General features: G+C 65.5%; 99 protein-coding genes and 6 tRNA genes (1 of these 105 cut by a window edge). 70 read left to right on the forward strand and 35 right to left on the reverse strand.

Going from position 1 to position 97,435, the window contains the following annotated elements; all coding sequences use genetic code 11:
- The 4 genes from IE100_RS12220 to IE100_RS12235 all read left to right on the forward strand — a co-directional run.
- Positions 1 to 811: the 3' portion of a fumarylacetoacetate hydrolase family protein gene (locus tag IE100_RS12220; RefSeq protein ID WP_189374565.1), read on the forward strand. Its footprint begins 173 nt before the window's first position; 811 of the gene's 984 nt are visible here — the last part of the coding sequence; its start codon lies off the left edge, out of view; its stop codon occupies positions 809 to 811.
- Positions 804 to 1,457: a maleylacetoacetate isomerase gene (gene maiA / locus IE100_RS12225; protein ID WP_189374567.1), complete on the forward strand. Its 654-nt coding sequence runs from the start codon at positions 804 to 806 to the stop codon at positions 1,455 to 1,457. The genes IE100_RS12220 and maiA overlap by 8 nt, the downstream gene beginning before the upstream one ends.
- A 111-nt stretch (positions 1,458 to 1,568) precedes the next feature.
- Positions 1,569 to 1,644: transfer RNA gene (locus IE100_RS12230), tRNA-Phe, on the forward strand.
- Between the two features lie 23 nt (positions 1,645 to 1,667).
- Positions 1,668 to 1,743: transfer RNA gene (locus tag IE100_RS12235), tRNA-Phe, on the forward strand.
- A 109-nt stretch (positions 1,744 to 1,852) separates the two neighbouring features.
- Here the strand turns inward: IE100_RS12235 and IE100_RS12240 are convergent.
- Both IE100_RS12240 and IE100_RS12245 read right to left on the reverse strand, forming a co-directional pair.
- Positions 1,853 to 2,452 (reverse strand): MarC family protein, encoded by a 600-nt coding sequence (locus IE100_RS12240; RefSeq protein WP_189374569.1) that lies wholly within the window; start codon positions 2,450 to 2,452, stop codon positions 1,853 to 1,855.
- 104 nt (positions 2,453 to 2,556) lie between these two features.
- Positions 2,557 to 5,181: a THUMP domain-containing protein gene (locus IE100_RS12245; protein WP_189374571.1), complete on the reverse strand. Its 2,625-nt coding sequence runs from the start codon at positions 5,179 to 5,181 to the stop codon at positions 2,557 to 2,559.
- A gap of 115 nt (positions 5,182 to 5,296) precedes the next feature.
- Here IE100_RS12245 and mutY point away from each other — a divergent pair, with 115 nt between their 5' ends.
- The 9 genes from mutY (at position 5,297) to IE100_RS12290 (ending at position 13,713) form a co-directional block, all read left to right on the forward strand.
- Positions 5,297 to 6,367, forward strand: coding sequence for an A/G-specific adenine glycosylase (gene mutY, locus IE100_RS12250; protein WP_189374573.1), 1,071 nt, complete (start codon positions 5,297 to 5,299; stop codon positions 6,365 to 6,367).
- 39 nt (positions 6,368 to 6,406) lie between these two features.
- Complete coding sequence (locus IE100_RS12255) at positions 6,407 to 8,614, forward strand: RelA/SpoT family protein (RefSeq protein ID WP_189374574.1); 2,208 nt, start codon at positions 6,407 to 6,409, stop codon at positions 8,612 to 8,614.
- A 227-nt stretch (positions 8,615 to 8,841) separates the two neighbouring features.
- Positions 8,842 to 9,558, forward strand: a complete 717-nt coding sequence (gene deoD / locus IE100_RS12260; protein WP_189374576.1) for a purine-nucleoside phosphorylase — start codon at positions 8,842 to 8,844, stop codon at positions 9,556 to 9,558.
- 351 nt (positions 9,559 to 9,909) lie between these two features.
- Positions 9,910 to 10,338 (forward strand): 50S ribosomal protein L13, encoded by a 429-nt coding sequence (gene rplM, locus IE100_RS12265; protein ID WP_047966949.1) that lies wholly within the window; start codon positions 9,910 to 9,912, stop codon positions 10,336 to 10,338.
- Positions 10,339 to 10,355: 17 nt separating this feature from the next.
- A complete protein-coding gene (rpsI, locus tag IE100_RS12270) occupies positions 10,356 to 10,748 on the forward strand; it encodes a 30S ribosomal protein S9 (protein ID WP_189352610.1) in 393 nt (130 codons plus the stop codon).
- Positions 10,749 to 10,868: 120 nt separating this feature from the next.
- Positions 10,869 to 11,912: an N-acetyl-gamma-glutamyl-phosphate reductase gene (gene argC / locus IE100_RS12275; protein ID WP_189374578.1), complete on the forward strand. Its 1,044-nt coding sequence runs from the start codon at positions 10,869 to 10,871 to the stop codon at positions 11,910 to 11,912.
- 90 nt (positions 11,913 to 12,002) lie between these two features.
- The gene (gene erpA / locus IE100_RS12280; RefSeq protein WP_120809234.1) at positions 12,003 to 12,353 is read left to right on the forward strand and encodes an iron-sulfur cluster insertion protein ErpA; all 351 of its coding nucleotides are present in this window, start codon (positions 12,003 to 12,005) and stop codon (positions 12,351 to 12,353) included.
- 67 nt (positions 12,354 to 12,420) lie between these two features.
- Positions 12,421 to 13,278 (forward strand): CheR family methyltransferase, encoded by an 858-nt coding sequence (locus IE100_RS12285; RefSeq protein WP_189374580.1) that lies wholly within the window; start codon positions 12,421 to 12,423, stop codon positions 13,276 to 13,278.
- Between the two features lie 57 nt (positions 13,279 to 13,335).
- Complete coding sequence (locus tag IE100_RS12290; protein WP_229800366.1) at positions 13,336 to 13,713, forward strand: group II truncated hemoglobin; 378 nt, start codon at positions 13,336 to 13,338, stop codon at positions 13,711 to 13,713.
- A gap of 78 nt (positions 13,714 to 13,791) precedes the next feature.
- On the opposite strand, the gene IE100_RS12295 is transcribed toward IE100_RS12290, so the two are convergent.
- On the reverse strand, positions 13,792 to 14,151 hold the full coding sequence (locus tag IE100_RS12295) for a dihydroneopterin aldolase (RefSeq protein ID WP_047966955.1): 360 nt from the start codon (positions 14,149 to 14,151) through the stop codon (positions 13,792 to 13,794).
- A gap of 68 nt (positions 14,152 to 14,219) precedes the next feature.
- On the opposite strand from IE100_RS12295, the gene plsY reads away from it, so the two are divergent.
- Complete coding sequence (plsY, locus tag IE100_RS12300; RefSeq protein WP_189374583.1) at positions 14,220 to 14,846, forward strand: glycerol-3-phosphate 1-O-acyltransferase PlsY; 627 nt, start codon at positions 14,220 to 14,222, stop codon at positions 14,844 to 14,846.
- Positions 14,847 to 14,907: 61 nt separating this feature from the next.
- Here plsY and IE100_RS12305 read toward each other — a convergent pair whose 3' ends face one another.
- Positions 14,908 to 16,311 (reverse strand): cryptochrome/photolyase family protein, encoded by a 1,404-nt coding sequence (locus IE100_RS12305; protein WP_189374585.1) that lies wholly within the window; start codon positions 16,309 to 16,311, stop codon positions 14,908 to 14,910.
- 302 nt (positions 16,312 to 16,613) lie between these two features.
- Between IE100_RS12305 and IE100_RS12310 the strand changes: the two genes are divergently transcribed.
- From IE100_RS12310 to yacG, 7 genes are all read left to right on the forward strand, one after another.
- On the forward strand, positions 16,614 to 17,564 hold the full coding sequence (locus IE100_RS12310) for a porin (protein WP_189374587.1): 951 nt from the start codon (positions 16,614 to 16,616) through the stop codon (positions 17,562 to 17,564).
- A 170-nt stretch (positions 17,565 to 17,734) separates the two neighbouring features.
- Positions 17,735 to 19,438, forward strand: coding sequence for a type IV-A pilus assembly ATPase PilB (gene pilB / locus IE100_RS12315; RefSeq protein ID WP_189374588.1), 1,704 nt, complete (start codon positions 17,735 to 17,737; stop codon positions 19,436 to 19,438).
- Between the two features lie 16 nt (positions 19,439 to 19,454).
- The gene (locus tag IE100_RS12320; protein WP_189374590.1) at positions 19,455 to 20,672 is read left to right on the forward strand and encodes a type II secretion system F family protein; all 1,218 of its coding nucleotides are present in this window, start codon (positions 19,455 to 19,457) and stop codon (positions 20,670 to 20,672) included.
- Positions 20,672 to 21,526 carry a prepilin peptidase gene (locus IE100_RS12325; protein WP_189374593.1) on the forward strand — a complete coding sequence of 285 codons (855 nt, stop codon included), beginning with the start codon at positions 20,672 to 20,674 and terminating at the stop codon, positions 21,524 to 21,526. The genes IE100_RS12320 and IE100_RS12325 overlap by 1 nt, the downstream gene beginning before the upstream one ends.
- Positions 21,519 to 22,166, forward strand: coding sequence for a dephospho-CoA kinase (coaE, locus tag IE100_RS12330; protein WP_229800367.1), 648 nt, complete (start codon positions 21,519 to 21,521; stop codon positions 22,164 to 22,166). Before IE100_RS12325 ends, coaE begins: the two co-directional genes overlap by 8 nt.
- On the forward strand, positions 22,163 to 22,921 hold the full coding sequence (gene zapD, locus IE100_RS12335; protein ID WP_189374596.1) for a cell division protein ZapD: 759 nt from the start codon (positions 22,163 to 22,165) through the stop codon (positions 22,919 to 22,921). Before coaE ends, zapD begins: the two co-directional genes overlap by 4 nt.
- Before the next feature lie 6 nt (positions 22,922 to 22,927).
- Positions 22,928 to 23,110, forward strand: a complete 183-nt coding sequence (yacG, locus tag IE100_RS12340; RefSeq protein WP_189374598.1) for a DNA gyrase inhibitor YacG — start codon at positions 22,928 to 22,930, stop codon at positions 23,108 to 23,110.
- Between the two features lie 70 nt (positions 23,111 to 23,180).
- Here the strand turns inward: yacG and IE100_RS12345 are convergent, their stop codons facing one another.
- Together IE100_RS12345 and tsaE are read right to left on the reverse strand one after the other, a co-directional pair.
- On the reverse strand, positions 23,181 to 24,419 hold the full coding sequence (locus IE100_RS12345; protein ID WP_189374600.1) for an N-acetylmuramoyl-L-alanine amidase: 1,239 nt from the start codon (positions 24,417 to 24,419) through the stop codon (positions 23,181 to 23,183).
- A complete protein-coding gene (gene tsaE / locus IE100_RS12350) occupies positions 24,380 to 24,871 on the reverse strand; it encodes a tRNA (adenosine(37)-N6)-threonylcarbamoyltransferase complex ATPase subunit type 1 TsaE (RefSeq protein ID WP_189374602.1) in 492 nt (163 codons plus the stop codon). The genes IE100_RS12345 and tsaE overlap by 40 nt, the downstream gene beginning before the upstream one ends.
- 37 nt (positions 24,872 to 24,908) lie before the next feature.
- On the opposite strand from tsaE, the gene queG reads away from it, so the two are divergent.
- Entirely contained in the window at positions 24,909 to 25,949 is a 1,041-nt protein-coding gene (gene queG, locus IE100_RS12355) for a tRNA epoxyqueuosine(34) reductase QueG (RefSeq protein ID WP_229800368.1), read from the forward strand.
- 62 nt (positions 25,950 to 26,011) lie between these two features.
- Here queG and IE100_RS12360 read toward each other — a convergent pair whose 3' ends face one another.
- Positions 26,012 to 26,473: a GNAT family N-acetyltransferase gene (locus IE100_RS12360; protein WP_189374605.1), complete on the reverse strand. Its 462-nt coding sequence runs from the start codon at positions 26,471 to 26,473 to the stop codon at positions 26,012 to 26,014.
- The gene (locus IE100_RS12365; protein WP_047966967.1) at positions 26,473 to 26,892 is read right to left on the reverse strand and encodes a MaoC family dehydratase; all 420 of its coding nucleotides are present in this window, start codon (positions 26,890 to 26,892) and stop codon (positions 26,473 to 26,475) included. Before IE100_RS12365 ends, IE100_RS12360 begins: the two co-directional genes overlap by 1 nt.
- Before the next feature lie 307 nt (positions 26,893 to 27,199).
- Here IE100_RS12365 and IE100_RS12370 point away from each other — a divergent pair, with 307 nt between their 5' ends.
- The 8 genes from IE100_RS12370 (at position 27,200) to IE100_RS12405 (ending at position 37,437) form a co-directional block, all read left to right on the forward strand.
- A complete protein-coding gene (locus IE100_RS12370; protein WP_189374607.1) occupies positions 27,200 to 27,949 on the forward strand; it encodes an electron transfer flavoprotein subunit beta/FixA family protein in 750 nt (249 codons plus the stop codon).
- Positions 27,950 to 27,952: 3 nt separating this feature from the next.
- The gene (locus IE100_RS12375; protein ID WP_189374608.1) at positions 27,953 to 28,885 is read left to right on the forward strand and encodes an electron transfer flavoprotein subunit alpha/FixB family protein; all 933 of its coding nucleotides are present in this window, start codon (positions 27,953 to 27,955) and stop codon (positions 28,883 to 28,885) included.
- Between the two features lie 187 nt (positions 28,886 to 29,072).
- Positions 29,073 to 30,857 (forward strand): acyl-CoA dehydrogenase, encoded by a 1,785-nt coding sequence (locus tag IE100_RS12380; protein WP_189374610.1) that lies wholly within the window; start codon positions 29,073 to 29,075, stop codon positions 30,855 to 30,857.
- Positions 30,858 to 31,216: 359 nt separating this feature from the next.
- The gene (gene carA / locus IE100_RS12385; protein WP_189374612.1) at positions 31,217 to 32,350 is read left to right on the forward strand and encodes a glutamine-hydrolyzing carbamoyl-phosphate synthase small subunit; all 1,134 of its coding nucleotides are present in this window, start codon (positions 31,217 to 31,219) and stop codon (positions 32,348 to 32,350) included.
- A gap of 16 nt (positions 32,351 to 32,366) precedes the next feature.
- Positions 32,367 to 33,014, forward strand: coding sequence for a leucine efflux protein LeuE (gene leuE / locus IE100_RS12390; RefSeq protein WP_189374614.1), 648 nt, complete (start codon positions 32,367 to 32,369; stop codon positions 33,012 to 33,014).
- Between the two features lie 76 nt (positions 33,015 to 33,090).
- A complete protein-coding gene (gene carB / locus IE100_RS12395) occupies positions 33,091 to 36,300 on the forward strand; it encodes a carbamoyl-phosphate synthase large subunit (RefSeq protein WP_189374616.1) in 3,210 nt (1,069 codons plus the stop codon).
- A 157-nt stretch (positions 36,301 to 36,457) separates the two neighbouring features.
- Complete coding sequence (gene greA, locus IE100_RS12400; protein WP_047966974.1) at positions 36,458 to 36,934, forward strand: transcription elongation factor GreA; 477 nt, start codon at positions 36,458 to 36,460, stop codon at positions 36,932 to 36,934.
- A gap of 71 nt (positions 36,935 to 37,005) precedes the next feature.
- Positions 37,006 to 37,437, forward strand: a complete 432-nt coding sequence (locus tag IE100_RS12405; RefSeq protein ID WP_189374618.1) for a DUF4149 domain-containing protein — start codon at positions 37,006 to 37,008, stop codon at positions 37,435 to 37,437.
- A gap of 104 nt (positions 37,438 to 37,541) precedes the next feature.
- Here IE100_RS12405 and yhbY read toward each other — a convergent pair whose 3' ends face one another.
- Positions 37,542 to 37,868: a ribosome assembly RNA-binding protein YhbY gene (yhbY, locus tag IE100_RS12410; protein WP_189374620.1), complete on the reverse strand. Its 327-nt coding sequence runs from the start codon at positions 37,866 to 37,868 to the stop codon at positions 37,542 to 37,544.
- Between the two features lie 88 nt (positions 37,869 to 37,956).
- Between yhbY and rlmE the strand changes: the two genes are divergently transcribed.
- The 5 genes from rlmE to IE100_RS12435 all read left to right on the forward strand — a co-directional run bounded on the left by rlmE (position 37,957) and on the right by IE100_RS12435 (position 43,679).
- A complete protein-coding gene (gene rlmE / locus IE100_RS12415; RefSeq protein ID WP_189352638.1) occupies positions 37,957 to 38,574 on the forward strand; it encodes a 23S rRNA (uridine(2552)-2'-O)-methyltransferase RlmE in 618 nt (205 codons plus the stop codon).
- 70 nt (positions 38,575 to 38,644) lie between these two features.
- On the forward strand, positions 38,645 to 40,552 hold the full coding sequence (gene ftsH, locus IE100_RS12420) for an ATP-dependent zinc metalloprotease FtsH (RefSeq protein WP_189374622.1): 1,908 nt from the start codon (positions 38,645 to 38,647) through the stop codon (positions 40,550 to 40,552).
- Positions 40,553 to 40,619: 67 nt separating this feature from the next.
- Positions 40,620 to 41,456 carry a dihydropteroate synthase gene (gene folP, locus IE100_RS12425; RefSeq protein WP_189374624.1) on the forward strand — a complete coding sequence of 279 codons (837 nt, stop codon included), beginning with the start codon at positions 40,620 to 40,622 and terminating at the stop codon, positions 41,454 to 41,456.
- 68 nt (positions 41,457 to 41,524) lie between these two features.
- Positions 41,525 to 42,856, forward strand: coding sequence for a phosphoglucosamine mutase (gene glmM, locus IE100_RS12430; RefSeq protein WP_189374625.1), 1,332 nt, complete (start codon positions 41,525 to 41,527; stop codon positions 42,854 to 42,856).
- Positions 42,857 to 43,034: 178 nt separating this feature from the next.
- Positions 43,035 to 43,679 (forward strand): DedA family protein, encoded by a 645-nt coding sequence (locus IE100_RS12435; RefSeq protein WP_189374627.1) that lies wholly within the window; start codon positions 43,035 to 43,037, stop codon positions 43,677 to 43,679.
- Positions 43,680 to 43,729: 50 nt separating this feature from the next.
- Here IE100_RS12435 and IE100_RS12440 read toward each other — a convergent pair whose 3' ends face one another.
- Positions 43,730 to 44,056 carry an FKBP-type peptidyl-prolyl cis-trans isomerase gene (locus tag IE100_RS12440; RefSeq protein ID WP_047966982.1) on the reverse strand — a complete coding sequence of 109 codons (327 nt, stop codon included), beginning with the start codon at positions 44,054 to 44,056 and terminating at the stop codon, positions 43,730 to 43,732.
- A 203-nt stretch (positions 44,057 to 44,259) separates the two neighbouring features.
- On the opposite strand from IE100_RS12440, the gene IE100_RS12445 reads away from it, so the two are divergent.
- The 11 genes from IE100_RS12445 to IE100_RS12495 all read left to right on the forward strand — a co-directional run bounded on the left by IE100_RS12445 (position 44,260) and on the right by IE100_RS12495 (position 53,790).
- The gene (locus IE100_RS12445) at positions 44,260 to 44,988 is read left to right on the forward strand and encodes a DUF2189 domain-containing protein (RefSeq protein ID WP_229800369.1); all 729 of its coding nucleotides are present in this window, start codon (positions 44,260 to 44,262) and stop codon (positions 44,986 to 44,988) included.
- A gap of 14 nt (positions 44,989 to 45,002) precedes the next feature.
- Positions 45,003 to 45,953 carry a D-2-hydroxyacid dehydrogenase gene (locus tag IE100_RS12450; protein ID WP_189374631.1) on the forward strand — a complete coding sequence of 317 codons (951 nt, stop codon included), beginning with the start codon at positions 45,003 to 45,005 and terminating at the stop codon, positions 45,951 to 45,953.
- A gap of 134 nt (positions 45,954 to 46,087) precedes the next feature.
- Positions 46,088 to 47,398 (forward strand): NAD(P)/FAD-dependent oxidoreductase, encoded by a 1,311-nt coding sequence (locus tag IE100_RS12455; RefSeq protein ID WP_189374632.1) that lies wholly within the window; start codon positions 46,088 to 46,090, stop codon positions 47,396 to 47,398.
- Positions 47,395 to 48,162 carry a DUF1365 domain-containing protein gene (locus IE100_RS12460; protein ID WP_189374634.1) on the forward strand — a complete coding sequence of 256 codons (768 nt, stop codon included), beginning with the start codon at positions 47,395 to 47,397 and terminating at the stop codon, positions 48,160 to 48,162. Before IE100_RS12455 ends, IE100_RS12460 begins: the two co-directional genes overlap by 4 nt.
- On the forward strand, positions 48,159 to 49,379 hold the full coding sequence (locus IE100_RS12465) for an SAM-dependent methyltransferase (protein WP_189374636.1): 1,221 nt from the start codon (positions 48,159 to 48,161) through the stop codon (positions 49,377 to 49,379). The genes IE100_RS12460 and IE100_RS12465 overlap by 4 nt, the downstream gene beginning before the upstream one ends.
- A gap of 34 nt (positions 49,380 to 49,413) precedes the next feature.
- Positions 49,414 to 49,866, forward strand: coding sequence for a chalcone isomerase family protein (locus tag IE100_RS12470; RefSeq protein WP_189374638.1), 453 nt, complete (start codon positions 49,414 to 49,416; stop codon positions 49,864 to 49,866).
- A complete protein-coding gene (locus IE100_RS12475; RefSeq protein ID WP_189374640.1) occupies positions 49,863 to 51,104 on the forward strand; it encodes an MFS transporter in 1,242 nt (413 codons plus the stop codon). Before IE100_RS12470 ends, IE100_RS12475 begins: the two co-directional genes overlap by 4 nt.
- Complete coding sequence (locus tag IE100_RS12480; protein WP_229800370.1) at positions 51,101 to 51,643, forward strand: DUF3833 domain-containing protein; 543 nt, start codon at positions 51,101 to 51,103, stop codon at positions 51,641 to 51,643. The genes IE100_RS12475 and IE100_RS12480 overlap by 4 nt, the downstream gene beginning before the upstream one ends.
- On the forward strand, positions 51,640 to 52,413 hold the full coding sequence (locus IE100_RS12485) for an SDR family NAD(P)-dependent oxidoreductase (RefSeq protein WP_189374641.1): 774 nt from the start codon (positions 51,640 to 51,642) through the stop codon (positions 52,411 to 52,413). Before IE100_RS12480 ends, IE100_RS12485 begins: the two co-directional genes overlap by 4 nt.
- Entirely contained in the window at positions 52,410 to 52,823 is a 414-nt protein-coding gene (locus IE100_RS12490; RefSeq protein ID WP_189374643.1) for a nuclear transport factor 2 family protein, read from the forward strand. Before IE100_RS12485 ends, IE100_RS12490 begins: the two co-directional genes overlap by 4 nt.
- Before the next feature lie 43 nt (positions 52,824 to 52,866).
- Positions 52,867 to 53,790, forward strand: a complete 924-nt coding sequence (locus IE100_RS12495; RefSeq protein WP_189374645.1) for a MerR family transcriptional regulator — start codon at positions 52,867 to 52,869, stop codon at positions 53,788 to 53,790.
- Positions 53,791 to 53,899: 109 nt separating this feature from the next.
- On the opposite strand, the gene IE100_RS12500 is transcribed toward IE100_RS12495, so the two are convergent.
- Positions 53,900 to 54,379, reverse strand: a complete 480-nt coding sequence (locus IE100_RS12500; RefSeq protein ID WP_229800371.1) for a DUF1841 family protein — start codon at positions 54,377 to 54,379, stop codon at positions 53,900 to 53,902.
- 50 nt (positions 54,380 to 54,429) lie between these two features.
- Here IE100_RS12500 and IE100_RS12505 point away from each other — a divergent pair, with 50 nt between their 5' ends.
- Positions 54,430 to 54,915, forward strand: a complete 486-nt coding sequence (locus tag IE100_RS12505) for a glutathione peroxidase (protein ID WP_189374647.1) — start codon at positions 54,430 to 54,432, stop codon at positions 54,913 to 54,915.
- 69 nt (positions 54,916 to 54,984) lie between these two features.
- On the opposite strand, the gene trmB is transcribed toward IE100_RS12505, so the two are convergent.
- The gene (gene trmB, locus IE100_RS12510) at positions 54,985 to 55,665 is read right to left on the reverse strand and encodes a tRNA (guanosine(46)-N7)-methyltransferase TrmB (RefSeq protein WP_189374649.1); all 681 of its coding nucleotides are present in this window, start codon (positions 55,663 to 55,665) and stop codon (positions 54,985 to 54,987) included.
- Here trmB and IE100_RS12515 point away from each other — a divergent pair.
- Both IE100_RS12515 and IE100_RS12520 read left to right on the forward strand, forming a co-directional pair.
- Complete coding sequence (locus IE100_RS12515) at positions 55,664 to 55,822, forward strand: hypothetical protein (protein ID WP_189374651.1); 159 nt, start codon at positions 55,664 to 55,666, stop codon at positions 55,820 to 55,822. The genes trmB and IE100_RS12515 overlap by 2 nt on opposite strands.
- 39 nt (positions 55,823 to 55,861) lie before the next feature.
- A complete protein-coding gene (locus tag IE100_RS12520) occupies positions 55,862 to 56,170 on the forward strand; it encodes a hypothetical protein (RefSeq protein ID WP_189374653.1) in 309 nt (102 codons plus the stop codon).
- 98 nt (positions 56,171 to 56,268) lie between these two features.
- On the opposite strand, the gene IE100_RS12525 is transcribed toward IE100_RS12520, so the two are convergent.
- Positions 56,269 to 57,135, reverse strand: coding sequence for an SDR family oxidoreductase (locus tag IE100_RS12525; RefSeq protein ID WP_189374655.1), 867 nt, complete (start codon positions 57,133 to 57,135; stop codon positions 56,269 to 56,271).
- 33 nt (positions 57,136 to 57,168) lie between these two features.
- Here IE100_RS12525 and IE100_RS12530 point away from each other — a divergent pair, with 33 nt between their 5' ends.
- Positions 57,169 to 58,200, forward strand: a complete 1,032-nt coding sequence (locus tag IE100_RS12530) for a CDP-6-deoxy-delta-3,4-glucoseen reductase (protein WP_189374657.1) — start codon at positions 57,169 to 57,171, stop codon at positions 58,198 to 58,200.
- 64 nt (positions 58,201 to 58,264) lie between these two features.
- Here the strand turns inward: IE100_RS12530 and IE100_RS12535 are convergent, their stop codons facing one another.
- From IE100_RS12535 to ppa, 3 genes are all read right to left on the reverse strand, one after another.
- Entirely contained in the window at positions 58,265 to 58,909 is a 645-nt protein-coding gene (locus tag IE100_RS12535) for a hypothetical protein (RefSeq protein ID WP_189374658.1), read from the reverse strand.
- A 7-nt stretch (positions 58,910 to 58,916) separates the two neighbouring features.
- Positions 58,917 to 59,810: a LysR family transcriptional regulator gene (locus IE100_RS12540; protein ID WP_189374660.1), complete on the reverse strand. Its 894-nt coding sequence runs from the start codon at positions 59,808 to 59,810 to the stop codon at positions 58,917 to 58,919.
- Positions 59,811 to 59,881: 71 nt separating this feature from the next.
- The gene (gene ppa, locus IE100_RS12545) at positions 59,882 to 60,412 is read right to left on the reverse strand and encodes an inorganic diphosphatase (RefSeq protein WP_189374662.1); all 531 of its coding nucleotides are present in this window, start codon (positions 60,410 to 60,412) and stop codon (positions 59,882 to 59,884) included.
- Between the two features lie 109 nt (positions 60,413 to 60,521).
- On the opposite strand from ppa, the gene coq7 reads away from it, so the two are divergent.
- Positions 60,522 to 61,142 carry a 2-polyprenyl-3-methyl-6-methoxy-1,4-benzoquinone monooxygenase gene (coq7, locus tag IE100_RS12550; protein WP_189374726.1) on the forward strand — a complete coding sequence of 207 codons (621 nt, stop codon included), beginning with the start codon at positions 60,522 to 60,524 and terminating at the stop codon, positions 61,140 to 61,142.
- 154 nt (positions 61,143 to 61,296) lie between these two features.
- Here coq7 and IE100_RS12555 read toward each other — a convergent pair whose 3' ends face one another.
- The 9 genes from IE100_RS12555 to murJ form a co-directional block, all read right to left on the reverse strand.
- Positions 61,297 to 62,709: a sodium:proton antiporter gene (locus IE100_RS12555; protein WP_189374664.1), complete on the reverse strand. Its 1,413-nt coding sequence runs from the start codon at positions 62,707 to 62,709 to the stop codon at positions 61,297 to 61,299.
- Between the two features lie 195 nt (positions 62,710 to 62,904).
- A complete protein-coding gene (gene cysN / locus IE100_RS12560; protein ID WP_189374665.1) occupies positions 62,905 to 64,341 on the reverse strand; it encodes a sulfate adenylyltransferase subunit CysN in 1,437 nt (478 codons plus the stop codon).
- Between the two features lie 84 nt (positions 64,342 to 64,425).
- Positions 64,426 to 65,352 (reverse strand): sulfate adenylyltransferase subunit CysD, encoded by a 927-nt coding sequence (gene cysD, locus IE100_RS12565; RefSeq protein WP_189374667.1) that lies wholly within the window; start codon positions 65,350 to 65,352, stop codon positions 64,426 to 64,428.
- A 211-nt stretch (positions 65,353 to 65,563) separates the two neighbouring features.
- Positions 65,564 to 65,638, reverse strand: a tRNA-Glu gene (locus IE100_RS12570).
- A gap of 9 nt (positions 65,639 to 65,647) precedes the next feature.
- Positions 65,648 to 65,724: transfer RNA gene (locus IE100_RS12575), tRNA-Arg, on the reverse strand.
- Between the two features lie 4 nt (positions 65,725 to 65,728).
- Positions 65,729 to 65,803, reverse strand: a tRNA-Glu gene (locus IE100_RS12580).
- Between the two features lie 7 nt (positions 65,804 to 65,810).
- Positions 65,811 to 65,887: transfer RNA gene (locus IE100_RS12585), tRNA-Arg, on the reverse strand.
- 117 nt (positions 65,888 to 66,004) lie between these two features.
- Positions 66,005 to 66,844, reverse strand: coding sequence for an NADPH-dependent 7-cyano-7-deazaguanine reductase QueF (gene queF / locus IE100_RS12590; protein WP_268245230.1), 840 nt, complete (start codon positions 66,842 to 66,844; stop codon positions 66,005 to 66,007).
- Positions 66,845 to 66,929: 85 nt separating this feature from the next.
- A complete protein-coding gene (murJ, locus tag IE100_RS12595; protein ID WP_189374671.1) occupies positions 66,930 to 68,471 on the reverse strand; it encodes a murein biosynthesis integral membrane protein MurJ in 1,542 nt (513 codons plus the stop codon).
- Positions 68,472 to 68,599: 128 nt separating this feature from the next.
- Between murJ and rpsT the strand changes: the two genes are divergently transcribed.
- On the forward strand, positions 68,600 to 68,866 hold the full coding sequence (rpsT, locus tag IE100_RS12600) for a 30S ribosomal protein S20 (RefSeq protein WP_189374673.1): 267 nt from the start codon (positions 68,600 to 68,602) through the stop codon (positions 68,864 to 68,866).
- A 119-nt stretch (positions 68,867 to 68,985) separates the two neighbouring features.
- Positions 68,986 to 70,068 (forward strand): phospholipase A, encoded by a 1,083-nt coding sequence (locus IE100_RS12605; RefSeq protein WP_229800372.1) that lies wholly within the window; start codon positions 68,986 to 68,988, stop codon positions 70,066 to 70,068.
- Between the two features lie 72 nt (positions 70,069 to 70,140).
- Here the strand turns inward: IE100_RS12605 and IE100_RS12610 are convergent, their stop codons facing one another.
- From IE100_RS12610 to fabI, 3 genes are read right to left on the reverse strand one after another with little or no spacing between them, the layout of a single operon-like run.
- Entirely contained in the window at positions 70,141 to 71,304 is a 1,164-nt protein-coding gene (locus IE100_RS12610) for an acetate/propionate family kinase (protein ID WP_189374676.1), read from the reverse strand.
- 3 nt (positions 71,305 to 71,307) lie between these two features.
- Entirely contained in the window at positions 71,308 to 72,228 is a 921-nt protein-coding gene (locus IE100_RS12615; RefSeq protein WP_189374678.1) for a bifunctional enoyl-CoA hydratase/phosphate acetyltransferase, read from the reverse strand.
- A gap of 11 nt (positions 72,229 to 72,239) precedes the next feature.
- Positions 72,240 to 73,016, reverse strand: a complete 777-nt coding sequence (gene fabI / locus IE100_RS12620) for an enoyl-ACP reductase FabI (RefSeq protein WP_189374680.1) — start codon at positions 73,014 to 73,016, stop codon at positions 72,240 to 72,242.
- 254 nt (positions 73,017 to 73,270) lie between these two features.
- On the opposite strand from fabI, the gene IE100_RS12625 reads away from it, so the two are divergent.
- From IE100_RS12625 to aspS, 3 genes are all read left to right on the forward strand, one after another.
- The gene (locus tag IE100_RS12625) at positions 73,271 to 73,507 is read left to right on the forward strand and encodes an FmdB family zinc ribbon protein (RefSeq protein WP_189374682.1); all 237 of its coding nucleotides are present in this window, start codon (positions 73,271 to 73,273) and stop codon (positions 73,505 to 73,507) included.
- A gap of 7 nt (positions 73,508 to 73,514) precedes the next feature.
- Positions 73,515 to 74,150, forward strand: coding sequence for a DUF502 domain-containing protein (locus IE100_RS12630; RefSeq protein ID WP_189374684.1), 636 nt, complete (start codon positions 73,515 to 73,517; stop codon positions 74,148 to 74,150).
- 99 nt (positions 74,151 to 74,249) lie between these two features.
- Complete coding sequence (aspS, locus tag IE100_RS12635; protein ID WP_189374685.1) at positions 74,250 to 76,052, forward strand: aspartate--tRNA ligase; 1,803 nt, start codon at positions 74,250 to 74,252, stop codon at positions 76,050 to 76,052.
- A gap of 69 nt (positions 76,053 to 76,121) precedes the next feature.
- Here aspS and IE100_RS12640 read toward each other — a convergent pair whose 3' ends face one another.
- The gene (locus IE100_RS12640; protein ID WP_189374687.1) at positions 76,122 to 77,327 is read right to left on the reverse strand and encodes a fused response regulator/phosphatase; all 1,206 of its coding nucleotides are present in this window, start codon (positions 77,325 to 77,327) and stop codon (positions 76,122 to 76,124) included.
- A 268-nt stretch (positions 77,328 to 77,595) separates the two neighbouring features.
- On the opposite strand from IE100_RS12640, the gene IE100_RS12645 reads away from it, so the two are divergent.
- The gene (locus tag IE100_RS12645) at positions 77,596 to 78,210 is read left to right on the forward strand and encodes a peroxiredoxin (protein WP_189374689.1); all 615 of its coding nucleotides are present in this window, start codon (positions 77,596 to 77,598) and stop codon (positions 78,208 to 78,210) included.
- Positions 78,211 to 78,284: 74 nt separating this feature from the next.
- Here IE100_RS12645 and IE100_RS12650 read toward each other — a convergent pair whose 3' ends face one another.
- Together IE100_RS12650 and IE100_RS12655 are read right to left on the reverse strand one after the other, a co-directional pair.
- Positions 78,285 to 79,502, reverse strand: a complete 1,218-nt coding sequence (locus tag IE100_RS12650; protein WP_189374691.1) for an MFS transporter — start codon at positions 79,500 to 79,502, stop codon at positions 78,285 to 78,287.
- Positions 79,503 to 79,638: 136 nt separating this feature from the next.
- On the reverse strand, positions 79,639 to 80,241 hold the full coding sequence (locus IE100_RS12655) for an arylesterase (RefSeq protein WP_189374692.1): 603 nt from the start codon (positions 80,239 to 80,241) through the stop codon (positions 79,639 to 79,641).
- Here IE100_RS12655 and IE100_RS12660 point away from each other — a divergent pair.
- The 10 genes from IE100_RS12660 to IE100_RS12705 all read left to right on the forward strand — a co-directional run bounded on the left by IE100_RS12660 (position 80,240) and on the right by IE100_RS12705 (position 89,147).
- Positions 80,240 to 80,935, forward strand: coding sequence for an ABC transporter ATP-binding protein (locus IE100_RS12660; protein WP_189353977.1), 696 nt, complete (start codon positions 80,240 to 80,242; stop codon positions 80,933 to 80,935). The two genes, IE100_RS12655 and IE100_RS12660, sit on opposite strands and share 2 nt — an antisense overlap.
- Entirely contained in the window at positions 80,932 to 83,409 is a 2,478-nt protein-coding gene (locus tag IE100_RS12665) for an ABC transporter permease (protein WP_229800373.1), read from the forward strand. The genes IE100_RS12660 and IE100_RS12665 overlap by 4 nt, the downstream gene beginning before the upstream one ends.
- Positions 83,410 to 83,425: 16 nt before the next feature.
- Positions 83,426 to 83,983 carry a DUF2946 family protein gene (locus IE100_RS12670; RefSeq protein ID WP_189374694.1) on the forward strand — a complete coding sequence of 186 codons (558 nt, stop codon included), beginning with the start codon at positions 83,426 to 83,428 and terminating at the stop codon, positions 83,981 to 83,983.
- Between the two features lie 122 nt (positions 83,984 to 84,105).
- Complete coding sequence (mltG, locus tag IE100_RS12675; RefSeq protein WP_189374696.1) at positions 84,106 to 85,095, forward strand: endolytic transglycosylase MltG; 990 nt, start codon at positions 84,106 to 84,108, stop codon at positions 85,093 to 85,095.
- A gap of 2 nt (positions 85,096 to 85,097) precedes the next feature.
- Positions 85,098 to 85,724, forward strand: a complete 627-nt coding sequence (gene tmk / locus IE100_RS12680) for a dTMP kinase (RefSeq protein WP_189374729.1) — start codon at positions 85,098 to 85,100, stop codon at positions 85,722 to 85,724.
- Positions 85,724 to 86,731 carry a DNA polymerase III subunit delta' gene (gene holB, locus IE100_RS12685; protein WP_189374698.1) on the forward strand — a complete coding sequence of 336 codons (1,008 nt, stop codon included), beginning with the start codon at positions 85,724 to 85,726 and terminating at the stop codon, positions 86,729 to 86,731. Before tmk ends, holB begins: the two co-directional genes overlap by 1 nt.
- A 12-nt stretch (positions 86,732 to 86,743) precedes the next feature.
- Complete coding sequence (locus IE100_RS12690; protein WP_189374700.1) at positions 86,744 to 87,115, forward strand: PilZ domain-containing protein; 372 nt, start codon at positions 86,744 to 86,746, stop codon at positions 87,113 to 87,115.
- Between the two features lie 104 nt (positions 87,116 to 87,219).
- On the forward strand, positions 87,220 to 88,005 hold the full coding sequence (locus IE100_RS12695; protein ID WP_189374702.1) for a TatD family hydrolase: 786 nt from the start codon (positions 87,220 to 87,222) through the stop codon (positions 88,003 to 88,005).
- A gap of 10 nt (positions 88,006 to 88,015) precedes the next feature.
- Positions 88,016 to 88,783 carry an MBL fold metallo-hydrolase gene (locus IE100_RS12700; protein WP_189374704.1) on the forward strand — a complete coding sequence of 256 codons (768 nt, stop codon included), beginning with the start codon at positions 88,016 to 88,018 and terminating at the stop codon, positions 88,781 to 88,783.
- A 13-nt stretch (positions 88,784 to 88,796) separates the two neighbouring features.
- Entirely contained in the window at positions 88,797 to 89,147 is a 351-nt protein-coding gene (locus tag IE100_RS12705; protein ID WP_189374706.1) for a hypothetical protein, read from the forward strand.
- A gap of 106 nt (positions 89,148 to 89,253) precedes the next feature.
- Here IE100_RS12705 and argP read toward each other — a convergent pair whose 3' ends face one another.
- Positions 89,254 to 90,156 carry an HTH-type transcriptional regulator ArgP gene (gene argP, locus IE100_RS12710; RefSeq protein WP_189374708.1) on the reverse strand — a complete coding sequence of 301 codons (903 nt, stop codon included), beginning with the start codon at positions 90,154 to 90,156 and terminating at the stop codon, positions 89,254 to 89,256.
- 114 nt (positions 90,157 to 90,270) lie between these two features.
- Between argP and IE100_RS12715 the strand changes: the two genes are divergently transcribed.
- Entirely contained in the window at positions 90,271 to 90,879 is a 609-nt protein-coding gene (locus IE100_RS12715) for a LysE/ArgO family amino acid transporter (RefSeq protein ID WP_189374710.1), read from the forward strand.
- 106 nt (positions 90,880 to 90,985) lie between these two features.
- On the opposite strand, the gene IE100_RS12720 is transcribed toward IE100_RS12715, so the two are convergent.
- From IE100_RS12720 to ppsR, 3 genes are all read right to left on the reverse strand, one after another.
- Positions 90,986 to 91,303, reverse strand: a complete 318-nt coding sequence (locus tag IE100_RS12720) for a chorismate mutase (RefSeq protein WP_189353996.1) — start codon at positions 91,301 to 91,303, stop codon at positions 90,986 to 90,988.
- A gap of 59 nt (positions 91,304 to 91,362) precedes the next feature.
- Positions 91,363 to 92,388: a tryptophan--tRNA ligase gene (trpS, locus tag IE100_RS12725; protein WP_189374712.1), complete on the reverse strand. Its 1,026-nt coding sequence runs from the start codon at positions 92,386 to 92,388 to the stop codon at positions 91,363 to 91,365.
- Between the two features lie 220 nt (positions 92,389 to 92,608).
- Positions 92,609 to 93,430, reverse strand: a complete 822-nt coding sequence (ppsR, locus tag IE100_RS12730; RefSeq protein ID WP_189374713.1) for a posphoenolpyruvate synthetase regulatory kinase/phosphorylase PpsR — start codon at positions 93,428 to 93,430, stop codon at positions 92,609 to 92,611.
- A gap of 297 nt (positions 93,431 to 93,727) precedes the next feature.
- Between ppsR and ppsA the strand changes: the two genes are divergently transcribed.
- Positions 93,728 to 96,115 (forward strand): phosphoenolpyruvate synthase, encoded by a 2,388-nt coding sequence (gene ppsA / locus IE100_RS12735; RefSeq protein WP_189374715.1) that lies wholly within the window; start codon positions 93,728 to 93,730, stop codon positions 96,113 to 96,115.
- Between the two features lie 182 nt (positions 96,116 to 96,297).
- Positions 96,298 to 97,296, forward strand: coding sequence for a class 1 fructose-bisphosphatase (locus IE100_RS12740; RefSeq protein WP_189374717.1), 999 nt, complete (start codon positions 96,298 to 96,300; stop codon positions 97,294 to 97,296).
- Positions 97,297 to 97,435 lie beyond the last annotated feature (139 nt).

Genomic DNA, 97,435 nt, shown 5'->3' on the forward strand with positions numbered 1-97,435 from the left:
GGGCGAGGCCGACGGCGCCGTCGCCTTCGACGCCACACGTTGCCATAGCCCGCTGCCGCGCGCCTACCAGTGGGCGGACGGCTCCGCCTACCTCAACCACGTCGAGCTGGTGCGCCGCGCGCGCGGCGCCGAGGTGCCGGAGAGCTTCTACCACGACCCGCTGATGTACCAGGGCGGCTCCGACGCCTTCCTGCCGCCGCAGGCGCCGATCCCGTTGCGCGACGAGGCGTGGGGGCTGGACTTCGAGGGCGAGGTGGCGGTGGTCACCGGCGACGTGCCGCTGGGCGCCGATGCCGCCGCGTGCGCCGGCCACATCCGCCTGCTGATGCTGGTCAACGACGTCACCCTGCGCAACCTGATCCCGAACGAACTGGCCAAGGGCTTCGGCTTCTTCCAGAGCAAGCCGGCGACCGCGTTCTCGCCGGTGGCGGTGACCCCGGACGAACTGGGCGACGCGTGGCAGGACGGCAAGGTGCACCTGCCGCTGCTGGTTGACTACAACAATGCCTTCTACGGCAAGCCGAACGCCGGCGTCGAGATGCAGTTCAGCTTTCCGCAGCTGGTGGCGCACGTGGCCAAGACCCGCGAACTGGTCGCCGGCTCCATCGTCGGCTCCGGCACCGTGTCCAACCACGACCGCAGCACGGGCAGCTGCTGCCTGGCCGAACAGCGCATGATCGAGATCATCGACAGCGGCGCCGCGATCACCCCGTTCATGAAGGTGGGCGACACGGTGCGCATCGAGATGAAGGATGCCGCCGGCCACAGCATTTTCGGCGCCATCGCGCAGACGGTGGTCAAGCATGACTGACGCGGCCGGCCGCACGCTGTACGGCTACTTCCGTTCCTCGGCCGCCTACCGCGTGCGCATCGCGCTGAACCTGAAAGGGCTGGCCTACGCCCAGGCGCCGGTCAGCCTGCTGCGCGGCGAGCAGCGCAGTGCCGATTACCTGGCGCTCAATCCGCAGGGGCTGGTGCCGGCGCTGCTGGACAACGGTGTGCTGTTGACGCAGTCGCTGGCCATCTGCGAGTACCTGGACGAAGCCTACCCGGACGGCGCGCGGTTGCTGCCGGACGGCGCGGTGGCGCGGGCGCAGGTGCGCGCGGTGGCGCAGGCCATCGCCTGCGACATCCACCCGCTCAACAACCTGCGCGTGCTGAATTACCTGAAGGCCGAGCTGGGACAGGGCGAAGATGCGCGCAATGGCTGGTACCGGCACTGGGTGGCGACGGGTTTTGCCGCGCTGGAGCGGCAGCTGGCCGGCAGTGCCGGGCAGTACTGCTTCGGCGACACGCCGACGCTGGCCGACGCCTGCCTGCTGCCGCAGGTGTTCAACGCGCAGCGCTTTGCCGTCGACATGGGCGGCTATCCGCTGCTGGCCGGCATTGCGGCCAACCTCGAGCAGGTGCCGGCGTTTGCGGACGCCCATCCGTCGCGGCAGCCGGACGCGCAGTAAATTGCGAAAACCGCCGTTATCGGCGGTTTTTTCCGGAAATGCCTTGACGCGCAAATTCTGATCTGCTTTAATGCGTGCCTCTGATGCAGCACGCAAGTGCTGCGGCAAAGGGGCCAATTAGCTCAGTTGGTAGAGCAACGGATTGAAAATCCGTGTGTCCTTGGTTCGATTCCGAGATTGGCCACCACCTTTCCCCTGCGCCAGATGTTTGGCCAATTAGCTCAGTTGGTAGAGCAACGGATTGAAAATCCGTGTGTCCTTGGTTCGATTCCGAGATTGGCCACCAGACATGAAAAGCCGCAATCCTCAACGGGTTGCGGCTTTTTGCATTGCCGGCAGCGTATCCGAGCCGGAAAAACGGCGCCGCAAAGGGCGCCGTCGCCGCTGTGCCCGCTTCAGGCCAGCTTCTTGATGTAGGCGGCGACGCCCCCCAGCAGCATCTCGATCGAGATCGCGGTCAGCACCAGTCCCATCAGCCGCTCCAGCGCGGTAATCGCCTGTTCGCCGAGCAGTTTCTGCAGCCGGCCGGAGAACAGGAACACCAGCAGCGTCACCAGCATGGTCAGCGTCAGCGCGCCGACCCACTCCAGTATCCGTTCCGGCTCGCGCGTCGACATCAGCAGCACGGTGGCCATCGCCGACGGGCCGGCAATCAGCGGCACCGCGATCGGCACGATGAACGGCTCGCCGCTCAGCTGGTTGCCGGCGTGGCCGCCTTCGCCGGGGAAGATCATCTTCAGTGCGATCAGGAACAGGATCACGCCGCCGGCCACGCGCAGGCTCTCGTCGGTGAGGTGCATCACCTCCAGGAAACCCTTGCCGAAGAACATGAAGGTCAAGAGTACGCTGAAGGCGATGAAGCACTCGCGAAACACCACGCGGCGGCGGCGCTCCGGCTTCACCTGCTTCAGTGCCGAGATGAACAGCGGGATGTTGCCCAGCGGATCGGTGATCAGGATCAGCAGGATGGTGGCGGAGAGAAAGGATGTGTCCATGGCTGCCTCGGTGGGAGTGGATGGCAAAAGGGCGTGCGATGGATTATCGCACGCCCTTGTTCAGAGGTTACTGCCATGCCCCGTTGCTGAACGGGGCTGTCGCATTATTCCTTGCGGTTGGAGCCGGCCACCAGCGGGAAGACATAGACGCGGCACTCCAGCGCACCGTTGTACAGCAGCGGGCGCGCTTCGGCATTCAGGCGCATCAGGGCCGGCAGGCGGCTGTCGGCGGTCATCAGGTGCGCGGTCCAGCCGGCAAAGTTGCGCTTCAGCCAAGTCGCCAGGCGCGGGTACAGCTCGGCCAGCGAATCCTGCTCGTCGAGGCGGACGCCGTACGGCGGGTTGCACACCAGCAGGCCGCTGGCGGCGGGCGCCTGCAGCTCGGTGGCGTCGCCGTGGCTGAGCGTGACCAGCGACTCCAGGCCGCAGCGCGTCAGGTTGTGGCGGGCAATCTCCACCATTTCCAGCGACGCGTCGTTGCCGTAGATCGCCAGCTTCTCCAGCGGGCGTACCGCCAGCTCGGCGTCGTTGCGGATGCTGTGCCACAGCAGGTCGTTGTGGGTGTTCAGCTTTTCGAAGGCAAAACTGCGCAGCCGGCCCGGTGCGCGGTTGAGCGCGATGTCGGCGGCTTCCACCAGGAAGGTGCCGCTGCCGCACATCGGGTCCAGCAGCGGCTGGCTGCCGTTGTAGCCGGCGCCGAGCAGGATGCCGGCGGCCAGGTTTTCGCGCAGCGGCGCCTCGCCGGTCTCGTCGCGCCAGCCGCGCTTGAACAGCGCCTCGCCGCTGGTGTCGAGATAGATCTGCACGTCGAAGCCGGACAGGAACACGCGGATGCGGATGTCCGGACGGCGGGTGTCCACGCTCGGGCGCTCGTCGTTCAGCGCGCGGAAGCGGTCGCAGATCGCGTCCTTCACGATCAGCGACACGTAGTCGATGCTGCGCAGGCGGGCGTGGCCGTCGGTCTTCACCTTGATGGTGTTGCCGACGTCGAACAGCGCCGGCCAGTCGATGCTCTTGGCCAGGGTGTAGATGTCGCGCTCGATCTGGAAGCTGCCTTGCGCCAGCTGTTGCAGCAGGCGGCTGGCGGTGCGCGAGTGCAGGTTGACCCGCATCATCACTTCCTGGTTGCCGGTGAAGTGCACGCCGCCGTCTGTCAGTTGCAGGTCGATGCCGCCCTGCTGGCGGATTTCCTCGGCCAGCAGTTTTTCCAGGCCGCGCGGGCAGCTGGCGAACAGCGCCAGCTGGCCTTGCTGCAGGACGCGGGCTTGCGGCTTGGCGTACGGGGTGCGGCCAACGTTGGCCGCATCGCCGCGTTGCGGTGCGTTGCCGCGCGGGGCTTCGCTGCGATGCGGCGCATTACCCTTGCCGAACAGCGAGCGCGGCGCCTGTTCGTCGCGCTCGAAGCGCGGCTTGTCCTCGCGCGGCCACGGCTTGCGTTCGCCGTCGCGCGGCGCGCTGCTGCGGTCGAAGGTGCGATCACGCTGGAAGCCGCCTTGCTCGCCACGGGCGTCAAAGGTACGGTTGCGCTGGAAGCCGCCGTCGCGGGTTTCGCCGTACGGACGGTCGTCGCGGCGTGGGGCACGCTCGCCGCTGTCGCGCGGCTCGTCGCGGCGCGGCGTTTTCAGGAACGACTTCGGACGCGCCGGTTCGGCGGCTTCGCGTCGTTCGGCGGCCGGAAAGTCGCGCGGTGTGCTGTCGCCCTCGTCGCGGCGCGGCGTTTTCAGGAAGGACTTCGGACGCGCCGGCTCGGCCGGTTCGCGCCGCTCCGGTGCCTGGAAGTCCGGATGCGCCTTGCCGCGGATGCCGGCCACGCGGTCGCGGGTGTAGCTGCGCTCGCCGCTGGCGGCCGCGCTGTCGCTGCTGGCTGGTGCTGCCGGGGTGTTGTCTTCGATCTTGCGGTTGCCGAACAGCACTTTCGGGCCTTGGCCCTCGGCGGCCGGGCTGCGCGGTGCGCTATCGCGCTGGAAACCGCCCTCGCGCGGCTTGTCGCCACCGAAACGCGGTTTGTCGTCAAAGCGTGGCTTGTTGAAACCGCCGTCGCGCGGTGCCTGCTCGCGATCACGCTGGAAGCCGCCCTCGCGTGGCTTGTCGCCACCGAAGCGCGGTTTGTCGTCGAAGCGCGGCTTGCTGAAGCCGCCGTCGCGCGGCGCCTGCTCGCGGTCGCGCTGGAAATTGCCGTCGCGTGGCTTGTCGCCGCCGAAGCGCGGCTTGTTGAAGCCTCCGTCGCGCGGCGCCTGCTCGCGGTCGCGCTGGAAGCTGCCCTCGCGTGGCTTGTCGCCGCCGAAACGCGGTTTGTCGTCGAAGCGCGGCTTGTTGAAACCGCCTTCGCGCGGCGCCTGCTCGCGGTCGCGCTGGAAGCTGCCCTCGCGTGGCTTGTCGCCGCCGAAGCGCGGTTTGTCGTCAAAGCGCGGCTTGTTGAAACCGCCCTCGCGTGGCTTGTCGCCGCCGAAACGCGGTTTGTCGTCGAAGCGTGGCTTGTTGAAACCGCCTTCGCGCGGCTGATCGCCAGCGAAACGCGGTTTGTCGCTGCCGAAGCGCGGGTCCCGGTCACGGGGCGCGCCGAAGCGACCTTCCTGCCGTGCATCGCCGGAGCGTGGTTGTTGCTGGAATGGTTTGTCGCCACGCGGGCCGGGCGGGGCATTGTTCCCGGCTGGTGGCGTGGCGCGCTCGGCGGTCGGAGTGGGCTGACGGCGTTGCGCGGCGCGCTGGCGGGAACGGAAGGTCGACATCTGAGGGTAATCCTTTCAAAACAATCCTCTATTCTAGCCGATTTCACCGGCGACTTCTTGGTAGTCGCGGATGATTGGTTTACCATGCCCGGTTCGATTCGGAGTGGATGATGCGATGACCTTGCAGTCGGCGTTTGCGGCGCGCCTCGTCGCCTGGCAGAAACAGCACGGCCGGCACGGTTTGCCGTGGCAGGTCAGTGACCCCTACCGCGTGTGGCTGTCGGAAATCATGCTGCAGCAGACGCAGGTGACGACGGTGCTCGGCTACTACGCGCGCTTTCTCGAACGCTTCCCGGATCTCGCCACCCTGGCTGCGGCGCCGGTGGACGACGTGCTGGCACACTGGAGCGGCCTCGGCTACTACACCCGCGCCCGCAATCTGCACAAGGCAGCGCAGCAGGTGATGGCCGGCTTTGGCTGCGCGTTTCCGGCGCGGCGCGAGGCGATCGAGACGCTGCCCGGCATCGGTCGCTCCACCGCGGCGGCGATTGCCGCCTTTGCCTTCGGCCAGCGGGAAACCATACTCGACGGCAATGTCAAACGCGTGCTGACGCGCTGCTTCGGCGTCGACGGCTATCCCGGCGACAAGAAGGTCGAGGCGCAGCTGTGGACGCTGGCGGAGAGCCTGCTGCCGGCCGCCGACGGCGACATGGTCGCCTATACCCAGGGGCTGATGGATCTGGGCGCCACCGTCTGCACCCGCTCGCGCCCGGCCTGCGGTGTCTGTCCGATGGCGGACGGCTGCGTCGCCGCCCGCGACGGCCGCACCGCCGAGCTGCCGCAGCGCAAGCCGAAAAAGGCGCAGCCGGAGCGGGAGACGGTGATGCTGATCGCGCTGCACCGGGGACAGGTGCTGCTGCAGCGCCGGCCGCCTTCCGGCATCTGGGGCGGGCTGCTGTCGCTGCCGGAGTTCGAGTCCACGCTGGCGATTGCCGACTGGCTGGCGGACAACGGCGACGGCGAGCTGCTGCCGGCGTGGCCGGAATTGCGGCACGTGTTTACCCATTTCCGCCTCACCATCACGCCGCAGTGCGTGCCGCTGCAAAGGTTGGCCGCAAGTCATTGCGCTGAAGACGGCCATGTCTGGCTGCCGCTGGTGCAGGCGCTGGACGCCGGCGTGCCGACCCCGGTACGCAAATTGCTGTTGCAGGCCTTGCGGTCGCCGGCCGGCGCCACCATTGATTAACCCCGAGACGCCATCACAGGCAGGGTGAAAGACTAGACCATGGTTTCCGTTGTTCGATCTGTTGCCGATACGCTGGCCGATGCGGCCGATCCGGGGCGCTGGCTGGCGCAGCTGTCCAGCTCGGTCGCGCCCGACGACATGGCGATGCTGGAAAAGGCGTTTGCCGCGGCGCGCGAGCTGTACCGCGACAAGAAGCTGCCGCACACCGGCGAGGACGTGTTCAGCCACGCGGTGGCGGCGGCGGCCATCGTCGCCGACCTCAACCTGCTGACCGACGCCATCGTCGCCACGCTGCTGTTCGCGGTGCCGGACTATCGCGACGACTGGCAGGAGTGGCTGCCCAAGGCGTTCAACCGTACCGTGCTGACGCTGGTGGAAGGCGGCAACCGCGTGCGCCGCCTCACCGAGATCGCGCGCATCGACAAGTTCGCCACGCCGGAAGACAGCGCGCGGCAGGCGGAAACCATGCGCAAGATGCTGCTGGCGATGGTGGCCGACATCCGCGTGGTGCTGATCAAGCTGGCGTGGCGCACGCAGACCATGCACTACCTGCCGCAGTGCGACGAGGCCGTCCGCCGCCAGATCGCGCGCGAGACGCTGGAGCTGTTCGCGCCGCTGGCCAACCGCCTCGGCGTGTGGCAGATCAAGTGGGAGCTGGAGGACCTCGGCTTCCGCCACACCGACCCGGACAACTACAAGAAGATCGCCAAGCTGCTCGACGAGCGGCGGCTGGAGCGCATCGACTACATCGAACGGGTGCTGGACACCCTGCGCGGCGAGCTGCGCCAGGCCGGGGTCAAGGGCGACGTCGCCGGCCGGCCCAAGCACATCTATTCCATCTGGAAGAAGATGAAGAAGAAAAAGCTCGACTTCTCCGAGCTGTACGACATCCGCGCGGTGCGCATCCTGGTGGAAAAACTGCAGGACTGCTACACCGTGCTCGGCCTGATCCACAGCATGTGGCAGCCGATCCCCGGCGAATTCGACGACTACATCAGCAACCCCAAGGCCAACGACTACCGCAGCCTGCACACCGCGGTGATCGGCCCGGAAGACCGCGTGGTGGAGGTGCAGATCCGCACCTTCGAGATGCACGAACACGCCGAGTTCGGCGTCGCCGCGCACTGGCGCTACAAGGAAGGCGGCAAGGGCGACAGCCAGTACGAGGAGAAGATCTCCTGGCTGCGCCAGCTGCTGGACTGGCGCGAGGACATGTCCGGCTCCGACCGCGAGGGGCTGGCCGACGCGTTCAAGACCGAGCTGTTCGCCGACACCATCTACGTGCTGACGCCGCAGGGGCGGGTGCTGGCGCTGCCGCAGGGCGCCACCGCCATCGACTTCGCCTACGCGCTGCACACCGACGTCGGCCACCACTGCCGCGGCGCCAAGGTCGAGGGCCACATCGTGCCCTTGTCGACGCCGTTGCAGAACGGCCAGCGCGTCGAGGTGCTGACCGCGAAGGAGGGCGGCCCGTCGGTGAACTGGCTGCACGAAGGCTGGGTCAAGAGCCATCGCGCCATCTCCAAGATCCGCCAGTACATCCGCCAGCAGAACCTCGACGCGGTGCGCGAAACCGGGCGCCACATCTTCGAGCGCGAACTGGCGCGCCATCCGGGCGTGCAGCCCAACCTCGCGCAGGTGGCGGAAAAGCTGGGCTACGACAAGCTGGACGAGGTCTACGCCGCGCTGGGGCACGGCGAGCTGGGCACCCGCGCCGTCAACCAGGCCTTCGTCAGCTTTGCGCCGCCGCCACCGCCGGACGTCAACCCGGAAGACATCGTGCGCCGCAGCCGTGGTGGCCACGACGCCGGCGGCGTGCTGATCGAGGGCGTCGGCAACCTGATGACGGTGCTGGCCAAGTGCTGCCGCCCGGCGCCGCCGGACAGCGTGGTCGGCTTCGTGACCAAGGGCCGCGGCATCTCCATCCACCGCAGCAGCTGCATCACGCTGAAGCGGCTGTCGGCGGACGTGCCGGAGCGGCTGATCGCCGCCGACTGGGGCGAGCAGAAGGGCAGCGTGTTCCCGATCGACATCGACATCCTCGCCAGCGACCGCCCGGGGCTGTTGCGCGACATCTCCGACGTGTTCTCGCGCGAGAAGCTGAACGTGATCGGCGTCAACACCCTGTCGCGCGAGCAGAAGGCGCGGCTGCGCTTCACGCTGGAGGTGCGCCACGTGCGCGACATCAGCCGCGTGCTGGCACACCTGATGGAAGTGCGCGGCGTGCAGGAGGCTCGCCGCGTGTAGCCGCTGGCCACGCTGTTTGCCGTACCCCGCCAAGGTTGGTCGCAAGCGTTGCGGCCAACCTTGTTCCATTTGCGGGAGCCGGCGGGCGCAAGCTGCCGGTGCGCAGCCCGTCGGCGCGGGAAGGGGGGACGTCGGCGGTGCGGCCGACGCCGCGCTATCATGACAGGGTTGGCCGCAAGCGGCGCGGAGGGCCGTGGCGCAAGGCGGCATGACAGGGGAGAACAAACATGGCGACACCGCATATCGGCGCCGCAGCCGGCGACTTTGCCGACATCGTGCTGATGCCGGGCGACCCGCTGCGCGCCCGGCTGATCGCGGACACCTATCTGCAGGGCGCGGTGCAGGTCACCAGCGTGCGCAACGTGTTCGGCTACACCGGTCTTTACCGCGGCAAGCGGCTGTCGGTGATGGCGCACGGCATGGGCATCCCGTCGGCCAGCATCTACGCCACCGAGCTGGTCAGGGACTACGGCGTGGGCACCCTGATCCGCATCGGATCCTGCGGCTCGGTCGACGCCAGCCGCCTTGGCCTGCGCGACATCGTCATCGCCATGGGCGCCTGCACCGACAGCAAGGTCAACCGCCTGCGCCTGCTGGATCACGACTTCGCCGCCATCGCCGACTTCGAGGTGCTGCGCACCGCGGTGGACACCGCCGCGCGGCTGGGCAAGCCGGTGCGGGTCGGCAACGTGTTCACGACCGACCTGTTCTACGGCGTGCAGCCGCAGCTGCTGGCCGTGCTCAAGGGCATGAATGTCAACGCGGTGGAGATGGAGACGGCCGGCATCTACGGTGTTGCGGCGCAATATGGCGCCCGCGCACTGGCCATGCTCACGGTGTCGGACGTGATTCCGACAGGCGAAGCCATGGACGCCGAAGCCCGCCAGAACAGCTTCCACGACATGATGGAAATCGCGCTGGAGACCGCGTTGCAGCTGGATTGAACGGTACCGGCTGCGGCTTGTCGGTCACATATGGACGCACTGTGGCGTAACTTATACTGCGCTGCACAAAAAAACTTGCAAAACCCGAATCGGGTCACCATAATCACAACTGCATCAGGACGTTGCATATCGTGTGCGTTTTGGTGTTGTCTCCTCCATCCTCCTTCTATAAGGTGGAACTTGGCGCGATCAATCTCTTGGTTGCGCCCTTTTTTTGCCTGTTGTCCACGTCCTGTTGCCGCGGCGGGTGTTTTTGGTCGCGATTCCCCGGCGAAAGCCAGCTTCGGTTTGACAGCGAAATAGTCTTGTAATAGACTCCGGAACTTTCAAGAATTACGATGGTAGAGTTCCATGAAGACCTTTTCTGCCAAGCCGCATGAGGTAAAGCGCGAGTGGTTTGTGGTCGACGCCGAAGACAAGGTGTTGGGCCGTCTTGCCGCTGAAATCGCACGCCGCCTGCGTGGCAAACATAAGCCGGAGTTCACTCCGCACGTTGATACTGGTGATTACATTGTTGTCGTTAACGCAGAAAAACTGCGCGTAACCGGTAACAAGGCACTGGACAAGAAATACTATCGCCACTCTGGCTACCCTGGTGGTATCTACGAGCGCAACTTCACCGAACTGCAAGACAAGTTCCCTGAGCGCGTTCTGGAAAAAGCCGTAAAAGGCATGCTGCCTAAGGGTCCGCTGGGTTACGCGATGATCAAGAAGCTCAAGGTTTACGCCGGCACCGAGCATCCACACACCGCGCAACAGCCTAAAGTGCTGGAAATCTGATCAGAGGCAATTAATAGATGAACGGTAAATATTACTACGGTACCGGCCGTCGCAAGAGCTCTGTAGCTCGTGTGTTCATGCAAAAAGGCTCCGGCCAGATCATCGTTAACGGCAAGCCTGTCGACCAGTACTTCGCTCGCGAAACCGGTCGTATGGTTATCCGTCAACCGCTGCAGCTGACCGAGCACCTGGAATCGTTCGACATCATGGTGAACGTATGCGGTGGTGGCGAAACCGGCCAGTCCGGCGCCATCCGCCACGGCATCACCCGTGCACTGATCGACTTCAGCGCCGAGCTGAAGCCGGCCCTGTCGCACGCAGGCTTCGTTACCCGCGATGCCCGTGAAGTTGAACGTAAGAAAGTCGGCTTCCGCAAGGCACGTCGTCGCAAACAGTTCTCCAAGCGTTAATCTGTTTGTACGATCGAAAAAGCCACCCAGCTGGGTGGCTTTTTTCTTTGTTGCAATGCCTTGCCGCACTCCTTACCATGTCGCCTTTGCGACATTTTTTTATATTGTTAGGAGCGCAGCATGATCAAGGTGGGCATTGTTGGCGGCACCGGGTATACCGGCGTGGAGCTTTTGCGTCTGTTGGCCAACCATCCTTCGGCCAAGGTGACCGCGGTCACTTCGCGCAAGGAAGCGGGGATGAAGGTCGCCGAGATGTTCCCGTCGCTGCGCGGCCGTGTCGACGTCGCGTTTTCGACGCCGGATGAAACCGACCTGAAGGCCTGCGACGTGGTGTTTTTCGCCACGCCGCACGGGGTGGCGATGGCGCAGGCGCGCGAGCTGCTGGACGCCGGCGTCAAGGTCATCGACCTCGCCGCCGACTTCCGCCTGAAGGACCCGGCCGAGTTCGCCAAGTGGTACGCGATGGAGCACAGCTGCACCGACCTGCTGGCCGAGGCGGTCTACGGCCTGCCGGAAGTGAACCGCGACGCGATCAAGAGCGCGCGCCTGATCGGCATGGCCGGCTGCTATCCGACCTCGGTGCAACTGGGCCTGTTGCCGCTGCTGGAAAACGGCAAGCAGTATGTCGAGACCGATACCCTGATCGCCGACTGCAAGTCCGGCGTGTCCGGCGCCGGTCGCAAGGCCGAGGTCGGCACCCTGTTCGCCGAGTCGGCCGACAATTTCAAGGCCTACGGCGTGAAGGGGCACCGCCACTCGCCCGAGATCGAGCAGGGCCTGTCGCTGATCCACGGCGCACCGGTCAAGCTGACCTTCGTACCGCACCTGACGCCGATGATCCGCGGCATCCATTCCACCATCTACGCCCGCATCAAGCCGGAAGGCCGCGATGTCGACTACCAGCAGCTGTTCGAGCAGCGCTTTGCCGCCGAACCGTTCGTCGACGTGATGCCGGCCGGCAGCTGCCCGGAAACCCGTTCGGTACGTGGTGCCAATACCGCGCGCATCGCGGTGCATCGCCCGGGCAATGGCGATTTGCTGGTCATCCTGGTGGTGGAGGATAATCTGGTGAAAGGGGCGTCCGGCCAGTCGGTGCAGGTGATGAACCTGATGTTCGGCCTGCCGGAAAATGCCGGTCTCGACATCGTGCCGTTGCTGCCTTGAGCTTGAACACTCGCCAGACGACCCAATATCCGACTAAAATAGTAGGATGAAAGGCCGTCTTGCGGCCTGTCCCGTACCGTGAGGCTTAAAATGACTGCTGCTGCTGAAACCCTGTCCCCGATCAACTTTACCGACAGCGCCTGCGCCAAAGTGCGTGACCTGGTGGCTGAAGAAGGTAATCCTGACCTGAAACTGCGCGTGTTCGTCACCGGCGGTGGCTGTTCTGGCTTCCAGTACGGCTTTACCTTCGACGAGATTGCCAACGAAGACGACACCACCATCGAGCGCGAAGGCGTGGTGTTCCTGGTCGACCCGATGAGCTACCAGTATCTGGTCGGCGCCGAAATCGACTACCAGGAAAGCATCGAAGGTTCGCAGTTCGTGATCCGCAATCCGAACGCCGAGACCACTTGTGGCTGCGGCTCGTCCTTTTCGGTATAAGTACGGCATTGCCAGCACCTGAAACCCGGACCTGGTGTCCGGGTTTTTCAACTTCAGGGTTTCCAAGATGCAAAACAAGATGCCGCCCATCATCCTGCCCAAGATCGACTTCACCCGCGAGTTCGCCTTCAGCGACCAGGAGTTCGAGCGCATCCGGCAGCTGATCTACAAGGAAGCCGGCATTGCGCTGAACCCGACCAAGAAGGACATGGTCTACGGCCGCCTGGTGCGGCGCATCCGCGAGCTGAAGCTGAACGGTTTCGCCGCCTATATCGACTTCCTGCAGTCTATCGCCGGCAAGCGCGAGTTCGAGCAGTTCGTCAACGCGCTGACCACCAACCTGACCTTCTTCTTCCGCGAGGAGCACCACTTCCAGATCCTGGCGGAGCACCTGAAGAAGCTGGTCGGCAAGGGCGAGATCAATATCTGGTGTGCGGCCTCGTCGACCGGCGAGGAGCCGTACTCGATCGCGATCGCCGCCCTGGAGGCGCTGGGCAGCGGCCACCGCATCCAGATCCAGGCTACGGATCTCGATACCAGCGTGCTGGAGGTTGGCCGCAAGGGCATCTACAGCGCCGACAAGATCTCGCGCCTGCCAGCGGGGCATGCCGCGCGCTACTTCGACAAGCTGCCGGACGGCAATTACCAGGCCAAGGCGCAGCTGCGCGAGATGATCAGCTTTTCGCGGCTGAACCTGGTGGACGCCAGCTGGGCGCAGCGCAAGAGCTTCGACGCGATCTTCTGTCGCAACGTGATGATCTATTTCGACCGTGACACCCAGCTGGCGGTGCTGAAGAAGTTCCACCCGCTGCTGAAGGCGCACGGTCTGCTGTTTGTCGGTCACTCCGAGAACTTCTACTTCGCCGCCGACTATTTCACCCTGCGCGGCAAGACGGTGTACGAGCTGGCCAAGGCCCGGGCGTAATCGGGCGTACCGATATTCACGCGGGCAGCGCCCGCGGCAAGGAACAAGATGCAGGAAATGACCCCTTACGAACTGCTCGGCGGCGCCGGCGTGGTGCGTTGGCTGACCGACCGCTTCTACGACATCATGGACAGCGACCCGGCGGTGAAGCCGCTGCGCGACATGCACCCGGCGGACCTGACCGCCTCGCGCGAGAAGCTGTACATGTTTCTCTCCGGCTGGCTGGGCGGCCCGCCGCTGTTCATGGACACCTTCGGCCACCCGCGGCTGCGGCAGCGGCACATGCCGTTCGCGGTGGACGGCGAGGCGCGCGACCAGTGGATGAAGTGCATGACGCAGGCGGTGAACGAGCTGGTGTGCGAGGACTGGCTGAAGGCCAGGCTGCTGGAGGCGTTCTACAATACCGCCGACTTCATGCGCAATCGCGAAGGCTGAGCGATTGCCCATCCCAAAAACATTGCGGCCAACCTGGTATCAGGTTGGCCGCAATGTTTTTGCCGTGAGCGGGGTCGGTCAGCGCGGACGGTGGCCGCGTTCTATCATCACGCCGACGTGCTTCACGTCCGGCAGGATGTTGAGCTTGGTGACCGCCACCTTGGTCCACGGCGCGCCGAACTCCTCGCGCACCATGCGGGCGATGTGCTCGGCCAGCGCCTCGATCAGCAGGAAGTGCTGCTCGGCCAGCGACTGGCGGATGCGTTCCACCACCACGCCGTAGTGGATGGTGTCGCCAATGTCGTCGCTATGGCAGGGCACTTCGCTGGGGATGCCGATCTCCAGATCCAGCAAGATAGTCTGGGGCGCCAGGCGCTCCCAGTCATAAACGCCGATCACTGTCTCGGCGCGCACTTCGCGCAAAAATATGATGTCCATCGCTGCGGGCTTTGGGTTTACTGCCCGATACCGTAAAATGCCAAGTCTTGCATTCTAGTGGATAAGCCATGACCACAACAGCGTTTGCCTTTATTTTGGGCGCCTACCTGATCGGATCCCTGTCGTTTGCGGTGATTGTCACCCGTCTGATGAAGATGGACGATCCGCGCACCTACGGCTCGAAAAACCCCGGTGCCACCAATGTGCTGCGTTCCGGCAAGAAGCTGGCCGCGGTGCTGACGCTGCTGGGCGATGGCGTCAAGGGCTGGCTGGCGGTGTTCCTGGTCGCCAGCTTCGGCCCGGCCTACGGCCTGGGCGAGCAGCAGGTCGCCATGGCCGGTCTCGCGGTGCTGTTCGGCCACATGTGGCCGGTGTTCTTCGGCTTCAAGGGCGGCAAGGGTGTGGCCACCGCGGTGGGCGTGCTGCTGGCCTTCAACCCGTGGCTGGCGCTGGCGGCGCTCGCCACCTGGCTGTTCATGGCCTTCGTGGTGAAGATTTCCTCGCTGTCGGCCATCGTCGCCTGCGTGCTGGTGCCAGTGTACGCCTACTTCATCGTCGGCCCGCAGAGCGTCTACTTCGGCACCTGCATCATCATCGCCATTCTGGTGGTGCATCGCCACAAGTCCAATCTGGTGAACCTGCTCACCGGCACCGAGGACAAGATCGGCAAGCCGGACGAACAGGGCAAGTCCTGAACGTTGGCCGCAAACAAAAAGCCTGTCGTTACCGACAGGCTTTTTTGCGTATTGCTGGGCCTCAATCGCGGGCAAACAGCCTCAGTGCCGCTTCGCGCTGTACCGCATGGTCGACCACCGGTGCCGGATAGTCGCGGCCGAGCACAAAACCGGCCGGCAGCGCTTTCGCCAGCCACGGCGCATGGATCGCCTTGTCGTCCAGTGCCGCCAGCTCCGGCACGTAGCGGCGGATGAACTGACCCTTGGCGTCGAACTTTTCCGATTGCGTCACCGGGTTGAAGATGCGGAAGTAGGGCTGCGCGTCACAACCGGTGGACGCCGCCCACTGCCAGCCGCCATTGTTGGCCGCCAGGTCGAAGTCCAGCAGCTTCTGCGCGAAATAGGCCTCGCCCCAGCGCCAGTCGACCAGCAGGTCCTTGACCAGGAAACTGGCGGCGATCATGCGCAGGCGGTTGTGCATGTAGCCGCTGTGCTTGAGCTGGCGCATCGCGGCATCCACCAGCGGGTAGCCGGTACGCCCGTCGCACCAGGCCTCGAACAGCGCCGTGTCATTGGGGAAGGGCAGGCCGCGGTACTCCGGCTTGAAGCTGTCGCCTGCCACCGCCGGGAAGTGCCACAGCAGCTGCTGGTAGAACTCGCGCCAGATCAGCTCGTTCAACCAGCACTCCGCGCCTTCCGACGGCTCCGCCAGCGCGACCCGCACCGCCTCGCGTACCGACAGCGTGCCAAAGCGCAGGTGCGCCGACAGGTAGGACACGCCCTTCACCGCCGGAAAGTCGCGCAGCGTCTTGTAGTGCGCGATGCGGCGGTGGAAATCGTCCAGCAGCACCAGTGCGCCGCTGCGCCCGGTCTGCACCCGCAGCCCGTCCAGCGAAGCCTGACCGAAACCCAGCTCCGCCAGTGTCGGCAGCGGGCGCAGCGCGGCCGGCGTAGCCAGTGCGCCGCGCAAGGCGGTGCTGGCCTCCGCCAGCAGCGCCGGGTGAAAGCTCTGGCGCCAGCGCTTCATGTACGGGGTGTACACGGTGTAGGGCTTGCCCTGGCCGGTGAGCAGCTGGTCCTGCTCGAAAATCACCGTGTCCTTGTATAGCTGCAACTGGCCAAGGTTGGCCGCAAGCCGCGCCGCCACCTCCGCATCACGCTGCCGCGCGTATGGCTCGTAGTCGCGGTTGGCGTAGACGCTGCTGCAGCCCAGCTCGCGCGCCAGCGCCGGAATCTCGTGCACCGGATCGCCGTCCCGCCACAACAGCTCGCCGCCGGCGTCGCGCAGCGTTTGCTGCAATTCCGCCAGGGCGGCGTGGATGAAGACCAGGCGTTTGTCGTCCGGCGGCAGACTTGCCAGAATCCTGCGGTCAAACACGAACACGCAATGCACGCTGGCGCCGCTGCGCAAGGCGGCATTCAGCGCCGCGTTGTCGCTGGCACGCAGATCGCGGCGAAACCACATCAGAACGCTTGCTTGGCTCATGGTTTGGGCTGGTTTTGTGTGAAAAAACAACAGATATGCCAACTGTGATGAATTGTGTTGCGAAAAGGCGACTGCTGTTGTTTTTTGTATTTATCAACAAAAACAATGACTTGATTTGATTTTGTGTCGGGGTTGTATCCGGCGGCAACACAAATGCGTAAAGCGCTTTTGTTTTTTTGCAACGCCCCACTGTATATTGCCATCCAGAAACCGCCGCTTGACCGCGGTGGTCAAGACCGCCCCGCCAGGCCACAGGCCCCGGCAAAACACGGGCAGTTTACATGACCTCGAAAGGAACACACATGAAGAAGCTGATCGTTCTGGCTACTCTGGCTGCACTGCCAGCTGCTGCAATGGCTGACGTTGTTATCTCCGGTAACCTGGCTGTTGGCATCACCAACACCAAGGTTGACGGTACTGGCTCCATCAACACCGAAGACCGCACTTCCGGTGAAATCAAGTTCGCTGGCAAGGAAGACCTGGGCAACGGCCTGAAGTCCATCTGGCAGATCGCTTCCCGTATCAACCTGTCCGACAAGCAAGACAATGCTCGTGACAACGCTTGGTCCGGTCGTGACTCCTTCGTAGGCCTGCAAGGCGATTTCGGTACTGTTACCCTGGGTAACATCTACCACATGCCGACTTCCGGCGCGATGGCGATCTTCGAAGACAACTCCGCTTCCTTCAAGTCGGATCTGTATGACCAAGGCGATCGTATCAACAGCACCATCTCCTACAAGTCGCCGACTGTAGCTGGCTTCACCGCTGTTGTTCAACACTCCTTCGGTTCCAGCACCGCCAACGAACAAGCCAAACTGCATCAGCAAGCTCTGAGCCTGGCTTACGAAGGTGAAGGCTTCTCCGTATCCTACGATGGCGCTCGCGCTAAAGAAGATGCAAACAACACTTCCAAACTGCACGAGCTGAACGCTTCCGTGTCGCTGGATGCGCTGACTCTGATGGCTGGCTACGCACAAGGTAAAGACTCCGACGGCAAGCGTCGTGGCTACGGTCTGGCTGCTTCCTACACCATGGGCAACATCACTCCTAAGCTGGGCTTCTGGAAAGAAGGCGACTTCAAGAACGCAGACGGCTCCAAAGACAACGATGGCCACAAAGCTTACGCCGTTGGTGTTGAATACGCTCTGTCCAAGCGCACCCGCGCTGGTGTAGAACTGGCTAAAGCCAACTACGACGACAACGCAACTGCCGACGTACGTACCGCTACCGTTTACCTCGGTACCAAGTTCTAATCATCGCTTGATGGTTTGATCTGAAAAGGCTGCTTCGGCAGCCTTTTTTCATTGCAGCCGCCATCGCAAAGCGCTAGAGCCGACGGCAATGCCATCATTTGTTGCGCAGCGATGAATCCCGTCCCGTTTTCTTCGTATAATCGCCTCATCCTTTTCTGGCGAATAATGTCATGAGCACAGCAAGCATTTCCGGACTGGCACGTGCCCTGGTGCAGAACGAGCGGCTGGCGACGGCGGATGCCGAGGCGCTGTTCAAGCAGGCGCAGAGCACGCGGGTGAGCTTTGTCGAACTGCTGGTGCAGAGCAAGAAGATGAGCGCCATCGAGGTGGCGGTGTTTGCGGCCAACATGTTCGGCTTGCCCTTGCTGGATCTGGCTGCGCTGAGCCAGGACGGACTGCCGCGCAATCTGGTGGACGACGACACCGTCAACAACGGCCGCCTGCTGCCGTTGTACAAACGCGGCAACAAGCTGTTCATCGCCACGTCCGATCCGACGCAGGCGACGCTGTTCCACACCATCACCTTCAAGACCGGTCTCAGCATCGACCTGGTGGTGGTGGAGGACGACAAGCTGGCACGGGCGATCGGCCGCTATGCCAGCAATCCCAGCAAGGTGCTCAACGATCTGGCCGGCGACGAGTTCGGCGAGCTGCAGCTGACCGATGGCGATGCCCAGCTGGAGAGCGACAGCCTGCCGGATGTCGATGACGCGCCGGTGGTCAAGTTCGTCAACAAGGTGCTGATGGACGCCATCAATGGCGGGGCATCGGATATTCACTTCGAGCCCTACGAAAAGTTCTTCCGCATCCGCTACCGCATCGACGGCATCCTGAAGGAGGTTGCGCAGCCGCCGCTGGCCATCCGCGAGAAGCTGGCGTCGCGCATCAAGGTGGTGTCCAAGATGGACATCTCGGAAAAACGGGTGCCGCAGGACGGCCGCCTGAAGCTGGTGATTTCCAAGCACCGCGCCGTGGACTTCCGCGTCAGCACCTTGCCGACGCTGTACGGCGAAAAGATCGTGATGCGTATCCTCGATTCTTCCAGTGCCGCGCTGGACATCGAGCAGCTCGGTTTCGAGCCGGAGCAGAAGGAAATGTTGCTACGGGCGATCGAGCGGCCTTACGGCATGGTGCTGGTGACCGGGCCGACCGGTAGCGGCAAGACGGTGTCGCTATATACCTGCCTCAATATCCTGAACCAGCCGGACAGCAATATCTCTACCGCGGAAGACCCGGTGGAAATCAACCTGCCTGGTATCAACCAGGTCAATGTCAACGAGAAGGCCGGGCTGACCTTTGCCTCGGCGCTGCGCGCCTTCCTGCGTCAGGATCCGGACATCATCATGGTCGGCGAGATCCGCGATTTTGAAACCGCGGATATCTCGATCAAGGCGGCGCAAACCGGGCATATGGTATTTTCTACCTTGCATACCAATAACGCCCCAGCGACACTGACTCGGTTGCTGAACATGGGGGTGGCGCCGTTCAACGTGGCCAGTTCGGTATTACTGATCATGGCGCAGCGGCTGGCGCGACGGCTGTGCCCGCACTGCAAGGCTCCGGTCGACATTCCCGAAGCGGCCTTGCTGCGCGCAGGCTTCACCAAGGATGAGCTGGACGGCAGCTGGCAGCCGCACGGCCCGGTCGGCTGCGAGGAGTGCCGCGGCAGCGGTTACAAGGGGCGGGTCGGCATCTACGAGGTGATGCCGATCACCGATGCGATGGTGCGCTTGATCATGAGCGGCGGCAACGCGATGGATATCGCCGACCTCGCGCGGCAGGAGGGCATGGTCGACTTGCGCCATGCCGGCCTGCTGAAGGTAAAGCGCGGCCTGACGTCGCTGACTGAAATCGAAGCCGTTACCAACGAATAACAGACAAGCGATCACTATGCCCACGCCAAGCAAGAAGCCGGCCTCCCACGTCTTTGTCTGGGAAGGACGCGACCGGGCCGGCAAGGCCATCCGCGGCGAGATCCGTGCCGAATCGGAAACCGTCGCCCGTGCCCAGTTGCGACGCCAAGGGGTCAGCCCGACCAAGCTGAAGAAGCGCAGCGCCAGCCTGCGGCAGCGCATCACCGAGAAGGATGTCGCGCTGTTTACCCGCCAGCTGGCGACGATGATGAAGGCCGGCGTGCCGTTGTTGCAGGCCTTCGATATCGCGGCCAAGGGCCACAGCAATGCCGCCTTCGTGCGCATCCTGCTGGATGTGCGCTCGGAGGTCGAATCCGGCAGCAACCTGGCCGATGCCTTCCGCAAGTACCCGCTGTACTTCGACAAGCTGTTCTGCAACCTGATCGCCGCCGGCGAGGCGGGCGGGGTGCTGGATGCCCTGCTGGACAAGCTGGCGACCTACAAGGAAAAGGTGATCGCCATCAAGGGCAAGATCAAGTCGGCGATGATCTATCCGGCGGCGATTATCGCTACCGCCTTCATCATTACCGCGGTGATCCTGATCTACGTGATTCCGGCGTTCAAGGAACTGTTCTCCAGTTTTGGTGCCGATCTGCCGGCGCCGACGCAGATCGTGATCTGGCTGTCCGACCTGTTCGTCGAGTACTGGTGGATGGTGTTCGGCTCCATCGCGGTGGTGATCATCGGCACTGTCAAGCTGTACCAGCGCTCACCCAAGATGCAGGCGTCGCTGGACCGTTTCGTGCTGAAGGTGCCGGTGATCGGCGACGTGGTGCGCAAGGCGACCATCGCGCGCTGGGCGCGGACGCTGTCGACGCTGTTTACCGCCGGCGTGCCGCTGGTGGAGGCGCTGGACTCGGTGGCGGGCGCGGCCGGCAACCAGGTGTATGCCGATGCCACCAAGGTCATCCAGTCGGATGTCAGCGCCGGTTCAACCCTCAACAACTCGATGCAGCGCTCCAACCTGTTTCCCAATATGGTGCTGCAGATGACCTCGATCGGTGAGGAGTCCGGCTCGCTCGACTCCATGCTGGACAAGGTGGCGGATTTTTATGAAGACGAGGTCGATAATGCGGTGGCGTCGCTGTCCAGCTTGCTGGAGCCGATGATCATGATCATTCTCGGGGTGTTGATTGGTGGCTTGGTGATTGCGATGTACATGCCGATCTTCCAGATGGGGCAGGTGGTCGGTTGATGCTGGGACTATTGACGGAGCTGCCGTTCGGCGGCCAGGTGGCGATTGCGGCACTGCTGGGCCTGCTGCTCGGCAGCTTTCTCAACGTGGTGATCTACCGTCTGCCCTTGATGCTGGAGCGGCGCTGGGCGGCGGAGTGTGCGCAGTGGCAGGGTAGCGAGTTGCCGGAACAGCCGCCATTCAACCTGCTGGTACCGGCCTCGGCCTGTCCGCATTGCCAGGCGCCGATCCGCGCGTGGCAGAACATCCCGTTGTTGAGTTTCCTGTGGCAGCACGGTCGCTGCAGCCATTGCCGGGCGCCGATTTCCTGGCGTTATCCGCTGGTGGAGTTGGCCAGCGGCCTGCTGTTTGCCGGCTTTGCCTGGCACTACGGCCTGTCGCCGTGGTGGCTGGTGGCCTCGCTGTTTTCGGTGACGCTGCTGACGCTGGCGCTGATCGATGCGCGTACCCAGCTGTTGCCGGATGACCTGACCCTGCCCTTGCTGTGGGCCGGCCTGCTGTTCAATCTGTGGAGTGGGCGGGTGCCGCTGGCGGATGCGGTCATGGGCGCGGTGCTGGGTTACCTGGCCTTGTGGTCGGTGTACTGGCTGTTCAAGCTGGTGACCGGCAAGGAGGGCATGGGGTACGGGGACTTCAAGCTGCTGGCGGCGCTGGGGGCCTGGCTGGGCTGGATGCTGCTGCCGCTGGTGATCCTGCTGTCGTCGGTGCTGGGGGCGGTGTTCGGCATCCTGTTGCTGCTGCTGTCGAAACATGAAAAAGGCCAGACCATGCCTTTCGGGCCGTATCTGGCGCTGGCCGGCTGGTGTGCCTTCGTGTGGGGGCCTGCCATCATGCAGTGGTATCTCGGTGTCTAGCCCGGTGGTCGGCCTGACCGGCGGCATCGGCGCCGGCAAGAGTACCGTCGAGGCGATGTTTGCCAGGCTGGGCATCCCCTGTGTCGATACCGACCGCATCGCGCATCAGCTGACCGCCGCCGGTGGTGCCGCGATACCGGCGCTGGTGGCGCAGTTCGGTGCCGCGATCCAGACGCCGGAAGGCGCGCTGGACCGTGCCGCGATGCGGCAGAAGGTGTTCGCCGATGCCGGCGAGCGGCAACGGCTGGAAGCCATCCTGCATCCGCTGATCCTGGCGGAAAGCCTGCGGCAGTTGGCATTGCAACGGGCGCCCTACGTTCTGCTGGCGGTGCCGCTGCTGTTTGAAACCGCCGCTTATCGAAACCTGGTGGCCGAAACGCTGCTGGTGGATTGCGAGCCGCAATTGCAGCGCGAGCGGGTGATGCAGCGCAGCGGCCTGACGGCGGAGCAGGTGGACGCCATCATTGCCGCGCAGATGCCGCGCGAACAGCGGCGGGCACTGGCGGATGCCGTGCTTGATAATAGTGGCGATTTGGCGCTATTGTCGCTTCAAGTCGAGAACAAACATCGTTATTATCTGCAACGTTTCGCTGCGGCCAACCTTGCTACCCCTTCAAATTCTGTGGATCCGGCGCTGTGACTAGTTTCGAGTTTCCTGTTACCGAACGTACCAGAACGCTGCTCCGACTGGAGCAGCTCTACCAGCGCCTGGCTTTCTTCATCGCACAGGACGAGCCGTACCAGCATCACGCCGCCCTGATGGCGTTGTTCGAGGTGCTGGAAGCGGCCGGTCGTACCGAGCTGAAGTCTGAGCTGCTGCAGGAGCTGGAGCGGCAGAAGCAGGCACTGGAGAGCTGGCGCGAAAGCCCGGCCATCGAACAGGTGGCGCTGGAGCAGGTACTGGACGAGATCGAGCTGGCGTCGCAGCACCTGCTGGAACTGAGCAGCCGCTTTGGCCAGCATCTGCGCGAGAACGAGTGGCTGATGGCGATCAAGCAGCGCTCCATCATTCCCGGCGGCACCTGTTCCTTCGACCTGCCGTCCTATCACCTGTGGCTGCAGCAGCCGGTGGCGCAACGTCGCGCCGACCTGCAGCGCTGGTCGCTGCCGCTGATGCCGACGGCGCAGGCGGCGGCCATCCTGCTGAAACTGCTGCGCGACAGCGGCAAGCATTTTTCCTATGTCGCGCGCCGTGGCGCGTTCCAGCAGATGTCCGGCGGCAAGGTGGTGCAGCTGATCCGCGTCAGTTTTGACGAGCGCTACCAGGTGGTGCCGGAAGTCTCCGCCAACAAGTACGCGCTGAATATCCGTTTTGTCGATGCCGGCACCGGCGAGGTGCGTTCGCGCCAGGTGGAGCAGGATATCGAGTTCACCCTGACCTTTTGCAAGTTCTGATTTCCGATGACCTCACCCACGATTGTTCCCTGTCCGCAATGCAAGACCCCGGTGACCTGGGGACCGGACAGCCCGTACCGCCCGTTCTGCAGCGAACGCTGCAAGCTGATCGACCTCGGCCAGTGGGCCGACGAACAGTACCGGGTGCCGGCGACGCCGGACCTGCCGTTCGACGACCATCCCGATTGAGTGCAGAGTGCCAGCCAGCAAAAAGCCGTTGCCCGCAAGGCAACGGCTTTTTTCATTGCCAGCCGGTGATTCAGATGCGGGCCAGCACCGCACCCTGCGCAAAATACTGGCGCACGCCAGACATGATCGCCTCCGCCATCTGCTGCTGGAAGGCCGGGCTGACCAGTTTCCTTTCTTCCTCGTAGTTACTGATGAACGCGGTTTCTACCAGGATGGAGGGAATGTCCGGCGCCTTGAGCACGGCAAAGCCGGCCTGCTCCACCTGCGGCTTGTGCAGGCGGTTGAGGTTGCCCATCTTGCCGAGCACCGACTTGCCCAGCTTGAGGCTGTCATTGATGGTGGCGGTCTGCGTCAGGTCGAACAGGGTGTGGGCGAGGTAGCGGTCCTTGCCGCTGATCTTGACGCCGCCGATCAGGTCGGCGTCGTTCTGGCTCTTGGCCAGCAGCCGCGCCACGCTGCTGGTGGCGCCGTTTTCCGACAGCGCGAACACCGAGGAACCGTTGGCGCTGCGGTTGGCGACGGCGTCGGCGTGAATGGAGATGAACAGGTCGGCGCCGAGCTTGCGTGCCTTGGCCACGCGCACCCCCAGCGGAATGAACACGTCCTCGTCGCGCGTCAGGTGCGCCTTCATGTTCTTTTCGCCGTCGATCAGCTTCTTTAGCTGGCGGCTGATGCGCAGTACCACGTCTTTTTCATAGACACCGGACGGGCCGACGGCGCCCGGGTCTTCGCCGCCGTGTCCCGGGTCGATCACCACGGTAATGATGCGGTTCTTGTCGGCGCGGCCCTTGCTGCCCAGCGGCGCCTGCTCGTTCAGCTGCCCCTTGTTGTAGTCCTGCAGCAGCGCCAGCAGCGGGTCGTCCTGCTGGCCGCTGGCCGGGTACAGGTCCACCACCAGCCGGTGCCGGTACTCGCCGATCGGCTGCAGCGAGAAGATCTGCGGCTTGACCTCGTTGCGCAGGTCCAGCACCAGGCGTACGGTGTTGCTGTTGAACTGGCCGGCGCGCGCGGTCTGGATGAAGGGGTCGGCGCCCTGGATCTGCTTGTTGATGTCCTGCAGGATGCCGGTCAGCTGCACGCCTTCCAGGTCGATCACCAGCCGGTTCGGCTCGGCGAGGCTGAAATGCTTGTAGCGGATGGCTTCGCTGGCCTCGATGGTGACGCGGGTGTAGGTCGACGACGGCCACACCCGTACCGCCACGATCTGGCTGCTGCTGGCGAAGCCGATGCGGCTGACGCTCAGGAAAAACGTGGCCGCGGCGGCGCCGATCAGCTGGCGGCGGCGGGAGTCGCAAGGCGGGAGAGACATTGGTGTCCTGTTTCGCTAAAGGCTTGAAGACGATAGTTGCGACTAGCGTCGCAGACCGAGAGTTCCAGCACCAGGTCGGCGGGCGGCAGACAGGCGCCGGCCTTGTCCGGCCATTCGACGATGCACAGCGTGTCGGCGGCAAAGTAGTCGCCAAAGCCGGCGTCGTGCCACTCGTCCGGATCGGCAAAGCGGTACAGGTCGAAGTGGTGCACCGTGAGCGGCGGCAGGCTGTAGCTTTCCACCAGGGTGTAGGTCGGGCTCTTAACGCGCCCCTGATGACCCAGCGCCTGCAGCAGGCCGCGGGTGAACGTGGTCTTGCCGGCGCCGAGGTCGCCGTGCAGTTGCAGCTGGATGCCGCCGTGCAGCACGGCGGCCAGGGTGGCGCCCAGTTGCAGGGTGGCGCTTTCATCGGCAAGGAAGCCTTGCCGCAGGCTGGTATCATCCGTTGCCATGAGTGAAATATCCTGTAAAAGCGAGAATTATCGCCAATTGGCCAGCCAAATCAAGGGATGGGCCAAAGAACTCGGTTTTGCCGACGCCCGCATCACGCGAGCGGCCCTGCCGGAAGAGGCCGAAGCCAGCCTGCTGGTGTGGCTGGCGGCGGGCAACCACGGCGAAATGGAGTACATGGCACGCCATGGCGTGCTGCGCGTGCGTCCGGCGGAGCTGGTGCCGGGCACCGTGCGCGTGATCAGCCTGCGCATGCACTACTGGCCGGCGGCGGCGCGCGATGCCGAAGCGGTGCTGGCCGATGGCTCGCGTGCCTACCTGTCGCGCTACGCGCTGGGCCGCGACTACCACAAGGTGGTACGCAACCGGCTGCAGAAGCTGGCCGAGCGCATCACGCAGGCGGTGGGCGAGCACGGCTACCGCGTGTTCACCGACAGCGCCCCGCTGGCCGAGGTGGCGCTGGCGGCGCAGGCGGGGCAGGGCTGGCGTGGCAAGCATACCCTGCTGCTCAACAAGAAACAGGGCTCGCTGTTCTTCCTCGGCGAGATTCTCACCGATCTGCCGTTGCCGGAAGATGACGGCGAGGACGGTCACTGTGGTAGCTGCACGCGCTGCATCACGGCATGTCCGACCGGCGCCATCGTGGCGCCGTACCAGGTCGACGCCCGGCGCTGCATTTCCTACCTCACCATCGAGCTGAAGGGCGCGATACCGGAGCCGCTGCGACCGCTGATCGGCAACCGCGTCTACGGTTGCGACGACTGCCAGCTGGCCTGCCCGTGGAACCGTTTCGTGGTGCACACGCGGGAGGACGATTTTGCTGTCCGCCACGGGCTGGACGACGTCAGCCTGTTGGAGCTGTTCGGCTGGGACGAGGCGACCTTCGCCAGCCGCATGGCCGGCAGCCCGATCTACCGCATCGGCTACGCCAAGTGGCTGTCCAATCTGGCCATCGGGCTGGGCAATGCGCCGTACGCGGCCGAGATTGTTGTTGCGTTGCAACAGCGGCAGGATCATGCAGATGACGTGGTGCGCGAGTCGGTCGCCTGGGCGCTGGCGCAGCAACAGGGCCGCGCATAAAAGGTTGGCCGCAAGCCAGGGCTCGCGGCCAACCTTGCACCATTTAGTCCTGCCGACGGATCTCAGTCCAGCGCGCGGGTGAAGTGGAACGAGGAGATCACGAAGTCCTTGCGCAGGTACAGCTTGTGCGCGGCGGTGCGCCAGGTGCCGGAGTCCAGTACCAGGAAGCGGCAGCCCAGCGCGCGCGCCTCGGCCTCGCACCAGTCGATCAGCGCACTGCCGACGCCTTGCGAGCGCAGGCGCTCGTCGGTGACCAGGTCGTCGATGTACAGGCGCAGGTCTTCGTAGGTGTTCTCGTAGACGCGGTACAGCGCCAGGCCGAGCACCTGATCGTCCTCGTTCAGCGCTGCCACCAGCCGCGCGCCGTAGCCGAGGATGCGCGCGATCTTGGCGACGTAGTCGGCGCTGTCCTCCGGCAGCATCGGTCGCAGCTGTCTATGCACCGCCAGCGCCGCGGCCAACATTTGCGGCCGGGTGATGCGGCCGTGCTCGTCGCACAGCCGTTCGATGCGCAGCGTGCCCATCAGGCCGGACGCGACGGCGCGATCACCAGCGATTCGCCTTCCAGCACCACATTGCCTTTCACCAGGCACTGGGTGGCGAACTTGACGCGCTTCTTCGCCGGGTCCAGCTCGGTGACGGTGACGCGGGCGGTGACGGTCTCGCCCAGGCGCACCGGCGCCTTGAACTTGGTCGATTGCGACAGGTAGATGGTGCCGTTGCCCGGCAGGCGGGTGCCGACCACGGTGGAGATCAGGCCGGCGGTGAGCATGCCGTGGGCGATGCGGGTCTTGAACATCGACGCTTCGGCGTATTCCTGGTTGATGTGTACCGGGTTGTCGTCGCCGGAGACGGCGGCAAACATCAGGATATCGGCCTCGGTGATGGTTTTGGCGTACTCGGCGCTGTCACCGATCTGGATATCTTCGAAGTAGACGGTCATGCTGTGCTCCCTGTTTTGGCAAGAAAAGCCGCAAGTAGGCACCACGATGGCGGCACTTGCGGCAGGAATGTCCGGTCTGTCGGCGTGTTTATGACATGCTCAATTGTTGCAGCGCATTCTGACACGCTTTACCTTAAATGCAAATTACGGGGAAAATGGCGTAATATTTGTGTCACCCCTGTTGTACTGCAGTTTTTTTGTAGGCAATCTACCAATTAAACGCTTGTTCGATTTTGCGCTGTCGCCTCACGCCGAACAGCCGCACATTGACGACAATTGTTCAACTCAGAGAGTTCGCTGGAGGAATATGAAAGCTCTAGTCGCTGTGAAACGCGTTGTCGATTACAACGTGAAAGTCCGGGTCAAGGCCGATGGCACTGATGTGGATGTCGCTAACGTCAAGATGTCGATGAACCCGTTCGACGAGATCGCGGTGGAAGAGGCCGTGCGTCTGAAAGAAGCCGGCAAGGTCTCCGAGATCGTGGTGGTGTCGCTGGGGGTGAAGCAGTGCGAGGAAACCCTGCGTACCGCACTGGCGATGGGCGCCGACCGCGCTATCCTGGTGGAAACCGACGCCGAGCTGCAGCCGCTGGCGGTGGCCAAGCTGCTGAAGGCCGTGGCTGAAAAAGAGCAACCGCAGCTCTTGATCGTCGGCAAGCAGGCGATCGACGACGACGCCAACCAGACCGGCCAGATGGTGTCGGCACTGCTGGGCTGGGCACAGGGCACTTTCGCCTCGAAAGTGGATGTCGCCGCGGAAACCGTGGACGTGACCCGCGAAGTGGACGGCGGCCTGGAAACCGTCAAGCTGCGCCTGCCGGCGGTGGTGACCACCGACCTGCGCCTGAACGAGCCGCGCTACGTCAAGCTGCCGAACATCATGGCCGCCAAGAAGAAGCCGCTGGACAAGACCACCCCGGCCGAGCTGGGCGTCGATGTTGCGCCGCGCCTGAAGACCCTGAAAGTGGCCGAGCCAGCCAAGCGCTCCGCCGGTATCAAGGTTGCCAATGCCGCCGAGCTGGTGGCCAAACTCAAAAACGAAGCAAAGGTGCTGTAAGCCATGGCCATTCTCGTTATCGCTGAACACGACAACCAGAGCCTGAAAGCAGGCACTCTGAACACCGTTACCGCCGCCGCCAAGCTGGGCGAAGTGCACGTGCTGGTCGCCGGCCACAACGCCGCCGCGGCCGCCGACGCCGCCAAGTCCGTGGCCGGTGTGGCCAAGGTACTGCTGGCCGACAACGCTGCCTACGCGCACGGCCTGGCCGAGAACGTGGCACCGCTGGTGGTGGACCTGGCCAAGGGTTACAGCCACGTGCTGGCCCCGGCGTCGTCCTACGGCAAGAACCTGCTGCCGCGCGTCGCCGCACTCTTGGACGTGGCGCAGGTCTCCGACATTATCGCCATCGAATCCGCCGACACTTTCGTGCGCCCGGTGTACGCCGGCAACGTGCTGGCTACCGTGCAGTCCAGCGACGCTATCAAGGTGATCACCGTGCGTACCACCGCCTTCGAGGCGGCGGCTCAGGGCGGTGCGGCCAACGTTGAAGCCGTCGCCACCGTGTCCGACGCCGGCCTGTCCAGCTTTGTCGGCCAGGAGCTGACCAAGTCCGACCGTCCGGAGCTGGGCGCCGCCAAGATTATCGTGTCCGGTGGCCGTGCGCTGGGTTCGGAAGAGCAGTTCAAGGCGGTGATCGAGCCGCTGGCCGACAAGCTGTCCGCCGCCGTCGGTGCCTCGCGCGCCGCGGTGGACGCCGGCTACGCGCCGAACGACTACCAGGTCGGCCAGACCGGCAAGGTGGTAGCGCCGCAGCTGTACGTGGCGGTGGGCATCTCCGGTGCCATCCAGCACCTGGCGGGCATGAAGGATTCCAAGGTGATCGTGGCGATCAACAAGGATGAAGAGGCGCCGATCTTCCAGGTGGCCGACTACGGCATCGTCGGTGACCTGTTCACCGTGGTACCGGAGCTGATCGCCGAGCTGTCCAAGTAATATCTGCAGTACCCATAAAACAAGGTGCGGTGCCACGGTGCCGCACCACACAAGAAGACCGGCCATGACCGGTTCGTCGGGAGGAGTCCACACCGCGCAGTGCGCAGCGTGCGGCTTGTCCGTTGGCGGACGCATGGCCGGTTTTTTTGCACGAGAAATGACGAGAAACGACACAGAGGAGCGATCGATGATTTACAAGGCACCCAGCAAAGACATCCGCTTTGCCCTGAACGAGCTGGCCGAGCTGCCGGCCGTCTGCACCCTGCCGGGCTACGAGGACTGCAGCGTCGAGCTGACCGACGCCATCCTGGAAGAAGGCGCCAAGTTTGCCGAGAACGTGCTGGCCCCGATCAACCGGTTGGGCGACAAGGGCGCCAAGTGGGCGCCGGATTTCAGCGTGACCGCCGCCGAAGGCTTCAAGGATGCCTGGCAGCAGTACGTGGAGGCCGGCTGGGTAGGGCTGCGTGCACCGGCCGAGTTCGGCGGCCAGGGCCTGCCGGCGCTGGTGGCCATCGCCGCCGAGGAAATGTGGTGTTCGGCCAACCTGGCGTTCTCGCTGGCGCCGCTGCTGACCCTGGGGGCGGTGGAGGCCATCAACCACCACGCGTCCGACGAATTGAAAGCCGTCTACCTGCCGCGCATGTCCAGCGGCGAGTGGACCGGCACCATGAACCTGACCGAGCCGCAGGCCGGTTCCGACCTGGCGCAGGTGCGTTCGCGCGCCGTCCCGGTCGGCGATGGCAGCTACAAGATCAGCGGCCAGAAGATCTTTATCACCTGGGGCGAGCACGACATGGCGGACAACATCGTCCACCTGGTGTTGGCCCGCCTGCCGGATGCACCGGCTGGGGTGAAGGGCATCTCGCTGTTCATCGTGCCCAAGTTCCTGGTGAATGCCGACGGCAGCCTCGGCGCGCGCAACGACGTGCGCTGCGTGTCGCTGGAGCACAAGCTGGGCATCCACGGCAGCCCCACCGCGGTGATGAGTTTCGGCGACGACGGTGGTGCCATCGGCTACCTGGTGGGCGAGGCCAACAAGGGTCTGGCTTACATGTTCACCATGATGAACCATGCGCGCCTGGGCGTGGGGGTGGAAGGCATGGCGGTGTCCGAGCGCGCCTACCAGAAGGCGGTGGAGTACGCGCGAGAGCGGGTGCAGAGCCGCGCCGTCGGCAGCCCGGATCCGGCCGGCGTCGCCATCATCCGGCACCCGGACGTGCGCCGCATGCTGATGACGATGAAGGCGCAGATTGAGGCGCAGCGTGCGCTGGCCTTCTACGCCGCCGCCGCGCTGGACCGCGCCGCGCGCGATCCGGTGGCCAGCGAGGCCGCGCGCAACCAGGCGCTGGTCAACTTCCTGATCCCGATCGTGAAGGGCTGGAACACCGAGCAGGCCAACGAGATCACCAGCCTGGCAGTGCAGATCCACGGCGGCATGGGCTTCATCGAAGAGACCGGCGTCGCGCAGTACTACCGCGACGCGCGCATCACCGCCATTTATGAGGGCACCACCGGCATCCAGGCGCTGGACCTGATCGGGCGCAAGATCGCCAGCGAAGACGGTGCGACCGCGCGCTGGCTGCTGGAGGAGGTCAAGGTCACCGCCGGCAAGCTGGCCGCGGCAGGTTACGCCAGCCTTGCGGCCAACCTTGAGGCGGCGGTGAAGGACGCCGAGCGCTGCGTCGCCTTCATTCTGGAGACCTTCGGCAGCCGGCCGCAGCTGGCGGCGGCCGGTTCGGTGCCCTTCCTCAAGCTGATGGGCATCGTGCTGGGCGGCTGGATGATGGGGCGCGCCGCGCTGATCGCCCGTGTGCAGCAGGGCGACGAGGGGGCCGACGCCGAGTTCCTCGCGGCGAAGATCGTCACCGCCCGTTTCTACGGTGAGCATCTGTTACCGCAGACCGCCGGTCTGGCGGCCGCCATCGTCCACGGTGGTGACAGCGTGCTGGAGCTGGACGAAACGCTGTTCTGAGCGAGGGTTCGGTCTGCAAGAACCGCCGGTGCCGCAGCTGCGACACCGGCGGTTTTTTATGCGCAATTCGCCGCTGGCGACGCGTGGGGCTGGTGTGTTGCCGGCAGTTGGCCTGCGCGGAACAACTTGCCGTGCGCGCGCATTTTTTGTAAGGTTGACGCTAGCGTAAACAAGGGCTTAGCCGATGATGGCGACTGTATCCATTGTTCAGAAAAGCATCAGTCGTGGCGCGCGGCCTTGCCGAAAAGGCCGAAAACAGGATATACTTGAAAAGTTTAACCGAACGGGACAAGCGCACGTCGCTATAGTCCCGTTTGTTGTATCCATAAATCAAAAATATCATTATTAGGAGCCAGCCAGTGACAACCGTACCCGCGATTCTAGCCTTGGCTGACGGCACGCTGTTCAAAGGCGTTGCCATCGGAGCCAACGGCCACACCGTCGGAGAGGTGGTATTCAATACCGCCATGACCGGTTATCAGGAAATCCTTACCGACCCGTCCTATACCCGGCAGATCGTCACCCTGACTTATCCTCATATCGGCAACGTCGGCGCCAACTCGGAAGATACCGAGTCCGGCGCCGTCTTTGCATCCGGCCTGATCATCCGTGATCTGCCGCTGCTGCACAGTAACTTCCGTGCGGAAGACTCGCTGTCCGATTACCTGACGAAGCACAACGTTGTTGCCATCGCCGACATCGACACCCGCAAACTGACCCGCATCCTGCGCGAAAAAGGCGCCCAGCCAGGCTGCATCATGGCCGGCGACATCGACGAGGCGAAAGCCGTCGAGCTGGCGCGCGGTTTCGGCAGCATGGCCGGCCAGGATCTGGCCAAGGTGGTCAGCTGCAAGGAGCCCTACGGCTGGACGACGCGCGAATGGCGTCTGGGCCAGGGTTATGTCGAGCAGGCTGACACCCCGTTCCACGTGGTGGCCTACGACTTCGGCGTCAAGCGCAACATCCTGCGCATGCTGGCCGAGCGTGGCTGCAAGCTGACCGTGGTACCGGCCGAGACCCCGGCCCGCGACGTGCTGGCACTGAAACCGGACGGCGTGTTCCTGTCCAACGGCCCTGGCGATCCGGAGCCGTGCGACTACGCGATCAGCGCCATCCGCGACATCCTGGACACCAAGCTGCCGGTATTCGGCATCTGCCTCGGCCACCAGCTGCTGGGCCTGGCCACCGGCGGCAAGACTTCCAAGATGAAGTTCGGCCACCACGGTGCCAACCACCCGGTGCAGGACCTCGATTCCGGCCGCGTGATGATCACCAGCCAGAACCACGGCTTCCAGGTCGACGAGTCCAGCCTTGCGGCCAACGTGCGCGTTACCCACCGTTCGCTGTTCGACCAGACGGTGCAGGGCATCGCGCTGACCGACCGTCCGGCGTTCTCGTTCCAGGGCCACCCTGAGGCGAGCCCGGGTCCGGAAGACGTGGCCTACCTGTTTGACCGTTTCATCTCGCTGATGGCCGCGCACAAGCAGACCTGATCACGGAGGACGCATCATGTTCGGCATCACTGACCTGACCACCTACCTGCTCGGCACTGTCTTCATTGTGCTGCTGCCGGGCCCCAATTCGATGTATGTGCTGTCGGTAGCGGCACAGCGCGGGGTGCGCGCCGGCTTTGCCGGTGCCTGTGGCGTGTTCGTCGGTGATTTCGTGCTGATGACCCTGGCCGCAACCGGCGCTGCCGGTCTGCTGCAGGCCAACCCGGCGCTGTTTGCCATCGTCAAGTATGCCGGCGGCGCCTATCTGGCGTGGCTCGGCGTCGCCATGCTGCGTGGCGCCTGGGCCGGTTGGCAACAGCGTCGCCAGAGCCAGGCCGTGGCGACTGCGCCGGCGCTGGACATGAGCCGTCCGTTTTCCAAGGCTTTGCTGATCAGCCTGATGAACCCGAAGGCGATCCTGTTCTTCGTGTCGTTCTTCGTGCAGTTCGTCGATCCGGCCTATCCGTATCCGGCACTGACCTTTGCCATCCTCGGCGCCATCGTGCAGCTGTGCAGCGCGCTGTACCTGACCACGCTGATTCTGGCCGGCAACCATCTGGCCGAGGCGTTCCGTCGTCGTCGTCGCCTGTCGGCGGCGATGGGCGGGGCGGTCGGTGCCATGTTTATCGGCTTCGGCGCCAAGTTGGCCGCCGCCAGCCTGTAATACCCGGCGTCTCCGGCAGCAGGCCGCGTCAGCCTGCCGGAGCGTGTAAAACATTGAACAATATTGAGCGATTACCATGCCTAAACGTACTGATATCAAGAGCATTCTCATCATTGGCGCTGGCCCGATCGTCATCGGCCAGGCCTGCGAGTTTGACTACTCCGGCGCGCAGGCGTGCAAGGCACTGCGTGAAGAAGGCTACAAAGTCATCCTGGTGAACTCCAACCCGGCCACCATCATGACCGACCCGGACATGGCCGACGTGACCTACATCGAGCCGATCTCCTGGCCGGTGGTGGAAAAGATCATCGCCAAGGAGCGTCCGGACGCGATCCTGCCGACCATGGGCGGCCAGACCGCGCTGAACTGCGCACTGGACCTGGCGCGCAACGGCGTGCTGGAAAAGTACAAGGTCGAGCTGATCGGCGCGACCGAAGACGCGATCGACAAGGCGGAAGACCGCGGCCGCTTCAAGGAAGCGATGGCCAAGATCGGCCTGTCCTGCCCGCTGTCCTTCGTCTGCCACACCATGGAAGAATCGCTGGAAGCACAGACCAAGGTCGGCTTCCCGACCCTGATCCGCCCGTCCTTCACCATGGGCGGTTCCGGCGGCGGCATCGCCTACAACAAGGAAGAGTTCCTGGCCATCTGCGAGCGCGGTTTCGAAGCGTCGCCGACCCACGAACTGCTGATCGAACAATCCGTACTCGGCTGGAAAGAGTACGAGATGGAAGTGGTGCGCGACCGCAACGACAACTGCATCATCATCTGCTCGATCGAGAACTTCGACCCGATGGGCGTGCACACCGGCGACTCCATCACCGTGGCTCCGGCGCAGACGCTGACCGACAAGGAATACCAGATCATGCGCAATGCCTCGCTGGCGGTGCTGCGTGAAATCGGTGTCGACACCGGCGGCTCCAACGTGCAGTTCGCGACCAACCCGGACACCGGCGAGATGATCGTGATCGAGATGAACCCGCGCGTGTCGCGTTCCTCGGCGCTGGCGTCCAAGGCCACCGGCTTCCCGATCGCCAAGATCGCTGCCAAGCTGGCGGTCGGCTTCACCCTCGACGAATTGAAGAACGACATCACCGGCGGCGCGACTCCGGCCTCGTTCGAGCCGTCCATCGACTACGTGGTCACCAAGATCCCGCGTTTCGCCTTCGAGAAATTCCCGCAGGCCGACGACCGCCTGACCACGCAGATGAAGTCGGTCGGCGAGGTGATGGCCATGGGCCGCACGCTGCAGGAATCGATGCAGAAAGCGCTGCGCGGCCTGGAAACCGGCCTGTCCGGCTTCAACTCGGTGAGCCAGGACGAGGAAACCATCCGTCACGAACTGGGCGCGCCCGGTCCGGAACGCATCCTGTACGTGGCCGACGCCTTCCGTATCGGCATGAGCCGCGACGACATCTTCGCCATCAGCAAGATCGACCCGTGGTTCCTGGCGCAGATCGAAGACCTGATCGGCGAAGAAAAAGCGCTGGCCGGCCGTAAGGCGGACAGCCTGGGTTACGAAGAACTGCGTCGCCTGAAGCGCAAAGGCTTCTCCGACCGCCGCCTGGGCGAGCTGCTGGGCACCGACCAGGCTGCCGTGCGTAGCCACCGCTGGGGCCTGAACCTGCACCCGGTGTACAAGCGCGTGGATACCTGCGCCGCCGAGTTCGCCACCAACACCGCCTACATGTACTCCACCTATGAAGAAGAGTGCGAGTCCAAGCCGACCGACCGCAAGAAGGTGATGGTGCTGGGTGGCGGCCCGAACCGTATCGGCCAGGGTATCGAATTCGACTACTGCTGCGTGCACGCCGCGCTCTCCCTGCGCGAATCCGGTTTCGAGACCATCATGGTCAACTGCAACCCGGAAACCGTGTCCACCGACTACGACACCTCCGACCGCCTGTACTTCGAGCCGCTGACCCTGGAAGACGTGCTGGAAATCTGCCGCATCGAGAAGCCGTTCGGCGTGATCGTGCAGTACGGCGGCCAGACGCCGCTGAAACTGGCGCGCGCGCTGGAAGCCAACGGCGTGCCCATCATCGGCACCAGCCCGGACATGATCGACGCCGCCGAAGACCGCGAGCGCTTCCAGCAACTGCTGAACGACCTGGGCCTGAAGCAGCCGCCTAACCGCACCGCGCGCAACCCGGTTGACGCGATGCGCCTGGCCGAAGAGATCGGCTACCCGCTGGTGGTGCGCCCGTCCTACGTACTGGGCGGCCGCGCGATGGAAATCGTGCACGAGCCGGCCGATCTGGAACGCTATATGCGCGAAGCGGTGAAGGTGTCCAACGACAGCCCGGTGCTGCTGGACCGCTTCCTGAACGACGCCATCGAGGTCGACGTCGACTGCGTGTCCGACGGCGCCACCGTGGTGATCGGCGGCATCATGCAGCACGTGGAACAGGCCGGTGTGCACTCCGGTGACTCCGCCTGCTCCTTGCCACCGTACAGCCTGTTCCCGGCGGTACAGGACGAGATCCGCCGCCAGACCGAAGCGATGGCGCGTGCGCTGAACGTGGTCGGCCTGATGAACGTGCAGTTCGCGATCCAGGGCGACACCATCTACGTGCTGGAAGTGAACCCGCGCGCGTCGCGTACCGTGCCGTTCGTGTCCAAGGTGACCGGCGCGCCGCTGGCCAAGATCGCCGCCCGCGCCATGGCCGGCATCAGCCTGATCGAACAGGGCTTCACCAAGGAAGTGATTCCGCCGTACTACGCGGTGAAGGAAGCAGTGTTCCCGTTCATCAAGTTCCCCGGCGTGGACACCATCCTGGGGCCGGAAATGAAGTCGACCGGTGAGGTGATGGGCGTTGGCCGCACCTTTGCCGAAGCCTTCGTCAAGGGCCAGCTGGCCGCCGGCGACCGCCTGCCGCGCACCGGCAAGGTGTTCCTGTCCTTGCGCGAGAGCGACAAGGAAGGTGGCATCGAGGTGGCGCGCGAACTGCAGAAGCTGGGCTTCGGCGTGTGCGCCACCCGCGGCACCGCCAAGGCGATGGCCGACGCCGGCATCGTGGTGCAGGTGGTGAACAAGGTGAACGAAGGCCGTCCGCACATCGTCGACATGATCAAGAACGGCGAGATCGACGTGCTGGTCAACACCGTGGACGAGAAGCGCAAGGCGATCCAGGACAGCCACGCCATCCGCCGCTCCGCGCTGCAGATGCGTGTGCCGCAGTACACCACCCTGGCCGGTGCCAAGGCGGTTTGCGTCGGCCTGTCGCACGTCGATGATTTCGACGTCTACAGCGTGCAGCAGCTGCACGCCGAGCTGAAGGGCTGAGCCAGGTCAAAGGTTGGCCGCATGCGGCCAACCTTTGAACCCGGAGCAAAATCTCGTTACAATCACCGCTGAATCAAACGTCCAGCAAAGCCGCCGTCCCGTACGGCGGCTTGCGCTTTTATCACAGGGCAGCAGTACGCCCTTGGAGAACCGAGTCATGAACAAAGTCCCGTTGACCGTACGTGGTGCCGAACAGCTGAAGGCCGAATTGCAGCGTCTGAAGAGCATTGAGCGTCCGTCGGTGATCGAGGCCATTGCCGAAGCGCGTGCGCAAGGCGATCTATCCGAGAATGCAGAGTACGACGCCGCCAAAGAGCGCCAGGCCTTTGTCGAGGGCCGTATTGCCGAGCTGGAAGGCAAGATTTCCAACGCGCAGATCATCGATCCGACCGAGCTGGATGCCGACGGCCGCATCGTGTTCGGCACCACCGTGCTCCTGACCGATCTGGAAAGCGAAGAAGAAAAGACCTACCAGATCGTCGGCGACGACGAGGCCGACATCAAGCTGGGCAAGGTGTCGGTCAACTCGCCGATCGCGCGCGCGCTGATCGGCAAGGTGGAAGGCGACGTGGCCGAGGTGATGGCGCCAGGTGGCATCCGCGAGTACGAAGTGCTGGAAGTGCGCTACATCTGAGTGCGGCGGCCGCCTGTGGCCACGCTGGTGCTGTAACGTTGGCCGCAAGCCGGCCCGGAAGAGGAAGACCAATGGACGGATTGCGTGCGATTGCCCGGACTCTGTGGATCGGCGGCATGTGGGTGGTCGGCATCATCGTGGCCCCCATCCTGTTTTCGGCGCTGGATAACGTGACCGCCGGCATGGTGGCGGGGCGGCTGTTTGCCGCCATCGCCTGGGTCGGGCTGGTGTGCGGCATCTTCCTGCTGGCCGACTACGTGCTGCGCTACGGCGCACGCGGCCTGAAGCAGGGCGGCTTCTGGCTGTTATTCGGCATGCTGGTGTGCATCGTGATCAACCATTTCGCGGTGACGCCCATCATCGCCAGCCTCAAGCTGCAGATGAACCATGCCGCCGAAGGGCTGTTCGGTGGCGGCTTTGCCACCTGGCACGCGATCTCCAGCCTGATCTACCTGCTGCAAAGCCTGATGGCGCTGGTGTACCTGCTGCGCAGCGATAACTGAGGCGGCACGCTTCGGTACTGACGCACAAAGACAAAGCGGTGGCATCGCCACCGCTTTTTGTCTGTGCTACGCGCGCCGCGGTCAGCGACCGCTGCCCGCAAGGCTCAAGGGCGTGCCTTGAGCGCCTTCTTGCTTTTCGGCAGGTCGATGCGCTTGGCCTCGGACGGGCGGAACAGCACCAGCAGCTTGCCGATGTGCTGTACTTGACCGGCGCCCAGATCGTTAGCAATCTGCTCGTACATGGCCACGCGTGCCGCGCGGTCGTCGCCGAGTACGCGCACCTTGATCAGTTCGTGGGCGTCCAGGCTGATGGCGATTTCACGGATAACCGACTCGGTCAGGCCATTGTTGCCGATCATCACGACGGGGCTGAGCGAGTGGGCCAAACCCTTCAGATATTGGCGCTCGACTGGGGTCAGTTCGATTTTCATTGTGGCTTCAAGTTTCAGATTAAAAAACGATTTTACTAAACTTTAGGTCATTCCCCAAACGGCACATGCATTAATTACTGGAATCCACATGGCAAGAAGCAAGTCTAGCAACGCCTGGCTGCGTGAGCACGTCAACGATCACTACGTGCAAATGGCCCAAAAAGACGGCTATCGCGCGCGCGCCGCGTACAAACTGCTGGAAATCAACGACAAGGACAAGCTGATCCGGCCGGGCACCGTGCTGGCCGATCTCGGCTCGGCGCCGGGCAGCTGGTCGCAGGTGGCGGCGCGCATCGTCGGCGACAGCGGCAAGGTCTTTGCCATCGACATCCTGCCGATGGACCCGATCGCCGACGTCGCCTTCATCCAGGGCGACTTCCGCGACGACGAGGTGCTGGAGGAGTTCGTGACCATGCTCGGCGGGCGGCAGCTGGACCTTGTAATTTCCGACATGGCGCCCAATATCTCCGGAATGAGCGGGATCGATCAGGCCAGAAGCTTTCACCTGAATGAGCTGGCACTGGAATTTGTCCGTGACCATTTGAAACCCGGCGGCAGTTTTCTCGTCAAAGTGTTCCAGGGCAGTGATTTCCAGCCCTATCTGAAAGCCATGCGCGAGCTGTTTGGCGAAGTCGTAACGCGTAAACCGAAGGCCTCGCGCGACCGTTCCAGTGAAATCTACCTGCTGGGCAAAGACCGTCGCTGACAGTGCGACGTGCCGGGTTTACAATAGAAAAAACCATTTACCAAGTCAGGGCACATAGGAGCACGCTCTTGTGAACAATATCGGAAAAAACATCGCGATCTGGGTCATCATCGGTCTTGTACTGATGACTGTGTTCAACCAGTTTACCAAGCGCCAGGAAACCCAGAATCAGGTCGAGTATTCGCAATTCATGAGCGATGTGGAGTCCGGCAAGATTCAGACGGTGAGCATTGAAGGCAATCCGCTACGCGGCCAGTGGGTGCGCGGCAAGCGTACCGACGGCTCCAGTTTCAGCACCTATGCCCCGTTCGACGTGAAAATGGTGGACGTGCTGATCAAGAACAACGTGACCTTCTCCGCCAAGCCGGAAGAGGAACCGTCGATGCTGATGAGCATCTTCATCAGCTGGTTCCCGATGCTGCTCCTGATCGGGGTGTGGTTCTTCTTCATGCGCCAGATGCAGGGCGGCGGCAAGGGCGGGGCGTTCTCGTTCGGCAAGAGCAAGGCGCGCATGCTGGACCAGGACACCAACACCGTGACCTTTGCCGACGTGGCCGGTTGCGATGAAGCCAAGGAAGAAGTGAAGGAGATCGTCGACTACCTGCGCGACCCTTCCCGTTACCAGAGCCTGGGCGGCCGCATTCCGCGCGGCATCCTGCTCGCCGGCTCGCCGGGTACCGGTAAGACGCTGCTGGCCAAGGCCATCGCCGGCGAAGCCAAGGTACCGTTCTTCAGCATTTCCGGTTCCGACTTCGTCGAGATGTTCGTCGGCGTTGGTGCCTCCCGCGTGCGCGACATGTTCGAGCAGGCGAAGAAGAACGCGCCGTGTATCATCTTCATCGACGAGATCGACGCGGTCGGCCGCCAGCGTGGCGCCGGCCTCGGCGGTGGTAACGACGAACGCGAACAGACCCTCAACCAGCTGCTGGTGGAGATGGACGGTTTCGAGACCAACCAGACGGTGATCGTGATCGCCGCCACTAACCGTCCGGACGTGCTGGACCCGGCGCTGCAGCGTCCTGGCCGTTTCGACCGCCAGGTAGTGGTGCCGCTGCCGGATATCCGCGGCCGCGAGCAGATCCTGAACGTGCACATGCGCAAGGTACCGATCGCCGCCGACGTGGACGCGCCGATCATCGCGCGCGGTACGCCGGGCTTCTCCGGTGCCGACCTCGCCAACCTGGTCAACGAAGCCGCGCTGTTCGCCGCGCGCCGCAACAAGCGCCTGGTCGACATGCTCGACTTCGAGTCCGCCAAGGACAAGATCATGATGGGCGCCGAGCGCAAGTCCATGGTGATGTCCGAGGAAGAGAAGAAGAACACCGCCTACCACGAGTCCGGCCACGCGGTGGTGGCCAAGCTGCTGCCGAAGTCCGATCCGGTGCACAAGGTCACCATCATCCCGCGCGGCCGCGCGCTGGGCGTGACCATGCAGCTGCCGGAAGAAGACCGCTACGCCTACGACCGTGGCTACCTGATGGACCGCATCGCGATCCTGTTCGGCGGCCGCATCGCGGAAGAGCTGTTCATGAACCAGATGACCACCGGCGCCTCGAACGACTTCGAGCGTGCCACGCAGATGGCGCGCGACATGGTGACGCGCTACGGCATGTCCGACCGTCTGGGGCCGATGGTCTACGGCGAGAACGAGGGCGAAGTATTCCTCGGCCGCTCGGTGACCACCCACAAGAACATGTCGGAAGCCACCATGCAGCAGGTGGACCAGGAAATCCGCCGCATCATCGACGAGCAGTACGCGCTGGCGCGCCGACTGCTGGACGAGAACCGCGACAAGGTGGAGGCGATGACCGCCGCGCTGCTGGAGTGGGAAACCATCGACGCCGAGCAGATCAACGACATCATGGCCGGCAAGACGCCGCGTCCGCCATCGCCGGGTGCCGGTTTCAACAAGCCGGACAGCAAGCCGCCGGCACCGCCGGCACCAGAACCATCGGTGACGCCGGCACAAGAACTGTAAAAGACGAGTAGGGTAAACAACAGGGTGTCAGTCCAGGCTGACACCCTGTTTTGCATTGGAGAAAGCTATGTCGGTTTTTGCCTGCGGCAGGTTCAGCCTGTCGCTCGAGCGCCCGCTGTTGATGGGCATTTTGAACGTGACGCCGGACTCCTTTTCCGATGGCGGCAGCTACAACCGCCTGGATGCGGCCTTGGCGCACGCCGAGCGCCTGCTGGCCGACGGCGCCGACATCCTCGACATCGGCGGCGAGTCGACGCGGCCGGGCGCGCCCTACGTCAGCCCGGAAGAGGAGCTGCAGCGGGTGCTGCCGGTGCTGGAAAGGTTGGCCGCACTGCAGATGCCGCTGTCGCTGGATACCCGCCGCACCTCGGTGATGCGCGCCGCGCTGCAGGCCGGTGCCGTCGACCTGATCAACGACGTGTCGGCGCTGGAAGACGACGGTGCGCTGGCGCTGGTGGCAGCGGCCAAGGTCGGCATCTGCCTGATGCACAAGCAGGGCAATCCGGACACCATGCAGCAGCAGCCGGACTACGCCGACGTGGTGCAGGAGGTCGGCGGCTATCTCGCCCGCCGCATCGAGCTGTGCCTGGCAAACGGCATCGCCCGCGACCGGCTGCTGGCCGACCCCGGCTTCGGTTTCGGCAAGACGCTGGCGCACAATCTGGACCTGCTGCGCGCGCTGCCGCAGCTGGAAGCGCTGGCCGGCGCGCCGCTGCTGGTCGGCATGTCGCGCAAGTCGATGCTGGGCGCCATCACCGGTGAGGCGCAGCCGGACCAGCGCCTGGGCGCCAGCGTGGCGGCGGCACTGCTGGCCGCACAGCGTGGAGCCAAGATTATCCGCGTGCACGACGTGAAGGCCACGCACCAGGCGCTGCAGGTGTGGCAGGCGCTGGGCTCAGTTTGACGCGGCAGTTGCCCCCGCAAGCGGGCGGCGATGTAAAATCGGCAGGATAAGAGTCTGAAGGAACAATAATGAGCCGCAAATATTTTGGTACCGATGGTGTGCGTGGCGAAGTCGGCCAGTTTCCGATTACCCCCGATTTCGTGCTGCGCCTCGGCTACGCCGCCGGCAAGGTGCTGGTCGATCACGAGCGGCAGGAACACCCGACGGTGATCATCGGCAAGGACACCCGCATCTCCGGCTACATGCTGGAGGCGGCGCTGCAGGCCGGCCTCACCGCCGCCGGCGTCAACGTACTCTTGACCGGGCCACTGCCGACGCCGGGCATCGCCTACCTGACCCGCGCGCTGCGCCTGTCGGCCGGGGTGATGATCTCCGCGTCGCACAACCCGTACCAGGATAACGGCATCAAGTTCTTCGCCGAGGGCGGCAAGAAGCTGGACGACGCGCTGGAGCGCGAGATCGAGGCGATGCTGGATTCGCCGATGCAGACCAGCGCGTCGCGCGAGCTGGGCCGGGCTCGGCGCATCGACGGCGCCGCTGACCGCTACATCGAGTTCTGCAAGAGCACCTTCCCCAACGAGCGCAACCTGAAGGGGATGAAGCTGGTCGTCGATTGCGCGCACGGTGCCACCTACCACATCGCGCCCAAGGTGTTCCACGAGCTGGGCGCCGAGGTGATCACCATCGGTGGGGAGCCGAACGGCTACAACATCAACGACGGCGTCGGCGCCACCCACACCGAGGCGATCAGCCAGGCGGTGCTGCAGCACGGTGCCGATCTCGGCATCTCGCTGGACGGCGACGGCGACCGGCTGATGATGGCCGACCGCCACGGCAAGGTCTACGACGGCGACCAGCTGATCTACGTGATCGCCAAGGCGCGCGCGGCGCGCGGCCAGCTCGGCGGCGGCGTGGTCGGCACGGTGATGACCAACCTGGCGATGGAGCTGGCGCTGCAACAGCAGGGCATCGCCTTCGGCCGCGCCAAGGTCGGCGACCGCTACGTGCTGGAATTGCTGCACGAGAACGGCTGGCAGGTCGGCGGCGAGGCGTCCGGCCACGTGCTGTGCCTGGACAAGCACTCCACCGGCGACGGCATCATCTCCAGCCTGCAGGTGCTGGCGGCGCTGGCCGAGCTGGACAGCGATCTGGCCACCGTCTGCAGCGACTGGCAGCCGTTCCCGCAGAAGATGATCAATGTGCGGCTCAATGGCCAGGACTGGCAGGCCGCCAGTGCCGCCAAGTACGCCGAGGCCCAGCTGGCGCTCGCCGGCCGCGGCCGCGTGGTGCTGCGTCCGTCCGGTACGGAACCGGTGGTGCGCGTGATGGTCGAAGCGGATGAACTGGCGCTGGCCGAGCAGTGGGCCAGCCAAATCGCCGCGGCGATCGAAGCGGCCTGACGGCGTACCGGCATCGGCGCAAGCCACCTGCGAAGGTGGCTTTGTTTTTGCCGTCGCGACACGACCATAGTCAAGCAGGGGGCAACGGGGGCTGTGCTATGATGGCAGCCGCTCTCTGAACTGCTTCGCCTGGCCTTGCCGGAAGTACTTCGACCGATCAACAGCTTGTCAGGCCGACATGGATATCCTGCAGATTCTTCTCGATTTGTTCACGGGGTATGGCTACTTTGCCGTATTCATCGTGTTGCTGGTGTGTGGTTTTGGTGTGCCGATTCCGGAGGACATTACCCTGGTGGCCGGCGGCATCATTTCCGGGCTGGGCTATACCGACGTGCACGTGATGTTCGCGGTGGGCATGGCCGGCGTGCTGGTCGGCGACGGCCTGATGTTCCTCGCCGGCCGCGTCTACGGCGACCGCGTGCTGCGCTTCAAGCCGATTGCCAAGGTGATGACGCCGGAGCGTTTTGCCGCGGTACAGGAGAAGTTCGCCCGCTACGGCAACTGGGTGCTGTTCGTCGCCCGTTTCCTGCCCGGCCTGCGTTCGCCCATCTTCCTGACCGCCGGCCTGACGCGGCGCATCCCGTACTGGCGCTTCCTGCTGATGGACGGTTTTGCCGCGCTGATCTCGGTGCCGGTGTGGGTGTATCTCGGCTACTTCGGCGCACGCAACCACGAGTGGCTGATGCAGATGGTGCACCGTGGCCAGGCCGGCATCCTGATCGCGATCGCGGTACTGGCGGTGGTGCTGGGCGGTTTCTACTGGCGCCACAAGCGGCGCGAGTCGAAAGCCCGCCGCAACGCCGAGGACCTGATCGCCAAATGAACAATGCCCCGCAGCGCGGGGCATTGTTCATTGCCGGGTGAGGCGGGCGATCAGCCGACCTGCAGCAGCTCGACCTCGAATACCAGCGTCGCGTGCGGCGGAATCACGCCGCCGGCGCCGCGGGCGCCGTAGCCCAGCTCGGCCGGGATGGTCAGCTTGCGCTTGCCGCCGACCTTCATGCCCTGTACCCCCTGATCCCAGCCCTTGATCACGTAGCCTTCGCCCAGCACGAAGCTGAACGGCTGGTAGCGGTCCTTGCTGGAATCGAATTTGGTGCCATCGGTCAGCCAGCCGGTGTAGTGTACGGTCACTTCCTGAGCGGCCACGGCTTCCGCGCCGTCGCCTACCAGCAGGTCTTCGATGATCAGTTCTGCCATGAGATGTCCTTGTTTTGCTGCATTAGCGAAAGCGGCATTTTAACAGTCCGCCACCGTGCCGTCGAAATCTTGATATTGTCTTTGCCCTTCAATTGCTTATAAAGAGAAAGCGGAGCAATTTTCGCCTGTGACATTATCTGAATAGGGGAATGGCAATGGACATTACTCATCTACCTTCGCATGAGCATGTAGTAGTCAGGCATGTGACGCCCGACCAGCCGCTGCAGTGGCTGCGCATGGGCTGGCAGGACCTGCGTCGCGCACCGGCCGATTCGCTGTTCTACGGCGCCGTGTTCGTGGTGATGGGCTTCCTGCTGAACATGTACTTCGACTTCGCACCACAGCACGTGATTACCCTGGCAACGCTGTTCCTGCTGGGCGGCCCGTTCCTCGCCATCGGCCTGTACGATATCGCACGCCAGCTGGAGGATCCGGCCGGCGGGAAGGTGACGCTGATGCACAGCATGACCGCGTGGCGCGTCAACATGCCGGGCTTTACCCTGTTCGCCGCCCTGCTGGCGGTGCTGGTGTTCGGCTGGTTCCGCATCTCGCTGCTGATGTTCGCGCTGTTCTTCCAGGGTAGCGTGCCGTCGCTGGAGCAGCTGGTCGCCTCCGCCTTCACCACCGAGAACCTGCCGTTCCTGATCGCCTACTTCGGCACCGGTTTCTTCTTCGCCGTGGCAGTGTTCGCGCTCAGCGTCTGCGCCATCCCGATGATGCTGGACAAGGACGTCGACACCATCACCGCGATGGTGATGAGCGTGCAGGCGGTATACCGTAATTTGCTGACGATGCTGGTATGGGCGGCTATGATCGTGGTCCTGACCGCGATCGGTTTTGCTACCCAGTTCATCGGCCTGCTGCTCATCATGCCCCTGATCGGGCTGGCCAGCTGGCATGCCTATCGCGCCCTGATCAACTTCGAGCGCTAGAACCCGTCCACTTCATGACTCCTCACATCGTGTTTGTCGACCGGGACAGCCTGCCTGTCCCGGTGCCGTCTTGTGCCTTCCCGCATCGCTTCACCGCCTATCCGTCCACCAGTCGCGAGCAAGTACTGGCCCACTGTGCCAAGGCCGACATCGTGATCAGCAACAAGGTCGCGTTCGACGCGGCCACGTTGGCCGCACTGCCGCGGCTTAAGCTGCTGGCCATCGCCGCCACCGGCTACAACCACATCGACCTCGCCGCCTGCCGCGAGCGCGGCATCGCGGTGTGCAACATCCGCCACTACGGCGACGACACCGTGGCCGAGCACGCCTTCATGCTGATGATGGCGCTGATGCGCAACCTGCCGGCCTACCAGCGCGATGTCGCCGCCGGGGTCTGGCAACAGGCGGCGCAGTTCTGCCACTTCGGCGCGCCGATCCGCGACCTGCAGGGCGCGACGCTGGGCATCGTCGGCAGCGGCGGCATCGGCCAGGCGATGGCGGCCCGCGCCCGCGCCTTCGGCATGCGCGTGCAGTTTGCCGAGCGCAAGGGCGCGGTCACGGTGCGCGACGGCTACGTGGCGTTTGACGCGCTGCTGGCTACGTCCGACGTGATCTCGCTGCACTGTCCGCTGAACGACGACACCCGCAACCTGATCGCGCAGCCGGAGCTGATGGCGATGAAGCCGGGCGCGGTGCTGATCAATACCGCGCGCGGCGGGCTGGTGGACGAGGAGGCGCTGGTGGCGGCGCTGAAGTTCGGCCAGCTTGGCGGTGCCGGCTTCGACGTGCTGTCGGTGGAGCCGCCGCGCGACGGCAACCCGCTGCTGAAGGCGCGCCTGCCGCACCTGATCGTGACGCCGCACGTCGGCTGGGCCAGCGGCGAGGCGATGGCCAGGCTGGCGGCGCAGCTGGTCGGCAATATCGAGGCCTGGCAGCGCGGCGAGCGGCAGAACCGGCTGGACTGAAACCGCGCGCTTGTAATGGACAAAGCCCGACGATGTCGGGCTTTTTTGTTGAACCTTTTATATTTGTACAGGACAAACATTTGACAAAATGAAGTGGTTGATCGATAACGCAGTATCGATAAAGGACTGACATCATGAAAATAGCGGTGGTGGGGGCCGGGATTGCCGGCCTGTCCGCGGCCTGGCTCTTGAGCCGGGCCGGACACCAGGTGGTGCTGTACGAGGCCGCGGCCTACGCCGGCGGTCACAGCAACACCGTCGACGTCGAGCTGGACGGCCTCCGCGCGCCGGTGGACACCGGCTTCCTGGTACACAACGACCGTACCTACCCCAACCTGATCCGCCTGTTTGCGCTGCTGGGGGTGCCGGTGCGCGCCAGCGAGATGACCTTCTCGGTGGTGCTGGAGCAGGAAAACGTGGAGTGGGCCGGCAGCAGCATCGCCACGCTGTTCGCGCAGAAGCGCAACCTGCTGCGGCCAACCTTCTGGCGCATGGTCGGCGACATCCTGCGCCTGCACCGGCTGGCGCCGCAGCTGCAGCGGGAAAGCCGCGACAGCGGCGAAACCCTGGGGCAGATCCTCGACCGCTACCGCTTCAGCGCGGCGTTGCGCGACTGGTACCTGCTGCCGATGGGGGCGGCGATCTGGTCCAGCTCCACCCGCGACATGGCCGCGTTCCCGGCCTCGACCTTCTTCGACTTCTGCGCCAACCACGGCTTGATGCAGATACTGGACCGGCCGCAGTGGAAGACGGTGCAGGGCGGCGCGCGCGAGTACGTGCGGCGCATGGTGGCCGGCATCGGCGAGGTGCGGCTGTCGTCGCCGGTGTACCGGGTGCGTCGCGACGAACGCGGCGTGACGCTGTGCAGCCGCCACGGCGAGGAGCACTTCGAGCAGCTGGTGCTGGCCTGCCACAGCGACCAGGCGCTGGCGCTGCTCGGCGACGCCAGCGAGGCGCAACGGGCGCTGCTGTCGCCGCTGCGCTACCAGCCCAACCGCGCGGTGCTGCACACCGACGCCGCCTTCCTGCCGGCGCGGCGCCAGGCGTGGGCGGCGTGGAATTACCGCATGGGCGAGGGCGGGCAGTCGTCGCAGCCGGTGATGGTCAGCTACCTGCTCAACCAGCTGCAGAAGTTGCCGTTCCGCAGCCCGGTGATCGTGACGCTGAACCCCTACCGCGAGCCGCAGGGCAAGCTGGCGGAGTTCGACTACGCCCACCCGCTGTTCGACCGTGCCGCCATCGCCGCGCAGCAGTCGCTGGCGACGATACAGGGGCGCCAGCGCACCTGGTTTGCCGGCGCCTGGGCCGGCTACGGCTTCCACGAGGACGGCCTCAAGGCCGGCATGGCGGTGGCGCAGGCGCTCGGCGCGACTATCCCGTGGGACATCGGCCAGCCGCTGGCCGCGCCCCCGCTGCTGCCGCAGCCGGCGGTGGTCGCGCCATGACCGCGTTCACGATCTACCGCGGCCGCGTCTGGCACGGCCGCAGCGCGCCGGCCCGCCACCAGTTCAGCTACCGCCACGCCTGGCTGGCGCTGACGCTGCTGCCTGGCCAGGCTGAGCCGGCCAACCTCCGCCTCGCGCCGGGGGTGAGCTGGCAGCGCCGCCACCACGGCCCGCGCGACGGCACGCCGCTGCTGCCGTGGCTGACGGCAAGGTTGGCCGCAAGCGGCGTGCGCGACATCGCGCGCGTCGAGCTGCACACCCTGCCCAGCCTGTTCGGCTACGTGTTCAACCCGGTCAGCTTCTACCTGGTGTTCGATGCCGCCGCCGCACTGCGCGCGGTGTGGGTCGAGGTCAGCAACACCTTCGGCCAGCATCACGACTACTGCCTGCACCACCCCGACCATCGCGCCATCGGCCGCCGCGACCTGCTGAGCGCCGGCAAGGCGCTGCAGGTGTCGCCGTTCTTCCGGGTGGAGGGCTGCTACCGCTTCCGCTTCCTGCGCGCGGCGGACGGCCGCTTCGCGGTGCGTATCGAGTACCGCCGCGACGACGCGGACAGCGGCTTCGTCGCCAGCCAGCAGGGCACGCCGGTGCCGTACTCGCCGGCGCGGCTGTGGCAGCTGCTGCTGGCCACCGGCCTGCTGGGCGTGGGCGTCTGGGCGCGCATCCACTGGCAGGCGCTGCGGCTGTGGCGCAAGAAGGTCCCGTTTTTCGGCAAGGATGGCCACGCGGCCACCTTGCCCCCTCCCGGAGAGTTGTCATGAACGCATCCTCGCGTACCCTCGCTTCGCCGCAGGACCTGCGGGCCCCGCTGCTGGTGCGCCCGCTGCTGCTGGCCCTGTCGCGCCTGCAGTACGGCGAGCTGACGCTGATCACCCCCGACGGCGGCAGCTACCAGTTCCAGGGCCGTCATACTGGCCACCAGGCACAGCTGCAGGTCCATGACTGGCGCGCGCTGCGCCGCATCGTGCTGGCCGGCGACATCGGTCTTGCCGAAGCCTGGCGCGACGGCTGGCTGGCGTCGCCGGACTGGACGGCACTGCTGCAGCTGGCGCTGGCCAACGAGTCCGCTTTCGAGCAGGCAATCCACGGTAGCTGGCTTGGTACCCTCGGTTACTGGCTGAAACACCTGACGCGCGCCAATACCCGTGGTGGCAGCCGCCGCAACATTCACGCCCACTACGATATCGGCAACGACTTTTACCGGCTGTGGCTGGATCCGGGCATGACCTATTCCGCTGCCATCTTCAGCGGCGAGGCCGGGCAAACCTTGGCCGCGGCGCAGGAGGCCAAGTACGAACGCATTCTTGCGCGTCTCGATGCGCAGCCGGGGCAGCGCATCCTGGAGATCGGCTGCGGCTGGGGCGGCTTTGCCGAGTACGCGATCCGCAGCCGCGGCGTACACGTCACCGGCGTGACCCTGTCGCCATCGCAGCTGGCGTGGGCGCAGCAAAGGTTGGCCGCAGCCGGACTGGAGGCGCAGGCCGACCTGCGGCTACAGGACTACCGCGATATCGACGGCCAGTTCGACCACCTCGTGTCGATCGAGATGCTGGAGGCGGTCGGCGAGCGCTGGTGGCCCCGCTACTTCCGCACCCTGCATGACCGTCTCAAGCCCGGCGGGCGGGCGATGGTGCAGGTGATCACCATCGGCGACGACTACTTCGCGCGCTACCGGCGCGGCACCGACTTCATCCAGCAGTTCATTTTCCCTGGCGGCATGCTGCCGTCGCCGGCGGCGCTGGATCGTGAAATTGCCGATGCCGGCTTGCAGCTGGCCGAGCGCTATACCTTTGGCCGCGACTACGCCGAGACCCTGCGGCGCTGGTTGCATGATTTCAATACCGCGCTACCGCAAGTGTATGGCCAGGGCTTCGATCAGGCGTTCGTGCGCCTGTGGCAGTTCTACCTGCACTACTGCATCGCCGGCTTCGAGGCGGGACGCACCGATGTTTGCCAACTGGAAATCCGTCGCCGCTAGCGTGGCGCTGCTTGTGGCTCAGATGGGAAATGCCATGGCCCTGCCTGCTGAACTGAACGGTTTGCAACTGCGTGGCCAGGGCACGCTGCGCTGGTTCGGCTTCCGCCTGTACGACTCCGCGCTGTACACGCCGGCGGCGCAAGCGTTCCAGTGGACACAACCGTTTGCGCTGGAGATCCGCTACGCACGCAGCATTCCCGGTGCCAGGCTGGTGGCTACCAGCCTCGAGGAAATGCAGCGTTACGGCATGCCGGAGCGGGTGCGCGCGACGTGGAGCGAGCACATGCGGCGTGCCTTTCCCGACGTAGCCGAGGGTGACGTACTGATCGGCGCCATGGACGGCAGCGTGGTGCGCTTCTGGTTCAATGGACGCCTGACCCACCGTATCGACGACCCGCTGTTCGGGCAGCTGTTTTTCCGCATCTGGCTGGACCTGGCGTCACGGGCGCCGGCGGTGCGTGAACAGCTGCTGGGTGGCCGCGGATGAACGCGCCCGGCACGTGGCAGCTGGCGCTGAGTGGCCTCGGCGGCCTGCCGCTGGCGATGGTGGCGCTACCGCTGTACGTGCACACCCCGGCGCTGTATGCCGCCGATTTCGGTGTGGCGCTGGCCAGCCTCGGCTGGGTGCTGCTGCTGGCGCGGCTGGTCGATACCGCGATCGACCCGCTGCTCGGGGTGTGGCAGGACCGCCTGTCGCCGCCGCGGGCGCGTGCGCTGTTGCTGCTGGCCGCCGTTGGCGGGCTGGCCGGTTTCGGCTGGCTGGTGATGCCGCAGCGCGACTGGCCGTTGCTGCCGCAACTGGCGGCCGCCTTGCTGCTGGTGTATCTGGCGCACGGCTGGCTGAACATCGCGCTGTTGCGCTACGGCGCGGCACTGTGGCCCAGTGTGCACGGCCGCTCGCGGGTGGCGGCGTGGCGCGAGGGCTGGGCGCTGCTCGGCGTGCTGCTGGCAGCGGCACTGCCGGCAACGTTGGCCGCCCGCCACGGCCAGCAGTACGCCATGCAGGTGCTGGCGGCGCTGCTGTTGCTGTGCAGTTGCGTGTGTCTGTGGCTGCTGCGTCACGCGCCGGCGGCGTTGCCGTTGGCTGCCGGCCGCACCGCGCCACACTGGCACCAGCTGTGGCAGGACAGCGCCTTCCGTCGCGTGCTGCTGGTGCTGCTGCTCAATGCCATCGCGATGGCGATCCCGGCGACGCTGCTCAATTTCTACATCGCCGATCTGTTGCGCACACCGGCACTGGCCGGCCTGTTCCTGCTGCTGTATTTCCTCGCCGCGGTGCTGTCGTTGCCGCTGTGGGTGCGCCTTGCCGACCGCATCGGCCGCGTCGCCGCCTGGCGTGGCGGCATGCTGCTGGCACTACTGGTGTTCCTGCCGGTGCCAGTACTGGGCGAGGGGCAGGGTGGCCTGTTTGCCGCGGTGTGCCTGCTCAGCGGTGCGGCGCTGGGGGCCGATCTCGCTTTCGGCAGCGCACTGGTGGCCGACGTGCTCGGCGAGCGCGTCGCCGCGCAAGGTGGTACCGCCTTTGGCGCGGTGTCGATGATGAACAAGCTGGCGCTGGCCGTTGCCGCTGGCTTCGCGCTGCCGCTGGCGGCACAGCTGGGCTATCAGCCCGGCGGCGATGCCTCGGCGCTGCCATGGTTGTATGCCGGCCTGCCGGTGCTATTCAAGCTGGCGGCCTGCCTGGCCCTGCCGTCGGCACCACTTCTGATGGGAGTAAAGGCATGACCCGAATCCTCAACGCCGCCGTGCTGGCCATGCTGTGCGGCCTGCTGCTGGCGTGTTCCAGCACCGGCATCGACGACTACCGCGGCACGCGGCCAGGCTTTGACCTGAAAACGTATTTCAACGGCCCGCTGACGGCGCAGGGCATGTTCCAGGACCGCAGCGGCAAGGTGCTGCGCCGCTTCACCGTGCAGATGAACGGCAGCTGGCAGGGCGAGCGCGGCGTGCTGGACGAGCACTTCACTTACGACGACGGCGAAAAACAGCGCCGGGTATGGACGCTGCAAAAGCTGCCCGATGGCCGCTACCGCGGCACCGCCAGCGACGTGGTGGGGCAGGCCAGCGGCCGCACCGAAGGTTTTGCGCTGTTCTGGGACTACACGCTGCGCCTGCCGGTGGACGGCAAGGTGTACGAGGTGCGTTTCGACGACTGGATGTACCAGCTGGACGAGCACACGGTGCTGAACCGCTCGGTGATGAGCAAGTGGGGCGTGCGCCTGGGTGAGGTGACGCTGGTGTTCCGCAAGGGGGCGCAGCCGTGAGCCTGAACCCCCGCTTGCAGGACTGGCACAACCGCCGCGTGTGGCTGGTCGGCGCCGGCCACGGCATCGGCGCGGCGCTGGCGCGCGAGCTGCACCGCCTCGGCGCCTGGGTGGCGCTGTCCGGCCGCCACGAGGCGGCGCTGCGCGAGGTCGCCAGCGGCCACGAGCGCATGTGGTTGCTGCCGCTGGACGTGACCCGCCCCGAGGACTGGCAGCGCAGCCGCGACCAGTTGCTGCAGCAGTGGCAGGGCATCGACCTGGTGGTGATGCTGGCCGGCGACTATACCCCGCTGCGCGCCTGGCAGCTGACGCCGGAGCTGGCGCGGCGCATGGTCGACGTCAACCTGCTGGGGGTGATGTACGGCAGCGCGGCGCTGGTGCCGCAGCTGCTGGCGCAGTCCGGCGGCGCCATCGCGCTGGTGGCCAGCGTCGCCGGCTGGGGCGGCATGCCCAACGGCCTGGTGTACGGCGCCACCAAGGCGGCGGTGAACTACTTCGCGCAGACGCTGTACCTCGACCTGCACCGCCACGGCATCGGCGTGCACGTGATCAATCCCGGTTTTGTCGCCACCCGCCTCACCGCACAGAACGCGTTTGCGATGCCGGCACTGCTGACGCCGGAGCAGGCGGCGCAGCAGATCGTGCGCGGCTTCGCCCGCGGCGAGTTCGACATCCATTTCCCGAAGCGCTTCTCGTGGCCGCTGAAGTTGGCCGCACTGTTGCCCTACCGCCTGTACTTCTGGCTCGCCCACAGGGTTACCGGACTATGAATCCCCAACTTGCCCGCCATCTGGACTGGTTTGCCTCGCTGTCGCCGCAGACGCTGGATGACATCGACGCCGTCTACGCCGAGTCCGCCACGTTCCGCGACCCGTTCCAGCAGGTGCACGGCCGCGACGCGATCAAGGCCTTGTACGCGAACATGTTCCGGCGGCTGCAGGCGCCGCGCTTCGTGATCGGCGAGGTGGTGGCGCAGGACGACAAGGCCTTCGTCAGCTGGGATTTCCGCTTCGAGCTGGGTGGCCGGGCGCAGCAGATCCACGGCGGCACGCTGCTGACCCTCGCCGCCGACGGCCGCATCGCCGCGCACCGCGACTACTGGGATGCGGCGGAAGGGGTGTACGAAAAACTGCCGCTCGTCGGTGCCTTGCTGCGTGTGATCAAACGGCGCATGGCATAATGCCGGCCTTGTCGATGTGTTGTCGGAACGCCAGCGTGTACAAATGATGAACGAAGACTCCGCCCCGAGCGATGGCGGCCTGCCCATCGCCGCCGTCGAACGCGAGACCGGCATCCCCAAGGACCTGTTGCGGATGTGGGAGCGCCGCTACGGCTTTCCGCAGCCGGCGCGCGATGCCGCCGGCGACCGCCTGTACAGCGCGGCGCAGGTCGGCAAGCTGAAGCAGGTGCGGCGGCTGATGGACCTGGGCTTCCGCCCCGGCAAGCTGGTCGGGCAGAGCATGGCGCAGCTGGAGGCGCTGGCGCAGACGCACACCCCGGCTCGGGTGGTGCCGGATGTCTGCGCCGGCCTGATCGACGCGCTGGGCGGCCACGACGCGCTGGCGGTGCGCGAGCTGCTGCGCCACCGCCTGTTCGAACTCGGCCTGCGCCGCTTCGTCAGCGATTTTCTGGCCGCGGCCAACCCGCTGGTCGGCGAGGCGTGGATGCGCGGCGAGCTGCGCGTACACGAGGAACACCTGTACTCGGAAGAGGTCAAGCGCGTGCTGCGCGAGACCCTGGCCGGCATCCCCGCCGGCCTGCAGTCGCCGCGGGTGATGCTGACCACCTGCCCGGGCGAGCAGCACCTGATCGGCCTGCTGATGGTGGAAGCGCTGCTGCGCTTGGCCGGCTGCGACGCCATCGCCTTCGGCACGCAGATGCCGCTCACCGACATCGCCAGCGCGGCGCACAAGCACCGCGTCGACGTGGTGGTGCTGTCCTTTTCCGCCTCCTACGAGGCCAGCCCGCAGGCGGACGTCGCGGTGCTGGACACCCTGCTGCCGGACGGGGTCGAGGTCTGGCTCGGCGGTGCCGGCTGCCGCGGCCTGAAGCGGCTGCCCGCCCGCGCCACGCGGCTGACGCTGGAGCAGCTCGACGCCTGCGTCAGCGACTGGCGCGAGCGGCACCCGCCCGCAATTGCCGTTTGAAAAAGACGGCGACCTTGGCCATAACAAAGAGGCCATCGCGGCGTGTCGCCGGATGGCCCTGGGGTGCTGGCAGCGCGGTCGCGCGATGAGCGCCGGTGTCAGAACGGTCTCAGTCGTCCATGTCTTTCAGGTTCTTGCGCGGGGTGTCTTCCGGGTCCTGGCCCAGCTTGCCGCGGATACAGGACAGGTACACGTTCACGTCCGGCCCGCCGCCGTAACGCTGCGCCTGCCAGATCATCTCGCCCAGGCAGTCCAGCACCTCGTGCTGCGCGTCGTGCTCGTCGCCGGTCTGCTGCAACAGCTGCTGGTACAGCGCGCGGATGCCGGGCGGCTGGTCGATCGACAGCTGCTCTTCCAGCGCCAGGTGCATGCCCATGTGCAGGAAGGGATTGGTTTCGCCCTGTTCCGGCAGCCATTCGCGCTCGGCGTACTGTTGCGGGCGGTTGAGAATGTCGTGGTATTCCGGATGCAGCAGGATCACGCTGAACAGCAGCTTCTCCAGATCGGTCAGCGGCTGACCGGCCTGCTGCTTCTGCCAGGTATCGAAAAAGAAACGGCGGGCATCCTGTCGGCTGGGTGCGAACATCATGGTTGACTGATTTACTCGGAAAAGCAGCATTATACGGATGGAGACCCACCATGACCACGATTGCGGACTTTGCGGCCAACCTTGGCGATGGCCTGTTGCAACCCCTGGCGCAGTACCGCGGCCAGGTGCTGCTGATCGTCAACACCGCCAGCGAATGCGGCTACACCCGGCAGTACGCCGGCCTGCAGGAACTGCACAGTACCTATCAGGGGCAGGGCTTCTGCGTGCTGGGCTTTCCCTGCAACCAGTTCGGCGGCCAGGAGCCGGGCGACGCCCGCGCGATCCATGATTTCTGCGTCAGCCGCTTCGGGGTCAGCTTCCCGCTGTTCGAGAAGGGCGACGTCAACGGCGCGGGCGCCAGCCCGCTGTGGCACTGGCTGACCGGCGCCGACAGCAAGCATCCGCATCCGGTGAAGTGGAACTTCACCAAGTTCCTGATCGACCGCAAGGGACGGCTGGTGAAACGCTACGAGCCGGCGGCGGAGCCGCACGACATCGCCGGCGACATCGAGGCGCTGCTGCAGGCCGCCGCCTGAGCACCGCCACAAAACACTGCGGCCAACCTTGAGTGCAAGGTTGGCCGCAGTGTCATGCCGGCAAGGGAATTACTTGCGGGTAAAGATGATGTCCCACACGCCGTGGCCGAGGCGGATGCCGCGCGCCTCGAACTTGGTCAGCGGGCGGTAGTCCGGGCGCGGCGCGTAGCCGTCGGCGCTGTTGGCCAGATCGGCATTGGCGCTGAACACCTCCATGATCTGGATGGCGTAGTCTTCCCAGTCGGTGGCGGCGTGCAGGTAGCCGCCCGGCTTCAGCTTGCGCACCAGTTTTTCCACCAGCGGCGCCTGGATCAGGCGGCGCTTGTTGTGGCGCTTCTTGTGCCACGGATCGGGGAAGAAGATGTGCACGCCGTCCAGCGAGCCGTCCGGCAGCATGTTGTCCAGCACCTCCACCGCGTCGTGGCGGATCAGGCGCAGGTTGCTCAGCTGCTGCTCCGCGATCAGCTTGAACAGGTTGCCCACCCCCGGCGAGTGCACCTCGATGCCGAGGTAGTCCTTGTCCGGGTTGCCGGCGGCGATTTCGGCGGTGGCGCCGCCCATGCCGAAGCCGATTTCCAGGATTTTCGGTGCCGCGCGGCCGAAGGCCTGCTGCAGGTCCAGCGGCGCCGCCTGATACTCGATGCCCCATTTCGGCATGCCTTCGTCGATGGCGCGCTGCTGCGCAGGAGACAGGTGGCCCTGACGCAGCACGAAGCTGCGAATGGCGCGGTTGAAGGCCGGATTTTCCATGGTCGTCACTCAAAAACTGCAAAAAGATCGCGATGTTACCGAATCTTGGCCGCCAGCGGTAGGGCTGCGCCGCCGCCCCGCCAGTAGCGTCTTGGCGCAGATCAATTCCGCCGCCGATTCACCTTGGCAAAGCGGCAGCATGTGCCATGCTGTGTGAGGGGAAAGCGGACGTAGCAATGGACACGGGAGGTGTCTCATGAACGATGAACTGCACGACTTTGTAAAACTGCTGGAAGAGTACCGCGCCGAAGGGCAGGAGCTGGGCACGCTGCTGCGCGTGGAGCCGGTGCGCCACCTGTCGCTGCCCTTGTGCCACGAGACCTGCGCCGAGCTGCGCGCGATGGCCGAGGTGTTCCAGTGCGACGAGGCGCTCTTGGCCAGCGCCATCCTGCGCGGCGCGCTGCGCCATATGCAGCTGCACCTCAACGACGATCTCGACGCGCTGGCCGCGCTGGCCCGCGACCGGCTGTGCAGCCCGTGCGAGGACGCCAGCGAGGCGATCTGACACGGTCACAACCCATAACGGAGAACCCCGCCGCGGCACGCGCCACGGCGGGGTTTCTTCATCGCGGCGCTCAGGCCAGGGTTGGCCGCAAGGTAGCGCTACAGCTGGCGCAGCAGCGCATCCACCGTCGGGTAGCGCAGGCAGCCGGGCAGCTCGCGCAACAGGCGCGCGTTGCTGAGGCGACGCGATTCGGCCATGAACGACCACAACCCCGGCGACACCTGCTGCTGCACCACTGCGCGCGGCAGGCGCGGCGCGCGCGGATAGCCCAGCGTATCGGCCAGCTTGTCGTACCACTCGCCGACCGGCAGCGGCTGGCTGTCGCAGGCGTTGTAGACGCGGATGCCGCCGCGCGGCTGCTGCAGCGCGGCCACGCACAGCCGCGCCAGGTCGTCGGCGTGGATGTGGTTGCTGACGCTGTCCTCGGTGGCATCGATCAGCGGCGTGCCGTTGACGAGGCGGGTGAGCGGCAGGCGCTCGGCGGCGTAGATGCCCGGTGCGCGCAGGATGGTCAGCGCGCTGCCGTGGGCGACGGCAAAGCCGCGCAGCGCGCGTTCGGCGTCGACGCGGCGGCGCGCGCGGGCCGAGGTTGGCCGCAGCGGCGCGCACTCGTTCAGCCACTTGCCATCGGCATTGCCGTACACGCCGCTGGTGCTGATATAGACCAGTTGCTGTGGTAAACTCGGCGTTTTTGCCAGTCGCGACAAGACCTTGCGCATTCTGGGGTCGATATTGCTGTGTTCCGGTGGTGGCGCGGTGTACAGCACCGCGTCGGCCAGGCCGGCGAGGCGTTCGAGACTGCGCGCATCATCCAGATCGCCCGGCACCGGCCGGGCGCCCAGCTGTCGCCATTGCGCGGCGGTTTCCGGGCGGCGCGTCAGCGCCAGTATCCGCCAGTGCGGCAGCAGCAGGGGCAGGGCACGCCGGGCGATGTCGCCGGTGCCGATGATCAACAGGGTTCGCATGACGGCCATTTTAGCGAAGTTTAAGGGAACAAGATGACGTGTCAGGTAAAGGTGCTTCCGAGCGGCCATTCTTTTGCGGTTGAATCGCATGAAACCATTCTTGAGGCCGCCTTGCGCCAGAACGTCGGCCTGCCTTACGGCTGCCGTGACGGTGCCTGCGGCGCCTGCAAGGGCAAGGTTGTCGCCGGCGAGGTAGAGCACGGTGGCGCGCAGGAGAAGGCGCTGTCTGCCGCCGACCGCGCACAGGGCATGGCGCTGTTCTGCTGTGCCAGGCCGCAGGGCGACCTCACCATCGAAGTGCGCGAGCTGGCCGGCATCGGCGACATCCAGATCAAGACCCTGCCGTGTCGCGTGGAGTCGATCGAGAAGATCCACGACGTGGCGGTGCTGAAACTGAAGCTGCCGGTGTCCGAACGCCTGCAGTTCATGGCCGGCCAGTACATCGACATCCTGATGAAGGACGGCAAGAAGCGCAGCTTCTCCATCGCCAACGCGCCGCACGACGACGCCTTCATCGAGCTGCACATCCGTAACCAGCCGGGCGGCACCTTCTCCGAGTACGTGTTCCACAGCATGAAGGAAAAGGAAATCATGCGCTTCAAGGGGCCGCTGGGTTCCTTCTTCCTGCGCGAGGACTCCGACAAGCCGATCATCATGGTGGCCAGCGGCACCGGCTTTGCGCCGATCAAGGGCATCATCGAGCACGCCATCCACCACGGCATCACCCGCCCGATCGTGTTCTACTGGGGCGCGCGCACGCCGCACGACCTGTACATGGCGGAGAAGGCCGGGCAGTGGCAGGCGGAAAACGCCAACATCACCTTCATTCCGGTGGTGTCGGACGCGCTGCCGGAGCACAACTGGCCTGGCCGCACCGGCTTCGTGCACCAGGCGGTGCTGGACGACTTCGACGACCTGTCCGGCTACCAGGTGTACGCCTGCGGCGCGCCGATCATGGTCGAGGCCGCGCACAAGTCCTTCATCGGCGAGCGCAAGCTGCCGGAGGACGAGTTCTTCTCCGACGCCTTCTTCCTGTCCAAGGACATGAGTGGCAGCAAGCCGTAAGCCGGCCAATCGCCGATGACAAAGCCGCCTCGTCAGGCGGCTTTTTTGCGTGCGGGCGACGGGTTCAGGGCGCCGGCCGCAGCAGCTGCTCGAAGACGGCTTGCGTCAGCGGCTGCTGGGCAAGGCCCAGCTCCAGCAGCCGTGCCAGGGTCAGTGCGTAGTGGCTGTGCAGCAGCGGCGGCCGCGCGAACTCCTGCAGCAGCGCCCCAAGATCCGGCTGGCTGTCGTCGTGCTGCGCGCGGCGGTACTGCTGCGCCAGCGCCAGCAGCTGCTGTCCCAGCTGCAGCTGGCTGGCGAAGAATGCCGGCCAGTCCGGCTGCGTCTGGCCGTGCCGCATCGTCTCGTGCAGCAGCGGGCCGTTGATGTAGAGGAAGGCGTCGAACACGCGCTGGCAGAAGCGGCCGGCACCGCGCGGGCCGCACCACAGCCAGGCGCCGGCGGCCGGGGCGAGGGCGTCCAGCAGCGGCCGCGCCTGTTCGCGCAAGGCCGGGGTGCAGCCGACGAAGAGCATGAAACCGTACTGCCGTGCCGCCGGGTGCGGGGTGACCGCCAGCTCGATGTCGATGTCCGCGTCGCCGTTGCCGCCCAGGCGCAAGCCCTGCCAGCACAGCGCCGTGCCGTGGCGGCTGGCTGCCGGCTGCAGGCCGCAGTCGGCCAGCCGCTGCTGCAACGCGTCGAGGGTGGTGGCGGGGGTGGCGGGCAGGTCCATCCGGTGTCTACATCAGTTGCCAGTCGAAGTCGCGCAAACGCTGCAGGAACCAGGCCATCGCCTGCCCCGGTTCCTTGGTTTGCCATGCATAATATAGTGGCACGGGATCGCGCGCGTCTTCCACCGCCTTGAGCAGCAGGCGGCCGTCGGCCAGCGGTTTTTGCACATGCTGCAGTGGCAAATAGCCGATGCCGAGGCCGGCGCACTGCATGTCGATCTTGTCGTCCAGGCTGGACACCGTCAGCCGTGCCTGGCCTTCCTGGATCGAGGCGCTGCGCGGCGTCAGCGTGCGCGAGCTGTCGGCCAGCACGATGATGCGGTGCTTGCGCAGCTCGTGCGCCGGGATCGGCTCCGCCGCCTGCGCCAGCGGGTGGCTCGGCGCGACGCAAAAGCCGAAGGCGGCGTGGCCCATCTCGCGGCAGTACAGGTTGCCCTGCACCGGCATGTCCGGTGCGCCGATGCTCAGGTCGGCGCGGCCGTCGATCAGCGCATCCCACATGCCGCCGAAGTTCTCGCGCGTCAGGCGCAGTTCGGTCTGTGCGCCCAGCTCGTCGAATTCGCGCACCAGGTCGATCACGCGGGTGAACGGCAGCAGCGAGGAGATGGCGATGCGCAACTCGCCCTCCCAGCCGGTGGCGTGGGTCTTCACCCGCTGCTCCAGCATCGCCGCCGAGTCCAGCAGCGTGCGGCCTTCCTGCAGCAGCAGCAGCCCGGCCGAGGTCAGCTTGGCCTTGTGGCCGCTGCGGTCGAACAGCATCACGCCCAGGTCCTGCTCCAGCTTCTGCACGCTGTAGGTGATGGCGGACGGCACGCGGAACAGTGCCTCGGCGGCGGCGGCAAAACTGCCGCGGCGGTCGATGGCGTCCAGTACCAGCAGGGCGTCGAGTGAGAGTCGGGTCATGGTGGGCTGCCTGAAAACGGAATGAAAAAAGCCGGTGGCGCGTGCCACCGGCTGTGTCGGCCATCGGGGGATCAACCCTGCTTGGCGCGCTCGATGCCTTCTTCCAGTTCACGGGTGGCGTCTTCCAGTGTACCCCAACCCTGGATTTTGACCCATTTGCCTTTTTCCAGATCCTTGTAGTGCTCGAAGAAGTGCACCATCTGGTCGCGCAGCAGTTGCGGCAGGTCTTCCAGTTTCTGGATGTCCTTGTACATCGGGCACAGTTTCTCGACCGGCACCGCGATCAGCTTGGCGTCGACACCGCCGTCGTCTTCCATCTTGAGCAGGCCCAGCATGCGCACGCGGATCAGCACGCCCGGCGGCAGCGGGAACGGGGTCACCACCAGCACGTCGACCGGGTCGCCGTCGCCGGCGATGGTCTGCGGCACGAAACCGTAGTTGGCCGGGTAGAACATCGAGGTGCCCATGAAACGGTCCACGCACAGCGCGCCGCTTTCCTTGTCGAATTCGTACTTGATCGGGGCGCTGTTGGCGGTGATCTCGATAACGACGTTAACGTCGTTCGGCATGTTCTTGCCCGGGCCGATGAGGTCGATATTCATGCGTGAAAGTCCTTTTCCGGTTGAGTCGTCAGGAATAAACCGGGTGATTATACCAGCAGCCCAGCCGAGGTATAATCGCGTCTATTGATGAAGGCCATAACCGCACATGATGCTAGATAAGCTGATTTCCGAATTCGACCGCGGCCTGCGCACCCTGTTTGCGCCGGCCAGCAGCGCGCGCCCGCATCCCGACCGCGATGTCGCCGAGGCCGAGCTGTCCGCCGCGGACAAACGCCACGCGCTGGGGCTGATGCGCGTCAACCACTGCGGCGAGGTGTGCGCGCAGGCGCTGTACCAAGGCCAGGCGCTGACCGCGCGCGATCCGGCGGCGCGCGAGGCGCTGCGCCACGCCGCGTTCGAGGAGGTGGAGCACCTGGCGTGGACCGAGCGCCGCATCCGCGAGCTGGGCGGCCGCCCCAGCCTGTTCAACCCGCTGTGGTACACCGGCTCGCTGGCGATCGGCGTCACCGCCGGCCTGCTCGGTGACAAGTGGAACCTCGGCTTCCTGCAGGAAACCGAGCACCAGGTCGGCGCCCACCTCGACAGCCACCTCAGCGAGCTGCCGGCGCAGGACGACAAGAGCCGCGCCATCGTCAGCCAGATGCGCGACGACGAGCTGAAGCACGCCGACATGGCTCAGCAGCTGGGCGCGGCCGAGCTGCCGCTGCCGGTGAAGGGCGCGATGAAGCTGTCCGCCAAGCTGATGACGGTGAGCAGCTACCGGCTGTGAGCGCCGCCGCATGAGCAAGCCGCCCGCGGGCGGCGGCGGCAATCATGAAAAAAGCACCGCCTCCCGGCATGGGAGGCGGTGCTTTTTCTTGTACGGGCCGTCTCTGGGCGCTGGCTGCGGCCAAGCTTGCGCAAGGTTGGCCGCAAGGGTGGGATCAGAAGAACAGCACGGTGAGCAGCAGGAAGGTCGGGATCAGGAAGGCACAGGCCCAGCCGATGTAGCCGAAGAAGCTCGGCATCACCACGCCGCGCTCTTCCGCGATCGCCTTCACCATGAAGTTGGGCGCGTTGCCGATATAGCTGTTGGCGCCCATGAACACCGCACCCATCGAGATCGCCAGCAGGGTGTTGGCGCCGGCGCCCATCAGCTGCTGCGCGTCGCCGCCGGCGAGGTTGAAGAACACCAGGTAGGTCGGCGCATTGTCGAGGAAGCTGGACAGCGCACCGGTGAGCCAGAAGTAGGCGACATTGACCGGGGTGCCGTCGGGGGCGGTCACCATGCGCACCAGGCCGGCGAAGGCGCCGTCCGGGCCGGCCTTCAGCATCGCCAGCACCGGGATCATGCTGATGAAGATGCCGGCGAACAGCTTGGCCACCTCCAGCATCGGCGCCCAGTTGAAGGCGTTGGCCTCGCGGCAGTGGCGCGGCGTCAGCTTCAGCGACAGCCCCGCCATCGCCAGCAGCAGCAGGTCGCGCACCACGTTCTGCAGCTCGATGTCGAGGCCGTACACCTGCCACACCACGCCCGGCTGCCACACGCCGGACAGCAGCACCGCGACCACCACGCCGCCCAGCAGCAGGAAGTTGAGCTTGCCCTCGATGCGCAGCGGGCTGTCCGGAGTCGGGTCGCGCGCCAGCGTCTGCGCGCTTTCCTTGCGGTAGAAGTAGCTGTCCAGTACGAAGAACACCAGCAGCAGGATCAGGCTGGCGCTGAACATCGGCGCCAGCATGTGCTCCATGGTCCAGCCGAAGCCGACGCCCTTGAGGAAGCCGAGGAACAGCGGCGGGTCGCCCAGCGGCGTCAGCGAGCCGCCGATATTGGCGACCAGGAAGATGAAGAACACGAACACGTGGGTCTTGTGGCGGCGGTTGTCGTTGGCGCGCAACAGCGGGCGGATCAGCAGCATCGAGGCGCCGGTGGTGCCGGTGAAGCTGGCCAGCACGGTGCCGGTGGCCAGCACGCCGCTGTTGAGCAGCGGCGAGCCGTGCAGGTTGCCGTTGATGAAAATGCCGCCGGCGACGGTGAACAGCGCCACCAGCAGGATGATGAACGGCACGTACTCCAGCACCATGGTGTGCAGGATGTCGTGGCTGACGCCGGCCAGGCCATGGTTGGCCGCAAACGGCAGCACGAAGGCCAGTGCCCAGCCGGCGGCGATCTTGCCGAAGTGGTGGTGCCAGACGGCCGGGGCCAGCAGCGGCATCAGGGCAATGCTTAACAGCAGGCCGGCAAAGGGCACGGCCCACAGCATGGACAGTTCTGCGCCATTGACGCTGGCGTGAGCCAGCGACGGCAGCAGCGTCAGCGCCAGGGGCAGCGCAGGACGTAGCAAGCGGGGTAGGGACATGTTCAACTCTGGGTTTTGCAGGAGGCGCTGCGCTTCCGGCGATCGCGCGCACCCTTGATTGTTATGGCTCGTGCCTGGGCAACCGGAAAACGGCAATTGTAACCGCCGCATCCGTCGCCGCGCCATCGGGAACTTCCCTGCAAAACAAAACGACCAGCCGCAGGGCTGGTCGTTGTGGGGTGGCCGCGTCGGCGTTTAGCCGAACAGCTTGCTGACGTCCTTCGCCTCCCAGTGCGGGAAGTGCTTGCGCACCAGCGCGTTGAACTCGATCTCGAACGCGCGCAGGCGGGCGAGGTCGCTCTGGTCCTGGCTGCTGCTGTCCACCGCCACCGCGCCGCGGATCATGCCGGCGCCGGCGGTGCCGTTGGACAGGCGGTCGATGACGATGAAGCTGCCGGTGGCGCGGCAGTCTTTATAGGCGTCGAACACCACCGGCGCGGTGAAGGCGATGCGCACCAGGCCGATCTCGTTCAGCTGCAGCTTTTCCGCCTCGAACGCGTCCAGCGTGTTCACGTCCACGCGGTGCACGATGCGCTCGACGCGGCCGGTGACGTTCTTGCCGGCCAGCTTGAAGCCGTAGTCCTTGCCCACCACCAGCGGGTTCTCGTCCATCCACACCAGGTGCGCCTCGATGGCCTGGCTGACCGTCGGCGCCGTCTCGTCGGCGCGCACGATCATGTCGCCGCGCGAGATGTCGATCTCGTCGGCCAGCGTCAGGGTGATGGCCTGGCCGCTGCGCGCTACATCAAGATCACCTTCGTACACCACCACGCTTTCCACCGTGCTCTGTTTGCCGGACGGCAGCGCGACGATGCGGTCGCCGGGGTGGATCTCGCCGCTGGCCACGGTGCCGCAGAAGCCGCGGAAGTCCAGGTTCGGGCGGTTCACGTACTGCACCGGCAGGCGGAAGGCGCTCTGCGCCACGTCGTGGTCGATCTCGACGCTGTCGAGGATGCCCATCAGCGTCTGGCCGCCGTACCACGGCGTGCGCTCGCTGGCGGTGACCACGTTGTCGCCGCGCAGCGCCGAGATCGGCACGAAGCGGATGTCGGCGATGTCGAGGTTGGCCGCAAAGGCCAGGTACTCGTCGCGGATGCGATTGAACACCGCCTCGTCGAAGTCGAGCAGGTCCATCTTGTTGATGGCCACCACCACGTGCTTGATGCCCAGCAGGCTGACGATGTAGCTGTGGCGGCGGGTCTGCGTCTGCACGCCGTAGCGGGCGTCGATCAGGATCACCGCCAGGTTGCAGGTCGAGGCGCCGGTGGCCATGTTGCGGGTGTACTGCTCGTGGCCCGGGCAGTCGGCGATGATGAACTTGCGGCGGTCGGTGCTGAAGTAGCGGTAGGCGACGTCGATGGTGATGCCCTGTTCGCGCTCGGCCTGCAGGCCGTCCACCAGCAAGGCGAGGTCGATCTCCTCGTCGGTGGTGTTGTACTTTTTCGAGTCGCGCTGGATCGCCGCCAGCTGGTCTTCGAAGATCAGCTTGGAGTCGTGCAGCAGGCGGCCGATCAGCGTGGATTTGCCGTCGTCGACGTTGCCGCAGGTGATGAAGCGCAGCAGGTCCTTGTTTTCGTGTTGCTTCAGGTACGCCAGGATGTCGCTGGCGATCAGGTCGGATTGGTGTGCCATGAGCGTCGTGCCTTGCATCAGCAAGGTTGGCCGCATGCGGCCAACCTTTGAACATTCGGTAGGGGAAAGAAAAGGCGCTGCGGCTTAGAAGTAGCCTTCCATCTTCTTCTTCTCCATCGAGCCGGACGAGTCGTGATCGATCACGCGGCCCTGGCGTTCGGAGGTCTTGGTCAGCAGCATTTCCTGGATCACTTCCGCCAGCGTGGTGGCTTCCGACTCCACCGCGCCGGTCAGCGGATAACAGCCGAGGGTGCGGAAGCGGACCTTCTTGGTCTCGATCTTCGCCTTTTCCTCGTCGCTGAGGTACTGCAGGATGCGGTCGTCGTCGATCATGATCAGCGTGCCGTCACGCTCGATCACCTTGCGCTCGGCGGCGAAGTACAGCGGCACGATCTCGATGTTCTCGAGGAAGATGTACTGCCAGATGTCCAGCTCGGTCCAGTTTGACAGCGGGAACACGCGGATCGACTCGCCCTTGTTGATCTTGGCGTTGTAGATGTTCCACAGTTCCGGACGCTGGCTTTTCGGGTCCCAGCGGTGGTTCTTGTCGCGGAAGGAGTACACGCGCTCCTTGGCGCGCGATTTTTCCTCGTCGCGGCGGGCGCCACCGAAGGCGGCGTCGAACTTGTACTTGTTCAGCGCCTGCTTCAGGCCTTCGGTCTTCATCACGTCGGTGTGCTTGGCACTGCCGGCGGTGAACGGGTTGATGTTGGCGTCGACGCCTTCCTGGTTGACGTGGACGATCAGGTCCCAGCCGTATTCCTTCGCTTGCTTGTCGCGCAGCGCGATCATGTCGCGGAATTTCCAGGTGGTATCCACGTGCATCAGCGGGAAGGGCGGCCGGCCGGGGGCAAAGGCCTTTTGTGCCAAATGCAGCATCACCGCCGAATCCTTGCCGATGGAGTACAGCATCACCGGGTTGTCAAACTCGGCGGCGACTTCACGGATGATGTGGATGGACTCGGCTTCAAGTTGCTTGAGGTGAGTCAGCCTCTCCTGACTGATATTCATCTTTGCGCTCAATTCTCTGGCTGTTGGCATCGTCGGCAGCGTCCCTGCCGTGCCGGGGATTCCGACAGTTGAACTGTACCGGAGCGCGGACGCAGCCAGAAAGACTGATTTTATATATCAATATGCGATATCGAGAGCAAAAAGAATGGCAAGGTGGGAATATCGAGGCGGAAACAAAAACACCACCCGAAGGTGGTGTTTTTGCTGAATCTGGCGTCCCCACGGGGAATCGAACCCCGGCCGCCGCCGTGAAAGGGCAGTGTTCTAACCGCTAAACTATAGGGACTGAATTGTGTGGTGCACCCGGAGCGATTCGAACGCCCGACCCTTTGGTTCGTAGCCAAATACTCTATCCAACTGAGCTACGGGTGCAACTTGGCGTCCCCACGGGGAATCGAACCCCGGCCGCCGCCGTGAAAGGGCAGTGTTCTAACCGCTAAACTATAGGGACGCTGTGGTGGTGCACCCGGAGCGATTCGAACGCCCGACCCTTTGGTTCGTAGCCAAATACTCTATCCAACTGAGCTACGGGTGCACTGTTCTCGTTTGCTGTTGCTTGCGAGAGACGCGAACTATACGGATGACGCCGCCGCCTGTCAAGCCTGTGGCGGCATTTTCTTTTGCCGGCCGTGCCTTGTGCGGCGGCAATGTGTCATTGCCGTGCGGTACGGGTGTTGTCCGGCGCCGTGGCGGCCGGGTCGTTGCTGCGCCACGGGTTGATGTCCAGCCCGCCGCGGCGGGTATAGCGCGCGTACACGGTCAGCCTGCTCGGCGCGCAGGCGCGCAGCACGTCGACGAAGATGCGCTCCACGCACTGCTCGTGGAATTCGTTGTGCTGGCGGAAGCCGATCAGGTAGCGCAGCAGCGTCTCGCGGTCGATCTGCGGGCCGGTGTAGCTGATCTGCACGCTGCCCCAGTCCGGCTGGCCGGTGACCAGGCAGTTGGATTTCAGCAGCTGCGAGGTGAGCACCTCGCTGACCACGTTGGCCGCATCGGCCTTGAGCGCGTCAGGGCAGGGGGCGTAGTTGTCCACCTCGATGTCCAGCTCGTCGATGCTCTCGCCGGCCAGTTCCACGATCCGCTCGCGGCCGAACTCGGCGGGGGAGAGCAGGCTGACGGTCACCTTGCCGCCGGCGGCGTTGGACAGGTCCAGTTCCAGCTGCGCGGCTACCTGCTGCCAGCTGGCGATGCGGGTCTGGTTGTAGCTGTTCAGGTATAGCTTGAACGACTTGGATTCGATCAGTCGCGGGCTGTCGCCCGGGATGCGGAAGGTGGCGATGGCGACCTGCGGCTTGCCCTTGCCGTTCAGCCACGACACTTCGTAGCCGGTCCACAGGTCGACGCCGGCAAACGGCAGCGCGCCCTCGGCGACGCCGATCTCGTCGCGCTTTTGCTGGCGCGCGATCGGGAACAGCAGGCTGGCGTCGTACTGGTCCTGGTAGTCCACCTTCTTGCCCAAGGGCGAGAATTCCGGGGTGTAAGTCGGGTTCATGGTCATTCCTCATGCTGCGGCCGAACCGGCAAGGTTGGCCGCAAGACTGGCTGCCGCCCCGCGTAGCGACGGGGTGGCGTTATCGTTATAGTGCGCGGCGCATGAACTGGCGCGGACGCATGCCCATGGCGAACAGGCTGCCGAAGTAGGCGCCGGCGCCGGTCAGCACCAGCAGCGTCAGCCACAGCGCGCGCTGCCAGCTGTGGCCGTGCCAGTCGATGCTGAAACCGTACTGGATGGCCAGTAGCGCGCCGGCCATCACCGCGCAGGCCAGCAGCAGCCTGGCGATGAAGCCGCCCCAGCCGGCGTCCGGCTTATAGATGCCGTGTTTCTTCAGCTGGTAGTAGAGCAGGCCGGCGTTCAGGCAGGAGGCGAGGCCGATGGACAGCGCCAGGCCGGCGTGCGCCAGCGGGCCGATGAACACCAGGTTCATCAACTGGGTAGCGATCAGCGTGGTGATGCCGATCTTCACCGGGGTCTTGATGTTCTGCCGCGCGTAGAAGCCGGGCGCCAGCACCTTTACCACGATCAGGCCGGTGAGGCCGACCGCGTAGGCGATCAGCGCCTGCTGCGTCATCAGCGCGTCGTGGGCATTGAACTTGCCGTACATGAACAGCGTGGCGATCAGCGGCTTGGACAGCACCGCCAGCCCCACCGCCGACGGCACCGCCAGCAGCAGCGACAGGCGGATGCCCCAGTCCAGCAGGTGGCTGAACTCCTCGCGCGCCTCGTCGCCGCGGGCAGCGTACTTGGACAGCGACGGCAGCAGGATGGTGCCCAGCGCCACGCCCAGCACGCCGGTGGGGAATTCCATCAGCCGGTCGGCGTAGTACATCCACGAAACGCTGCCGGAGGCGAGGAAGGAGGCGAAGATGGTATTGATCACCAGCGACACCTGGGCGATGGACACCCCCAGGATCGCCGGGCCCATCTGGCGCACCACGCGCCACACCGCCGCATCGCGCAGCGCCAGCCGCGGCAGCGGCAGCATGTCCAGCTTCTTCAGGTGCGGCAGCTGGTAGAGCAGTTGCGCGATGCCGCCGATGAACACCGCCCAGCCCAGCACCAGCACCGGCGGGTCGAAGTAGGGTGTCAGCAGCAGCGCGCACAGGATGAAGGATACGTTCAGCAGCGTCGGCGTGAACGCCGGCACCGAGAAGCGGTTCCAGGTGTTGAGCACGCTGCTGGCCAGCGACGACAGCGAAATGAACAGGATATAAGGAAAGGTGATGCGCAGCAGGTCGCTGGTCAGCGCCATCTTGCCGGCATCGTCGGCAAAACCGGGGGCGGAGATCCAGATGATCCACGGTGCGGCCAACATGCCCAGCGCGGTCACCACCGTCAGCACGATGGTCAGCGTGCCGGTGACGTGAGACAGGAACAGCCGGGTGGCGGCTTCGCCACGCTGCTCCTTGTATTCCGCCAGCACCGGCACGAAGGCCTGCGAGAACGCGCCTTCGGCAAAAATGCGACGCAGCAGATTGGGCAGCTTGAAGGCGACAAAGAAGGCGTCGGTGGCCATGCCGGCGCCGAAAACACGCGCGATGATGGCGTCGCGCACGAAGCCGAGCACGCGCGAAACCAGGGTCATGCTGCTGACTTTTGCCAGTGCTTTGAGTAAATTCATGCTTTACCGAACGGGTTGATGACGCTTTTATCGAGGGGCGTAGTTTACGCGGGAGGTATTGTTGTTGCAAAACGTGATCTTAGGCCTTAAAATCTGCCGTTTCAGATTCAGCTCATCAGGAGAATTCCATGGCTAATAGCGCACAAGCTCGCAAGCGTGCACGCCAGGCCCTTAAGCAGCGCGCGCACAACGCAAGCCTGCGTACGGCCTTCCGTACCGCCGTTAAGAAAGTGATCAAAGCAATCGAAGCCGGCGACAAGGCTGCAGCAAACACTGTGTTCCTCGCGTCCGTTAAAGTGATTGATCGTCTGGCTGACAAAGGCGTGTACCACAAGAACAAGGCAGCTCGCCACAAGAGCCGCCTGTCTGCCCACATCAAGGCCATGGCTGCCTGATCCGGGTTTGACGCAAGAATACGCAAAGGCTCCGCAAACGCGGAGCCTTTTGCGTTTCTGCGTGGTCTACCGTGCTTTGTTCCAGAATTGCGGGTGAGTCGATGAAGTTGTTGCCGCCAGTGTTGTTGCTGTTAGCCAGTCAAGTCCATGCCGATGAGGCGCTGTCACCGTTCCGGCACTGCCGTGCCATCCTGGCGGACGCCGAGCGCCTAGCCTGTTTCGACGCGCTGCTGCCGCCGGCGCCCTTGCTGCTGCCGTCGGAGCTGTCGGCCGCGCCGGCCAGCCCGCCGGCGGCGACAACGTTGGCCGCAAACGAGCTGCCGCAGCTGGAGGCGGCACCGGTGGCGGCCGATGCCGACACGCCGCCGCCCGCGCCGCGCTTCTCCGCCTCGGGTCTCGCCCGGCAGTGGGATCTGGACGAGGACAACAAGCTGGGCACCTTCGTGCTGCGCGCGCACCAGCCGACCTACATCCTGCCGCTGTGGCAGCTGTTCTCGCCCAATTCGCAGCCGTCGTCGCCGACGCAGGAGCCGGTGCGCCTGTTCGGCACCAAGCTCAGCAACGTCGAAACCAAGTACCAGCTCTCGTTCAAGAGCAAGCTGTGGCAGAACGTGCTCGGCACGCCGGCCGACCTGTGGTTCGGCTACACCCAGCAGTCGCACTGGCAGATGTACAACAAGGGGCAGTCGTCCCCGTTCCGCGAGACCGACTACGAGCCGGAGGTGATGCTGACCGCGCCGCTGCCGGCGCACTGGACGTGGCAGGGCTGGCGCCTGCGCATGGCCGGGGTCGGCGTGGTGCACCAGTCCAACGGGCAGACCGATCCGCTGTCGCGCAGCTGGAACCGGGTCTACGTGATGGCCGGCGCGGAGAAAGGCAACCTCAGCCTGACCGGACGCTGGTGGTACCGGCTGCCGGAATCCCGCGCCGATGACGACAATCCCGACATTACCAAATACATGGGCCGCGGCGACGTGCAGGCGGTGTACCGCTGGAACGACCACACCCTCGGCGGCCGCGTGCGCTACAACCCGCTGCACGGCAAGGGCGCGCTGCAGCTGGACTGGACCTTCCCGGTGGCCGGGCGGCTGCGCGGCTACGTGCAGGGGTTTTCCGGCTACGGCGAAAGCCTGCTCGACTACAACCACCATTCGCGCGGGCTCGGTATCGGCCTGATGCTGACCGACTGGCTGGCCAACTGAGGCGCGATGGCAGAACGCAAGCGGCGGGCGGCGGAAGTGATCCGTCGCCCGCCGCTTCGTCTTGGTGTGGGATTACAGCTGCACGTCGCCGCTGAGCAGCGCGGCGGCCTCGCGCGCCATTTCACCTTCCTCATCGGTGGCGATGACATAGGCGTGGCGGGTGCTATGCGGCGTGGTGATGCGCTGCGAGCGGGCAAGGTTGGCCGCAAGGTCGACCTCGAAGCCTAGCCAGGACAGCTGCTTCAGGATGCGGGCGCGGATCTCCGGCGAGCGCTCGCCGATGCCGGCGGTGAACACCACCGCGTCCAGTCCCTTCATCGCGGTGGCCAGCGACGCCACTTCGCGCGCGGCGCGGTAGCAGAACAGCTCGATGGCCTCCTTCGCAGCCGGCTCCTTGCTGGCCAGCAGCTCGCGCATGTCGGCAGACAGGCCGGACACGCCGAGCAGGCCGCTGTGCTTGTACAGCTCCTGCCGTACCTGCGCGATGTCCATGCCCTCGTGTTCCAGCCAGTACAGCACCACTTCCGGATCCAGGTTGCCGGGACGGCTGCCCATCATCAGGCCGTCGACCGCGGAAAAGCCCATGCTGGAAGCGATGCTGCGGCCGTCGTGGATGGCGCAGGCACTGGCGCCGCTGCCCAGATGGCAGACCACCACGCGCTGGCTGGCCAGCGCCATGTCGCCCAGCCGCCGCGCGATGGACGCGTAGGACAGGCCGTGGAAACCGTAGCGGCGGATGCCCTGCTCGTGCCAGTGGCGGGCGATGCCGAAGCGGGTGGCGACCTCGGGTTGGCCGCAATGGAAGGCGGTGTCGAAGCAGGCGATCTGGGTCAGCCGGCTGTCCAGCCGCGCGAAGGCGCTCATCACGGCCAGGCTGGCCGGCTGGTGCAGCGGTGCCAGCGGGATCAGCTCCGCCAGGTGGTCGACCACTTCCGGGGTCAGCACCACCGGGCTGGTGTAGCGGTCGCCGCCGTGCACCACGCGGTGCGCCACCGCCACCGCTTCCAGTCCCTTGTCGGCGAGGATGTTGAGCACCGCCGCCACCGCCTCGTCGCGGCCGCTGCCGGCCAGCGTCACCCGCGTCTGGCGGCCGCCGTAGTCCAGCTCCAGGCTGGCGCCGGCGGCACCGAAACGGTCGACGAGGCCGCGTGCCAGCAGCTGCACGCCGTCCGGCTGGTAGGCGCGGAATTTCAGCGTGGCGGAGCCGGCATTGATGGCGATGAGAGCCTTGCCCATTGCTTATCCTTTTTTGTAGGCGGCAAAAACGTTGGCCACCGCCGCCGAGGCCAGCCGTCCGGCCGCATCGTCGGCACGGCTGGTCAGCACGATGGGCACCCGGGCGCCCATCACGATGCCGGCACTGGCGGCGGCTGCCAGATAGGTCAGCTGCTTGGCCAGCATATTGCCCGATTCTAGGTCCGGCACCAACAGGATGTCCGGCTCGCCGGCCACCGCCGAGTCGATGCCCTTGGTGTCGGCCGCCGCGTGCGAGATGGCGTTGTCGAAGGCCAGCGGACCGTCGAGCAGCGCGCCGCGGATCTGGCCGCGGTCGGCCATCTTGCACAGCGCCGCCGCGTCCAGCGTGGCGCGCATCGCCGGGTTGATGGTTTCCACCGCCGCAAGGATCGCCACTTTCGGCTGCGCCACGCCGAGGGCGTGGGTCAGGTCGATGGCGTTCTGGCAGATGTCGCGCTTGGTCATCAGGTCCGGCTCGATGTTGATGGCGGCATCGGTGATGAACAGGTAGCGCGGGTAGCTTTCCACCTTCATCACGAACACGTGGCTGATGCGGCGGTCGGTACGGATGCCCTTGTTGCGGTCCAGCACCGCGCTCATGAACTCGTCGGTGTGCAGGCTGCCCTTCATCAGGCTGTCGGCACGGCCGTCACGCACCAGCGCCACCGCGCGCTCGGCGGCGGCGTGGCTGTGCTCGGCGTCGATCACCTCGAAGCGGCCGAGGTCGATGTCCATGCCGGCGGCCAGCTTGAGCAGCTTGGCGCGCGGCGCGATCAGGATGGGGGTGGCGATGCCGTGCTCGGCGGCCTCGACCGCGCCCAGCAGCGCTTCCGGGCTGCAGGGGTGGGCCACCGCCATCGGCTGCGGGCCGTTGGCGGTGGCCTGGCTGATGATGTCGCTGAATGCGTGTGCGTCGCGGATCATGATGTCGGTCCTCAGGCCATGATGTTGAAGCCGCCATCGACGTAGGTGACCTCGCCGGTCAGCGCGCGGGCGGCGTCGGAGGCGAGGAAGGCGCAGGTGTTGCCGACGTCCTCGATGTCCACCAGCCGGTTTTGCGGCGCGCGGGCGATGGCGTCGTCGATCAGCTGGTCGAAGTGGGCGATGCCGCTGGCGGCACGGGTCTTCAGCGGACCTGGCGAGATGGTGTGCACGCGGATGCCTTTCGGGCCCAGCTCGTGTGCCATGTAGCGGGTGGTGCTTTCCAGCGCCGCCTTCACCGGCCCCATGATGTTGTAGTTCTCGACCACCTTGTCGGCGCCGTGATAGCTCATGGTGATCAGCGCGCCGCCGTTCTTCATCAGCGGCTCGGCCAGGCGCGCCATCTCGATGAAGGAGTAGCAGGACACGCGCATCGCCTGCAGGAAGCCGTCGCGAGAGCAGTCGGTGACGCGGCCGTGCAGGTCGTCCATCGGGCAGAAGGCGATGGAGTGCACCACGAAGTCGAGCTGGCCCCAGGTTTCGCCGATCGCGGCGAACACCTGCTCCAGCTGGCCGTCAGCCTGCACGTCCAGCGGCAGGATCAGCGGTGCGGCCAAGCCTTCGGCCAGCGGGCGCACGAATTTTTCCGCCTTCTCGTTGAGGTAGGTGATGGCGACTTCGGCGCCCTGTTCCCGCATGATCTTGGCGCAGCCGTAGGCGATGCTGTGCTCGTTGGCGATACCGACTATCAGGCCGCGTTTGCCGGCGAGGGGCAGGTGGGATGGGCTCATGCTGATCAACTCCTGTTGGCTAGGGTAAGGATGACGCTGGCGGCAAAGCATCGCGCAGGCGTGTTGCAATGCAGTGAAGCGAGCGTTTTCTATTGTTCTATCAGTCGGATATAATCATCCGTTTACTTGGCGAGCTACTTGATCGCCAACGCTTGTGACCCCATTATCATGCAGCGTTTTATTGCAGCAAGTTTTGATGCACTGCAATATTCAATCGCATTATGTCATCGTCTTTGTTTGTGGAGTGCTAAAACATGCCGATTTACGAATACCGCTGTGATGCCTGTGGCGTGCAGAACGAACATCTGCAGAAGATGAGCGATGCGGCGCTGACCGATTGCCCGTCCTGCGGCAGCCAGCGCTACAACAAGGTACTGACTGCGGCCGGCTTCCAGCTCAAGGGCAGCGGCTGGTACGTTACCGATTTCAAGAACAGTGGCAGCGGTCCGGCTTGCGGTAGCGGCGGTTGCGGAAGTGGCGGATGTGCCTGAGATACCGATGAAACATATCAAAATGACCTTGCGCGGCTACCTGATCGCCGGTTTGCTGATCTGGCTGCCGATTGCCATCACGCTGTGGGTGCTGAACCTGATCATCGGCACCCTGGACCAGACCGTGAACGTGCTGCCGCAAGGCTGGCGTCCGGAAAGCCTGTTCGGCTTCGACATCCCGGGCCTAGGCGTGGTGCTGGCGTTCGCGGTGCTGCTGGGCACCGGCTTCATGGCGGCCAACGTGCTCGGCCAGCGCCTGCTCGACCTGTGGGAGCTGGTGCTGACGCGCACGCCGGTGGTGAAAACCATCTACAACAGCGTGAAGCAGGTCAGCGACACCCTGCTGTCCGACTCCGGCCAGGCCTTCCGCAAGGCGCTACTGGTGCGCTTCCCGCACCAGAACGCGTGGACCATCGCCTTCCAGACCGGCGCGCCGTCCGGCGAGGTGAAGCAGCAGCTGGGCGAGGGCGAGTTCGTCAGCGTCTACGTGCCGACCACGCCGAACCCGACCTCCGGCTACTTCATCATCGTGCCGAAGCAGGACACGCGCGAGCTGGACATGTCGGTGGACGCGGCGCTGAAATACGTCATTTCCATGGGCGTTGTTGCGCCCGGTGCCCCCGATAGTGAAAAACGCAAGTAAAATGCGTTATTGAATGCACTCAGCAGAGGCCGGTCGTCCCGCCTCTGCCTTTGTTTTTATTAAAAGAATCTTCGAAATTTAAGGCTAAAAGGCTTCTGCATGAGAACCGACTACTGCGGCTTGATTGATAAAAAATTCCTCGGCCAGACCGTTACGGTCAAGGGCTGGGCCCATCGTCGTCGTGACCACGGCGGCGTGATCTTCATCGACCTGCGCGACCGTGAAGGCCTGGTGCAGGTGGTGATCGATCCGGACACCCCGGACGCGTTCCAGACCGCCGACAGCACCCGTAACGAATTCGTGCTGGCCATCACCGGCATCGTGCGCGAGCGCCCGGCCGGCACCGCCAACAGCAAGATGATCTCCGGCGAGATCGAGATCCTGGCTAAAAACATCGAGATCCTGAACAGCGCGGCCACGCCGCCGTTCCAGATCGACGACGAGAACCTGTCCGAGAACGTGCGCCTGACCAACCGCGTGATCGACCTGCGCCGCCCGGCGATGCAGAAGAACCTGCGCCTGCGCTACCGCGTGGCGATGGGCGTGCGCAACCACCTGGACAAGCAGGGCTTCATCGACATCGAAACCCCGATGCTGACCCGCTCCACCCCGGAAGGCGCCCGCGACTACCTGGTGCCGTCCCGCGTGCATCCGGGTGAATTCTTCGCGCTGCCGCAATCGCCGCAGCTGTTCAAGCAGCTGCTGATGGTGGCCGGTTTCGACCGCTACTACCAGATCACCAAGTGCTTCCGTGACGAAGACCTGCGTGCCGACCGCCAGCCGGAATTCACCCAGATCGATATCGAGACCTCGTTCCTGAACGAGGACGAGATCATGGACATCACCGAGAACATGACGCAGGAGATCTTCCGCGACGTGATGGGCGTGGAGCTGGGCAAGTTCCCGCGCATGGCCTACAACGACGCGATGTTCTACTACGGCTCCGACAAGCCGGACATGCGCGTGAGCCTGAAATTCACCGAACTGACCGATCTGATGAAGACCGAGGAGTTCAAGGTGTTCCGTGGCGCAGCCGACATGGCGAACGGCCGCGTGGTCGCGCTGCGCGTACCGGGTGGTGCCGCGCTGTCGCGCAAGGACATCGACGACTACACCCAGTTCGTCGGCATCTACGGCGCCAAGGGCCTGGCCTACATCAAGGTCAACGACAAGAGCAAGATCACCAACGACGAAAACAGCGGCCTGCAGTCGCCTATCGTCAAGTTCCTGTCGGTTGACGCGCTGAACGAAATCATGGCGCGTACCGGTGCCGACAACGGCGACATCATCTTCTTCGGCGCCGACAAGGCCAAGGTGGTGAACGAGGCCATCGGCGCGCTGCGCATCAAGATCGGCCACGAGCGCGGCGAAGCCGGCGGCTACTTCGTCAAGGAGTGGCGCCCGCTGTGGGTGGTGGACTTCCCGATGTTCGAGCACGACGAAGACGCCGACCGCTGGACCGCCTGCCACCATCCGTTCACCAGCCCGAAACCGGGCCACGAGGACCTGATGGACACCGATCCGGGTGCCTGCATCGCGCGCGCCTACGACATGGTGCTGAACGGCTGGGAAATCGGCGGCGGTTCGGTACGTATCCACCGCGCCGACATCCAGGAAAAGGTGTTCGCCGCGCTGAAGATCAGCCCGGAAGAACAGCAGAACAAGTTCGGCTTCCTGCTGGACAACCTGAAGTTCGGCGCGCCGCCACACGGCGGCCTGGCCTTCGGTCTGGACCGTCTGGTGACGCTGATGTGCGGCGCCGAGTCGATCCGCGACGTGATCGCGTTCCCGAAAACCCAGCGTGCTCAGTGCCTGCTGACCAATGCACCGAACGCGGTGGACGAGAAGCAGCTGAAGGAACTGAACCTGCGCATGCGCCAGAAGGCCGAGCCGGCCGCCTAAGGTTGGCCGCAAGGCAACAACAGCAAACGGGAGCCGCGGCTCCCGTTTTTTCATGCGCCGCGCGGCGGCTTACGCCTGCGCCGGCTCGTCCGCGGGGGTGTCCGTGTCGGACGGCAGCGCCGGTTGCTGCCGGCAGCCGATCACCACCAGCGAGGCGTCGTCCAGGTGCGGCTGCTGCTGCAGGTGCTGCTGCAACGCGGCGGCGATCCGCGCCGCGGTGTCGTGCCCGCGTGCCGCGCGGGCTGCCTGCAGCACGCCGTCCTCGCCGAACTGCTGCTGCGCCGCGTTGCGCGCCTCGGTGACGCCGTCGGAGCAGACGATGATCTCGCCGTCGTGTTGCCACTGGTACTGCTCCTGCTGTGGTTCGAACGCCTCAGGCGGCAGCGTGCCCAGCGGCGGGTGGGTGGAGCGGAAGACCTTCTCCAGTTCGCCGTGCCGGTTGAGGAAGCTGCAGCAGGGAATGCCGCCGTTCCACACCGTGATGCGCCGGCTGCGGTAGTCGACGGCGAGCAGCGCGGCGGCGACGAAGTGGCCGGTGGGCAGGGTCTGGTGCAGCTTGCGGTTGATCGCCCCGGCGATGTCGCCGATGCCGGCGCCGCGTTGGGTCATGGTGTGGAAGGTGTCGATCGCCGGCAGGCAGCAGATGGCCGCCACCAGCCCGTGGCCGGTGCTGTCGGCCAGCATCACGTGGTCGGCGCCGGACGGCGAACGCGCGATGCAGATCACGTCGCCGCTGAGGTGCACCGCCGACTTCAGCCAGCTGTGGATATTGTGCTGCTGCGCATTGGCGGCGGTGTTGAAGCTTTCCAGCACATGCTGCGCCAGGCTGTGCTCCTGCTGGGTGGTGGCGTAGTACTGTTCCAGCTGGCGCTTGCTGTCGGCGAGGCGCGCCTGCATGTCGATCACGCGCTGCAGGCTGCCGATCTTGGCCGACAGCAGCGGCAGCTTGACCGGCTTGACCAGGTAGTCGTCGCCGCCGGCCTCCAGCCCGTGCAGGTAGTCGGCGTCCTCGTTCAGCGCCGACAGGAACACGATGGGAATCCACTGCCCGGCCAGTTGCGCCCGGATGTGGCGGGTGGCGCTGAAGCCGTCCATCACCGGCATCAGAATGTCCATCAGGATCATGTCCGGCATGCTGGCGCGGCAGTAGTCCACCGCTTCCTGGCCATTGCTGGCGGTGACCGGCAGGTGGCCCAGCTCGCGGATGAAGCGGGCCAGCGTGGTGCGGTGCAGGCTGACATCGTCTACCACCAGTATGGTCAGCTGTTTGCTCATGGTCGTTTCGCGGCGGGTGGTTGAAAGGGGCGGGGCGGCGGTGCTCGTCCCTGCCGTATTTTAATCCAGATTGCGGCCAACGTTATCTGCTTTGCATGGCGGCTTGCCGCGCAGGCCGGCGTGCACGGGCAGCGTGGTGATTGCCCGCCTTAATGGCGGCAATTTGGATATTCAATTGGCAGCTGGCGCCGCCGCTGATTTATAAACGTGCCAGTTTGCGGACCACCGTCCGCAGGATGACACCTAACCGAACTCCAAGGAGAATCACATGGCCGTACTTGTAGGCAAACAGGCACCGTTCTTTGCAGGCGAAAAAACCTTCTCCGCCGTACTGGGCGATGGTCAGATTGTTGACAACTATTCCTTCCGCCAGGCGACTGAAGGCAAATACGCCGTGGTGTTCTTCTACCCGCTGGACTTCACCTTCGTGTGCCCGTCCGAGCTGATCGCCTTCGATCACCGCCTGGCCGAGTTCAAGGCCCGCAACGTGGAAGTGATCGGCGTGTCCATCGACAGCCAGTTTTCGCACGCCGCATGGCGCAACACCCCGGTGGAAAAGGGCGGCATCGGCCAGGTGGGCTACACCCTGGTGGCCGACATCCAGCACGAGCTGTGCCAGGCCTTCGACGTGGAAGCCGACGGCGGCGTGGCCTTCCGTGGCTCCTTCCTGATCGACAAGTCCGGCGTGGTACAGCACCAGGTGGTCAACAACCTGCCGCTGGGCCGCAACGTGGACGAGATGCTGCGCATGGTCGACGCGCTGCAGTTCACCGAAGAGCATGGTGAAGTGTGCCCGGCCGGCTGGAACAAGGGCAAGAAAGGCATGAAGCCGTCCGCCGAAGGCGTGGCTTCCTACCTGGCCGAAAACGCCGCCGCGCTGTAATCACAGCCAGCCCGCGCCAGCCCAAGGTTGGCCGCAATCATCAAGCCCTGCACCGCGTGCAGGGCTTTTTGCATTCAGTGGCGTGCCAGCATGTGGCGCAGCGCGCCGGCCTGCAGGGCCACCGTCAGCAGCGCTGCCCCGCCGCACAGCCACCACAGCGTGGCACCACCCAGCGTGCCGTAGATCCAGGTGCCGAGCGCCGGCGCATACAGCGTGCGGCCACTCCACGCGGCGGAGTAGACGCCGAGGTAGCGGCCGCGTTGCCGGCCTTCCGAGCACTGCATCACGATCACCGACCAGGTCGGCGACAGCAGCAGCTCGCCGACGGTCAGCACCAGCATCGCCAGCAGTGCCCACGGTGCACCGGAACCGGCATTCAGCAGGCAGAAACTCAGGCCGATGCCGAGTACCCCGAGGTGCGAACAGCGCGCCAGGCCCCAGCGCTGGATGTGCTGCGCGATCGGCACCTGCAGCAGCACCACCAGCACGCCGTTGAGGGTGAACAGGTAGCCGATCCACTGCGGTCCCAGCCGGTAGTGCTCGCGCAGGAACATGCCCAGCGTGCCGTACATCTGGTCGAATACCGCCATGATCAGCAGCTGCCCGGCGATGAAGCGCAGAAAGGCGGCATCCTGCCAGGGAGACAGCCCCTGCCGGGCAAGGTGGGCCGCGGCGGCGGGCGGCGGCGCCGGAACGCGGTAATGGCGGTAGGCCCACCCCATCCAGGCGCAGGCGCACAGGCTGCTGACGCCCTGGGCGATAAACACCCACTGGTAACCGTACACCGCCAGCAGACCGCCGCTGATGCCGGCCAGCGAGACGCCGAGATTGAACGCCACCCGGTACAAGCCTTGCGCGGTGGCCCGCTGGGCCGGCGCGCACGGCTCCAGCACCAACCGCATATTGCCGGGGCGGAAGCCGCCGTCGGCCAGCCCGGTCAGCAGCAACAGCGGCACGAAACCCCACACCGGCAGCGGCAGCGCCAGCGACATGGTCAGCAGCCCGCTGGCCAGCAGCAGGCCGCGGCACAGCCGGCGCGTATCCTGCCGGTCGGACAGCGCGCCGCCGGCATAGGCACCGACAAAGCAGCCCAGGCCGTAGCAGCCCATCAGCAGGCCGATCTGGCCGTAGGGCAGGCGGTAGTGCTCCAGAAAATAGAGCGGCAGGAACAGCTTGGCGATGCCGCCCATGGTGTTGATCAGGGTGGCGACGATCTGGAGGTAGACGCCGGCGGGCAGGCCGCGGAACGGGGAGAGCAGGCGCTGGGCGAGCGCGGCGGCAACGGCGGGCATGGGAAATCCTTGTGGCAGGGCGGCAGCGGGCGGACAGCCGGATGGGCCGCCGCCGTCACAAGGTTAACCTTTATGTCATGAAGTGTGGCAAAAGCCTGAAAAACGTTGCGTTCGCCACAAGAAACAGTAATTCCTGCTATTTTCTCGCGATTAGCGGCGTCAGCGCCGGCAGCACGTTGCGCACCATGCGCGGCTGCGCCTCGGCGACCGGGTGGATGCCGTCGCCCTGGAACAGCGCCAGATCCTGCTCGAAGCCGGCCACCAGCAGCGGCACCAGCGGCACCTTGTGCCGGCGCGCCACTTTGTCATACACCTGCCGGAACTTGGCGCCGTAATCGGGGCCATAATTGGGGGGCAGCGCCATGCCGATCAGCAGCACCCGCGCCCCGGCGCGCTGGGCCAGGCGGACCATGGCGGACAGGTTGTCCTGCATCGCCGCCAGCGGCAGGCCGCGCAGGCCGTCGTTGCCGCCCAGCTCCAGGATCAGCACGTCCGGGCGCTGTTGCCGCAGCACCGCCGGCAGCCGGGCCAGGCCACCGGCGGTGGTCTCGCCGGACAGGCTGCTGTTGACGACCTGGTGCGTGCTGCCCAGTTGTTGTTGCAACAGCCTGACCCAGCCCTGCTCCGGGCGCAGGCCATAGGCGGCGGACAGGCTGTCGCCGAACACCACGATACGCGCGGCGTGCGCCAGATGCGGCGCCAGCAGCAAGGCAACCAGCAGAAAGCAGCGATAAAGCATGAATCCCTCTCCAGAAAATAACGTGATCCTGCGCGCCGACGCGCTGGCGCGCCAGGTCGACTACCACGGTCAGACGCTGACCATCTTGCACCAAGCCAGCCTCAGTGTCGCCGCCGGCGAGAGCGTCGCCATCGTCGGCGCCTCCGGCAGCGGCAAATCCACGCTGCTTGCCATTCTGGCAGGGCTGGATCCGGCAAGTTCCGGCGAGGTGTGGCTGGACGGCCAGGCGCTGTCGGCGCTGGACGAGGACGGCCGCGCGCTGCTGCGCCGCGACAGGGTCGGCTTCGTGTTCCAGAACTTCCAGCTGATGCCGCAATTCACCGCGCTGGAAAACGTGATGCTGCCGCTGGAGCTGGCCGGGCGTAGCGATGCCCGCGCCGCCGCCAGCGCCATGCTGCAGCGCGTCGGCCTCGGCCACCGTCTCGATCACTACCCGCGTCACCTGTCCGGCGGCGAACAGCAGCGGGTGGCGCTGGCGCGGGCCTTCGTGGTGCGGCCAACCTTGCTGTTTGCCGACGAGCCGACCGGCAACCTCGATCCGGCCACCGGGCGGCAGGTGATCGAGCTGCTGTTCCAGCTCAACGCCGAGGCCGGCACCGCGCTGGTGCTGGTCACCCACGACACCGCGCTGGCGTCGCGCTGCGCCGCGGTCTACCGCCTCAACGACGGCCGCCTGCAGCGGGAGGCGACATGAGCCGGCTGTCGCTGCAGATGGGCTGGCGCCTGTTGCGGCGCGAGCTGCGCGCCGGCGAGCTGACGGTGCTGCTGCTGGCGCTGCTGGTGGCGGTGACGGCGATGAGCAGCGTCGCCTTCTTTTCCGACCGCATCGAGCAGGCGCTGACGCGGCAGGCCAGCCAGCTGTTGGCCGCCGACCTGGTGTCCAACGGCAACCGGCCGCCGCCGGACGCGTGGCGGCGGCATGCGGCGCAGCGCGGCCTGCAGCAGGCGGAGAGCGCCACCTTTCCGTCCATGGTGTTCGCCCGCGAGCAGGCGGTGCTGGCGACGCTGAAGGCGGTCACCGCCGGCTATCCGCTGCGCGGCGAGGTGCAGCTGCGCACGCCGCGGGGTGTGCAGGAGGGCCGGCTGGCGCCGGCGCCGGGCGAGCTGTGGGCCGATACGCGGCTGCTGCAGAAGCTGGGCCTGCGTCTGGGCGACAGCGTGCGCCTGGGCAACGTCAGCCTGCGCCTGAGCGCGGAGCTGCTGCGCGAGCCGGACGGCGCGATGGACCTGTACAACTTCATCCCGCGCGCGCTGTTCAACCACGCCGATCTGGCCGCCACCGGCCTGGTCCAGGACGGCAGCCGCGTGCGCTACCGGCTGATGGTGGCCGGCGATGCCGCCAGCGTGGCCGGCTACCGCCAGTGGCTGGCGCCGCGGCTGGACCAGCGCACGCGGCTGGAGGATGTCGAGGAGGCGCGGCCGGAGGTGAGGTCGGCGCTGGAGCGGGCGCGGCGCTTTCTCGGCCTGACCGCGCTGCTGTCGGTGCTGCTGTCGGCGGCGGCGGTGGCGCTGGCGGTGCGCCGCTACCTGGCGCGGCACTGGCAGAGCGTGGCGGTGATGCGCGCGCTGGGGCAGACCGGCGGCGAGGTGGCGCTGGTGTGGGGCAGCCTGTTCCTGTGGCTGGCGCTGGTGGCCGGCGTGCTCGGCACCGTCGCCGGTTACGGCGTGCAGGCCGGCCTGCTGCGGTTGGCGCAGCAGTGGCTGGGCAGCGGCCTGCCGGCACCGGCGCTCGCCGCCTGGCTGAGCGGGCCGTTGTCGGCGCTGATCTTGCTGGCCGGTTTCGCGCTGCCGCCGCTGCTGGCGCTGCGCCGCATTCCGGCGCTGGCGGTGCTGCGCGCGGACATGCCGACCTCCGGCCGTTCGCTGCCGGCGCCGCTCTTGGCCGTCCTGGCCCTGCTCGGGCTGGCGGCGTGGCAGGTCGGCGACGGCACGCTGGCGCTGTGGCTGCTGGGCGGGCTGGCCGGCTTCTTGCTGGCGGTCGGCCTGCTGGCCTGGGGCGTGGTGCGCCTGCTGCGCCGCGTGCCGCTGTCCGGGGCCGTCGGCTGGCGCCACGGTGCGGCCAACCTTGCGCGCCGGCCGTGGCTGGCGGTGATCCAGATCGCGGCGCTGTCGGTGAGCCTGATGGCGCTGCTGACGCTGACCGTGGTGCGCGACGACCTGATCGGCGCCTGGCAGAAATCCTTGCCGGCCGACGCGCCGGACTCGTTCCTGATCAATCTGCAGGCGCCGCAGCAGGCGACACTGGACACGCTGTTCGCCAGGGTTGGCCGCAGCGCGCCGCAGGCGGCGCCGATGACGCGGGCGCGGCTGCTGTCGATCAACGAGCGCGCGGTGAAGGGCAGCGACTACGCGGACGAGCGCGCGCAGCGGCTGGCCGAGCGCGAGTTCAACCTGTCGTGGCGCGCCGCGCCGCCGCCGGGCAACGGCTTCGCCGCCGGCAAGTGGTGGCCGGCGGGCAGCACGCAGCCGGCGTTCTCGGTGGAGCAGGGGCTGGCCGAGACGCTGGGCATCCGCATGGGCGACGTGCTGGCGTTCGACATCGCCGGCAAGCGCTGGCAGGCGCCGGTGACCAGCCTGCGCAAGGTGGCGTGGGACAGCTTCCAGCCCAATTTCTTCGTCATCGCGCCGCAGGGCTGGATGGGCGGCGAGAGCGCCAGCTACATCACCAGCTACCGCGCGCCGGACAAGGACTTTAACAACCGGCTGGTGGCGGCGCTGCCCAATGTGACGGTGATCGACATCAGCGTCATCGTGCGCGAGGTGAAGGCGGTGATCGGGCGCCTGGCGCTGGCGGTGGAAACCATGTTCAGCCTGGCACTGGCCGCCGGGGTGCTGGTGCTGTGGGCGGCGCTGGCCGCCACCCGCGACGAGCGGCAGTTCGACGTCGCGCTGCTGCGCGCGCTGGGCGCCTCGCGGCAGCAGGTGCGCGCGGTGATCCTCGCCGAGCTGGCGTGGCTGGGCGGCCTGACCGGGCTCCTGGCCGGCATCGGCGCGATGGCGATCGGCAGCCTGGTGGCGGTGCAGCTGTTCAACCTGCCGCTGGCGCCCAACCTGTGGCTGCCGCTGCTGGGCGCGCTGTGCGGCGGCGCGGTGGTCGGGCTTGCCGGCTGGCCGCTGCTGCGTAAAATCACGCGCACCCCGCCCACCGACATACTGCGCAACAGCTGACACAGGAGTGAAGGACATGGATGCAATGGTATTGGCGTCTATCGCCAAGTGGCCGAACGTGCCGGCCGTGTTCGGCTGGCTGCGGCTGGACGCACGCGGCCAGTGGTGGCTGCGCGAGGCGCGGCTGGACCAGGCCGCGATCGTGGATTTCTTCCGCCGCAACTACGCGCGCGACGGCGACGGCCGCTACTACGTGCAGAACGGCCCGCAAAAGGTCTACGTCGCGCTCGACGCCGCGCCCTACGTGGCGCGCCGCGGCGCGGCCGGCTGGTACTGGTTGCCAGACATCGACCCCGGCACGCCGCGGCTGGCGCTGCTGGACGAGGGCGGGCGGCTGTTTGTCGAGGCCGGCGGCGAGCTGGCGGTGGTGGACGACCGCGAGCTGCTGGCGCTGAGCGAAGCGATACAGCGCAGTGCCGACGGCCAGCCGCCGACGGCGGCCGACTGGGCTGCGTGGCAGCAGGGCAGGCTGGCGCTGCAGCTGGGTCTGGCCGAAGGCAGCCTGCCGCTGCGGCCGCTGGCCGCCGCCGACGTGTCGCGGCGCTACGGTGTGGTGCTGTCGCCGCAGCCCTGAACGGGGTGCCGCTTTGGCGCAAAAGGCGGCCGGCGTGCGTGGTATCATCGCGCGTCCGGCGCCAGCGCGCCCTTTTACCCGGCGCCCGCGCCTCTTTGATTACCTGAGTTGATGAAGTCCGTATGCACCGATTGATAGGCCGTATCCTTGCCGCGTTCGCGCTGCTGTTTGCCCTGTGGCTGGCCTGGGTGGTCGCCGTCCCGGTCAGCCCGCCCGGCTCGCCCTACACCGTCAGCGTCGCCCCCAACCGCACCATGGGCCAGCTGGCGCGCACGCTGGAAGAGGACGGCGCCATCCGCAACCGCTGGGTGATGGTGGCGATCTCGCGCATGATGGGCAGCGACCGCAAGCTCAGGGCCGGGCTGTACCAGTTCTCCGGCGCCACCGCGCTGTGGCAGTACCTGTCGCGCTTCAACGACGGCCACCCGGACCAGGCTAGCGTCACCATCATCGAGGGCTGGACCCTGCGCCAGTTCCGCGCCGCCCTGCTGGGCGAGGAAGACCTGCGCCAGGACAGCGCCGGCTGGAGCGAGCAGCGGCTGCTGGCCGAGCTGGGCATCGCCGAGGGCAGCGGCGAAGGGCTGTTCTTCCCCAGCACCTACTACTACCTGCCCGGCAGCAGCGACGTGGAATTGCTGCGCCGAGCCAACCAGACGCTGATGCAGCAGCTGCAGACGGTGTGGGAGTCGCGCGCCGCCGACCTGCCGTACCAGACCCCGTACCAGCTGCTGACCATGGCCAGCCTGATCGAGAAGGAAACCGCGCGCGAGGAAGACCGCAGCATGGTGGCCAGCGTGTTCGTCAACCGCCTGCGCATCGGCATGCGGCTGCAGACCGATCCGGCGGTGATCTACGGCATGGGCGAGCGCTACCGCGGCCGCATCGGCAAGGACGCGCTGCGCCGCGACACGCCGTACAACACCTATACCCGCGCCGGGCTGACGCCGACACCGATCGCGCTGGTCAGCCGCGCGGCACTGGACGCCGCCGCACACCCGGCCCCTAGCCGCGCGCTGTACTTCGTGTCGCGCGGTGACGGCAGCACCCAATTCTCCGAAACACTGGACGAGCACAACGCGGCCGTCCGCCAATACATCCTGAAGAAAGGTTGATGATGCCCAGAGCGCGCTTCATTACGCTGGAGGGGCTCGACGGGGCCGGCAAGACCACGCACCTGGCCTTCATCCGCGACTGGCTGGCTGCGGCCAACGTTGACACCGTGTTCACCCGCGAGCCGGGCGGCACGCCGCTGGGCGAGAAGCTGCGCGAGCTGCTGCTCGACGTCGACACCGAGGCCACGCTGGATACCGAAACCCTGCTGATGTTCGCCAGCCGCCAGGAGCTGCTGTCGTCGGTGATCCGCCCGGCGCTGGCGATGGGGCGCTGGGTGGTCAGCGACCGCTTTACCGACGCCACCTTCGCCTACCAGGGCGGTGGCCGCGGCGTGCCGGCCAAGCGCATCGCGCAGCTGGAAGAGTGGGTGCAGCAGGGCCTGCAGCCGGACCTGACCATCCTGCTCGACGTGCCGCTGCAGGTCTCGCAGCAGCGCCTGAGCCAGACGCGGCTGCCGGACCGTTTCGAGCGCGAGCGCGAGGACTTCCACCAGCGCGTGCGTGACAGCTACCTCGCCCGCGCCGCCGCCTACCCGCAGCGTTTCTTCGTGGTCGACGCCAGCGGCGACCTCGCCGCCATCCAGCAGCAGCTGGCCGGCCGGCTGGCCGAACTGAAGGCGCAAGCCTGATGCGCTACCCGTGGCAAGCCGGCGACTGGCAAAGGTTGGCCGCCAACTTCGAGCGCCTGCCCAACGCCTGGCTGCTCAGCGGCCCGGCCGGCATCGGCAAGCGCGAGTTCGCGCAGGAAGTGGCGCGCGCGCTGCTGTGCGAGGCGCCGCAGGCCGACCACTGCGCCTGCGGCCAGTGCCAGGCCTGCCACTGGTTTGCCGCCGGCAACCATCCCGACCTGCGCGTGCTGACGCCGCACGGCGACGACGAGGAGGCGGAAGAGGGCAAGGAAGCCAAGGCGCCGAAACGCAAGCTGCCGGTCATCAAGATCGACGGCGTGCGTAGCGTGATCGACTTCGCCCACCTCAGCGCCCACCGCGGCGGACGGCGGGTGGTGATCGTGGAACCGGCGGAAGCGCTGAACCCGGCCGCCGCCAACGCGCTGCTGAAAGTGCTGGAAGAACCGCCGGCCGAGGTGGTGTTCCTGCTGGTGTCCGATGCGCCGCAGCGCCTGCTGCCGACCATCAAGAGCCGCTGCCGCCAGTTCCCGCTCAGCCTGCCGTCGCCGGCACAGGCGCTGGCGTGGGTGCACGAGCAGGGCGTCGAGGACGCCGAGGCCGAGCTGGCGTTTCACGGCGGCATGCCGCTGTTCGAGCACGACGCGGCGGAGGCGGCGCTGCGCAAGCAGTTCGTGGCAGGGCTGACCGAGTGCAGCATGGGCAGCGTGCTGAGCCTCGCCGACGCCGTCGACAAGCAGAAGCTGGCGCTGGAGCTGCCGCTGCGCTGGCTGGGCAAATGGCTGCACGACCTGGCCGCGCTGCGCCTCGGTGGCGCGGTGCGCTACTTCCCGGCGCAGCAGACGGCGATGCAGCGCCTGCTGCCACGGCTGAACATCCATGCTTTAATGGATTGCCAGCGCGAACTGACGGCGCTGGCGCCGTACGGCCAGCACACCCTGGTGACAAGGCTGCAACTGGAAGCCCTGTTGATGAACTACCTGAAAGCCTTTGCCGGCAAGCCAACCTGACACAGGACCAGCATGGATAACGCAGTCGAGATCAAGCCCGACGCCAGCCGCCCCGGCGTGCTGTCGCTGTCGATCAAGGAGCGCAGTGCGCTGTACGCGGCCTACATGCCCTTCCTGCGCAACGGCGGCATCTTCGTGCCGACCAATCGCGACTACAACCTCGGCGACGAGGTGTTCCTGTTGCTGACGCTGCTGGACGACACCCAGAAGCTGGCGATCCCCGGCAAGGTAGCGTGGCTCACCCCCGCCGGCGCCAACAACAACCGTAACCAGGGCATCGGCATCGAATTCGGCGCCGACGAAACCTGCAAGCAGGCGCGGCTGAAGATCGAGAGCCTGCTCGGCGGCGCGCTGAACTCGACGCGGCCGACGCATACCATGTGACACAAAGGCGCAGGCGGGCATTCCCTGTCCACAGCCGATCTTCTACAATTTACCTAGTCAAATGTTGCGGCCAACGTTGGCCGCAATTTTTTTGGAAGCCTATCATGCTGGTCGATTCGCACTGCCATATCAATTTCCCCGACCTTGCTGCGCGCATGCCGGAAGTGCTGGCCAATATGGCCGCCAACGGCGTGAGCCACGCGATGGTGATCGGCGTCAGCCGGCCGAAGTATCCGGAGGTGCTGGCGCTGGCCGAGGCGCACGCCAACCTGTTCGCCACCGTCGGCATCCACCCGGATGACCCGGAGGCCGAGGAATTCAGCGAGGACGAGCTGGTGGCGCACGCGGCGCACCCGAAGGTGGTCGGCATCGGCGAGACCGGCCTCGACTACCACTGGTGTCAGGGCGATCTGGCCTGGCAGCACGAGCGCTTCGCGGTGCACATCCGCGCCGCGCGCCGCGCCGGCCTGCCGCTGGTGATCCACACCCGTTCTTCCGCCGCCGATACCGTGCGCATGATGCGCGAGCATGGTGCCGATCAGGCCGGCGGCGTGATGCACTGCTTCACCGAGGACTGGGCAACCGCCCGCGCCGCGCTGGATCTGGGCTTCCATATTTCGCTGTCCGGCATCGTCACCTTCAAGAACGCGGCGGTGGTGAAGGAGGTGGCGCAGAAGGTGCCGCTGGACCGCCTGCTGGTGGAAACCGACTCGCCGTACCTGGCGCCGGTGCCGTTCCGCGGCAAGACCAACGAGCCGGCCTACGTCAAGCACGTGGCAGAGCACATCGCCGAGCTGCGCGGCCTGTCGTTCGAGGCGGTGGCGGCGGCCACCAGCGACAACTACTTCCGCCTGTTCAGCAAGGCGCAGCGCGTCGCGGGGCAGGGCTGAGGGGATGGCGATGAGCAAGCTGCAGTGGACAGTACTCGGTTGCGGCTCCAGCAGCGGCACGCCGGCCATCGGCTGTGAGTGCGCGACCTGCCGCTCCGACGATGCACGCAACCGGCGCAGCCGTTGCTCCGCCTATGTGCGCATCGGCGACGCCGGCATCCTGATCGACACCTCGCCGGACCTGCGCCAGCAGGCGCTGCGCGAGGGCATCAGTCGCGTCGACGCCGTGCTCTACACCCATCCGCACGCGGACCACCTCAACGGCATCGACGACCTGCGCGCCTTCTGCTACGTGAAGAAGGGGCCGATCACGCTGTACGGCAACGCCTTCACGCTCGACAACATCCGCCGCCGCTTCGATTACGCGCTGGCGCCGCCGTCGCCGGTGTGGGACAAGCCGGTGCTGCACACCGAGCTGGTGTCGGCGCCGCTGAGCATCAACGGCGTGACGGTGACGCCGATCCCGCTGCAGCACGGCGCCTGGCCCTGTCTGGGCTGGCGCATCGGCGATGTGGCGTGGCTGACCGACCTGTCCGACATTCCCGAAGCCAGCCTGCCGCTACTGCAGGGCCTGGACACGCTGTTCCTCGACTGCCTGCGGCCGGAGCCCTACCCTTCGCACCTGCATCTGGCGGCGTCGCTGGCGTGGGCGCAAAGCCTGGCCGCAAGGCAGACCTTCCTGATCCACATGACGCACCAGCTGGAATACCGGGCGCTGTCGGCGCAGTGTCCGCCGGGGGTGGCGGTGGCGTACGATGGCCTGCAACTGACTTTTTAAGAGCTGACAAACAATGAGCATGCTGATTCTGGGGCTGGTCGCGCTGATCGGTCTGGTGTTTTCCGTCGCCGTGGTGGTGTTCTACCTCGGTTGCCTGGGCGCGACGATGGCGGCCTTCAACCACGGCCGCATCGTGTGGGGCTCGCTGACCTTCTTCCTGCCGCCGCTGTCCTTCCTGTTCGCGCTGCGGCACCGTGCCGAGGCGGACTGGTCGTTCGGCTTCATCTGGAAGGGCGGGCTGGTGGTGCTGCTGATCGTCGGCGGCGTCTGGCTCGGCATGCAGCTGCTGCCGGAGCACGCGGCGCAGGGCGCCAGCGCGATGGGCAAGCTGCTGCCGCAACCGGCCGGCCCGGTCGCGCAGTAAGCAGGGCGCGGCGCACGGCTGCGCCGTGTAATCCGTCAACAGTTGGCCGCACCGCCTGTCCGAAGGCGTGCGGCCAACCTTGCTTCGGGCGGCTTGCCAGTCCGCTTCAGCCGCCCGACGTTGGCCGCAACACCTGCCGCGCGGCGGCAATCAGCACCTCGCTGAGTCTCGCCAGCCTGGGCGACTGCACCTGCCAGTGGTGCCAGTACAGCGCCACGTCCACTGGCTTGTCCGGCTGCAGCGGCAGCAGGGTGTCGGCCTGGCCGCTGGCGGCCAGCTGCACGTCGGGCAGCATGCCCCAGCCCAGCCCCAGGCGCACCGCCTGCAGGTAGGGGTCGGACGCGGGCAGGAAGTGGCAGGGGTAGCTGTCGTCCGGCAGGCCGAAGTGCTGCAGCAGCCAGTCGGCCTGCAGCCTGTCCTTGCGGTTGTAGATCATCACCGGGGCGCGGCGCAGCGTGTCGCGGCTGACGCCGCCGGCAAACCAGCGCGCGTGGTAGTCGGCGCTGGCCAGCGCCTGGTAGCGCATCACGCCCAAGGGGCTGGCGCTACAGCCGCGCATCGCCTGCGGCTCGGTGGACACGCAGCCCAGCGCCATGCCGGCCTGCAGCAGGGTGTAGGTGTGGTCCTGGTCGTCCACGATCGCGTCCAGCAGCACGCGTTCGCGGATCAGGAACGGGGTCAGCGCCGGCAGGAACCAGCTGGCGATGCTGTCGGCGTTGATCGCCAGCGACACGCTGAGCATCGCGCTGTCGTCGCCGGCAAAGGTGGCGGCCAGATCGGCCTCCAGCAGCGCGGCACGCTGCAGGTGCTGGCGCAGCAGCTGGCCTTCGCGCGTGGCGCGGCAGGGGCGGCTGCGCACCAGCAGCGGCTTGCCGAGCGCCTCTTCCAGCGCGCGGATGCGCTGCGAGATGGCGGACGGGGTCAGGTGCAGGTCCTGTGCGGCCTGCTCGAAGCTGCCGCTGTCCAGCGCGGCCAGAAAGGCCTCGCTGTGCCTGGGGTCGAGTTTCATGGTGAGGCGATGTAAGTGAAACGAAATTAATGATAGCCAAGATAATTTAATCTTGCTGTTGTTGTGTGGCGGTCGCGGCGATACTGCGGCCAACCTTACCTCGTGGAGCACACCATGCTGACAGCAAGCTATTTCAAGGGCCTGGGCCTGGGCGCCAGCCTGATCATGGCCATCGGTTCACAGAACGCCCACGTGCTGAAGATGGGCCTGTTGCGCCAGCACGTCGGAGTGACGGTGCTTGTGTGCATGCTGTGCGACGCGGTGCTGATCGCCACCGGCGTGGCCGGCATGGGCAGCCTGATCCAGCGCAGCCCGCTGCTGCTGGAGGCGGCGCGCTGGGGCGGCGCGGCCTTCCTGTTCTGGTACGGGCTGCGCGCGTGGCGGGCGGTGCTGGCCGACGAGAGCCTGCAGATCGCGGCCGGGGCCACGGTCATGCCGCTGAAGGCGGCGCTGCTGACGGTGCTGGCGCTGACCTTGCTGAACCCGCACGTGTATCTGGATACCGTGGTGCTGCTGGGCAGCATCGGCGGCCAGGAGGCGGGAGACGGCCGGCTGTGGTTTGCGCTGGGCGCGTGCACCGCGTCGGTGTTGTGGTTTGCGGCGCTGGGCTACGGCGCACGGCTGCTGGCGCCGCTGTTTGCGCGGCCGCTGTCGTGGCGGGTGCTGGACGGCGTGGTGGGCACGGTGATGTGGACGCTGGCCGGCGCGCTGGCCCTGTCCTGAGCGGCGCGGGCGGTATGAAAAAAGGCGGCACCGGATGGGTGTCGCCTTTTTTTGTCTGGTGCGATGGGCCGCCATCGCACCGTGGAAAAGCCGGAGCCGCCGTCGTTCATGCGTGCGCCTCCCGTTCGCCGACCAGGCGCAGCCGCTCGGCGCGCTCGCTGTCGATGAAGTGGCCGATCATGGTGCGGTAGATCTTGGCGGTGAGCGCGGCGTCGGCGCCCAGCTCGCCGGCGAGGCGGGTGACGCGGCGCATCACCTGGTCGACGCGCTTGCCGTCTTCCACTTCGGCGTCGCTGTGCTTGAAGGCGGCGGCCTGATGTACGTACAGCCCACGTTCGGCAATCAGGCTGACGATGGCGCGGTCCAGGGCATCGATCTGCGAGCGGACTTCGTCCAGGTTACGACACTGGTAAACCCATTCCATGGTGTGACTCCCGTTGTCAGTGCGGCCAACGTTGCGGGTTGGCCGCAAGGTAAGCGATCTCAGTAGTAGTTCAGCCCCATCGCGGCCTTCACTTCGGCCAGCGTCTGCGCCGCCACGGCGCGTGCCTTGGTGGTGCCCTCCTTCAGCAGCGCCATCACCTGCGCCGGGTCCTGCGCGTACTCCTCGCGGCGGGCACGGATCGGTGCCAGCAGCGCCTGCAGGATGTCCTCCAGCTCACGCTTGATCTGCACATCGCCCAGGCCGCCGCGCTGGTAGTGCGCCTTCAGTTCGGCCACGCGGCCGGCGTCGGGGTGGAACACGTCCAGGTAGGCGAACACCACATTGCCCTCGACCTGGCCCGGGTCGTCCACGCGCAGGTGGTTCGGATCGGTGTACATCATCTTTACCGCCTGGCTGATCTCGTCGGCACTGGCCGACAGCGGCAGCGCATTGCCCAGCGACTTGGACATCTTGGCCTTGCCGTCGATGCCGGGCAGGCGCGCGCCGGCGGCGGGCACCACCGCGCGCGCCTCGACCAGCACCTCGCGGCCGACGCTGCCGTTGAAGCGGCGGGCGATCTCGTTGGTCTGCTCGATCATCGGGATCTGGTCGGCGCCCACCGGCACGATGGTGGCCTTGAACGCGGTAATGTCGGCGGCCTGGGCGGCCGGGTAGGTGAGGAAGCCGGCCGGGATGTCGCGCTCGTAGCCGCGCAGCTTGATCTCGTCCTTGATGGTCGGGTTGCGTTCCAGCCGCGACACGGTGACCAGATTGAGATAGTAGGAGGCCAGCTCCATCAGCTCCGGCACCAGGCTCTGGATGAAGATGGTGCTCCTGGCCGGGTCGATGCCCACGGCGAGGTAGTCCAGCGCCACCTGCAGCACGTTGTCGCGCACCTTCAGGTAGTTGCCCATGTTGTCGGTCAGCGCCTGCGCGTCGGCCAGCAGCAGGAACTGCTGGCAGCGATCCTGCAGGATCACGCGGTTGCGCAGCGAGCCGACGTAGTGGCCGAGGTGCAGCGGGCCGGTGGTGCGGTCGCCGGTGAGGATGATGTCGTTACTGGATACGGTACTGAGGATGTCCATGCTGATCTCCGTTATTTCACGGGAGACCGACTTGGCGCAGGGGAGGATGGTGCAACAAAAAACCCGGGCGCCTTGTCGGCTGCTCCCGGGTTTGCTTTACGTACGCAACCGCGGTGCCGCCGTCAGAGGCGCCACCAGGAAAAAAAGAAAGCTGCGGTTGCGGGTTTGGTAGTCATGTTTTTCATCAGATCACGGCATGACGGCGGGCGTCAAGCCGTTTTTAGAAGCGGCGGGTGAGGTGCGCCTTGTGCATGATGGTGGAGGCGATCTCCTCGATCGACTTGTGCGTGGTGCTGATGAAGGGCACCGAATGATGGCGGAACATGGACTCGGCCTCGTTCACCTCGCGGCGGCAGTTCTCCATGCTGGCGTAGCGCGAATCCGGGCGGCGCTCGGAGCGGATGTGGTGCAGTCGCGCCGGGTCGATGGTCAGGCCGAACATCTTGTTGCGGTACGGCAGCAGCATTTTCGGCAGCGTCGGGCTGTCGAGGTCTTCCGGGGTCAGCGGGTAGTTGGCCGCCTTGATGCCGTACTGCAGCGCCAGGTACAGGCAGGTCGGCGTCTTGCCGGAGCGCGACACGCCGATCAGGATCACGTCGGCCTCGGCCAGATCCTTCAGCTTCACGCCGTCGTCATGGTTGAGCGAGAAGTTCACCGCCTCGATGCGGTGATCGTATTCCTCCTCGTTGCTCATGCCATGCGCCTTGCCCAGCTGTAGTGTCGCTTTTTCACCCAGCTCCCGTTCCAGCTCGCCGATGAAGGTTTCGAAGAAGTCGATCACCAGCGCGTGGCTGATCTGCAGCGCGGCGCGGACGTCGGCCTTGATGATGCTGGTAAAGACCAGCGGCTTGAGGTGATCGGTGGCGCCGACTTCGTCAATCTGGCGTGTCAGCTCCTGCGCCTTCTCCACGGTATCGATGAACGGCACCGTTTCACGCTTGAATTCTTGGGCATCAAATTGCGTCAGCAGGGTGTTTCCGAGTGATTCGGCGGTGATCCCGGTGCGGTCGGAAACAAAAAAAACGGAACGGCGATGCGGCATGGTGATTTCCTGCAAATGTCCAGTGGAGGTCTACAGCGGCAAGTCTGCGGGCAGGCGGCGGCGGATGCAAGCCGCAAGCGCGGTGCCCGCCGATGGCGCGCTGTAGTTTGCTGACTACAGCGGCAGTCGGCAAAACCGCGACATTGTGGTGCAGGGCAGAACACCAGAAAGCGGCATCGCGCCTTGAGTCAGGGCAAACCCTGCGTTGTGCAGTGCAGAAGTAGCTACGCAAACAGCGACTTGTTCGGCTAGAATGCGCTATCCCTATCGTCCAATCCACATACAGGAAGTGAAGTGATGGCAGAGAACTACGTCATCTGGTTCGAGAAGCTGCGCATGACCGACGTTGAAGAAGTAGGCGGCAAGAATGCCTCTCTCGGCGAAATGATCAGTCAGCTGGCAAACTCCGGCGTGCGAGTACCGGGAGGCTTTGCAACCACTGCAGACGCCTATCGTGACTTTTTGCAGCACAATGGCCTCGCCGACCGAATCAACCAAGCCCTTGGCAAACTCGATATCGATGATGTCACCGAACTGGCCCGCGTCGGCAAGGAAATCCGGCAATGGATTATCGACACCCCATTCCCGGCCAAGCTTGATGAAGACATCAAGACAGCCTGGGACAAGATGGTCGCCGATGCCGGTGGTGCCGATATTTCCGTCGCAGTCCGTTCCTCTGCCACCGCAGAAGACCTCCCCGATGCCTCGTTCGCAGGCCAGCAAGAAACCTTCCTGAACATTCGTGGCCTTGACAACGTCAAGGACGCCATGAAGCACGTCTTCGCTTCCCTCTATAACGACCGCGCCATCTCCTACCGCGTGCACAAAGGCTTTGCCCACGATGTGGTGGCACTGTCGGCTGGTGTGCAGCGCATGGTGCGTTCCGATAGCGGCGCTGCCGGCGTGATGTTCACCATCGATACCGAATCCGGCTTCGAAGACGTGGTGTTCATCACCTCTTCCTACGGTCTGGGCGAGACAGTGGTGCAAGGCGCGGTGAACCCGGACGAGTTCTACGTTCACAAGCCAACGCTGAAGGCCGGCCGTCCTGCCGTGCTGCGCAAGAACCTGGGTTCCAAGCTGATCAAGATGGAATTCACCGACGCGTCGCAAGCCGGCCGTTCGGTAAAAACCGTCGACGTGGCGCCGGAACTGCAGAAGCAGTTCTCGATCACCGACGCGGAAGTGGAAGAGCTGGCCCAGTACGCGCTGATCATCGAAAAACACTACGGCCGCCCGATGGATATCGAGTGGGGCCGTGACGGTACCGACGGCAAGCTGTACATCCTGCAGGCCCGTCCGGAAACCGTGAAGTCGCAGGAAGACCGCAAGGACACCCTGCGCCGCTATCGCCTGAAGAACAAGTCCACCGTGCTGGTCGAAGGCCGCGCCATTGGCCAGAAGATCGGCCAGGGCACCGTGCGCATGATCAAGGACGCGTCCGAGATGGATCAGGTCAAGGCCGGCGACGTGCTGGTCACCGACATGACCGACCCGGACTGGGAACCGGTGATGAAGCGCGCCGCCGCGATCGTGACCAACCGTGGCGGCCGTACCTGCCACGCCGCGATCATCGCGCGTGAACTGGGTATCCCAGCCGTAGTCGGCTGTGGCGACGCCACCGACCTGCTGCGCGACGGCATGCAGGTGACCGTGTCCTGCTCCGAAGGCGACACCGGCAACATCTACGACGGCCTGCTGGACGTGGAAATCATCGAGCTGGAGCTCGACAAGATGCCGAAGTCCCCGGTCAAGATCATGATGAACGTCGGCAACCCGGAACTGGCCTTCGATTTCGCGCAGCTGCCGAACGAAGGCGTGGGCCTGGCGCGCATGGAGTTCGTGATCAACCGCCAGATCGGCATCCACCCGAAAGCGCTGCTGGAGTTTGATACCCTGCCGGCCGACCTGAAGGCGACCATCACTGATCGCATCGCCGGTTACGCCAGCCCGGTCGACTTCTACGTCGACAAGATCGCCGAAGGCGTGTCGACGTTGGCCGCAGCGTTCTACCCGAAAAAGGTCATCGTGCGCATGTCCGACTTCAAGTCGAACGAGTACGCCAACCTGATCGGTGGCCAGCTGTACGAGCCGCACGAAGAAAACCCGATGCTGGGCTTCCGTGGTGCCGCCCGCTACGTGGCCGACAGCTTCCGCGACTGCTTCGAGCTGGAATGCCGTGCCATCAAGAAGGTGCGCGACGTGATGGGCCTCACCAACGTGGAAGTGATGATCCCGTTCGTGCGTACCCTGGCCGAAGCCGAGAAAGTGATCGAGATCCTGGCCGTCAACGGCCTGAAGCGCGGCGAAAACGGCCTGCGCCTGATCATGATGTGTGAACTGCCGACCAACGCGGTACTGGCCGAGAAGTTCCTGCAGTTCTTCGACGGCTTCTCCATCGGCTCCAACGACATGACCCAGCTCACCCTGGGCGTGGATCGTGACTCCGGTGGCCCGATCGCCACCACCTTCGACGAGCGCAACGAAGCCGTGAAAGCCATGCTGCATATGGCGATCCAGGCTTGTCGCAAGCTCGACAAGTACGTGGGTATCTGCGGCCAGGGCCCGTCCGATCACCCGGACTTCGCCAAGTGGCTGGTGGAAGAGGGCATCGAGACCATCTCGCTGAACCCGGACACCGTGGTGGAAACCTGGCTGTACCTGGCCAAGGAACTCAACGCCTGAGCCAGACCGCCTGATCCTGTCAACGCCCGACTGGCGCGTGCATCGAGTGCACTCGCCGCCCAAGTCGGGCGTTTTTCTTTGTCAATTCATGTAGTTCGCAGGTAACACACCCGATGGCAGAAGGGCGATGGTAAACTTTGTCCATAGCCCTTTTCCACCTACCTTGCGATACGAGGACAACGATGAGCCGTATCTCCCTTTCCCGCTTCCTGATCGAAGAGCAGCGCCAGCACGGCGCACTGCCGCCAGACCTGCGTCTGCTGATTGAAACCGTGGCCCGCGCCTGCAAGGCCATCGCCCACTCCGTGAACAAGGGCGCGCTGGCTGGTGTGCTCGGCGAGGCCGGTACCGGCAACGTACAGGGCGAAGCCCAGAAAAAGCTGGACGTGATCGCCAACGACATCCTGCTGGAAGCCAACGAATGGGGCGGCAACCTCGGCGCGATGGCCTCCGAAGAGATGGAGCTGCCGCACTCGATCCCGGATCACATGCCGCGTGGCCGCTACCTGCTGCTGTTCGACCCGCTGGATGGCTCCTCCAATATCGACGTCAACATCTCGGTCGGCACCATCTTCTCGGTGCTGGAAGCGCCGGAAGGCAACGAGCAGCCAACCGAGCAGGACTTCCTGCAGCCGGGGAGCCGCCAGGTGGCTGCCGGCTATGCGCTGTACGGTCCGCAGAACATGCTGGTGCTGACCTTCGGCCAGGGCGTGTATGGCTTCACGCTGGATCGTGAGCTGGGGTCCTGGGTGCTGACCAATACGCGCATGCAGGTGCCGGAAACCACCAAGGAATTCGCCATCAACATGTCCAATCAGCGCCACTGGGAAGCACCGGTCAAGCGCTATATCGGTGAATTGCTGGCCGGTCAGGAAGGTCCGCTGGGCAAGGACTACAACATGCGCTGGGTCGCTTCCATGGTGGCCGAAGTGCATCGCATCCTGGTGCGTGGCGGTGTGTTCATGTATCCGAAGGATGCACGCGAGCCGTCCAAGCCGGGCAAGCTGCGGCTGATGTACGAAGGCAACCCGATGGCCTTCATTATCGAGCAGGCCGGCGGCGTCGCGACCAACGGCCATCAGCGTATTCTCGATATCCAGCCTAATGGTCTGCACGAGCGGGTGGCGGTATTCCTCGGCTCCAGGGAAGAAGTGGAGCGCGTCACCGCTTATCACGCGTAATTTCACACGCTGGATTAGCTACTAAAGGTTGGCCGCAAGCATTGCGGCCAACCTTTTTCATTTTTGTTGGCGGTGAGGTGCTTGTGAAATCAACGACTTGTAGATTCGGTGTCAAAAAGTCCGGTTTCGGGTGTTGACG

The organism is Vogesella alkaliphila (assembly GCF_014652475.1).
Taxonomy (GTDB): Bacteria; Pseudomonadota; Gammaproteobacteria; order Burkholderiales; family Chromobacteriaceae; genus Vogesella; species Vogesella alkaliphila.

Coding starts and splice junctions, on each gene's coding strand:
- IE100_RS12405 (WP_189374618.1), top strand. CDS start 37,006: ATGGACGGATTGCGTGCGATTGCCCGGACTCTGTGGATCGGCGGCATG.
- argC (WP_189374578.1), top strand. CDS start 10,869: ATGATCAAGGTGGGCATTGTTGGCGGCACCGGGTATACCGGCGTGGAG.
- IE100_RS12290 (WP_229800366.1), top strand. CDS start 13,336: ATGACCCCTTACGAACTGCTCGGCGGCGCCGGCGTGGTGCGTTGGCTG.
- IE100_RS12440 (WP_047966982.1), bottom strand. CDS start 44,056: ATGGCAGAACTGATCATCGAAGACCTGCTGGTAGGCGACGGCGCGGAA.
- IE100_RS12660 (WP_189353977.1), top strand. CDS start 80,240: ATGAATCCCTCTCCAGAAAATAACGTGATCCTGCGCGCCGACGCGCTG.
- IE100_RS12520 (WP_189374653.1), top strand. CDS start 55,862: ATGAACGATGAACTGCACGACTTTGTAAAACTGCTGGAAGAGTACCGC.
- tsaE (WP_189374602.1), bottom strand. CDS start 24,871: ATGGCAACGGATGATACCAGCCTGCGGCAAGGCTTCCTTGCCGATGAA.
- trmB (WP_189374649.1), bottom strand. CDS start 55,665: ATGGAAAATCCGGCCTTCAACCGCGCCATTCGCAGCTTCGTGCTGCGT.
- IE100_RS12470 (WP_189374638.1), top strand. CDS start 49,414: ATGGCCCTGCCTGCTGAACTGAACGGTTTGCAACTGCGTGGCCAGGGC.
- trpS (WP_189374712.1), bottom strand. CDS start 92,388: ATGGACATCCTCAGTACCGTATCCAGTAACGACATCATCCTCACCGGC.
- IE100_RS12640 (WP_189374687.1), bottom strand. CDS start 77,327: ATGAGCAAACAGCTGACCATACTGGTGGTAGACGATGTCAGCCTGCAC.
- glmM (WP_189374625.1), top strand. CDS start 41,525: ATGAGCCGCAAATATTTTGGTACCGATGGTGTGCGTGGCGAAGTCGGC.
- rpsI (WP_189352610.1), top strand. CDS start 10,356: ATGAACGGTAAATATTACTACGGTACCGGCCGTCGCAAGAGCTCTGTA.
- IE100_RS12380 (WP_189374610.1), top strand. CDS start 29,073: ATGATTTACAAGGCACCCAGCAAAGACATCCGCTTTGCCCTGAACGAG.
- fabI (WP_189374680.1), bottom strand. CDS start 73,016: ATGAGCCCATCCCACCTGCCCCTCGCCGGCAAACGCGGCCTGATAGTC.
- ppsR (WP_189374713.1), bottom strand. CDS start 93,430: ATGCCGCATCGCCGTTCCGTTTTTTTTGTTTCCGACCGCACCGGGATC.
- IE100_RS12705 (WP_189374706.1), top strand. CDS start 88,797: ATGAGCATGCTGATTCTGGGGCTGGTCGCGCTGATCGGTCTGGTGTTT.
- IE100_RS12525 (WP_189374655.1), bottom strand. CDS start 57,135: ATGCGAACCCTGTTGATCATCGGCACCGGCGACATCGCCCGGCGTGCC.
- IE100_RS12700 (WP_189374704.1), top strand. CDS start 88,016: ATGAGCAAGCTGCAGTGGACAGTACTCGGTTGCGGCTCCAGCAGCGGC.
- IE100_RS12455 (WP_189374632.1), top strand. CDS start 46,088: ATGAAAATAGCGGTGGTGGGGGCCGGGATTGCCGGCCTGTCCGCGGCC.
- IE100_RS12555 (WP_189374664.1), bottom strand. CDS start 62,709: ATGTCCCTACCCCGCTTGCTACGTCCTGCGCTGCCCCTGGCGCTGACG.
- IE100_RS12490 (WP_189374643.1), top strand. CDS start 52,410: ATGAATCCCCAACTTGCCCGCCATCTGGACTGGTTTGCCTCGCTGTCG.
- plsY (WP_189374583.1), top strand. CDS start 14,220: ATGACCACAACAGCGTTTGCCTTTATTTTGGGCGCCTACCTGATCGGA.
- IE100_RS12360 (WP_189374605.1), bottom strand. CDS start 26,473: ATGGGCACGCTGCGCATCGAACGGCTGTGCGACGAGCACGGCCGCATC.
- IE100_RS12325 (WP_189374593.1), top strand. CDS start 20,672: ATGCTGGGACTATTGACGGAGCTGCCGTTCGGCGGCCAGGTGGCGATT.
- IE100_RS12310 (WP_189374587.1), top strand. CDS start 16,614: ATGAAGAAGCTGATCGTTCTGGCTACTCTGGCTGCACTGCCAGCTGCT.
- IE100_RS12495 (WP_189374645.1), top strand. CDS start 52,867: ATGATGAACGAAGACTCCGCCCCGAGCGATGGCGGCCTGCCCATCGCC.
- greA (WP_047966974.1), top strand. CDS start 36,458: ATGAACAAAGTCCCGTTGACCGTACGTGGTGCCGAACAGCTGAAGGCC.
- IE100_RS12480 (WP_229800370.1), top strand. CDS start 51,101: ATGACCCGAATCCTCAACGCCGCCGTGCTGGCCATGCTGTGCGGCCTG.
- cysD (WP_189374667.1), bottom strand. CDS start 65,352: ATGAATATCAGTCAGGAGAGGCTGACTCACCTCAAGCAACTTGAAGCC.
- IE100_RS12690 (WP_189374700.1), top strand. CDS start 86,744: ATGGATAACGCAGTCGAGATCAAGCCCGACGCCAGCCGCCCCGGCGTG.
- leuE (WP_189374614.1), top strand. CDS start 32,367: ATGTTCGGCATCACTGACCTGACCACCTACCTGCTCGGCACTGTCTTC.
- IE100_RS12530 (WP_189374657.1), top strand. CDS start 57,169: ATGACGTGTCAGGTAAAGGTGCTTCCGAGCGGCCATTCTTTTGCGGTT.
- IE100_RS12540 (WP_189374660.1), bottom strand. CDS start 59,810: ATGACCCGACTCTCACTCGACGCCCTGCTGGTACTGGACGCCATCGAC.
- yhbY (WP_189374620.1), bottom strand. CDS start 37,868: ATGAAAATCGAACTGACCCCAGTCGAGCGCCAATATCTGAAGGGTTTG.
- erpA (WP_120809234.1), top strand. CDS start 12,003: ATGACTGCTGCTGCTGAAACCCTGTCCCCGATCAACTTTACCGACAGC.
- rlmE (WP_189352638.1), top strand. CDS start 37,957: ATGGCAAGAAGCAAGTCTAGCAACGCCTGGCTGCGTGAGCACGTCAAC.
- maiA (WP_189374567.1), top strand. CDS start 804: ATGACTGACGCGGCCGGCCGCACGCTGTACGGCTACTTCCGTTCCTCG.
- IE100_RS12535 (WP_189374658.1), bottom strand. CDS start 58,909: ATGGACCTGCCCGCCACCCCCGCCACCACCCTCGACGCGTTGCAGCAG.
- IE100_RS12460 (WP_189374634.1), top strand. CDS start 47,395: ATGACCGCGTTCACGATCTACCGCGGCCGCGTCTGGCACGGCCGCAGC.
- IE100_RS12305 (WP_189374585.1), bottom strand. CDS start 16,311: ATGAGCCAAGCAAGCGTTCTGATGTGGTTTCGCCGCGATCTGCGTGCC.
- IE100_RS12285 (WP_189374580.1), top strand. CDS start 12,421: ATGCAAAACAAGATGCCGCCCATCATCCTGCCCAAGATCGACTTCACC.
- folP (WP_189374624.1), top strand. CDS start 40,620: ATGTCGGTTTTTGCCTGCGGCAGGTTCAGCCTGTCGCTCGAGCGCCCG.
- ppa (WP_189374662.1), bottom strand. CDS start 60,412: ATGAATATCGACCTCATCGGCCCGGGCAAGAACATGCCGAACGACGTT.
- murJ (WP_189374671.1), bottom strand. CDS start 68,471: ATGAATTTACTCAAAGCACTGGCAAAAGTCAGCAGCATGACCCTGGTT.
- IE100_RS12615 (WP_189374678.1), bottom strand. CDS start 72,228: ATGATCCGCGACGCACACGCATTCAGCGACATCATCAGCCAGGCCACC.
- tmk (WP_189374729.1), top strand. CDS start 85,098: ATGCCCAGAGCGCGCTTCATTACGCTGGAGGGGCTCGACGGGGCCGGC.
- IE100_RS12670 (WP_189374694.1), top strand. CDS start 83,426: ATGGATGCAATGGTATTGGCGTCTATCGCCAAGTGGCCGAACGTGCCG.
- IE100_RS12345 (WP_189374600.1), bottom strand. CDS start 24,419: ATGTCTCTCCCGCCTTGCGACTCCCGCCGCCGCCAGCTGATCGGCGCC.
- IE100_RS12665 (WP_229800373.1), top strand. CDS start 80,932: ATGAGCCGGCTGTCGCTGCAGATGGGCTGGCGCCTGTTGCGGCGCGAG.
- IE100_RS12450 (WP_189374631.1), top strand. CDS start 45,003: ATGACTCCTCACATCGTGTTTGTCGACCGGGACAGCCTGCCTGTCCCG.
- IE100_RS12320 (WP_189374590.1), top strand. CDS start 19,455: ATGCCCACGCCAAGCAAGAAGCCGGCCTCCCACGTCTTTGTCTGGGAA.
- IE100_RS12475 (WP_189374640.1), top strand. CDS start 49,863: ATGAACGCGCCCGGCACGTGGCAGCTGGCGCTGAGTGGCCTCGGCGGC.
- IE100_RS12715 (WP_189374710.1), top strand. CDS start 90,271: ATGCTGACAGCAAGCTATTTCAAGGGCCTGGGCCTGGGCGCCAGCCTG.
- IE100_RS12295 (WP_047966955.1), bottom strand. CDS start 14,151: ATGGACATCATATTTTTGCGCGAAGTGCGCGCCGAGACAGTGATCGGC.
- IE100_RS12720 (WP_189353996.1), bottom strand. CDS start 91,303: ATGGAATGGGTTTACCAGTGTCGTAACCTGGACGAAGTCCGCTCGCAG.
- cysN (WP_189374665.1), bottom strand. CDS start 64,341: ATGGCACACCAATCCGACCTGATCGCCAGCGACATCCTGGCGTACCTG.
- IE100_RS12625 (WP_189374682.1), top strand. CDS start 73,271: ATGCCGATTTACGAATACCGCTGTGATGCCTGTGGCGTGCAGAACGAA.
- IE100_RS12515 (WP_189374651.1), top strand. CDS start 55,664: ATGGTCGTCACTCAAAAACTGCAAAAAGATCGCGATGTTACCGAATCT.
- IE100_RS12695 (WP_189374702.1), top strand. CDS start 87,220: ATGCTGGTCGATTCGCACTGCCATATCAATTTCCCCGACCTTGCTGCG.
- yacG (WP_189374598.1), top strand. CDS start 22,928: ATGACCTCACCCACGATTGTTCCCTGTCCGCAATGCAAGACCCCGGTG.
- rplM (WP_047966949.1), top strand. CDS start 9,910: ATGAAGACCTTTTCTGCCAAGCCGCATGAGGTAAAGCGCGAGTGGTTT.
- ppsA (WP_189374715.1), top strand. CDS start 93,728: ATGGCAGAGAACTACGTCATCTGGTTCGAGAAGCTGCGCATGACCGAC.
- coq7 (WP_189374726.1), top strand. CDS start 60,522: ATGCTAGATAAGCTGATTTCCGAATTCGACCGCGGCCTGCGCACCCTG.
- IE100_RS12500 (WP_229800371.1), bottom strand. CDS start 54,379: ATGATGTTCGCACCCAGCCGACAGGATGCCCGCCGTTTCTTTTTCGAT.
- deoD (WP_189374576.1), top strand. CDS start 8,842: ATGGCGACACCGCATATCGGCGCCGCAGCCGGCGACTTTGCCGACATC.
- mutY (WP_189374573.1), top strand. CDS start 5,297: ATGACCTTGCAGTCGGCGTTTGCGGCGCGCCTCGTCGCCTGGCAGAAA.
- IE100_RS12610 (WP_189374676.1), bottom strand. CDS start 71,304: ATGGGCAAGGCTCTCATCGCCATCAATGCCGGCTCCGCCACGCTGAAA.
- queF (WP_268245230.1), bottom strand. CDS start 66,844: ATGAACCCGACTTACACCCCGGAATTCTCGCCCTTGGGCAAGAAGGTG.
- IE100_RS12465 (WP_189374636.1), top strand. CDS start 48,159: ATGAACGCATCCTCGCGTACCCTCGCTTCGCCGCAGGACCTGCGGGCC.
- IE100_RS12505 (WP_189374647.1), top strand. CDS start 54,430: ATGACCACGATTGCGGACTTTGCGGCCAACCTTGGCGATGGCCTGTTG.
- aspS (WP_189374685.1), top strand. CDS start 74,250: ATGAGAACCGACTACTGCGGCTTGATTGATAAAAAATTCCTCGGCCAG.
- mltG (WP_189374696.1), top strand. CDS start 84,106: ATGCACCGATTGATAGGCCGTATCCTTGCCGCGTTCGCGCTGCTGTTT.
- IE100_RS12370 (WP_189374607.1), top strand. CDS start 27,200: ATGAAAGCTCTAGTCGCTGTGAAACGCGTTGTCGATTACAACGTGAAA.
- IE100_RS12240 (WP_189374569.1), bottom strand. CDS start 2,452: ATGGACACATCCTTTCTCTCCGCCACCATCCTGCTGATCCTGATCACC.
- IE100_RS12740 (WP_189374717.1), top strand. CDS start 96,298: ATGAGCCGTATCTCCCTTTCCCGCTTCCTGATCGAAGAGCAGCGCCAG.
- IE100_RS12630 (WP_189374684.1), top strand. CDS start 73,515: ATGAAACATATCAAAATGACCTTGCGCGGCTACCTGATCGCCGGTTTG.
- IE100_RS12435 (WP_189374627.1), top strand. CDS start 43,035: ATGGATATCCTGCAGATTCTTCTCGATTTGTTCACGGGGTATGGCTAC.
- rpsT (WP_189374673.1), top strand. CDS start 68,600: ATGGCTAATAGCGCACAAGCTCGCAAGCGTGCACGCCAGGCCCTTAAG.
- holB (WP_189374698.1), top strand. CDS start 85,724: ATGCGCTACCCGTGGCAAGCCGGCGACTGGCAAAGGTTGGCCGCCAAC.
- argP (WP_189374708.1), bottom strand. CDS start 90,156: ATGAAACTCGACCCCAGGCACAGCGAGGCCTTTCTGGCCGCGCTGGAC.
- IE100_RS12375 (WP_189374608.1), top strand. CDS start 27,953: ATGGCCATTCTCGTTATCGCTGAACACGACAACCAGAGCCTGAAAGCA.
- IE100_RS12655 (WP_189374692.1), bottom strand. CDS start 80,241: ATGCTTTATCGCTGCTTTCTGCTGGTTGCCTTGCTGCTGGCGCCGCAT.
- carB (WP_189374616.1), top strand. CDS start 33,091: ATGCCTAAACGTACTGATATCAAGAGCATTCTCATCATTGGCGCTGGC.
- pilB (WP_189374588.1), top strand. CDS start 17,735: ATGAGCACAGCAAGCATTTCCGGACTGGCACGTGCCCTGGTGCAGAAC.
- IE100_RS12245 (WP_189374571.1), bottom strand. CDS start 5,181: ATGTCGACCTTCCGTTCCCGCCAGCGCGCCGCGCAACGCCGTCAGCCC.
- IE100_RS12365 (WP_047966967.1), bottom strand. CDS start 26,892: ATGACCGTCTACTTCGAAGATATCCAGATCGGTGACAGCGCCGAGTAC.
- IE100_RS12255 (WP_189374574.1), top strand. CDS start 6,407: ATGGTTTCCGTTGTTCGATCTGTTGCCGATACGCTGGCCGATGCGGCC.
- IE100_RS12650 (WP_189374691.1), bottom strand. CDS start 79,502: ATGCCCGCCGTTGCCGCCGCGCTCGCCCAGCGCCTGCTCTCCCCGTTC.
- IE100_RS12645 (WP_189374689.1), top strand. CDS start 77,596: ATGGCCGTACTTGTAGGCAAACAGGCACCGTTCTTTGCAGGCGAAAAA.